Here is a 115,343-nt window from a genome sequence, read left to right as displayed (position 1 = left end):
CCAGCGTATGCTGCGTTGGACGCCCGAGAGCGGCGTCTCCGTCTATCGGCAGCCGTCCAACTTCACCAACGGTCATGCGCGCGACCGGCAGGGCCGGCTGATCTCCTGCGAACATGGTCCGCGCCGCGTCACCCGCACCGAGATCGACGGCTCGATCACCGTGCTCGCCGACCGTTTCGAAGGCGCAAGGCTCAATTCGCCGAACGATGTGGTGGTGAAATCAGACGGCACGATCTGGTTCACCGATCCCACCTACGGCATCATGTCGGACTATGAAGGCTATCGCGCCGAGCCGGAGCAGGCAACCCGCAACGTCTACCGGCTCGACCCGACGACCGGCGCGCTTGCAGCAGTCGTCACCGATTTCACCCAGCCGAACGGCCTCGCCTTCTCGCCCGACGAGACAATCCTCTATGTGGCGGATTCGGCCGCAAGCCACGACGAGAGCCTGCCGCGTCACATCCGCGCTTTCGACGTGATCGACGGCATCAGGCTGGCAAACAGCCGCGTCTTCTGCCTGATCGACAACGGCATCCCGGATGGCATCCGCACCGACGTCAACGGGAACCTCTGGTCAAGTGCCGCCGACGGCGTGCATTGCTTCGACCCGACGGGCAAGCTGATCGGCAAGATCCGCGTACCGCAGACCGTCGCCAACCTCACCTTCGGCGGCCCCCAACGCAACCGGCTGTTTATTGCGGCGACGCGGTCGGTTTATTCGGTCTATGTCGCGGTGAGTGGGGCTCAGGTGCCGTGAGGTTTGTCGCCTTGAACCAATACAAACCGTTGCTACAAAATGCTCGGCGGCCCACGTATGCTGGCCGCCGAGCTCCACATAAATCTCTTCATCATATAGGCTGATTGAACCCTCCGCTCGAGTCCGTAAGACCATGCATTTCCCGGATCAGATCGGCCGCCCGCTCTCCGATGACAACACAAGGCGCCATCGTGTTGCCGGTGGTGATGCGAGGCATGATCGAGGAGTCTGCGATGCGAAGGCCAGCGATACCGTACACTTTGAGCTCGTTATCGACCACCGACATGCTGTCGCGTCCCATCTTGGCTGTGCAGGATTGATGCCAGTAGGTGACCGCCGAACGCCGGATAAAGTCGATCATCCCTGATCGGTTGCGCGCGCCCGGAGCAGTCTCGGCCGTTACCAACGGCTTGAAAGCGTGGCTATTTCCCAATCCCCGGCATAGCTCCACCGCGGCCAGGGCAGCAGCCATGTCTTCTGGTTCGCTCAACGAATTGGGTTCGATGAGGATAGGGTCACTTGCGTTGGGGCCGGAGAGCCGAAGCCAACCACGGCTTTTCGGCTGGGCGAGACCGTTAAACATCGTCCACCCATGTTGCGGCGTTTCGAGGCCCGTCTCGATCGGTGACGGCACAGCGAACTCCAACTGGCACTGAAGAATGTCCGGCTGCGCAAGACGCGAGTTGCTTTTCCAGTAGAGTTTTGCTTCGCAGCCGCTACCACCGACGGCTTCTGGTTTTCGATATGCCCAGGTGCACCCGAATGCGAGATGATCCTGATGATTGCGCCCAACGCCCGGTAAGTGTTGAACCACGGGAATGCCGTGGGCTTGCAGCTCATCTTCTGGACCTATGCCCGACTGCATCAACACTTTCGGAGTGTTGATCGCGCCTAGCGACAGTACCGTTTCGCAACGCGCAGTGAATTGACGCAACTGATCATCGACGAGAACCTCGACCCCCGTCACACGCTTGCCATCGAAGATGAGGCGCGTGACCAGTGCGTCGGTCAGCACAGTCAGGTTTGGGCGCGACATGAGCGGGCTGACATAGGATCCAAAGACAGACTCCCGCTTGCCATCCCGGATCCGCAGTTCAGCGATAGATGCGCCGCCCGGGGCCTCCATCATTTCACCATTCGGGCTATCGTAGACGGGAATACCGATAGTGGATGCCGCACTCAACAAGGCCTCTGCGATCGGTTGGGGCGCCTGCGGCTGCGCTACGTAGGCCGGTCCGCCCATGCCTCGACGCGTTGGGTCCGGAGCGCCCTGCCAATCTTCGATCCGGCGATAGTAGCCGAGGATAGACTGATAGCCCCACGCGTCATCGCCGGCTTCAGCGGCAAAGTGGTCCCAATCTCCCTTGTGCCCCCTGGCCCACACCATGACATTGATGCTCGAACCGCCGCCGAGCCCCTTGCCCATGCTGAGAGGAAGACGTCGGCCGTCCAGGCCAGGTGCCGGTTGTCCGACAAAACCCCAGTCCCGGATCGAGCCGAGATTGAGCGGCCACTGCGCAGGGTTTGTAACGGTCTCGGCCGCATCGTCACCGCCTGCCTCGAGCAGTAGGACGCTTGCATTTCCATCCTCTGCCAGTCGCGCGGCAACGACGGAGCCGCTGGACCCGGCGCCGCAGACGATGAAGTCGAAAACACCACCGACCTCGTTCTGAGGAATGGGCGGATTTTCGGGTGCATTTTGGTCATGACTATTCAGCTTCACGTGACTACCTCCGTGAATGGATTCAAAACAATAGCGAATTTGCTGGGGATCCCGGGGGCGAATGCGGGCAATGGATCCCAGTCCGAGATCGTGCGGCCTTCCATGTGCTCGCTTCGGCCCGACCTCGCTCGGTTCGACAGCCCCTGCTCGTCGTCATCGGGACAGTGCGGACTGTCCCGATGAGGCTACGTCTGTCATCGCTTCTTCGCCGAGACGGCCTTAGCGGCCTGATCAATGGTATCGGCGACCACCTTCGGCTGCGTCATGAACAGGGCGTGGCTTGCCGAAACCTTGGTGATCTTCGCCTTGATGCGCTCTGCCATGTGGATCAGCATCGCCTGATCGAATGCCTTGTCTTCGGTAGCGATGACGGCCCAGCTCGGCTTAGTGCGCCATGCAGCATTTTCCAACTTCGTGCCGAACGCCGACATGTTGATCGGGACCTGCGCATCCCTCATGAATGCAACATCCGCATCACTGACGTCATGAGCAAAGCCAGCCTTGAACTTTTCCGGGCTGACATATCCAAAGCCATCTTTCGTGGTCTCAATGACGAATTCCGATGCAGGAGCAAATCCTTGGTATTGCTGTGCCGTTGTCTCGCCGGCATCGGGGGACAGAGCGGAAACATAGACGAGGCCAGCAACCTTTGCGTCGATGCCCGCTTCCGTGATGACCGTGCCGCCCCAGGAATGTCCAACGAGAATGACCGGACCATCCTGCCGTTCCAGCGCACGTTTGGTGGCGGCAACGTCGTCTTCGAGGGAGGTCAGCGGGTTTTGGACGATCGTAACGCGATAGCCGCGCTTGGTGAGATTGTCGTAAACACCCTTCCAGCCAGAACCGTCCGCAAAGGCGCCGTGGACAAGCACAACGTTTCTGACCGGGTGGTCTTGAGAGATGGTGTCCGCTGCGTTCGCCGGCAATGCGGCGGCGGACAGTGAGGCTGCAGCAGCAATTGCGGCTACGGTGGTCGTGGTCTTGCGTGTCATGGCTATCTCCTCGTTAACTGCGATAACTGTTATCGCGATATATGTAAGCTCGCAGACTTTGGGTTTCGCGTCAAGATAATTCTTATCGCGATATTTAATTTCTCTCTAGGATGGGCTATATGGAGTCTACAGGAGCTCACAATGACCGCACGCCATAACGACCCGCCCCCTCTGCACGACCAATTGTGCTACGCAATTTACACTGCTGGTATTGCCATCCAGCGTGCTTACAAGCCCCTTCTCGATGAGTTGGGCCTGACGTACCCGCAGTACCTCGTGCTCAACGTGCTGTGGGGCGAGGATGGGCAGACGGTGGGCGCCATTGCCAATGCCCTTGCCCTGGAATCCAGCACGCTGACGCCGCTTCTAAAGCGCCTTGAGGTATCCGGCCTGCTGCGTAGGACCAGAAACCTGAGCAACGAGCGCCAGGTGTTGATTGCGTTGACCGACGAAGGCAGGGCGTTACAGCACAAGGCTGGTTGTCTCAGCGACACCTTGCTTGCAGCTTCGACCCAGACGCCACAGGAATTGGGCGCTTTGAACCGCGACGTCCGCCATCTCCGCAACGCGATCTATTCCCAGATCGGCGGCTGGGACGCGCCCGCCTGATTTGCCGTGTATGTCGGCGCCTAAGCTGTTGGCACTGTCCCTCCATCGATTGTATATTCGGTACCGGTGATCGATGCAGCCCGGTCCGAGGCGAGGAAGGCAATCAGGTTTGCGACCTCTTCCGGCTTTGCCGGACGCCCCAGCGGAATGCCGCCCAGCCCGTCCATGATGATCTTTTTGCCACCCTCGAGGTCTGTTCCGGCCTGCTTCGCCAGGCGCTCTGCAAGGTGGACCGAAGCTTCCGTTTCGATCCAGCCTGGCGACACCCGAACGACACGAACACCTTTGGGCGAAACTTCCTTCGACATCGCCTTGCTGTAAGTGGAAAGCGCTGCCTTCGCCGCAGCATAGGCCGTCGTCGATTCCGGAAGCGGCAGGACTCTCTGGATGGATGTCACATGCACCACCACACCGTTTCCTTGAGCGACCATGTCCGGAACCAGTTGCCGATCCAGGCGAACGGCTGGAAAAAGGTTGAGCGACAGCTCCTTATGCCAGTCGTCTTCCGACAGTGCAGAAAATCCACCTCCGGCCGCTGAAGAGCCACCCAGCATATGGACGATGACGTCGACGCCGCCAAGGCGCCGCCGTGTGGCCTCTGCGACGATTGCACATCCCTCTTCGGTGGTCAGGTCCGCCTCGACGAACAGATCTTCCGACAGGCTGTCCGGACGGGCCCGAGCGGCTGTCAGCACCTGCGCGCCGAGCTCCCGAAACAGTCTGACGGTCGCGGCACCAGTACCTTTGGTTCCAGCCGTAATGAGGGCCCGTTTGCCTCTCAGGTTGAGAAAGTCGGCCATTATAATATCTCCAGCCTGACGATTCTGTCGTCCTTGATGGTGAAGGCGTGGGTGAGCATCACCGGGCTACCGGGAAACTGGCCGCTCACCCTCGCCCGGACGAGTGCCTTGTCGCCGTCAACCGCGGATTCCACGGGTTCGGCACGGTATTGGGTCGCCTTCTTCGCAGCCACCCACCAGTCGCGGATTGCGACGGCGCCCTGATGGCGAGCGTTCTCATCTTCGACCACGGCATCGACCGCGAGGGTCTTCACCAGCGCATCGGCATCATTGCGACTGTCGGCGTCAAAATACATGTTCACGATATGGGGCAAATCCATCCTGTTTCTCCTCATGATCTGCTCCGATAGTTAGCGCTCGACCATTGCATAGATAAGTGGGATAAACCGGAATGCGGTATTGAACGGATCGGGACAATGGAACATGCCAGCTTGAAGGAACTCGAAGCGGCCATTGCGATTGCCCGGCGCGGGACATTCCGCGCAGCAGCCATCGATCTCGGCATGTCGACCACCGCGCTCAGCCACACCATAGGCAGGCTTGAGGCCGGGCTCGGCGTGCGACTGTTCAACCGCACCACACGCAGCGTGTCGCTGACTGATGCCGGCAGGCTGTTTGTGCAGCAGGTAGGGCCCACGCTTCAGGATCTCCATGCTGCTCTGGATCTGGTGCGCTCCCACCGCGAGACTCCTTCCGGAACACTACGGATCAACGCAGCGCCGTTTGCGGCGCGCGCCATCATCTCACCGCTCGTGCTGGAGTTCCTGCGCCGCTATCCCGACATGACTGTCGATATCGTTACCGAGGGTAAAATGGTCGATATCGTCAAGGACGGGTTCGATCTGGGCGTCAGGGTTGAAGGCCTCGTTCCCAGCGACATGATTGCCGTTTCGCTCGGCCGGCCTCAGCGACACGCAGTGGTTGGGTCTCCCGAGTATTTCGAGAAACATGGTAAGCCCATGGTGCCTCCGGATCTTCTCAATCACAGGTGCATTCGTGTTCGCCTGCCAGACGGCTCCTTGTTTCGATGGCGGTTCGAAAAAGACGGCGAGCCGGTGCAGATAGACGTGCGGGGGCCAATCGCACTCGATGAGGCCAGCCTTACGCGGACTGCTGTGATCGAAAGCGCCGGCGTGGGCTACCTCTTTGAACAGGACATTCTCTCGGACATAGAGGCGGGGCGCGTTGTTCGTGTTTTAGAAGATTGGACGCTGCCGTATCCAGGGCTATGCCTATACTATCCTGGACGTCGAAATCTATCGGCTGGCGTCCGAGCATTCCTCGACTTAGCTCGTGAGTTCTCCCGAAAAGCGGCTTGACCCACTGCCTTCACCTTGAACGGTTTCGAACCGTTGGCCGGTGAACCCTCCTGCGTCGCTCCTGTCTATCGCCCGCCCTGCTATTGCGCCGGCTCCAGTATCGCGCAATCTTCCCCGCCGGTGCACTCGCCCGAGAGGGTACGCTGACCGAGCGCAATGATAAGGACGGTTGCGGCCCCGGCGGCTGCAGACACCCAGAATCCGCTCTGGGGACCGTAGCTGTCGACGATCCAGCCGGAGACGAAAGCGCCGAGCGCCATGCCGATGCCGATGCCGGTCATCACCCAAGTGACGCCTTCCGTCAGCACCGATTCCGGCACGCGACGCTCGATCAGTCCGAAGGCCGTTATAAAGGTCGGCGAGATCGCGATGCCGCTGACGAAGACAGCGATAGCAAGCAAGGTTACCGAGCTGCCGGCGACGAGCAGCGGCAGCGAGGTCAGGGCGAGGATCGCAACAGCGATCAGCAGCTGACGGTGCAACGGGATGCGCAGATTAAGCGCGCCGAGGGTCAAACCCACTAGGAAGGAACCGAGGGCATAGACACCGATCACCAGGCTTGCTGCATTCGGCTGACCAAGCTCCTTGGTGATGGCGACAACACTCACTTCAGCGGTTGCGAAGGTCGCGCCGACGAAGATCAGCGCGAGCGTGATGATCTGCACCGGACGCTGGCGGATCGCGGAGCCAATCGAAGCCGCGCCCGCGGCATGACGCACCTTCGGTTCGGTGCCGCGCTGCACGATGAAGGCGGCCGTCCCGAGCGCCAGAAAAGCTGTGCTCACCATCATGCCGGCTTCGGGGAATAGGGCGACGGCCAGCCCGACCGACAGCGAGGCGCCGGCGATATAGACCAGTTCGTCCGCGGCACTTTCGAACGCGAAGGCCGTGTTGAGCTCGGGCTGGTTGCGAAACAGTTCCGTCCAGCGCGCCCGCATCAGCGCCGGAATGCTCGGCATGGCTGCCGCGAGGAAGGCTGAGGCGAACAGCGTCCACACCGGCCAGTTCTGGTTGGTCGCGGTGATCAGCGCGATAAACGCCAGCACGGATACGATGGTTGTCGGAACGACGACTGCCGTCTGGCCCAGCCGATCGACCGCTCGCGAAATCTGCGGCGAGATCACCGCATTGGTGAGCGCATAGGTCGCCGACACGGCGCCTGCCAGCCAATATTCGCCATGTGCCTGGGAGAGCATGGCGACGATGCCGATCGGCGCCATGGCGATGGGAAGCCGTGCGAAAAAGCCGGCTGCGGAGAAGCACTTGGCCCCAGGTGCCGCGAATATTTGTTTATACGGATTTGACATGCGACGATCCTTCCAGCTATCGGATAGAACACTTATATACGGAGCGTATGTGTTTAGATAATGCATACGCTCCGTATGTCAATGAAAAAAGATACGCGGCGTATGCCAATGGAGAAGCCATGCGCAAACCGCGCCAGGAGATGATCGCAGAGACCCGCGGCAAACTTATCGCAGCCGGCCGGCGCGCCTTTGGCACGATCGGCTACGCGGAAGCGTCGATGGACGATTTCACCGGCGAAGCGGGATTGACGCGCGGCGCCCTCTATCACCATTTCGGTGACAAGAGGGGTCTGCTCCAAGCCGTCATCATGGAAATCGACGCGGAAATGACCGAACGGCTGAACGAGGTCTCGGCCGCCGCTCCTACGCGCTGGCAGGGTTTTGTCGACGAGTGCTCCGCTTATATCGAAATGGCGCTTGAGCCCGAAATCCAGCGTATCATGTTTCGCGATGGCCCGGCTGTACTCGGCGACATCTCGCAATGGCAGAACACCCCCGGCTGTATCGCCGCCCTCTCCCGCAGCCTCGACCGTCTCAAGGCCGATGGCGAGATCATCGACATTGACACCGAAACCGCCGCTCGCCTCATCAATGGCGCCAGCAGCCACATGGCGCTGTGGATCGCCAATGCGAAGGATCCGGAGGCGGTTTCGAAGCGGGCGGTCGCGGGGTTCAAGGCTATGCTGGGCAGCCTCCGCAGGCAGCAATGAGGTGTTTGATTTTCTATTTAGGTGCCGTGGGGCCCAGGCCGGTCCTCGACGTCGCGTTCCCGCCCCTGTGTAGCCGCCACTCCACACTCTGATACGTTTTCGGCATTTCTTGAAACATGCCAGATACGCAGACCCGTCAGACATCACTCCGTCACGAAATGTCGCCCTGGGCGACAAGAAGATGGAGTGCCTCATGAAGAAGATTGACAATATTCTCGCCTGGCGCCGCCTTGCCCGCGGAGCAATGGTGATGGCGGTTGGACCGATGTTGCTGTTTCCAGCCGGTTACCTTGTACCGGCGACTGCCGCCGACCTCACATCGGACGGGCCGGCGACGCCGATCGGGGCCGACGAAACGATCCGCCCGTTCCAGATCCACGTTCCGCAGTCACAGCTTGACGATCTGCGCAAGCGCATTGCCGAAACGCGTTGGCCAGACAAGGAGATCGTGAGCGACGCCTCGCAAGGCATTCAGCTTTCGCGCGTCCAGGATCTGGTCCGTTACTGGGGCACTGATTACGACTGGCGCAAAGCCGAGGCTGAGCTCAATGCACTTCCGGAATTCATCACGACGATCGACGGGGTCGATATCCAGTTCATCCATGTGCGATCGCGTCATCCCAACGCCCTGCCGGTCATTCTGACCCATGGTTGGCCGGGTTCGACCTTTGAGTTCATCAAGGCGATCGGCCCTCTTACAGATCCGACTGCTTATGGCGGTAAAGCGGAGGACGCGTTTGACGTGGTCGTCCCTTCCATCCCCGGCTACGGCTTTTCGGGTAAGCCGACGGAGCTTGGCTGGGGCCCCGACCGCGTTGCGCGGGCATGGGACATCCTGATGAAGCGGCTCGGCTACGCGCACTACGTTTCCCAGGGTGGCGACCATGGTTCCGTTATCTCCGACGCGCTGGCGCGCCAGGCACCGAAGGGCTTGCTTGGTATCCATCTCAACATGCCGGCGACGGTTCCGGGCAATCTCACCAAGGCGATCAACAGTGGAGACCCGGCTCCCGCAGGACTGTCGGCGCCCGAGCGTGATGCCTATCAATCGTTGAGCACCTTCTTCGGCCGGAATGCCGCCTATGGGGCCGTGATGGTGACGCGTCCGCAGACGATCGGCTACTCGCTTTCCGATTCGCCGTCGGGCCTGGCTGCCTGGATCTACGAAAAATTTGCTCAATGGAGCGATAGCGAGGGCATTCCCGAGCGTGTTTTTTCCAAGGACGAAATGCTGAATGACATCACATTGTACTGGCTGACCAACACCGGGGCATCCTCGTCGCGGTTCTATTGGGAAAACAATAATAACAACTTCAGCTCAGACGCCCAGAAGACCAAAGAGATCAAGATCCCGGTGGCAATCAGCGTATTCCCAAAGGAGATCTACCAGGCGCCGGAGAGTTGGAGCAAGGAGGCTTACCCCACGCTGCATTACTACCACCGTGTCGATATGGGCGGTCACTTCGCCGCCTGGGAACAGCCCCAGCTTTTCGCTGAGGAACTGCGAGAGGCATTCAGGTCGGTGCGTTGATGACATCGGCTGCAGAATGACGGCTTGGCAAATCCGCGGCTTAGAATGGCAAATTCAAAGCCGCGGAGAATCCAGCTCGACCGTTTCATCAAATCATCCTCATCTCACTGTATTTTCCTGGGGTCAGTTCAATGCGCCACCGGCCGCCAATACCTCGTCCGGCGTATCGACATCGAGCAAGGCTGCGTCGCCAACATCGACATCGAGCACAGGCAATCCTGATGTGGCGATGATATCGCGCGCGCCGACATCGCCTTCAAGTCTGAGGACTGCCCGACTGAGGGAACGTGGCAGGATAACGGGATTGCCGGGCTTGCCCTGCGAAACGGCGCGCACGACGGCCCCGCCGCTCGCGTTGCGGAAGGCGGAAATCAGGGCATCGAGATGCATCGTGGAAATGCCGGGCATATCGGCGAGCATGACGAGAATGCCTTCGGCGCTGTCAGCATCCCTCGATGAGAATCCTGCTATGAGTGAGCTCGCCATGCCGCTGGCGTAATCGGGATTATCGATGAAAGTCAGAGCGAGCCCATCGAGCGCGGCCTCGATCTCGCTCCTGCGATGACCTGTGACGACAATAACGGACGCTGCATCCGCACCGAGCGCGGTCAATGCTGACCGCCGCACGAGCGGCACGCCGTCGAACTCGGCCAGCAGTTTGTGTTTCCCGCCCTCACCCATCCGGCTTGCCTTGCCGGCAGCGAGAATGACGATCGCGACCGACGCCTTACGCATAAGCCACCAGTCTTGCCGCAGCGATATCAGCCAGAACCGACAGGGCGAGCGAGGTTGCATCCCGCGTCGGGCCGAACATCCCGATGGGCGCCTTGATGCGACCGATGTCGTCCTTTCTGAAAGCCATGGCTGTCAACCGCTCGACCCGTCGACGATGCGTCCGGGTGCTGCCGAGAGCGCCGATGTAGAACCCGGGCGAGCGAAGCGCGGTCTCGAGAATGGCGGCTTCGGCGTCGAGGTCATGATGCAGGAGCACGACGGCCGTGAAGGGGTCGATGTCGGCTGCGACCCTGCCCCGCTCGCCCTGTCCCCGGACGATCACGTCGTAACCGGAAGCTTCGGCCAGTCGTGCGACGGCCTGCGCTTCGATCGTCTGGCCGGAAAGGACGACGCGGGTGCGGGGGCGGTAGACGCTCAGAAAATCTCGCTCGAGCCAGCACGCCCGTGGCGGTGGGTCTACCGCTTCGAGCACCTGCCGCTCTGGCGAATATGCAAGGCCGGCTGCCTGCCGCCATTCGAGACGTTCCAGAACATGCCGCAAAGCTCCGACATCTTTCAGGACGTGGATTGCGACGGAGATTCCGCCGCCGCAGGGAAGGACAATGTCGAAGAAGGGAGAGCCGTCGCCGAACTTGACCGTGCGGTCCCGTCCTTCCGCCATTGCCAGCAGCGCTTCGGAAGCGACCGCGGCTTCGACACATCCGCCGGAGACATAGCCGCAGAACCGCCCGTCTGCGGCAACCGCCATATGAGCGCCAAGCGCGCGCGCGGCCCCGCCCCGGATTTCGACGAGGGTGGCAAGTGCCGCCGCGCCAAGACCATGGGCGTCTATCGCGAAGCGAAGCAGTTCCGCAGGATCGTCGGTGGACGAGGCCCTGACGGGAATTGGCGCCGTGATGGGCGCAAGTGTCTGATCCATTGGAAATCCTACAGGAAAGCGACGGCGGTCCGGTTTCGAGACCGCCGCCAAAACAATCAGGCCACGTCCGGCAAACCGCCGATCAGTTTGTCAAGGGTCAGCGGATAGTGCCGAACCCTGACGCCGGTCGCGTTATAGACGGCGTTGGCAATTGCTGCCGCGACGCCGCAAAGGCCAAGCTCGCCGACGCCCTTGGCCTTCATCGGCGAGGACATCGGATCGGTCTCGTCCATGAAGATTACCTCCTGGTGCGGAATGTCGGCATGCACCGCCACTTCGTAGCTGGCGAGATCGTGGTTGACGAAGAAGCCGCGGCGGGTGTCGACCGCCAATTCCTCGGACAGCGCGCCGCCGGCCCCCATCGTCATCGCGCCGATGACCTGGCTGCGGGCGGTGATCGGATTAAGGATTCTTCCCGCCGCACAGACCGCGAGCATCCTGCGGATGCGGCTTTCTCCTGTGGCTATGTCGACGCCAACCTCCACAAAGTGCGCTCCGAATGTCGATTGCTGATGTGTTTCGGTAAGCTCGCCCCATTTGATCGTGTCCTCGCCGACAAGACCATCCGGACCGGCGGCCTCGGCAAGAGGCACCGAACGATTGCCCGAGCGAGCCTCGCCATTCTCGAAGACGATATCTTCGGAGTTGAAGCCGAGCTTCTTGGCGATGGCCTCACGCAGCTTGACACAGGCTGCGTAGACGCCGGACGTGGAAGAGTTCGCACCGAACTGTCCGCCGGAACCCGCAGAAACCGGAAAACGCGAGTCGCCGAGTTGGACGGCGACCTTGTCGATCGTCACTCCCATCATCTCGGCGGCAGTCTGGGCGATGATCGTGTAGCTGCCCGTCCCGATGTCGGTCATGTCGGTTTCGACCGTCACGACACCTTCCCGGTCGAGCTTTACCCTTGCTCCGGAGGGAAGCACGAGGTTGTTGCGGAAGGCAACGGCAACGCCCATGCCGACTAGCCAGCTGCCGTCACGCCTGGAGCCCGGCCTTCCTCTTTCACGCCAGCCAAACCGCTCCGCACCGAGCGTGAGGCAGCCGATGAGATTGCGCTGGGAAAAAGGTCGCTGCGGCTTCTCCGGATCGACCTGCGTGTCGTTGACGATCCGAAACTGCACAGGATCGATCCCAACTTTTTCGGCAATCTCGTCGATGGCGATTTCGAGCGCCATCAGTCCGGGGGCTTCGCCCGGAGCGCGCATGGCATTGCCCTCCGGGAGGTTGAGCGTCGCCAGCCGCATCGCGGTCATCCGATTCGCACCCGCATAGAGAAGCCGCGTCTGGTTGACGGCGGTCTCCAGTCCGCCGCCCGGAAGATCGCCGGACCAGCTTTCGTGCGCAATGGCGGTTATCTTGCCGTCACGCTCGGTTCCAATGCGAATCCGCTGGATCGTCGCCGGCCGGTGGGTGGTGTTGTTTATCAGGAGGGGGCGGGGCAAGGCGACCTTGACGGGCCGCTGTACTGCACGCGCGCCGACAACGGCCAGCACGGCATCCGCCCGCAGGAACAGCTTGCCGCCAAAGCCGCCGCCGATGAAGGGCGACATGAGGTGGATCTTCTCCTTGTCGATATCGAGTGTCGTCGCAAGGTCGGAGCGCCACCAGTCGATCATCTGGCTGGAGGTCCAGACGGTCACCTCGTCGCCGTTCCAGGCTGCGATCGATGCGTGCGGCTCCATCATCGCATGCGACTGGTCGGGCGTCGTATAAGACGCGTCAACAGTGACGGGAGCTGACCTGAAGGCAGCCTCGAACTCGCCGACCGCAGTGTCGGGCTGTTGCGATTCATCCGGCTTGACGGCCGAATCCTTTGCCTGGCCGAGGTCGAACACACCCTTTTCTTCGGCATAGTCGACCTTGACCAGGGAGGCTGCGGCGCGTGCCTGCTCGAAGGTCTCGGCGACGACGACCGCGATTGCCTGGTGATAGTGCTGAATCTCGTCGCCGCCAAAAAGCTTGGCGGTGTTGAACTTGCCCTTCTTCCGCTCGCCGATGTCGAGCGTCGTCACCACGGCAAGCACACCGGGAGCCCTCTTGGCTGCGGAGACGTCCATGGACGTGATGCGGCCCTTAGCGATGGCCGCGCCGACCGGATAACCATAGGCGTAGCGCATGTTCGGATCGTGCCACTCATAGGCGTACATCGCCCGGCCGGTCGTCTTGAGCTGGCCGTCGATGCGGTGGATCGGCTGACCGACGACTTTCAGATTGTCGATCGGGTTGGTTGTCGCTGGCGTATCGAACTGCATGGCTCAACCCCTTGCTTCGGCAATGACCGCGCCGAGCGTGCGCTCGACCAGATCGACCTTGAAACGGTTCTGTTCGGTAGGATGGGCGCCGGCAAGAAGGACGCCCGCCGCCGCCCGCGCGCCTTTCGGCAACTCGGCTTCTGCTGCCTCGATGCGCCATGGCTTATGGGCGATGCCGCCGACGGCGACGCGTCCTGTCCCATCCGGCTGGATCACGGCTCCGACCGAGACGAGCGCGAAGGCATAGGAGGCGCGGTCGCGGACTTTGCGATAGATGTGCTTGCCGCCGATCGGGGGCGGTAGCAGGACCGCCGTGATGAACTCGCCGCGCTGAAGAACAGTCTCGATATCAGGCGTGTCGCCGGGCAACCGATGAAAGTCGGCGATCGCAATCGCGCGACGACTGCCGTCGGCCTTGACCGTTTCCACAACTGCATCGAGCGCCCGCATCGCGATGGCCATGTCACTCGGATGCGTGGCGATACACGCTTCGCTTGTGCCGACCACTGCATGCTGGCGGCTGAAGCCGCCGATGGCGGAACAGCCACTGCCCGGCTGCCGCTTGTTGCACGGCTGGTTCGGGTCGTAGAAATAAGGACAGCGCGTGCGCTGCAGGAGGTTGCCGGCCGTCGTCGCCTTGTTGCGCAGTTGCCCGGAGGCGCCCGCGACAAGCGCCCTGGAAAGCAGGCCGTAGTCGCGGCGAACAGTTTCGTGAGCTGCAAGATCGGTGTTGCGGACCAAGGCGCCGATGCGCAGCCCACCCTCCGGCGTGGGCTCGATCTTGTCGAGGCCGAGACCGTTGACGTCGATCAGATGCGTTGGCGTTTCGATCTCCAGCTTCATCAGGTCGAGGAGATTGGTGCCGCCGGCGATGAACTTGGTTTCAGGATTTAAGGCGGCCGCCTTGGCCGCGGCCTCGACGGATGAGGCGCGTTCGTAGGTGAAGGCTCTCATGCTTTTATCCCCGCGACTTCCGAAATGGCATCGATAATGTTGGAATAGGCGCCGCACCGACAGATGTTACCGCTCATGCGTTCGCGGATCTCGGCCGCAGTGACGGCCGCCTCTGCCGTAAGATCGCCAGTGACGTGGCTCGGTATGTTCGCCTTGATCTCTTCGAGCACCGCCACGGAGGAACAGATCTGTCCCGGCGTGCAGTAGCCGCACTGGAAGCCGTCATGCTTGACGAAGGCCGCCTGCATCGGATGAAGGTTTTCAGGCTGGCCGAGGCCCTCGATCGTGGTGATTTGATCGCCTTCGTGCATGACCGCCAGTGTCAGGCAGGAGTTGATGCGGTGGCCGTCGACTATGACGGTGCATGCGCCGCATTGGCCGTGGTCGCATCCCTTCTTCGTACCTGTGAGATGCAGGTGCTCGCGCAGTGCGTCGAGCAGCGACGTTCTATTGTCGACCTCGAGATCGCGGTTCTCGCCGTTAACCGCGAAAGAAACTTTCGATGTATAGGCCATGTCATTTCCTGGGGACTGTGCCGCCGCGGGCGCCACGGCTCCGGTGACCGCAATCGTTGCGGCCGACGAGATAAGTAGATCTCGGCGGGAAAGTTCCAGTTGTATCCGGCTTGGCATGAACTGTTCCACTTTGCTCGTTGGACATAGGCGCGCGTCAACGCCGTCTGCTGAGGTAGTGCAACTCCGCCTTCTGATTAGGCCCTTTCCGTTGCATACGGTTATCGATCTGGCTCATGAATTCCCCGAGCCGCGGTCATAAGATGCCGCGAACCACATCTTCAATGAAGTTGGCTTGGATGCGGAAGCGCCGGCGGAGTAACACCCGCCGATGCGCGCGAAAAAAAGCAGCGCCATGCGCAAAAAATGATGCTTTTCCGGCTTATCTTTATTCCCTACTCCCTATCGAAGCAGGTGACGAAAAGGGATGACCGCATGCCCACGCCGTTTTACTGGAACGAGCTCAATACATATGATTTTGCCGACCTCTCTCCCGAGACCACGATTGCCGTTCTGCCCATCGCCTCGACGGAACAGCACGGCCCGCATCTGCCGATCGCAACGGATGTCGCCATCGCGACCGGCATGCTGGCGGAGCTGAAGAGGCAGCGGCCGGAGGATCTGGACATCCTGGTCCTTCCGACACAGGAGATCGGCAAGGCCAACGAACACATCCACGGCCCCGGCACGCTGTCGCTCAGTGCAGAGCTGCTCATCCCCGTCTGGACGGCGATTGGTGCCAAGGTTGCCGAAGCCGGGCTGCGGAAGATGGTGATCGTCAATTCCCACGGCGGCAATGTCGACATCATGAGCATCGTCGCGCGCGAACTGCGCGTGCGCCATCAAATGGCGGTGGTCTCCACGCAATGGGGCCGTTTCGGTCATCCGGAAGGCATGGTCAGCGATCATGAGAGCAGATACGGCATCCACGGCGGCGATGTCGAGACGTCGTTGATGCTGCATTTCCGCCCCGAGCTGGTGCGCATGGACAAGGCGCAGAACTTTGCCTCGAAGGCCGAAGGGATGCGGCAGCAATCCAAATATCTTCAGCCTCTACCACCGCATTCGCTGGCCTGGATCGCGCATGACCTCAATCCCCTCGGCGTGGTCGGCGATGCCTCGATCGCCACGGCCGAAAAGGGCGAGGCGATCTGCAGCCATCAGGTCAAGGGGTTTGTCGAGCTGCTCCGGGATCTCAAGGCCTATCCGCTTTCGAATCTCTATGTGAAATAGGCTCAGCGGCCGGTTTCACATCCGGTGGGATATGACCCTTGGCCTGCAATTCCTGCACCAGGCCGAGCAGTTCGGCGAGAAGATATTCGACGAAAAGGCTGGTCGCTGCGTCGAGGGGCGCGCGGGCACGGGCAAACAGCTTCATCTGCTGATAACGCGTATGCGGCTCGGCGATCGGGCGGAAAACGAGTTCACCGCGCCGGCATTCGGTGATGACATCGAGCGGATTGAGCAGCGTCAGCCCCGTGCCGCATTTGACCAGCTGCTTCAGCATCTCCGATGCATTGGTTTCCAGCACCGGCTCGACCGAGATCGGCAGGCGCGCAAAAGCAAGGTTGATCACCTCGCGCAGGCTGGTGCCCGGCTGCGCCAGAACCAGTTTTTCCTGGGTGACATCGGCCAGGTTGATTGGCCCGGGGCCGATCAGGTGATGCCCTGGCGGCAGCACGACACCGATCGGGATATCGAAATTTCCGAGCGTGCGGATGCCAGGCGTGGCGGGGATGTTGAAGCCGAGACCGATATCCACCTCGCCTGATACAACGGGGCTGGCCGTCGTGCCGCCGGTGTCGTTGCGCAGTTGGACGAAGACGCGCGGATGCTCTGAAAGAAAGCGCGCGATGATTTCGGGCAGCGGCCCGGCGGCAAGCCCAACGGTCGTCACCATGCGCACCTTGCCTGCCTGCTGCATCTTGAGGCTGCGGATGCGCCCTTCCAGGCGCTCGTAATTCTTCAGCACGTCCCGGATATGCTCGATGCAGAGTTCGCCGGCAGCCGTCAGCCGCAGGCCACGCGGGAGCCGCTCGAAAAGCGGCGCCCCGATCTCCTCCTCCAGCGCCAGAATCTGCCTGTTGACCGCCGATGACGCCACGTTGAGGCGCGCGGCCGCCTTGCGGATCGAACCGCAACGGGCGATCTCGTTGATGTAAAGAAGGCGTCTGGAGTGCAACATGATCTCTCCAATGCATAAATTTTGCGCAGGACGCACAAATTATCTTCAGCTTTCCAACAGATGCCGAAAAGGCATCAATGCGCACGAATTTTGATGCTTTTCAAAGCGCATGGCAATGGCTCAAATTCCCTCAAAAGGGAGCCGAGCAAGGCTTCCCTCGGCCACAAAAGGGGAACTGCCGACCATGTTGAAAGCACTGATGAAGACGCAATTCCTGAGCTGCCTTGGCCTCGCCTCGATGCTTGCCGCCGCCTCGCCGGCGCTTGCCCTCGACAAGGTGAGCTACGGGACGAACTGGCTTGCCCAGGCGGAACATGGCGGCTTCTACCAAGCCGTTGCCGACGGTACCTATGCAAAATACGGCCTCGACGTCACCATCGTCCAGGGCGGCCCGAATGCTGCAAACAGCGCGCTGCTGATCTCCGGCAAGCTCGATTTCTACATGGGCGGCCCTCAGGGCGAAATATCCGCCGTCGAACAGGGCATTCCGCTGGTCGATGTCGCCGCGATCTTCCAAAAGGATCCGCAGGTGCTGATCGCCCATCCGGATAACGGCGTCGACAAGTTCGAGGATCTCGCCAAGCTGAAAACGCTGTTCCTCAGCAAGGATGGCTACCTCACCTATTTCGAATGGATGAAAGCCAACTTCAAAGGCTTCAAGGACGAGCAGTACAGGCCCTATAACTTCAGTCCCGCCCCCTTCCTCGCAGACAAGGAGTCTGCCCAGCAGGGATACCTGACCTCCGAACCCTACGAGATCCAGAAGCAGGCAGGCTTCGAGCCAAAGGTCTTCCTGCTCGCCGACAACGGCTACTCACCCTATTCGACGATGATCACGACAACGCAGGCGATGATCGATGGCAAGCCCGATGTCGTGCAGCGCTTTGTCGATGCCTCGATCGAGGGCTGGTACAATTACCTCTACGGCGACAACACCAAGGCGAACGCGCTGATCAAGAAGGACAATCCTGAAATAACGGACGGCCAGATCGCCTATTCGGTCACCAAGATGAAGGAATACGGCATCATCGAATCCGGCGACAGCCTGGACAAGGGCATCGGTTGCATCACCGACGCCCATTACAAGAAGTTCTTCGACGAGATGACCGCTATCAAGGTCTTCAAGACCGACACCGACTATACCAAGGCCTTCACGACGAAGTTCGTCTGCAAGGGCACCGGAATGGCGCTGAAGAAATAAGCCTCCCAGGCCAGGTCCGCCGCTCGTCTGGCGGTGGACCGCACTCCTTCGATAAATGAGCGAGAAAATGTCCCTAGCCGAAACCAAGGCGGCGCCTTCCAAGGAGGCGAGAAAGCGGCCACTGGTCGTCATGCAGTCGGTGTCGAAGGTCTTTTCCAGCGGCACGACAGCGCTTTCGGGCATGTCGCTGACGGTCGAAAGCGGCGAATTCATCAGCCTGCTTGGCCCCTCCGGCTGCGGCAAGTCCACGGCGCTGCGCATCATCGCAGGCCTTGGCGACATCACCGCGGGCAAGATCGACTGGCCAAGTTCACGCATCAATTCGAAGGGCCTGCCTGAAGGCGATATCGGCTTCGTCTTCCAGGAGCCGACACTGATGCCGTGGAAGACCGTTTTCGGCAACGTCTACCTGCCGCTGAAACTGCGGGGGATCTCCAAGGCGGAAGCCCGCGACCGGATCACCGAAGCGCTGGCGACCGTCAATCTTCAGGATTTCGCCGATGCCTATCCGCGCGAACTCTCCGGGGGCATGAAGATGCGCGTGTCGATCGCCCGCGCGCTCGTGACAAAGCCGAAGCTGCTGCTGATGGACGAGCCTTTCGCAGCACTCGACGAGATCACCCGCCAGAAGCTCAACGACGACGTACTGCGGCTGTGGAAGACGACCGGGATTACGGTGATCTTCGTGACGCATTCGGTCTTCGAATCCGCTTATCTCTCGAACCGGATCGTGGTGATGAAGGCGAGACCCGGCCGCGTGCATGCCGATTTTCCGCTGACCACCAGCCTCGAGCGGGATTCGCATTATCGAACCTCGGAACAATATCGGCAGGCCTGCGAAAAGGCGTCCCGTTCGCTGATCGAGGCGATGGGCGGATCGGAGGAGCACTGATGAGCGTCGAAAGCATCGAAGCCGCCGAAGCCGTATCCCCGCCCGCCTCCCAACCGGCGAACGCCCGGCGGCGTGAGCTGGCGCTGCGCATCGCCGTGCCTTTCCTGGTCATCACCGTGCTCATCATCGCTTGGGAGCTTTACGTGGTGCTCTCGGGCGTTCCGCCATACATTCTGCCCGGTCCCGGCGCGGTGGCCGCTGCCTTCGTCAATGATTGGGGCACGCTTGCGCCGGCCCTCTGGGTCACGACCAAGATCACCTTCATCTCGCTGATGCTGGCGCTGATTGGCGGCGTGGGGTTTGCAATCTTCCTGGTGCAATCGCGCTGGATCGAGATCGCCTTCTATCCGCTCGCCGTTATCCTGCAGGTGACGCCGATCGTGGCGATCTCGCCGCTGATCCTGATCTACGCTCCCTCCACGCAGGTCGCGCTGCTCATCTGCGCCTTCCTCGTCGCATTCTTCCCGATCCTTTCGAACATGGTGCAGGGCCTGAAGAGCGTCGACCATAACCTCATCAACCTCTTCGAACTCTATGGTGCCTCGCGCTGGCAGACGCTGATCCATCTGAAGATCCCGGCCGCCCAGCCCTATTTCATGACCGGTCTTCGCATCGGTGGCGGGCTTGCGCTGATCGCCGCCGTCGTCGCTGAATTTGCCGCGGGCTCCGCCGGCGCCGGCTCCGGCCTCGCCTTCCGCCTGCTGGAAGCGCAGTACCGGATGAACATCCCGCGGCTCTTCGCGGCGCTGTTGATGCTCTCCATGCTTGGCGTAGCGATCTTCGGCCTCACCACCCTCATTGCCTGGCTGAGCCTTCACCGCTGGCATGAAAGCAGCATCAAACGGGAAAACTGATGACCTATTCCTTCATATCCCCGCCGAATGCGGCCCGCTTCGTGCTGAGCAATGCGACAGTGCCCGCCATCACCGTCGAACATGTCGGCGTGCCGGTCACGGAAGGACTGGCCACGGTCGATATCGTCATCAGCGACGGCATGATTGCCGCCATCCGGCCGGCCGGCGCCGCACCCGCCGATTATGCCAGGATCGATCTCAAGGACGGCATGGTCTGGCCGTGTTTTGCCGATATCCATACCCATCTCGACAAGGGCCATATCTGGCCGCGCCAGGCCAATCCCGACGGCAGCTTCATGGGCGCGCTCGATGCCGTCAGGGCCGACCGTGAAGCCAACTGGTCGGCCGCGGACGTCAAGCGGCGGATGGAATTCTCGCTCCGCTCCGCCTATGCCCATGGCACCAGCCTGATCCGCACGCACCTGGATTCGCTTGCGCCCCAGCATCGCATCTCCTTCGAGGTCTTTGCCGGAATCCGGGATGCCTGGAAAGACAGGATCGCACTGCAGGCGGTCGCCCTCTTCCCGCTGGATGCCATGGCAGACAGCGCCTTCTTTACCGATCTCGTCACAACAATCCGGCAGAGCGGCGGCCTGCTTGGCGGCGTCACACGGATGGGGCCGGAGCTTGTCTGGCAGCTCGACACGCTCTTCAGGACTGCCGCGGAGCATGGCCTAAATATCGATCTGCATGTCGACGAGACGGATGACCGCGGCGCCGAGACGCTGAAGGCAATTGCCGAGGCCGTGCTGCGCAACGGGTTCGGGGGCAAGGTGACCGCCGGCCATTGCTGCTCGCTCGCCCGCCAGGACGAAGACACCGCCGCGCGCACCGTCGAATTGGTCGCCAAGGCAGGGATCGCGGTCATCGCGCTGCCGATGTGCAACATGTATCTGCAGGACCGCCATCCCGACCGCACCCCGCGCTGGCGCGGCGTCACCCTGTTCAAGGAATTGGCCGCCGCCGGCGTCGCGACTGCGGTCGCATCCGACAATACTCGTGACCCCTTCTATGCTTATGGTGATCTCGATCCGGTCGAGGTCTTCCGTGAGGCCGTCCGGATCCTGCATCTCGACCATCCGCTCGATACCGCCGCCCGTGTCGTCACCACCTCGCCCGCCGCCATCGTCGGACGGCCGGACAAGGGCCGCATCGCCGCCGGCGATCCGGCCGATCTCGTGCTCTTCAGCGCGCGGCGCTGGAGTGAATTCCTGTCCCGTCCGCAGTCTGACCGCGTCGTGCTTCGCCGCGGCAAGGTGATCGACCGCAGCCTGCCGGATTACCGTGAACTCGATAACGTCGTTGGAGCCTGACATGGCCGATTATCAGAAGATCAAAAAAGAACTCGAGGGCATCGCTGTTGAGGACAATCCAGCGCTGGTGCGCCAGAAGAGCCGGGATTTCTATTGGTACTCGCCGATCCTGAAGGCGCAGCTCGACAATGTTTCCGCCGATCTCGTTGTCACGCCGAAGACCGAGGACGAGGTCATCCGGACGCTGAAGGTCGCCTATGCGCATGGCGTGCCGGTCACGCCGCGCGGCGCCGGCACCGGCAATTACGGCCAGGCCATGCCGCTTTCCGGCGGTATCGTGCTGAACCTTGCGGCGATGGACAAGATCAAGGAGATCCATCCCGGCCGTGTCGTCTGCGAACCGGGCATCGTACTTGCCCAACTCGACAAGCAGACCAAGGCCCATTCCGGCCAGGAGCTGCGCTTCCACCCCTCCACCGCGCAGACGGCGACGGTCGGCGGCTTCATCGCCGGCGGTTCCGGCGGCGTCGGCTCGATCACCTGGGGCGGCTTGCGCGACCTCGGAAATATCCTGCGCCTGCGCGTCGTCACGATGGAAGCCGAACCGCGCGTGCTCGATCTCACCGGCTGGGATCTCCAGAAGGTGAGCCACGCCTACGGCACGAACGGCATCATCACCGAGATCGAGATGCCGCTTGCACCCGCCTATGACTGGGTCGATGTGCTCGTCGGCTATGACGATTTCATGGAGGCGGTGCGCTTCTCCGACGCGCTGGCGAAATGCAATGGCATTCTCGTCAAGGAGATCGCGCCGATCGCAGCTCCCATCCCTTACGACTATTTCACCCGCCACAAGCCCTATATCCGTCAGGGCCAGTCGATCGTCGTACTGATGATCGCGCCACATTCCATGGATGCCTTTCTGGCTTTCACGGCGGCGCAGAAGGGCGAGATCATGTTCCGCTCCGACAAGGTGGAAAGCATGCGCGGCATCCCGCATGCCTATGAGCTCGCCTGGAACCACACGACATTGCGTGCCCTGAAGGTCGATCCGAGCTTCACCTATCTGCAGGTTCAATATCCGGGACCCGATCATGTCGCCAAGGTCCGGAAGATGATGGAGATCTTCGGTGACGAAGTGCCGGGTCATCTCGAATTCATCAAATTCGACGGCCAGATCCAGTGCTCCGGCCTGCCGCTGGTGCGTTATACCACCGAGGAGCGGCTGGAGGAGATCATCAAGATCCACCAGGACAATGGATGCCCGATCTTCAACCCGCACCGCTATACGCTCGAAGAAGGCGGCATGAAGCGCACCGACGCGGTGCAGCTCGCCTTCAAGCAGGAAACCGATCCGAAGGGCTTGCTCAATCCCGGCAAGATGATTGCGTGGGAAAATCCCGATTTCGATTTCAATGCCGGCAAGAACTATCTCTTCCCCGGCCTGGCGGACCTGATGGAGGCCTCATGAGGGTTCTCGTCCTCCACTCTCACCCGGTCGAGGAAAGTTACGGCAAGGCGCTTTACCGGCAAACCGTCGAGAGCCTTGAGAAGGCCGGGCATATGGTGGATGGCTGCGACCTCTATGAAGAGCAGTTCGATCCGGTGCTCTCGCGCCACGACCGACTCGCCTATCACGACTATCCGGAAAATCTGAAGCTGGTGGAATCGCATGTCGAAAGGTTGAAGGCGGCCGAGGGGTTGGTGATCTGCACCCCGATCTGGAACTTCGGCTTTCCGGCGATCCTCAAGGGATATTTCGACCGTGTATGGCTGCCGGGCGTGTCCTTCGAGCTGGTCAACGGCAAGGTGGAATCGCGGCTGCGCCACATCCGCAAGCTTGCAGCCGTCCTGACCTACGGAGCAACGCCCTTCCGCGCCTTTGCAGCCGGCAATCCGCCGAAGAAGATCGTCAAGAGGGTGTTGAGGGCGCAGATCAATCCGGTGAGGCCGGTAACTTTCCTCGCCCATTACGACATGAACAATTGCACGCCGGAGACGCGGGCAAAATTCCTCGCCCGTGTCGGAGGCGCGATGGAGCGCTTTTAGAAGATTTTCGCGGCCGTAACCTCGACTTCGACCAGGAACTCGGGGCGCGTAAAGCCGCCGATGACGAGCAAGGTGGAAACCGGCTTCGGATCGAGCGTATAGCGATCTCGCACGGCCATATAGGCCGGGAAATCCTCACGGCGGGTGACGAAGCCCGAAATGCGGATGACGTCGGCAAAACTCATTTCCGCCTCTTCGAGGATCGCCTTGATCGCCTCGAAGCAGAGTTCAGCCTGAGCACTGATATCGCTCGGAACAGTATTGTCGAGACCGATACCAAGCTGACCCGACGTGACCAGAAGCGATGCGCCGGGCGGCACCAGCAGGCCGTGATTGTAATTTCCAAAAGGCCGGCGCACCGAGGCCGGATTGAAGGTCTTCTTCATCGATCTCTCTGAAATATTCCCATAGGTCCGCAGATCCCGCGACCCTACAGGATGCGGCGGGATATGAGAATATCGCCGTCTTCCACGATGTCTTGCGACAAAAGAGGCAGGAAGACCGTGGCAGCATCACTTCGGGCTATTGGACTTGCGCTCGCCTGAATTTCAGCCAAAATCCTGATGGTAATACGCGGGCCCCTGACAGCAGGGCGGCGTGCCTGAAAAATATTCCTTTAATAAATCAAAGATGATTGCAGATTGATGGCAGCGTGGCGGCGGAAATCGGCCAGCCGAGACTGAACAATTCGAGTTTAGATCTAGCTTCACGGCGCGGATGCGACATGACTTTCGTAGAATCGCAAGGGGACAGAAAGTATCGGACCAGCGAGAGAGTGGGCGGGCTCGTTGAGTGCTCGTCGCTGCAGGTGGAGCTGCGGCGTTTCGATCCGGGCTGGCAGGTCGACCTTACACTCGAATGCACGGAAATAGCCGTTCTGCTCTCGGGTCAGTCGAAGATCAGGTGGACTGGTGACGGTCACAGGCAGGAGGCTATCGCTCGGCCCGGTGTCGCTTGGATATGTCCGGCTGGTGTCCATGAGAGCGATGTAGAAATCATCGGCACCATGCCCGAGTCCCTGCACATCTTCCTGCCGCCGTCGCTCGTCGGTGAGAGCGCTCTTTCGAACTTTGACATCGACCCGGCCAGGGTGCAGCTCGCCTATGCCGGCGGCGTCCCCGATCCCATGGTGCTGCAGATCGGCCAGCTCTTTCGCGGTTTGTTGAACAGAAGCCTGGAGCCGACCGATCGGCTCTTCCTCGACGGGATTCAGATGGCGCTGGTGGCGCACCTGCTCGGCACCTATTCATCTGGCCGGTGGCGACCTGCCGCGCGGGCGCCGGCCATCGATCCAAAAAGGCTGCAACGCGTCTTCGATTTCATCGAAGCCCGCATCGCCGCACAGATCTCGCTGAATGACCTTGCTGCCGAGGCCTGCCTTAGCCCCTTTCATTTTGCCCGTATGTTTCGCAAAGCCACCGGCCTGACCCCGCATCGCTACGTCACCGAGCGACGGATCGAGGCGGCTAAGGAAAAGCTGCGGCTTGCGCGATCCTCGCTCGTGGAGATCGCGCTCGATACCGGCTTCGGCTCGCAGGCGAATTTCACCCGCGTCTTTCGCAAGATGACTGGCTTGACGCCCGGCCAGTACCGCACGCTCATCACCGATTAATGGTAGCCGCCTGCCGGAGCGCACACCGGAGCGCAAGATTTGCGCATAGCGCAGCAAGAGCTGAAAATACTGCAAAACCCTTTTCGGCCTACACCTGTCTCATCGAACGGGGAGCACTCCCCAAACGAAAAGAGGAGGCAGGCAGATGATTACCACCGACCAAGCTCGCAGGATCATCGCCGCAGGCGAGTCGCGGGCTCAAGAAATCGGCGTGCCGGTCAATATCACGGTCCTGGACGCCGGAGCCCATCTCAAGGCGTTCAGCCGAATGGACGGCGCAGTGCTCGGTTCGATCGACCTTGCTATGGGCAAAGCCCGGACGGCCGTATTGTTTCAAACCACAAGCGAGGCCGTCTGGGAATATTGCAAGCCCGGCGCTCCCGCCCATGCCCTCGAATTATCCAACGGCGGCTTGGCTCCCTTTCCCGGTGGCATCTCGCTTTTTGCCCGCGACGGCACAGTGATCGGCGCCGTTGGCGTTTCCGGCGGAGCGGTGCCGCAGGATCTCGAAATCGCGCAGGCAGCGGCTGCAGCCGTCGTGTGATGCTTGTGCCGATCCTTGATTTTGACCAACCCCAAAGTATCGAAAGGAATGTCGCATGACCAAGACCATTTTGATCACTGGTGCAGGCTCTGGCTTCGGCAAGGCTGCCGCCATCGGCATGGCTAAGAACGGCCACAGCATCATCGCGACCACGCAGGTTTCGTCACAGGTCACGCCGCTGCGTGAGGAAATCGCCGCCCTCGGACTCAAGGACTTCCGCGTCGAGCGTCTCGATCTCACCGATCCCTACGACATCAAGCAGGCGCAGGGCTGGGACTTTGACGTCCTCTGGAACAATGCCGGCATGGGCGAAGCCGGCCCGGTCTGGGAAATCCCGATCGAGCTCGTCCGCAAGAACTACGAAGTCAACGTCTTCCTGCCGCTGGTGCTGACCCAGGGCGTCGTCCAGAAATGGGTGCGCGAACGCAAGAGGGGCAAGGTGGTCTTCACGTCCTCGATGGGCGGCCTCTTCACTCCGGCCAACTGGGGCACCTACGTCTCCACCAAGCACGCTTTGGAAGCGATCGCCGAAGCGCTGCAGCAGGAACTCGCCCCTTATGGCATCAAGATCCAGACGATCAATCCGGGCGCCTACTACACCGGCTACAACGAGACGATGGCCGACAATCCGTTCCGCTGGCTGGACGACAGCAAGAACTTCACCAAGCGCGCAGATCTGCGCAAGGGCTTCGACGATTTCTTCGCCACCCCCGAAGGTAAGATGGACCCGAAGGAAATGATCGACCGTATGATCGACGTCGTCCCGGCCGACACCGGCAGGTTCCGCAACGTGGTTCCGAAGGTAGTCGAGGACATGCTGAAGGAGCATCAGCTGAGAGCCTGGGAAAACCAGATCTGATCAGCGTTTTTGGCGGCGAGCGCTGCAAGCGGCACCCGGCCAGCGGATGTCGCGCCACCAACCCGATCCTTGGAGGAACCCATGTCCACCACCGCAACCGCAACAGTCCGCAGCCAGGAATCCTTTGTCCACCGCATCTTCAACGCTGCCCTCGGCATCGCCGCCACCATTCTGGCTATGGGTGGGCTGGAGGCTCGCGCCGCACCGCAGACGCTGACTGAAACCGAACGCCGCAACAAGACGACCGTCGAGGCTGGCTTTGAAGCGTGGGCGGCCGGCACAGGCAGCCCTTATGACCTCCTCGCCGACGACGCCCGCTGGACGATCGAGGGCTATTCGCTGGCGTCGAAGACCTATCCTAGTCGCGAGGCGTTTTTACGCGAAGTGATCCGCCCGTTTAATGCCCGCATGAAGGCGCCGCTGAAGCCCGCGATCCGCAACGTCTATGCCGACGGCGACACTGTGATCGTCTTTTTCGACGCCCGCGGCATCGCCCGCGACGGGGAGCCCTACGCCAACACCTATGCCTGGTTTCTCGACATGCGCGACGGCCGTATCGTCCGCGCCTCGGCCTTCTTCGATTCGGTCGTGTTCAACGCGTTCTGGACCCGCGTGACGCCGGCCGAATAGCCGGGACGGCCACGTGCTGGATCCATGCAGCAATCGTCAGGACGGCAATTCAATTTATCGCGTGCATCTGATCTGCCGTCGGTCGCGCGTCATCTTTGTATCACGCGCCGCGAAGCGACCAGGTGGATTGGCCTGTTGCCTTCAAAGGCCCGTCCGCTGCGCTGCACGTCCGCCGTGCTTTTATCGCCGTCCAATTGAAACTGGTTGACCAGATCCCGCAGGCGGCCTGCCTCGGAGGACAACGAGGCAACGGCAGCCGTCGACTGCTCGACCATCGCCGCATTTTGCTGGGTCGCCTGGTCCATCTGATTGACGGCCGTGTTGATCTCGGCAAGTCCCGTCGATTGCTCGCGCGCCGAGGTGGCAATCGCATCCATGAGTTGGTTGATCTGGACGACGTACTCACCGATCGACTTCAGCGAGGTTCCGGTTTCGAGAACCAGTTTCACGCCATTTTCCACGTCAGTTGATGACTTTTGAATAAAGCCTTTGATTTCCTTGGCGGCTTGAGCTGCCCGCTGGGCAAGCTCGCGGACCTCCTGGGCGACCACGGCAAAACCTTTGCCCGCCTCTCCCGCACGGGCGGCTTCAACGCCGGCGTTCAGCGCCAAGAGGTTCGTTTGGAAGGCGATTTCATCGATTGCACCGATGATGTTCGAAATCTGCTGTGAGCTGTCTTCGATGCGGCGCATGGCCTGTTCCGCCTCAGAGACGACCGTTGCCGACCGCTGGGCACTGATATCGGCTTCTTTGGCCACATTGCGCGCCTCGTCGGTGCGTTTGGTCGACATCGTCACATTCGAGGTGATCTCGTCCAAGGCTGCAGCCGTCTCCTCGAGAGAGGCGGCTTGTTGTTCGGTGCGTTTGGAAAGATCCTGCGCGGCAGATGCAATTTCACCGGTTCCGTTGTCGATGCTGTGTACCGTCTCGAGCACGGCGCCGATGGTCGCACCCAATTGCCGGAGCGAAGCGTTGAAGTCTTCGCGCAAGGCTTCGTATTCGGCCGCAAATTGCTCCGAAAGCTGGAAGGAAATGTCGCCTGATGCAAGCCGCCGGAGACCTTCGCCCAATGTCGTGGTCGCGAAGCGCAACTGTTCCGCCTCGCGTTCGGCGCGCTGCTGGGCTGCGGCGCGCGCTGCCTCGCTCTCGCTGCGGGATTCGGCGGCTTCCTTCTCCAGCCTGACGACGTTGAGGGCATTCTGACGGAAGATTTCAACCGCGCCGGCCATCTCGCCGACTTCGTCGGCGCGACTGGCATAGGGAATATCGCTGTCAAGATCGCCATCCGACAAGCGCCTCATGGCGGAGGCGATGCTTCGGATTGGGTTGGCGATGCCCGATATCGCAAACAAGATGCCGGCTAAGGCAAGAAGCACGGCCAGCGCTGCGATCGCGGCCGTCAGCATGAAAGCGGATTGTGCGGAAGCACCGCTCGCGGCCACAAAGCCTTCGGCCTGGCTGAGAATAAAAGCAGCCAGATCTGCCACCGCCTTGTTCACCAGCTCGGCTTGTGGCTCCATATTTTCCTTGAAGAAGCGGATTGCTTCAGGCGTCTTTCCGTCATTTTCAAACGCAATCATCTGCTCTGCCAGCGCGCGATATTTGGCGAGTTCCGGCTTGATCTGATTGATCAGTTCGCGCCCCCGCTCGGTGCGGACGCCTTCTTCGTATTCGGCGACAACTTTCTCGAGCGTGGCAACGGCGGCATCGATTCGTTGCTGCCCGACATTCCGCTCCTCCGCTGTATCCTCCAGGAGGTAATGGGCATGGACCAATTTCAGGTCGAGGAAGTCATCCTTGATCTCGCGAGCCGTCACAAGCCGCTGCATCCAGAAGGTCCCGATCTGCTCAGTATTGGCACGAAGTGTCGAAATCGTGCTCAGCGAGATATAGGACAGGCCAACCATGAACAGACTGATGATCGACAGCTTTAAGATCAGGGCTTGCTTGATGCTCGGGCGCTTCATGCGGGTCTCCTCGAAGGTATCTGGAACGACCGGCATGCCGGCTGATGCAAGATCTCGCGCTAGATTCAATAATTTAGTATTAACTAAACAATGATCTCGCTCTATTTTCCTGAGATCTTCTGATCAGATCCATACTTCCGCGATCAATTAAACGCCCTGCGACTTAAAGTTCCTGGAAATCCAAGGAAATAGCAGCCATGGCGAGCGAAAATGGCAGCGCCATCAGGTCTCGATACCAAGAAATGAATCGGTCGACATTGACCCGGTTTTGGACATCGAGCCCTGATGAGAGGGAGCAGATCGGCACGATCTGGTCATCTTCGCCATGGAGAACGAGCGTTGAAACGCCAATCGCTTTCAGGACGGGAAATGCCGATCCGCTCACGCAGCTGTCCTGCCGTCTGTGACGTCGGCAAGCACCTGCATGCTTGCCAATAGGTCCACGGGACAGATACTGGACCCATGCACCAATTAGAAAAGCAATTTGCCGGCATTGAAATCGTTCTCTGGCAGTATTCCGAGAACGAAGGCGATCGGAACCGCAGGATGCAGTCGCTTTCACCGGATGAGCTGGAGCGCGCCGCGACCTACCGCTTCGAACGGGATCGGGCCTCGTTCGTTGCCGGCCGGTATCTCTTGCGGAAACTGTTGAGCGTGCAAACCGGGATATCGCCGAGCAAGGTCCCATTGTCTCCGGACAGGCACGGCAAGCTGAGGCTTGAAGGTCGTGAGAGGCCGCAATTCAGCCTCGCAAATACCGACGGGCTTGTCGCGGTCGCTGTCGCTTCAGGATGTGACCACCTGGGAATAGACTGCGAACGCGTCGATACCGAGATCGAAGCGGCGGCAGTGGATAACTATTGCAGCGCGGACGAACGGCGCTGGCTCATGGAATTGCCTGCGTCCGAACGCACGCGTGCGGCCATTGCACTTTGGACCCTGAAGGAGAGCCATCTGAAGGCACTCGGCGTCGGGCTGCACGAGGATCCCCGCAATGTCGCCTTTTCCTGGAAGGATGGCATCCCCGTCATGGTCGGCGGCGATCGCGATCGGCGCTGGCATCACCGTCTGGTCGAAAGCGGCAGCCAGCACGTCGTCGCGCTGGCTGCTTGCTCTCAATCCGGGTCCCCCGGCATTTCGACGCGCCTGTTTCAGGACGATAGCATGCCGTCCGAATAGCCGGCTCGGAGCTGATGAGGCATTGCGGAAGCGGTCTCCGTCGCCCAGGCGAGTTGCCCATTGTCGGGTTCCGCATCGAAGTGCTGCCGGCCGAGAAGCGCATTGACGATGGTTGCGCTGCGCCAGGCCATGAGGCTGAGCTGAGAGTCGGCGATACCGTGCGAGTATCGCCCTGCATTCTGCGCAAACAGCCGGTTGGCCCTCGGACCCGTCCACTGCATCGTGTAGTCGTCATTGAGAAGCGGATAGCCGTTTCTGTCGAGCGTTATCCTGTCGCCCAGCGAGCCGAGAGCATCGGGCAATCGGAACCGGTAGCCGGTTGCCAGAACCACCGCATCCGCATGCAGCACCTCGATCCCACCGTCGAATTGGTTCCTGACGATGAGCCGATAGGCATTGCCGTTCCGCTCCATCTGGATCACATCACGATTTGGGGCCAGAGATGCGTTGAGCGTGCTCGGCTCGAGATAACGCAACGCATAGAGGCGTCGATAGATCGCGTGAATCGTCGAAATCGACAAGCCGTCGCTGGTCAGGATCGAGTTCTTCAAAGCGGCCTGCTTCTGCTCGCCGCCGAGCTTCAGATAGGCCTGCACGTATTCCGGTGAGAAGACCTGGTTCGAAAACGGCGTGTCGTTGATCGGCTCGAAATTGTGACGCCGGCTGATCCATGTCAGCTCCGTCATCGAACCGGGATCGGTCAGCAAGGCTTCGACGACTTCACCGCCGCTTTGACCGCCGCCGACCACAACGATGCGGGCAGCACCGAGATCGGTGAGACGCGATTTGGCCTCGCTGTTATGAAAGCAATCGGTTCCTAGAAACGGTTTTGCCCAGTCGGGCACGAAGGGCGAAGATCCCGTGCCGATCACCAGGTTTCGCGCTTCTTCCTGCCCGTTGTCGAACCGCAGGAAGAAGCGGTCGTCGCGGTGCTCGACGTCGCGGATCTCCGTGCCAAAGCGCAACCCGTCCAGGCCGTTGGCGACCCAGGCGAGATAACGTGCAAACTCCTGCCGGGGAACGGCCTCATAATTGGCGTTCAGGAAAGCGTAGAGCCTTTTATGGGCAACCAGATAGGAGACGAACGACCAGCGGCTGGTCGGCAGGACCGGGGTGACGAGGTCTTTCAAAAAGGACGATTGCAGCTCGACGCCGGGCATCATCATGCCGGGGTGCCAGTCGAACGACGGGCGCCGCTCGAAGAAGCGGCTTCTGATCTCGGGCGCCGACTCGAACAGGCAGGCGAGGCTCAGATTGGAGGGGCCGATGCCGATGCCGGCAATATCCAGCGGCTCTGCATCCCTGCGGGCAAAAGCGACGGTCATGCGATATCCTTCTCTGTTTCCTTGAGACGCAGGGCAAGCCTTGAGTGGAAGGCGGGAGACCCGATCATGTGCAGATGGTTGGTGCCGGTGATGATTTCGGCCGCACGCGCCCGCGGCGACAGGCGGCGCCAGTCGATCAGATTGAGGCCGCGGTTGAGGCTGTCGTCGGCAGCCCAGGGATAGATCGGCACATCGTGGGGAACCAGCCGGTGCTTGCGGAAGATCAGGGCATTGTCGATCAGCACCCAAAACGTATGCTCGCGACTGCTGATATCGGGCCCGTCGTTTGGAAGCGGGTCCTTTTCGTCGCCGACAAAGCGCAGGAACTGATCGTAAGTATCCGCGTCCATCGTCGACAACAGCCGGTCCCATTCGGGGCGCATCGCCGTTTTTCCAAGCCATGCCTCTACGTCTCGATGAAGCGCATCGCGCTCGCCCGGCCGGAACCTCGGCTTTGCTCCGATCGCGAATTCCGATCCGAGATCGCAGACGTCGACCATTGCCATCATCCTGACGTCGACCTCATCACCGAGGGCGCGGGCGGCCTCGTAGGCCAGAAGCCCGCCCCACGACCAGCCGAGGAAATAGCAGGGCGCTCCCTGGCTATGCATCCTGATGTAATCGACATAGCTCTCGATGATCTCTTCGACCGGAGCGCCGACTGCCTTTTTCTCGGAAAGCGAGTGGCAAATGAAGCCGGTCGCCGGCTGATCGGCTCCGAGATAATCGACGAGCTTGACATATTCACGCGTGCTGACGAGAAGCCCCGGAAAGCAATAGAGCCGCGGCTTGGCGCCGGAAGCACGCAACACGATCACTTCCGAGATATCCCGCTCGTCGCCCTGCTCCACGACGCCGGCAAAGGAGCGTATGGTCGGGTTGTTGAAGATATCGGCGACGGTGAGCGGGGTTTTCGGCCGGCGCTGCCGCAGCTGCGAAAGGATGCGGATCGCGCCCAGCGAATTGCCGCCGATCGCGAAGAAATTGTCCTCGACGCTGATCGCTTCCAGCTTGAGAACCTGCCGCCAGACATCCTGCACCTCTTCTTCAAGCGCGGTCGTCGGCTCGACGATGGCACGCTTGACCGGCTGCGGCGCCGGCAGCGCGAAGCGATCGAGCTTGCTGTTCGGATTGGTCGGCATTTTTTCCAGTTCGACCACGGCAGCCGGCACCATATAGGACGGCAGGCTACGTTCGAGACCGGCGCGGATCGTCTCGACGTTCAACGTCTCGTCCTTCTTCGGAACGACGTAGGCAACGAGCGCCTTTTCACCGCCGGCATCGTCATCGCGCAGGACGACCAGAGCTTCGCCGACGCCGGGTTGCTGAAGCAGAGCCGCTTCGATCTCACCAAGCTCGATCCGGTAGCCGCGAAGCTTCACCTGATGGTCGACACGACCGACGAATTCGACGGTTCCGTCATCACGCCAACGCGTCAGGTCGCCGGAGCGATAAAGCCTGCCGCCCTCCGTGAAGAACGGATCGGGGATGAAGCGGTCCGCTGTCGTGTCCGGCTTGCCGAGATAGCCGCGTGCGATACCCTCGCCGCCGATATAGAGCTCGCCGGTGACGCCGATCGGGCAAGGATTGAGATCGGGGTCGAGCACATAGACCCGCCTTAATCCGACAGCACGACCGAGCGGAGCATAGACCCCCTGAAATTTCGTGCCGGCCCTCACCTTCCAGACCATCGGCGTCATGATGGTTTCGGTCGGCCCGTAGCCGTTGATCAGCCATTCCGATTTCAGCGCCCGCGACAGTAGATCGAAGGTCGGTTGCGCCAGCCCCTCGCCGCCGAAGGAGTAAAGCCGCATCGGCGGTGCGCCGTCGGTTATATCGGCCCATTCCGCCAGTTGCTGCAGATAGGTTGTGGGAATGCTGGCATTGTTGGCGCCGTGCTTGCGCATGGCCGTCAATGTCTCTTCCGGCGTCCACAGCGGCTGATCGGGAAGAATGATGCTGCCGCCCTCCATCAGCGGGTTCATCCATCGCTCGTGCCCGCCATCCGAACTGAAAGGCAGGAACGGCAGCTCGCGGGAGGCCGAACTCATGCCGTAGACACGCGAGGTGTTCTGCAGATGGTGCGTCAGCGGACCGTGCTCGACGGCGACACCCTTCGGCAATCCCGTCGATCCTGACGTGTACATGACATAGGCGAGCTGATCCTTGTGAGTGGGAATATCAAGGGGCGTATCCGGCTCGCCGTCGAGGTCGATCTTGTCGAGTTCGAGGATAATCGTGTCGAGCTCTTCCGGCAGCCGATGGCGAAGCCAGCTATGGGTCAGAACGATCTTGACGCCGCCATCGCGCAGAATGTGATGGTTGCGCACCGGCGGATGGTCGGGCTCGACCGGGATATAGGCGCCGCCCGCCTTCAGCGTCGCGAGGATCCCGACGATTGCCTCCGGCGAGCGCTTGATGAAGATGGCGACCGTCACCTCGGCGCGAACACCCAGCTGCCGCAACCGATGTGCGAGGCGGTTGGTGCCCGCCTCCAGCCAGCCATGGCTCCACTCCTCGTCGCCGTAGACGATCGCCGTCTTCTCCGGCGTCTGGCGCGAATGGGCCGATATCAGCTCGTGGACCGGTCTGTCATCGTTGACGACGTCGTCTTCATAGGGCGCCGACAACTGGTCGAGTTCGTCACTGCCGACGAGTTCGATGTCCTTGATCCGCACATTCGGCCGCGCAACGATCTGCTCGAGCACAAGGGTGAAATGCCGGGAGACACGCGCGATCAGGGCGCTGTCATAGAGATCCTGTGCATAATCGATCAGCCCGGATGCGGCCCCATCCAGACCCGCCTCGATCACCAGGGAAAGCTCGCTGTCAGCGCGCGCACCCGGCGGCTCCAGATTTGTTGCGTGCCTGGAGACCGGATGCGGCTCGCGGAATTCGAACAGGGCCTTGACCACGGCTTCCTGGGCCGCCGCTTCGTCGACGACCAGTTCCTGCGTGATGCGCTCCAGCGGAACGAGCCGGGCAAAGCCCTCCTCCGTTACCGATGAGATTGCAGCAATGACATCGTCAAGAGAGTTTCTGGAGGCGAGCGACAGGATGAGGGGAAGGACCTGTTCGGCACGGCCGCGGTTCGCAAGGTGTTCCTTCTCCGGCCGCGCGATCAGGAGCCCGGTCAGCAAAGCATAGTTCCCGCTGTAGCGTGCCAGCAGCGCGCAAAAGGCGGCATGAAGCACGCGCTCGACCTGATATCCCTTATGCTGCGCATGTCGACCGAGCTTTTCCCAGAGACCAGGCTCGATCGAAAATCGATGCTGAGCGCGCGCGACACCTGCCAGCCCGCCGCTGTTGAAGCGGGTGGGAAAGGTCGAGGCCGCGTAGTCGAGACCGATCGTGTTCCGCCAATAGGAGAGGGATTCCTGCGCCTGCTCGGTCTGCAGCCATTCAGCCTCCCGCGTTCCGGCCAAGATCTCAGTCAGTTGCGTGTCGCCGGAGGGTGCGCCGTCGAGAATTCGCGTCAGGGAGCCGGCGAGAATAGACTTCTCGCGATCGTCCGAGATTACAGGATGAAGCACGATCGTCAGAAGCGACTGCCCATCGGCAAGCAAGATGATTTGAACACGCGTCGGTGGACCAGCAAGGAGATCGAAGCGCCCGTCGCGGAAGGCTTTCTGGGCGGCCAACGCATCCGGCTCTGCAAGAGCAGCGCTTTCGCCGACAATCTCGATCGGTACGGCGCTCAATGCGCCGCAGTATTGCTCGACGCGACCGCCTGCCAGCCGGCGGAACCGGGTGGCAAGCGACGGATGTTGCGCCACGAGCGTCCGGCAGGCGCCGGCAATCGTCTTGACGTCGACCGCCGGGCGCAATCGCAGCGAAATGACCTGGTCGGGAAACACCGTGTCATTGCCGATCTGCTCCAGCGACCAGATACGCTTCTGCGCGATCGTCAGCGGGAAGCTCTCGAAGACCGCGTCCGTTGCGACATCGGTCGGGTAGGCATCTGCGAAGTTTGTGATCTGTTTGTTCATCCGTGCCATCCAGCCGTTTTCAGAGACGCGCATCGCCGGCGATTGCCGAGCGCAAAGAGAGGGGGCGCGGATCCGCCCAGACTGCAGCGATATGCGCCAGGCATTGCTGGCGCGAACCGGCAAAGCCCGCCGGCTCCCAGCCCAGGGGAATCCGCTTGTCTTGCGGCCAGACCGAGTAGCGACGCTCGGTGTCGATGACGGCGATCCAGAGATCGTCGTGAGGTTCAAGATTATCCATTCGCAGCTCCTGCGGTGATGATGGTCATGCGCAAGTGACGGATCCGGCAGGCTGCAGTTTAGAAAATTGATGAGAATTTTTTTCTTCGCTTACCCCTAAACCCAGCGGGAGATGGATCGTCATTCTACTAAATCGGCGCAGGAGCACGCTTCATGCTCGCAGCACCAAAAGTCCGACCGGTCCTCGACCGGCCAAGGAGAACATCATGGATTTTGACGCCGTCAAACAAAGGCGCGCTCTGCAGTCGCGCAGCTACGTCAGCCTTGCCCCCAATCTCATCCACCTCAAGACCGCTTACGGCCACCACGAAGCCGCATTCGAGGTCGAGGCCGGCATCGCGTCGGTGACCTTCTACCATGGCGATCCGGTGCAATCGGCAGAGCTTCTGATGGCGGCTGCCGAAGCCGTGACGGCAGAAGATCGCTCGATCACCTCAGTCGTCTTCGAAGGGCATCAGACAAGCCTTCCCAGACACATTGCGGATGCAGGCGGAAGGCTCGATTCGGCGATCCTGTGGCAATGGCCTTCACTATGGCTGCCGCAGCTGTCCTATCCGCTGCCGCCCGTGCAGGAGATGACCGCGGGCCGCTATCATCCGCGCCGGCCGGCAAAACCGAAGGGCACGATCTACAGGCGTTTCATCCCCTGGCTGGAACGGGAAATCACCTTCACGGTGGCCGATCCGGAGACCGATCTTGCAGCATTTCATCGCTGGATGAACGATGAGCAGGTCAACACGATCTGGGAGGATGCGGGTTCGATCGACAAACATCGCGAGATCCTGGAAGAGAGGATCGCTGATCCGCATGTCCTGCCGCTGATCGGCAGTTTCGCGGACATTCCCTTCGGCTATTTCGAGGTCTATTGGGCGAAAGAGAACCGGCTCGGTCCCTTCTACGATGCCGACGACTATGATCGAGGATGGCACGTCGCGATCGGCGAGCCCGGCTATCGCGGCAAGAAATGGATCAGCGCATGGCTTCCCTCGCTGATGCATTTCATCTTCCTCGATGATCCGCGCACGAAGCGCATCGTCGGTGAGCCGCGCGCCAGTCACGAGCAGCAGATCCGCAACCTCGACCGTTCGGGTTTTGCCAAGGTCAAGCACTTCGATTTTCCGCATAAGCGGGCGCTCCTCGTCATGCTTGGCCGCGAGCGTTTCTTCGGCGATCGTCTCTGGGTGCCGGCATCATGAACGACATGAGCGACGTCAGCGGCAGCTTCCGGAGACGGCAGCGCCTCGCACCGGAAGACCTTGCCAGTCCTGAGCTTTTCAGGCTGCTGTTTCGGCTTGGACTGCCGGCCATGTTCGGCCTGTCGATCAACGCCGCCCATCATACGATCAACATGATCTTCGTCGGGATGATCGGTGAAGACCAGATCGCGGCGATCATGATCGTCCTGCCGGTCCTCATGCTCATCGCCGCCTTCGGCGAGGGGATCGGCGTCGGTGTCGCAACGGAGGTCGGGCGCACGCTCGGAGCCGGCAACCGATCCCGGGCCGGCGCCATTGCCTCGATCAGTCTTGCTGCCGGCGTCGTTTTCGGCGCGGCAAGTGCCATCGCAATCGTCGTATTTCCAGATTTGCTGCTGTTCGGCGCCACCCCTGCCCTTCAGCCGCTCGCGCAACATTATCTGATGATCATTGCGGTCTCGGTGCCGCTGACGATGGCGCAGATCATTCTCGATTTCCTGGCGATCGCAGAGGGCAATGCCCGCTTCAGCATGTGGACGCTGGTCGCCTGCTTTGCGCTGAACATGATCCTCGATCCGATCATGATCTTCGGCTTCGGCCTCGGCCTGCAGGGCGTTGCAATCGCAACCATCCTGTCGCAGCTCGTCGCGCTTTGCATCTATGCTGCCTACCACGCCAGGCGACTTGGGACGGTCCGGCTGACGTTTGGCTGGCGGTGGCGAGATATCGGTTATCTCAGGCCTGTCCTTGCTGTGGGCGCGCCGACGACGCTGACAAGTCTCGCAACCGCTGGCGCGATTGCGGCAATGGTGTCGCTTGCCGGCACCTATCACGGAGAAGCCGGCATCGCCGGCGTCGGGATTGCCTTGCGGCTGCTGGCGGTCGGAACCCTCCCCGTCATCGGCATTTCACTCGGGGCCCAGTCGATCCTGAGCTTTGCCTGGGGTCGAGGCGATACGGCCCGAGTGCTGTCGACAGTCCGCATCCTGACAGTGGTCACAAGTGCGGTGAGCGGCGCATACGGGTTGGGGGCGCTCGTTTTCTCCCAGGAGCTTGCCTCGTTCTTCACCGACGATGCAGTGGTGATCGGGATCGCAGGGCAGGCGATCATCGCGACCCATCTTCCCCTTCTGTTTTTCGGCCTGCGGCAAACGGTGCTGATCCTCTTCCAGGCTCAGGGCAGACCGAAAGCGGCGGTTGCCATTGGTCTGGCGCAGAATGGCTATCTTCTCTTTCCACTGCTTGCTCTCCTGCCGCCGTTCTTCGGCTTTTCAGGCTTGCTGGCAGCAATGTTCCTGGCCTCTGCCCTGACCGGGCTGCTGTCGGCCGTCTGCCTGGCGAGGACGCTCAGCGCGCTCCGGCAGCGCTCTGCCGACCATCTGACCTCCATCCGTCCATTTCCCAGCTTTTGTCCATGAGAGGATGACCATGAACCAGTCGATCAACCCGCACGACCTTGGCGCCCATGCGGTCGCTGACGATCTCTTTACGCCTGTCGATCCGGCGGCATTCAACGCCGTGTCTCCGCCGATTTTCCAGACGTCACTCTTCACCTACGACAGTTACGAGGCGATGGAGGATGTTTTCGCCGGCCGCACGCGCAACTACATCTATTCGCGCGGCGACAATCCGACGGTCCGCGAATTCGAACTGCTGGTCGCCCGCCTCGAGGGCGCAGAGGATGGACGGGCTTTCTCCAGCGGAACGGCCGCCATTACATCGACAATTCTCAGTCTTGTTGAGGCGGGAGACCGGGTCGTTGCGGTCCGTCATCTCTACAACGATGTCTACCGCCTTCTGGTGAAGCTGCTTGCTAGGCTCGGTGTCGCGGTGGACTTCGTCGATCCCGCCGACCACGACGAGGTCCGCAAGGCGCTGTCGGGCGCCAAGCTGCTCTACCTCGAAAACCCCACATCCTTCGTCTTCGAGCTTCAGGACATTACGGCGCTGTCGGCCATGGCAAAAGAGGCCGGCGTCACCACCATCATCGACAATTCCTGGGCGACGCCGCTGTTTCAGAAACCGATCCAGCATGGCGTCGATATCGTCATTCACGCCGCCTCGAAATATCTCGGCGGTCACAGCGATACGGTCGCCGGCGTCGTCGTCGGCTCGAAAGAGGCCATCGCCAGGATCAATGCGACATCCTACCCCTATGTCGGCGCCAAACTGTCTCCGTTCGAGGCCTGGCTGCTGCTGCGCGGCATGCGCACGCTGCGTGTCCGTCTCAAGGAGCATGAGCGCAGCGGGCTTTTGCTGGCCGGGCGGCTGAAGGAGCATTCTGCGATCGGACGCGTTCGTCACCCGGCATTCCAGGAACATCCCGGAAGGGCGACGCTGACGGGTTATGCCGGGCTGTTTGCCTTCGACCTCAATCCCGATATCGATGTCGCACGTTTTGTGAATAGCCTTCGCGACATCCGCCTCGGTGTCAGCTGGGGGGGACCAGAAACGCTGGTGGTCCCCGCCAAGGTCGCGTTGCAGATCCCCGACCGGATGACTTCCTTCATCCGGTTCGGCGTGAGCGAGCAGACGGTTCGTTTCGCCGTTGGCCTGGAAGAGCCGGAACTGCTGTGGAGCGATTTGCAGCAGGCGCTGCACGCAGCGAAACGGTAGGCTCCTGCCGGTGCGCATGATCGGGGCGGGAAGCAGGTTCGGCGATCGCCAGATGGCAATGTTCCTCTGCCGCCTTGATCATGAAGTTGACGAGGGTCCTTGAGACGCCGAGTTCGGCTGCAATATCCTTCTGCGGCACGCCGTTGAGGCGATGGCGAATGAAGGCATCGTTGGTTCGCTTCGGCAGCGCCTCGAGCGAGGCAAGCACATTGCGCAGGGTCTCGGCAGCGACGAGCTGGTCGAGCACGGTGGGGATGGGAGCCGTAATCTCCTGAATCTGGTCTATCGACCTATGGTTGTTCATCTTCTGGCGTCGCCGGCGGCTCTCATCGAGTGCCAGATTGTAGACCATCCGGAAGGCGTAGCCGATCGGGCAACGAATGTCGTCGGTCTTGACACCATAGGCTTTAATGACTCCATCTTGAAAGATATCCTCGGAATATGACTTTGATTTGACAACGCTTTCAATCGTTTTAAGGAGCTTATCCTTGTTTTCGATCATGGCATTGACCACGGCATTTCCGTTCACATCACGATGCAATGTGTGCATTGTCCTGTACCCTTTTTACAAATGGAAAATCAGGCTCTGTCGTTGCTGGCTGGTTCGGTCTTAGCCTTCCTTTTTTGGAGGAAAGTACACGATTTGATTGCAGTGTCTATTTTAAGGTGATAACAGGAGTCAAGTTTAAATCGACCGATCGGAGGCGAGAAAAATGGGAAAAACAATTGAGATCCTGACCGGCAAGGCAGAGCTCTGCCGATCGATCATGGGGGCTTTGCCCGACTGGTTTTCAGAACCCGAGGTTATCGAAGCGAGTGCCCAGGCGATCGAAGACCTGCCGGTGTTCGGTTATGTCGAAGCGGATGTCGTGACCGCGTTGATGGCTTTGAAGCCGCACCCGCCCGGCGCCGTCGAGATCGCGCTGATCGCGACACGACCCGAACATCACGGTCGCGGCGCCGGACGCCATCTCATCGATGCGGCCGAGCGTTTCGGCCATGAATCGGGTGCGCGGCTGCTGACGGTCAAGACGCTCGCCCCGCGCGGCCTCGACGAACCGCAGTTCGAGGCGACGCGGCGCTTCTATGACCGGAACGGCTTTGTGCGGGCGGAGGTCTTTGCAAAGCTCTGGCACGAGGACCATCCATGCCTGTTCATGGTCAAGCCACTCGCCGGCGTCCAGGCAGGTGAGACTGCGCTTTGAGACGACGGGACTTTCTGCTTGGCGCGCATTGGCAATAACTGGCGCGCAGGGCACCCGTCTCTACGCGCGGTGGACGATAGGAGCTAATGGCGCCCGTCCGGCAACGGACAGGCCTCACCGCAGCCAGCCACGCCCGGCAGATTATAGCGCAGGCAGCAGACTTTCCGGCGAGCGAACTCGAGGCCGCATTGCTGTCGTGCAATGCGGATCATGCCGAACATCGGATTCCGCCTGCCGCATGGCCATTGAGCTTCTTCCAGCAGCGCCAGGCCGCCTTCGACGAGGTGGGGCTCGTGATGATGGGCGATCTCCTTGAGAATCCAGGAGAGATATGCCGCGACATTGTTCCAGAGAAGCTTCGGAGCGACGCCGGCATTGGCGGCGATCGCCGCGATCACCGGTTCGGCGTGGCGGCGCATCAGCCGGTGAAGCTCGCAGGCGGGATCGGTGGTAACGTCTGGTCTTTCGGACATCACGAATGCTTCGGGCTCGCCCGTATGTTCATTGCAGACGAGCGAAAGCCGATCGATCTCCAGCGGCAGCCCGATCCGGTGCACGAACATGTGGACGCTGGGGGCAATCGTCAGCATGCTGAAATAGTAGAGCGTCCACATGGAGACGATCGCGCGACGGTCGCTGCCTGGAAACTTTTGCGCATATCGGCCAATGATATCGTCAAAGATTGCACGGTCGCAAAGATTCCTGCAGGGAATGACAATACCCGTCTGGGGCGGGGAACCGAGCAGCTTGCCGCGACAATAGGAGAACGGGCCGTCGCCCACCAGGCCGTCGAGGTCGACGGCCTGGTGGGCGACGGGATGATCACCGATCAACGTCGCGGGCTGGAGCGCTCCGCTCGTCTCCGCCGCCATATATTACCACCGATACTTCAGGGTCGCCGTCATGTTGCGGCCCTGGCCGAGATAGCAGAAGCCCTCGTTGCAGACCGTGTCGCGCTGGTCGGCAATATTGCGGATATTGAAGGCAGCCGTCAGACCCTCGTAGTTCTTGTCGATCGCGCCGAAATCATAAGCGGCAGATGCATCGACGTAGAAGCTCGAAGGGTTCTTCGAGGTATTGGCGGTATCCGTCCAATTCTCGCTGACATAACGGACGCCCGCGCCGACCGACAGGCCGTTGAACGGATTGGTTTCCTGGAAAGTATAGTTGGCCCAGAGGCTTGCGACATGCGCGGGCGTGAAGGCCGGCGTGTTACCCTCGTTATTGCCCCCGGTGACCTCGGAATGATTGTAGGTGTAGGCAGCAATGAGATCGAGACCGTCGGCGATTGCCGCGCGGGCTTCAAGCTCGATGCCCTTTCCCGTCACTTCGCCGAGCGAGTCATAGGCAAGGGTCAGCGGATTGACCAGCACCGGCTTGTTCTTTTCGACGATATGGTAGGCGACCGCCGACAGCAGGATGTCGGTGCCGGGCGGCTGGTACTTCACGCCGAGCTCGTACTGTTCGCCCTCCGTCGGCTCCAGGATCTTGCCGGATGTCGACCGGTTGGTCACCGGATCGAACGAGGTCGCATAGGAAACGAAGGGCGCAATGCCGTTGTCGAAGAGATAAAGTGCACCGGCCTGCCAGGAGAAGGCATTCTTGTTGACGTCTTCCGAGTCGTTCAAGCCGAAGGAGGGGTAGGTCGTGTCACGCGTCTGGTTGACCCAGGTCTGGCGTCCGCCGAGGTTGAAGCGCCAGTTTCCAGCCTCGATCTGGTCCAGGGCGTAAACGCCGACTTGGCGCATATCGGCATCGGCAACGATGAAGTTATAGTCCGGCGTTGCGCCCGAAACACCATAGGTCGGATTGGCAATATCGAAATCGAATGCCGAGTTCACCGCCCCGATGCCGTAGCCCCAGTTCGACTGGAGATTGGTGTAATCGAGCCCGAACAGCATCGTATGGGCAAGCGGGCCGGTATCGAACTTCGCCTCGAGCTGGTTGTCGACCTGGAAGACATTCATCTCATCCCGGATCGAACTTGCGTTGCGATGGGCGACAGTCCCGGTCCAGCTGGAAACGCCGAGGTAACGAGCCCTGAGATCGAGATGGGAATAACGCAGGTTCTGCCGGAAGGTCAGGCCATTGTCGAATTCATGCTCGAACTGATAGCCGACCTGCTGCTGCTTGACCTTCTGGTAGTCATAGTCGGGATCGCTCGCCCTGATGTCGAGGATCCTCCCGTCCGAGGTCGTGATCGCGCCGACATTCGAGTCGGTCTCGTCGGCCTGCGCCAGGCCGTACACCGTGAAGGAGGTGCCCTCGTCCGGTTTCCAGGTGAAGGACGGCGCCAGGAAGTAGCGGTCGTCGGCAATATCGAAATTGGTGTCGCCGCGGCGGGCAAGGCCGACGATGCGATAGAGGAAATCGTCGTTATCTTCGCTGATCGGCCCACCGAAATCGAACATCGCTTGAGCCCGATCCTTGGTGCTGTAGGAAACACCCACTTCACGGATCGGCTCTTCGGTCGGAAGCTTCGATATCTTGTTGACGAGGCCGCCCGGCGATCCCGAGCCGTAGAGAACGGATACCGGCCCCTTGATCACCTCGATGCGCTGCAGTTGATAGGGATCGGTGCGGAACGTGCCGTAGTTGATGTAGGGCTGGCGCAAGCCGTCACGATAGTCACCGACCGTCGTGGCGTTGTAGCCGCGAATGTAGATCTGGTCGAAGCGCGGATCGAAGCCGTTCGGCCCGGTCGTCACGCCGGCCGAATAGCGCACGGCCTCGATGATGCTCTGGGCGCCACGCTGCTCGATTTCCTTCTCGGTGGTCACCGAGACCGAACGCGGCGTCTCGACGAGCGGCGTGTTGATCTTGGTCGCAGCCGAACTGTTCTTGGCGGCAACGGACGTCCGGTCGGTCTTGCTATCAGAGGATGCGCCTTGAATGACGATCGGTTCCAGCGTTGTGGCGCCGGCATCTCCGGATACGCTCTGGGCTGAAGCCGGCGATGCTGCACTTCCGATCAGGACGATCGCTGTCGTGAGAAACAGGCTATCTCTATAAATTCGCGATACATTATTAGAAACATTCAAAAAAACACGCGCCATTGCTTGGTCCCTACGCCACGGATGCGGGCGGAACCTATGGAGCGAAATTGGCCTTGTCAACATAAGATGATTATTTTAGTCACCTTTTAATCGATAAAATCTGCGCCCCCAACACTCCCGAAGGGGTTGCACTCAGCATCGAGGCCCGTAACGTTCTGTGCGGGTAAATTGCCAACGCAGGCGATTCTGTCGTGCGAGAGATCACGTGCGGACCGAGACGACTGTTAATCTGCAGGTTTTGATGGGGCGAACCGTAAATTTGGCCCGGCACAGGTGAGACTTTGAACCGATGTGACACACTTAACAACATACTGTCGTGAAGTGGTCCAAAATCATTAGGGCAAGCATATCGTCTTTCGGGGCGGAATTCGCGGCTCGTCTTGTCTCCGACCGTCTGCTCCCTAGATCCGACACATGGATACCGAGCGAACCACAGCTCCTATCAAACCGGTAAGGGCGTCTTCGCGGAAACCTCTTCAGAGGTTGAGCCCGGCCATTGTAGAGCAAGTCGAGTGCCTGCTCGGTGGACGCACGCGTGATATCCGCCTCAATGGTGAGCTGGCTCGGCTTTTCGGCGAACGCTCTTGGCCGCGGACTGCCAAGATCATCCGCGCGTGGATGGTTTGGGTTATCGTGCTCGACGTCCTGACGTTAGGCCTCAACGCGATCTTGCTTCCGACCGAAACCGTTATGTCGATGCTTTGGCCAGCGTCTATCCTTCCCCCCGCGGCTCTTGTCGCTGCGATAGCCTTCCTGCGGCCGCATGCTTTGTGGGTGCAGGGAGTTTTCCTCCTCTCGGCTGTTTTTCTCATTCTCCTGTCGGTCGCCTTGGTGGGCGTTAACACCGGTGGCGAGTTTTATGAGCGGCATTTGACCATCATGCTTTTTGTGGCCGTCACTGCCATTATCATATTTCCCGTTCCACTCGGTTGGGCGATGGCGATCGGTGCTGCCGCCCTTGGTATCTACCTTGTGTTTCAGCTGCGCAACCCGGGCATCGAAGTGGGAAGTGCTCTGGCCGGGACGCTGTTTTTCGCCAGCGGGGTGGCGGCAACCATCGTTGCCCGACGCACCGCCACCATCTTCGCTCAGAAGACTTTCTTGCTCGAGTTACGAGATCGAAGCCGGCTCGCGGAGCTTACCGACGCCAACTCGCAGCTGGAATTGCTGGCGCGGACCGACCCGCTGACGGGTGTCGCCAACCGGCGTTCGATGATGGAAACGCTAAATCATTTCTGGAACGAGGACCTTAAACGAACGAGCGGCGCGGCGATGCTGATGTGCGATGTCGACGACTTCAAGCATCTCAACGATAATCTCGGACATGCCGAAGGCGACCGTTGCCTGGTGAAAGTTGCCGGCATCATTCAGAGCAGCATGAGAGACGAGCGGGACCAGGTCGCCCGGTACGGAGGAGAAGAATTTCTCGTCTTTCTCCCAAGCTCCGATGAACAAGAGGCCGGATTGGTCGCTGAGAGAATTCGCAGCCGAGTGGAAGCTGCGTCTCTTCCAAATCCTACCTCCCGCGTCGGTCCCTGGGTCACTGTCAGCATCGGACTCGCGATATTGATGCAAAACGGTGAACTCGTGTCAGCAGAGCACATGCAGCGCCAAGCGGATGCGGCCCTCTACCTTGCCAAAAAGACCGGCCGCAACCGGGTGGTGGTCCATTCTCCAGAGGTCGATCAAAGCCTCCAATGAAGTAATTCCAGCAAAAGTACGCTGTTCCTGTTGTCCTTCTGGTGCCCAAAAACGACCGCCTTAAACGGCTTCGAGCCGGTTTGGTGTCGACCGTCCAAGCTTGCCCATTTGACAGATATCCTACAAGTCGATATGTAACATCCATCTTATCGACGATGCGGGAAGGTGACCGGGGCATGACATTGAAATCGATGAAGCCGCTGACGCGCGCGCCGCTGTTGCATGTCTCCGTGCAGGAAAGTCTTCGCGCCTATATCGACGATAATGGTCTCGCGCCCGGAACCCTGCTTCCGGCGGAAGGAGAACTCGCCACCCAGCTCGGTGTCAGCCGCAATTCGCTGAGGGAAGGCATCAAGGCTTTGGAATCGCTCGGCGTGCTGGAGACGCGGCGCGGCGTCGGCATCTTCGTGAAGGCCTTTTCCTTCGAGCCGCTTCTCGACAACCTCGCTTACGGCCTCGGCGGCGCCCTGCGACAGATCGAGGAAGTCCTCGAAATCCGGCGCACGCTGGAAGTGGGATTGATCGGCAAAACGATCGACGTGATCGGTGAGGAGGACATTGCCGAGCTGCGCGCCACCGTCAATCGGATGCGCGCCCATGCCGAGCGGGGCGAAACCTTTGCGGAAGACGACCAGCTGTTCCATCGACTGCTGTTTCGCTGCCAGGACAATGAAACGCTCGTGCGGCTGATCGATGTCTTCTGGCTCGCCTTCTACAAGGCGTCGGATTTCGTCAATCTTGAAAATGCCGATCCGATGGCGACGTGGCGCGACCATGCCGCGATCGTCGATGCGATCGAGGCAAAAGATCTGGAGGAGGCGCGCAGGCGCCTGGATCGTCACTACGAGGGCATCGCCCGGGTGATTGCCAACAACAAGACAAGTTCAAACGTGGGAGGAACACATGAAAAGACTGTCTAGATTATCCGTTATTGCGCTTGGCGCTCTGCTGTCGACGGCTGCCGTTCCGGCTCTTGTCGTTTCGGGCGCAGCAGCTGAGGCTCAGGCAGCCACGCTGTCGGGTGGCTTCGATGTCGGCCCCGGAGGCTTCCAGGGCAACTTCAATCCGCTCGCCGCGACCGCCGGCTTCACCTGGCTCAGCGTTTACTACGAACCGCTGATCACCTATGACGAGAAGCTGCAGAAGGTCGTCGGCGCGCTGGCAAGCTCCTACGAGGTCAGCTCCGACCAGATGACCTACACGTTCAAGCTGACGGACGCCAAATGGCATGACGGCAAACCGTTCACCGCCAAGGACGCGAAGTTCACCATGGGCCTTGCTATGGATGCGAAAACCGGCTCGGTGCTCGCTGCCCGGCTGAAGGGCATATCGTCGGTCGAGACGCCGGATGAGCACACTGTTGTCATCAAGCTCAGCGCGCCGAGCAGCAGTTTTCCCGACACGATGACCAAGGTGATGATGCTGCCCGAGCATGCGCTCTCCTCGATTCCGGCCGACCAATTAGCGAAGAATACCTGGTGGTCCACCGCTCCGATCGGCACCGGTCCGTTCAAATTCACCAAATACGTCTCGGATCAATATGTCGAACTTGCCGCAAACACCGATTATCGCGGTGGCAAACCTGCACTGGAACGTGTCATCAATCGTTATTTCGCCAACCCGGCCGCAGCAATCGCTGCGCTGAGATCCGGCGAAATCCAGTTCACCTATGTCGATTCCAACGACGTGCCGACCTTCAAGGACAACAAGGACTTCCAGGTCATCGAAGGCAACTCTTTCGTCGTCAACTATCTCGGCTTCAACCACGAATCCCCGCTCTGGAAGGATGTGCGCGTCCGCCAGGCGGTGATGTACGCGATCAATCGCGATGCCATCATCCAGAGCCTCTATGGCGGTGCGGCCAAGCCAGCTAATTGCGCCTATGTCGCCGACCAGCTGATACCCCAGGGCATAGACAGCTATGCCTATGATCCCGAGAAGGCCAAGCAACTGCTGACGGAAGCCGGCTGGGACCAGATCAATGGCGGCAAGCCGATCACCCTTCTGACCTATTACACCACGCCGCTGGCCACCAACGTGCTTGCCGCAGTCCAGGCGATGCTTGCCCAGGTCGGCATCAACATCGTCCCGCGCGCCGTCGATGCCCCGACCTATAACAGTATCGTGCTCAATGCGACGCCGGACATTGCCCAGTTCCAGTTGGTTTATGCCGGGCTGCAGAACGGGCCGGATGCCGGAAGCATCAATGTCGGCCTTAACGAGAAGCAGATCCCTCCGGCCGGACCGAATGTCGCCAGGGTTCGCATGCCTGACCTCACCAAGGCGCTCGATACCGCGCTGGCCGAGCCTGACAGCACCAAGCGGGATGCCGCCTACCAGGACGTCTGCAAGGTGATGAACACCAACCTGCCCTGGGCGACCCTCTGGGTGGCAAACCGCTACGGCATCGTCTCGACCAAGGTGAAGGATTTCGTCTGGACGCCGGCGCCTGGCGGCGGCCCCTACCAGGCCAACCCACAGAAATGGTCGATCGCCGAATAGGCGTTTTCCGCGAAAGCTTTGAGGGTGGCTTCGGCCACCCTGACAAGACGGCTCGATAAGACGGATTGCCGATGCTCCAATACAGTCTCAGACGCCTGATCATAGGAATGGGCATGCTCGTCGCCCTGAGCATGCTGATCTTCCTGCTGCTGCGCCTGACACCCGGCGATCCGATCGATGCCTATATCGATCCGAACCTGCCGATGTCGCCGTCAGACCTTGCCGATCTGCGCAGAAGCCTCGGGCTCGATCAGCCCTTGCCCGCGCAGTATCTGGGCTGGTTGCAACAGGCGTTGACGGGCAATCTCGGCTATTCGATCAAGCGTCTCGATCAGCCGGTTCTGGGTTTAGTGCTGTCACGGATCGGCCCGACAGTGCTCTTGATGGGCACCGCACTTGCCTTTGCCATCGTCGCAGGCATCACCTTCGGGGTGATCGGCGCCGTCCGCCGCAATTCGCTGGCCGATCTCTCCTTGTCGGTGATTGCGCTTGCCGGCATTTCCAGCCCGGCCTTCCTCAGCGCGCTGATCGGCCTTTATATTTTCTCCGTTCGTCTGCACTGGATGCCATCAGGCGGCATGCTGACGCCGGGCGAGGAATTCTCGCTCGGCGACCTCCTCCACCATCTGATCCTGCCAGCGGCACTTCTGTCTGTCGCGCAAGCCGCATTGATCATGCGTTACATGCGCGCTTCGCTGCTCGAAGTCCTGAACCAGGATTACGTGCGCACGGCCCGCGCCAAGGGCGTTCGCGAGTTCTGGGTCATCACCAAGCATGCCTTGCGCAATGCGCTTCTTCCGATCGTGACGCTGATCGGCTCCACCATCGGGCTTGCAATCGGCGGCGCCATCTTCATCGAGAGCGTCTTCAACTGGCCGGGCATGGGTCTGTTGCTCGTCGATGCCGTGCAGACCCGCGACTACCCCGTCATCATGGGCGCGACGCTCGTCATCGGCGCCTGCGTTATCGTCGTCAATCTTCTGACCGATATCACCTATGCGGTCGTCGACCCGCGCATCAAGGTGGGCTGATCATGCTGGCACGCTCTTCCGAACGCCGCAGCCCCGGACCACTTGCCCGCGCCTTCAGTCGGTTTCTGCTCAATCGCGCAGCCGTTGCCGGCGTCTGCATTGCCATTCCGATGCTGCTGCTGATCCTTTCCTATCCGCTATGGTGGGCTTTCCGGCCGAACGACATCGATCTTCTGGCCATGAATAGCGGCCCGACGGCAACGCACTGGTTCGGAGCCGACGGCGTCGGCCGCGACGTCTTCGCGCGCGTGCTCGAGGGCGGCCGGATTTCGCTGCTGGTCGCTGTCGCATCGACCGCGCTTTCGGCAGTCATCGGTTTTCTCTTCGGGGCAATCTCGGCGCTTGCAGGACGCTGGACGGACGCCGTCTCGATGCGCTTCGTCGATCTGGTGATGACCCTGCCGCCCGTCATCTTCCTGCTTGTGCTCGCTTCGATTGCCGGCACCGGCATCTGGCCGACGGTGCTGGTCATCTCGCTGCTCTCCTGGCCGCTGCTTGCGCGCATGATCCGCTCGCGGCTGCTGGAATTGCGCGAACGCGACTTCGTCATGGCCGCCCGCGGCATGGGCGCCGGCATCGGACATCTGCTCTTTCGCCACGGCCTGCCGAACTCGATCGATATCCTCGTGGTCTATGCAACGCTTCAGATCGCCAATGCCATCCTGCTCGAGGCGGGGCTATCCTTTCTCGGTCTCGGCATCGCCCCGCCGGCGGCAAGCTGGGGCAACATGCTGAACGCGGCCCGCTCGACCGCGGTGCTCGAACAATATCCGTGGCAATGGCTCTTCCCCGGCGCCGCGCTCATCCTTGCCGTCCTGGCAATCAATTTCATTGGCGATGGCCTCAGAGATGCCTTCGACCCGCGTGCCGAACTGAACTGACAATCGAAAGAAGCGAAAATGACCAAATTCAAGGGTGTCGTCCCCCCCGTCGTAACACCGCTCAATCCGGATCTCACCATCGACTACCCATCCTATACACGCGTGCTCGAGCATCTGATCGATGCCGGCTGCCATGGCGTATTCGTGCTCGGTTCGACGAGCGAGGTGATCTTCCATAACGAAAAGACCCGGCGGGAAATCATCGACCATTCGGCCAAGGTGGTGAATGGTCGGGTGCCGCTGATCGTCGGCGTCATCGATCCGACCACGGATCGCGTCATCGCCCATGCGAAGGTCGCAAAGGCGGCCGGCGCCGATGCAGTCGTGGTGACGGCGCCATTCTATACCGTCACCAGCCAGTCCGAGATCCTCGACCACTTCCGTTATATCCGCGACGCGGTGGATGTTCCCCTGGTCGCCTACGACATTCCCGTCTGCGTTCACGTCAAGCTGCAGCGCCAGACCGTCGTCACGCTCGCCAGGGAAGGCGCGATTATCGGTCTCAAGGATTCGAGCGGCGACGACGGCAACTTCCGCTATGCGCTCCTCGATCTTGCCGAGCACAAGGACGTCTTCCTGATGACCGGCTCCGAGATCGTCGTCGACACTGCCTTGCTGATGGGCGCCCATGGCGTCGTTCCCGGTATCGCCAATGTCGATCCGCACGGCTATGTCCGCCTTTGGGATGCTGCCCAGCGCGGCGACTGGGTCGCCGCGAAGAAGGAGCAGGAGCGCCTCTGCCGCCTGTTCGAAATCGTCTGGGTCGCGCAGGGCCGGGTCAGCGGCGGCGCAGCCGGCATCGGCGCCTTCAAGACCGCCATGCGCAGCCTCGGCATCATTGATTCCGCTGTCATGCCGCGGCCGCGTGCATCCCTCAACGATGCCGAAACGGCGCGGATCGACGAGATCCTGCGTGTTACCGGCCTGCTGAACTGAGCCGACCGATGGGACAGACCGCCGAACCCGTACTCGACATCAGGGGATTGCGAACGATCTTCCGCATCCGCGGCGGCGAGATCACGGCGGTCAACAGTATCGACCTGACTGTTGCCGCCGGCGAGACGCTTGCGCTCGTCGGCGAATCCGGCTCCGGCAAGTCGGTCACCAGCCTGTCGGTCATGCGGCTGCTGACCCGCAACATCGGCGTGATCGCCGCAGGCAGCATCCGCCTCGCGACCAGCGACGGCGTGGTCAGAGATCTCGTCTCCCTCGACGAAGAGAGCATGCGCAGGATCAGGGGCGACGACATCGGCATGATATTCCAGGAGCCGATGTCGAGCCTCAATCCCGTCTTCACCATCGGCGATCAGATCGCCGAGCCAATCCGCATCCATCGCGGTGCCGACCGCAAGGCGGCGATGAACGCAGCCGTCGCGTTGCTTGAAAGCGTCGGCATACCGGACGCCCGGCGCCGCGCCGGCCAATATCCGCACGAACTGTCGGGCGGCATGCGCCAGCGCGCGACGATCGCCATGGCGCTCGCCTGTGATCCGGCGCTGCTAATCGCCGACGAGCCGACAACGGCGCTCGACGTGACGATCCAGGCGCAGATTCTCGACCTGCTCCTCAAGCTGCAGCGCGAGCGCGGCATGGCCATGCTCTTCGTCACCCACAATCTCGGCGTCGTCGCCGAAATCGCCCATCGCGTGGCTGTGATGTATGCCGGCCGGATCGTCGAAGAAGGGCCGGTCGGCGAAGTGTTTCGCAATCCGAAGCATCCCTACACGATGGGCCTCCTCGCCTCCATGCCGCGCCTTGGCGATGCGGCGCGGATGAAGCTGGCCGGCGAAAAGCTCGCGGCCATTCCCGGCATCGTCCCGAGCCTGATGAACATGCCGAGCGGCTGCGCCTTTTCCCCGCGCTGCAAATTCGCGATCGAAGCCTGTCGCGCTGCCGTTCCCGCGCTCGAACAGGTCAATCCGCAGCACCGCAGCCGCTGCATCCGATGGCAGGAGATCTAGATGAGCGCACCGCTGCTGTCCGTCCGCGACCTTTCGAAACATTATACCTCCCGTGGCACGCGGCTGAACATTCTTGAGGGCATCTCCTTCGATATCGGCAAGGGTGAAGTCGTCGGGCTTGTCGGCGAATCCGGCAGCGGAAAGACCACGATCGGGCGTTCCGTCCTTCGCCTCGTCGAGCCGTCGTCAGGCAGCGTCCGTTTCGACGGGACGGAACTCACGGCACTTTCCGCCTCCGCGCTCAGACGGCAACGGCCGCGCATGCAGTATATTTTCCAGGACCCCTTCGCCAGCCTGTCGCCGCGCATGACGATCGGCGAGATCCTGACGGAAGGTCTGAAGATCCAAGGGATCGGAACCGCCCGCGACAGGCTCGAACGGGCGCAGTCGGCGTTGGCCCAGGTCGACTTGCCCGCCGATGCGATCAATCGGTACGCGCATGAATTTTCCGGTGGCCAGCGCCAACGCATCGGGATTGCCCGTGCGTTGACCTTGTCGCCCGAATTCATCGTCGCCGATGAGCCGGTCTCGGCGCTCGACGTGTCGATCCAGGCGCAGGTGATCAACCTGCTGCGCGAACTGCAGCAGCGGCTTGGCCTGACCATGCTGTTCATCTCGCATGACCTGGCCGTCGTCGAATATATCTGCGATCGGGTGATCGTGCTCTATCTCGGCCGCATCATGGAAATCGCGCCGAGTGCCGATCTCTATGCGAGACCGCAGCATCCCTATACGCGCGCGCTGCTGTCGGCGATTCCATCGCCCGATCCGGATGCCCGCCGCAACAGGCAGATCCTGAAAGGCGATATTCCAAGTCCGGCCAATCCGCCGAGCGGATGCGTCTTTCGCACGCGCTGTCCGAGCGCGCTCGAGGCCTGCGCTGGCGCCGTTCCGCAATTGCGGGAAACCGCGCCCGGCCACTTCAAGGCCTGCATTCGCGACGACCTCAACTGATCCGTCATCCATCGGAGAAAAACAGATGACTGCGAAGACGCCGCATCCCGCCATCAGCGGAAATTGGGCGAGCCTGCTTCTACCGATCGCGGCCGATGACAGCATCGAATTCGACAAGCTCGGCGAAGAGATCGACATCCTCATCGATGCCGGCGTCGATGGTATCTATTCGAACGGCACTGCCGGCGAATTCCACAATCAGACGGAGGCGGAGTTCGACAGGATCCAGGCAATGCTGGCCGAACGCTGCAAGGCATCTTCAACGCCATTCGTGATCGGCGCCTGCCAGCCCGACCCGCTGATCATGCTCAATCGCGTCCGCCGCGCCGCCGCGCTCGATCCCCGCGCGATTCAGGTCATATTGCCGGACTGGTGGCCGCTCAACGATGCCGAAGCGGTCGACTACCTGAAACGAGTGGCCGAGGTTGCCGACGGAATTCCGCTCATCCTCTACAATCCGCCGCATGCAAAACGCGCGCTGGCACCAAGGGAACTCGGCATGGTCTGCGCGGCAGTGCCTGAGGTGATCGGCATCAAGCTCGCCGATGGCGACGCCTCCTGGTATGCCGAGGCACGCCGGCATCTGTCCGGGCTTTCGCTCTTCGTCCCAGGCCATCATCTCGCAACCGGCACCAAGGAAGGTGTGGCAGCAGGCTCCTTTTCCAACGTGGCCTGCCTCAGTCCCCGCGGTGCTCAGACCTGGACGGTCTCGATGCGAAACGATATCGACGCCGCACTCGATCTGGAGCGACGCATCTGCACGTTTATGGACGCGCATATCGTCCCGTTTCGCCAGGAATTCGGCTATTCGAACGCCGCTCTCGACAAGCTTTTGAGTGCGATCGGCAATTGGGGACCCGTGGGCACCCGTTTGCGGTTTCCCTACCGCTCGATAGACATGGCAGAAGCGGTCAGGTTGCGACGCATCGCACGCTCCGAACTCCCCGATCTTTTTCCCTGAGTTTGCTCAAAGGACGGGCCTGGCACGAAACAAGCTGCGTTGGCTCGCCTTGATGGGTGTCGAACCGAAGAGACAAGGCCCGATGGCGCAGAACGAAAAGCTCTACCATCCCAGCCGAGCCGATATCTTGCTGGAGGCTTCCTTCAGCAGAACGATGAAGCGGTCGACATCGCTTTTTTGCGTGCGAAATGCCGGGGCGCCGACATTCACCGCGGCGATCACGGATCCGTCGAATGCCAGAACCGGCACCGAGACGGAGACGAGTTGCTCGCTGACTTCACCATAGCTCACACAAAATCCCTGGCGACGGATTTTATCCAATTCAGCAACCAGCTTGCCACGATCCGTGATCGTGCGCTTGGTCAGCCGCGGTAAAGTCTCGGGGATCATTTGCAACTGCACCTGGGGATGGAGATAGGCGAGAAGCACCTTGTACGAGCCGGCCGTGAGCGGCCGCCTTCGACCGATCATCGCCTGAACCCGCAAGTCACGCATCGGTTCGAACTTTGCAATGCACAGGGATTCCCCATTGTCGATGATCCTGAGCTGGGTCGTTTCGTTCGCCTTCTGGCCGACTTCTTCAAGAATAGGATTGGCTATTCGCACCAGATCAACCTGTGTCGAGGCCGCAGTCCCGAGAATGATCGCAGTCGTCCCCAGCCGATAAGTGCCTGTATCGCTCTTCCGCACTAGGCCGCGCCGTTCCAGTGTACGTAACATGCGCAAAATTCTCGGCTTGGTTTCCCCAAGGTTCTGCGCCACCTCAGTCAGTCTGATGTCCGGGTTTTTGGCGACATTCAGCAATACGTCGATGCAGACATCAACAGATTGCACAATATCGCTTTTTGATGATTGTCTTTTGTCCATGGGACCAGAATTTTCTCCGCGACCGAGGCTGAAGGATTGGCATAGTTTCAAGTTACGCCTACCGTAACGCGCTTGTTTTCCGTTTGACAGCCCCCTTGAGGCCCCCTTACCAATTTGTGTCAAGAGTGGACGGGAACCCGCTCGTACCGACCAAGCAAGGTCGGCCCAAAAACGCTAAACCGGGATGGAAGAAATGGCCGCAAAAATATTGACGCGGGCAGCGATCGGGCTGCTCGGAACGATCGCTATTCCTGCAATGGTCGCCGCACAGGAAACCCCGCTGACGATCGGGATGTCGACGACGCCAACGACGCTGGATCCCCATGAAGACAGTTCGGCGCCAAACAATGCGACCTCGCGCCATATCTGGGACAGCCTCATAAACCTCACGGGAACGTCGGCAAATGCCCCGGAACTCGCCACCGAATGGAAGGTCGTCGACCCGACCCACTGGGAATTCAAGCTGCGGAAGGGCGTGAAATTCCATGACGGCAGCGAGTTCAACGCCGATGACGTCATTGCGTCGCTTCTGCGTGCCCGCGACAAGCCCAGCCAGAGCTTTGCTTCCTACACCCGCAATATTGTCAATGTCACGGCCACGGATCCCTATACCATCGTCGTCGAGACCAAGGTTCCGGATCCGATCCTGCTGAATTCCGTCAGCCGAATTCGCATTATCAGCGCCGATTGCAAGGAGGCGCCGGTCCAGGATTTCGACAACGGCAAGTGTGCAATCGGAACCGGAGCCTATTCCTTCGTCTCCTATTCGCCAGGCAGCAACCTGACCTTGAAGCGCAATGACAGCTATTTCGCTGGCCCCTCGCACTGGTCGAACGTCACGCTCCGCTTCCTGCCCGATGACGGCGCCCGTCTGGCATCGCTTCTCTCCAACGAGATCGACATTGTCGAAACCCTTCCTGCCGATGGAATGGCACGCGTGGAAGCGAGCGATAATCTGCAAGTCATCAACGGCCTGTCTTCCCGCTTCGTTTATCTTGGCCTCGATGTCAGCCGCGATCTTTCACCTTTCGTGAAGGCTGCGGATGGCTCCGATCTCGACAAGAACCCGCTCAAGGATGAACGGGTGCGTCGTGCAATGCTGATGTCGATCAACCGGCCGGCAATCGTCGACCGCGTCATGCAGAAGAACGGCACGGTGGCCGACCAGTTCGTCACCCAAGGCTATGCGGGCTATTCCGAAAAAGTCGAGAAGGTGGGTTATGATCCCGCCGCCGCCAAGGCGCTTCTGGCCGAGGCCGGTTATCCCGATGGCTTCAGCCTGACCCTGCATGGCCCCTCTGGCCGTTACGTCAAGGATGCCGAAGTTCTGCAGGCGGTCGGCCAGATGTTCACGCGCATCGGCATCAAATCGAAAGTCGAGGTCCTGCCCTGGTCGATGTATTCGGAAGCCTACTCAAAAGGCACCTACAGCACCTATTTCGGCTCCTGGGGTGTGAACACCGGCGAAACCACCAATCCGACTGTTGCGCTCGTCGCCACGCGCGACGAGAAAAAGGGGACCGGCAGATATAACGGCGGCGGCGTGTCCGATCCGAAGATCGACGAGGTGCTGGCCAAGGCCAGTTCGACGCTCGATCAAGCCGAACGCGCGCCCCTTCTCGAGGAACTGTCGACCGAGACCTTCAACAACCTCTGGCTCCTGCCGATGCATTACGAAAACGTCGTGCTGGGCGCAAAGAAGACCGTGTCCTACACCCCGCGCGGCGACAAATATACGCTCGCTTACGACGTGAAGCCGGCGGACTAATGCATGTCGTCCAAAAGCGTGCAGCGGTTTTGGGACACATAAAGACTTGAAGTGCGTCGCATCGATCCATTCGATGTGGCGCGGTTTAAAACAGCAGCATGGGGCCGCACCAGGGCCGTCCCTTTCGTCATCTCCCAGGAGACATTCATGCAGGAACTTGGAACGGGCGAAGCCGTCGCCCGGGCGAAGGCCATCTATGACTATGGCCAGACGGCCATCTTCGCCTCTCAGGCCGATCCCCGCCTCCATATGGTGCTTTATGTGCCGCCGACGGCGGCAGACGGCCGCAAGCTCGACCTCCTGGTCGCGGTCCACGGCACCGGGCGCACGTCGGCCATCGACTTCCGCGACGGTTTTGCCGAATTCGGGCTCTACAACGATTGCGCCATCCTTTGCCCGATCTTCCCGGTTGGCGTTCTCGGCGATGGTGCGCGTTCCGGCTACAAGTTTCTAGAGGAAGGCGACATCCGCTACGATCGTGTCGTCCTCGCCATGGTCGCGGAGATGGCCGACAAATACCTCCAGGACTGGTCCAAATTCGCCATGTTCGGCTTCTCCGGCGGCGGGCATTTCGTGCATCGTTTCACCATCCTGCATCCGGAAAAGCTCTGGGCGGCATCGATCGGCGCACCTGGTTCCGTCACCCTTCTGGATCCGACGCGTGACTGGTGGGTCGGCATTCGGGATCTGGAAGCGCGCTTCGGCAAGGCCTTCCGGCCCGAAGATCTCGCCAAGGTGCCGGTGCACATGATCGTCGGCGATGCCGATCTGGAGACCTGGGAAATCACCCATAAACCGGGCGGCAAATATTATATGGACGGCGCAAACGACGCCGGCAAAACGCGACCGGAGCGCCTCGCCGCCCTGGCGAGCTCATTCCGCAAAGTGGGTGTCGATGTGACGTTCGATCGTGTTCCAGGCGTCTCTCACGACCGGATGAAAGTTCTGGGCCACGTCAAGGCCTTCCTGTCAAAGGTGCTGGAGGAGCGTCGCGCGAAATGAGAAATGCAACGATCGTGGCGCCTCAGCCGGAGGCAGTCGAAGCCGGCGCGGAAGTTCTCGAACGCGGCGGCAATGCCATCGACGCAGCACTCGCCTGTGCTTTCGTCCAGGGCGTGGTCGACCCGCAGATGGCCGGCATCGGCGGCTTCGGCTCCATGCATGTCTACATGCCGAAAAAGGGCGTGCACGAGATCCTCGAATTTTATGCGCGCGCGCCGTTGAAGGCTGCGCCGGACATGTGGCTCGACAAGATCAAGCACCAAAGCCGCGACGGCTTCGGCTATGTGCTTGAAGGCAATATTTCCGATATCGGTTACCTTGCCGTCTGCACCCCCGGCTCGCTCAGGGGCTATGAGACTGCGCTGCGCGATTACGGCACCTTCGATTGGGCCGATCTCATCAAGCCGGCCATCCGCCTTGCCCGTAACGGTTTCATGATCCGAAACCACATGCATTGGTATTGGGCCAAGGACCAGTCGAATGACGGTTTTGCCAACACGCTCGACAAGCTGCGATTTTCTGCAACGGGCCGGAGAACCTATTTCCACGACGACGGCACGCTCAAGAATGTCGGCGACCTGCTCGTCAACAAGGACATGGCAGAGACCCTCGAACGTATCGCGCGAAGCGGCGGCTCGGACATCTTCTATCACGGCGAACTGGCCGAGCAGATCGCTAGCGATTTCAGGGCAAATGGCGGCCTGATCGATCGGAAGGATCTGGCGCGTTACGAATTGTCGAAGGTAGAGCCGGTTTGGGGCGACTACCGCGACAACCGCATCGCCACCTCGCCTCCGCCAGGCTCGGGCTTCCCGATGCTGGAACTTCTGCATATCATGGAGCAGTTCGACGTCGGCTCGCTGCAGCATGGCAGTACCGATCATGTCCGCATCCTGTTCGAAGCCATGAAGCGGATGACGATCGATAAGGACGCGCATATGGGCGATCCCGCCTATGTCGACGTGCCCTATGAAAAGCTGCTGTCGAAAGAGCATGCAAAGGCGCATGCTGGCGCGATCAAGGCGGGCGAGATCGCAAGTGTTTCGCGTCTTGATACCTCGCTGCGCGACACCACCCACATCTCGGTGATCGACAAGGACGGTAATGCCGTCGCGATGACCCACACTCTCGGCAGTCCCTCGGGTGCGATCACCGACGGCCTCGGCTTCATGTATAATGGCACGATGAGCCGCTTTAATCCGCTTCCGGGCAAGCCCGGCTCCATCGCGCCCGGCAAGCGGCGTCCCAGCTCGGCGGCACCGACGATCGTCTTCAGGGGCGATGAGCCCAGCATCGTCATCGGAGCGCCTGGCGGCAGCTATATCGCGCCCGCCGTTGCGCAATGCCTGATGAACATGATCGATTTCGACATGTCCGTGCTCGAAGCCGTCTCGGCGCCGAGGATCGTAGGGGTGTCAAACACGATCGACATCTGCAATCGCATTCGACACTCTGTCGAAGACGAGTTGCGGGCGCAGGGCTACCAGGTGGCGCGGTCGCCGCAGACATATGCGTTCGCCGCAGTCCACGCGATTAAGATTGACGGCGGCATCTCGAAAGGCGCGGCCGATCCGCAGCGCGACGGGATGGCGATCTCCGTCGCCTAAAGCATGTCGCGCAAAAGTGCGCAGCGGTTTTGCGATAACGACATGCGTAAAACAAAGACGTCGATTCAAAGTGTTACAGCGTCCTTTGCGGCTCTCGAAAAGACGTGCGGCGCTGTAGGGAGAGGTTCAATGGTCACATCCATTATCAGGCGGTTGATACAGGCACTGTTCGTCGTTGTCGCGATGACGATCATTGTCTTCATCGGCGTCAATGTGATCGGCAACCCGGTCGACATCCTCATCAACCCGGACGCCAATCAGGCGGAGCGGGCGCTCGTTATCGCGCATTACGGTCTGGATCAGCCGCTGTGGAAACAGTATCTGCTGTTTCTCCAGGGACTTCTGCACGGGGACTTCGGCAACAGCTTCGTTTATGGGCGACCGGCGCTGGGTCTGATCCTCGAACGTCTCCCGGCGACACTCGAACTGGCGATCACGGCTCTCGGCATCGCGCTGCTGTTCGGCTTGCCGCTTGGGCTGTATGCAGGGCTCTACCCCAATCGGATTTCCTCCAAGCTGATCATGAGCGGCTCAATTCTGGGCTTCTCGCTTCCGACCTTCTGGGTCGGCCTCATGCTGATCATGGTATTTTCCGTCGAGCTTGGCTGGTTGCCGACGAATGGCCGCGGCCAGACGCAGGAGCTGCTTGGCGCACAATGGTCGCTTCTGACCGGGGACGGCATCCGGCACCTTTTATTGCCGGCCTTCAACCTGGCTCTGTTCAAGACTTCGCTCATTCTTCGGCTGACCCGCGCCGGCGTGCAGGAGGTCCTTCCTCAGGACTATGTGAAGTTCGCCCGCGCCAAGGGATTGCGAGAGCGGCGGATCATTTCCGTGCACGTTCTCAAGAACCTGATGATCCCGGTGGTGACCATCATCGGTCTCGAGTTCGGCTCACTGATCGCCTTTTCGGTCGTCACCGAAAGCATCTTTGCCTGGCCGGGCATGGGCAAGCTCATCATCGACTCGATCAACCTTCTCGATCGCCCGGTCATCGTCGCCTACCTGATGATGATGGTGCTGCTCTTCGTCGTCCTCAATTTCATCATCGATATCTGTTATACCCTTCTGGATCCGCGGGTCCGGCTGGAAGGAAAGGCTTGACCCTCATGGCCGAACCACAAACGCAAGACACAAGTGCTCCAACGCCCGAACCCAGTCGTCTGTCGAAAGGGATCGCGGATTTCTTCAGCTCTCCGGCAGCCGCGATTGCCTTCCTCACGCTGGTGATCATCTGTTGCCTGGCGCTGTTCGCGCCATGGATCTCTCCGCAAAATCCCTATGATTTGATGCAGCTCGACATCATGGATGGACGACTGCCGCCGGGGTCCGAATCCATGACCGGGCTCGTCTATCACCTCGGTACCGACAGCCAGGGCCGCGATATCCTGTCCGGCATCCTCTATGGGCTGCGCACGTCGTTATTGGTGGGCGTTCTGTCGGCTTTCGCCGCTGCCATCATCGGAACCTCAGCCGGACTGTTCGCAGCTTACATGGGAGGGCGCACGGAAACCGCGATGATGCGGCTCGTCGACCTGCAGCTGTCGTTTCCCACCATCTTGATGGCGCTCATGATGCTTGCCGTGCTTGGCAAGGGCGTGCCCAACGTGGTGATCGCACTGATCATCGCCGAGTGGGCGACCTATGCCCGCACGGTCCGCGGCACCGCTCTGGTCGAGCGCGAGAAGGAATATATCGAAGCGGCCCGGATGCTGCGCCTGCCCGGATGGCGCATCCTCTTCAGGCACCTGCTGCCGAACTGTCTTGCGCCGGTCATCGTCATCGCCACCATGCAGATCGCCCGGGCAATCGGCCTCGAAGCAACCTTGTCCTTCCTCGGTCTCGGTGCATCCGTGACCGAACCCTCGCTCGGCATGCTGATCTCGACGGGCTACCAGTATCTTCTGACAGGCCTTTACTGGATCAGCTTCTTTCCCGGCATTGCGCTTCTGGTCACGATCGCGGCGATCAATCTCGTCGGCGACCGGCTGCGCGATGTCCTCAACCCGAGGAACATGTCATGACCCCATTGCTGCAAGTGAGCAATCTTGTCACCGAATTCGGCGGCGGCAGGGGACGCCCCAGCCTTTGCGCCGTCAATGATGTGTCGTTCACTGTGGAGCGCGGCAAGGTCCTTGGTCTTGTGGGAGAATCCGGATCCGGAAAGTCGGTGACCGGCTTTTCGATCATGCGGCTCCTTGATAAACCCGGCCGGGTTGTCGGCGGCAGGGTCATCTTCGACGGCGCCGACATCGCGAAATATTCGGACGAAGAGATGCGGCAGCTGCGCGGCAAGCGGATCGCCATGGTATTCCAGGATCCGATGATGACGCTCAATCCGGTCCTGACGGTCGGAACGCAGATGGTGGAAGCCGTCCAGGCACACGAGCGAGTCTCGAAGGATGCCGCCCGGCAGCGGGCGCGGGATGCTTTGGCGCTGGTCGGCATACCAAGCCCTGAAGAAAGGCTTGCCGCCTATCCGCATCAGTTTTCCGGCGGAATGCGCCAGCGCGTGGCAATTGCCATCGCGCTTCTTCACAAGCCGGACCTCATCATCGCCGATGAACCGACAACGGCGCTTGATGTGACGATCCAGAGCCAGATCATTTCCGAATTCCAGAAACTCACGGAAGAGGGAAATACGGCGGTGATCTGGATCACCCACGATCTGGCTATCGTTTCAAGATTGGCCGACGAGATCGCCGTCATGTATGCCGGCCGCCTCGTCGAGACCGGACCGGTGGGCAAGGTTCTGACCGATCCTCACCATCCCTACACCGCCGGTCTGATCGCGTCCGTTCCTTCGCAAAACAGACGCGGAGAGCCCCTTCACCAGATCCGCGGCATGACGCCGGCGATTAACCGGCTCCCACAGGGATGCAGTTTTCGTACGCGCTGCGATCGGGCAACCGACGGCTGTCTGGTCATGCCGGCGCTCATGCCGGAAGGCGATCGCTCCTTCCGTTGCATTCATCCCGTAACGAAAGAGGTAGCATGATGACCGCGACCGCCGCGCCCCTAATCGAAGCGAGGAACGTGTCGCAGCGCTTCGGAGCCAAACCCGACCTCGCCGCCAAGATCGCGCTCAAGCTCAAACTGGCCAAACCGGCGCCTGTCGTTCACGCGCTTGATAATGTCAGCCTCAGCATTCGGCCCGGAGAGGTTGTCGGCCTTGTCGGTGAAAGCGGCTGCGGGAAGTCGACGCTCGGCCGCGCCATTGCAGGGATCACCTCACCAAGCCAGGGCCACATTCTCTGGAAGGGGATGGATCGAAGCGCCATGTCGAAAGGCGAGCAGCATCAGTTTGGCCTCGCCAGCCAGATGATTTTCCAGAACCCGATGGCGGCTCTCAATCCGCGCATGACCGTCGAGCAGCTTATCTGGGAGGCGCCTCGAACGCATGGGCTTGCCCGCTCGACGGAACGCGACGCCTATGTCGACAGATATTTGATGCTGGCCGGTTTCGACCCGGCCATGAAAAAGCGATACCCGCACCAGTTTTCCGGTGGCCAGCGGCAACGCGTCAATATTGCGCGCGCGCTCGCCGTGCAGCCGAAATTCCTCGTCTGTGACGAAAGCGTTGCGGCGCTCGACGTTTCCATCCAGGCACAGGTCATCAACCTGTTCATGGAACTTCGTGACAAGCTCGACCTGACCTATCTGTTCGTCAGCCATGATCTCGGCGTCGTGGAACATATTTCCGACCGTGTTGCGATCATGTATCTCGGCCGCATCGTCGAAGAGGCGCCCGTCGAGGAGGTTTTCAGACGGCCCAATCATCCTTACACGAAAGCGCTCTTGGCCGAAGTGCCGCGCATCGAACCCGGCAAGCGGCAGTTCAAGCCCGTCGACGGCGAACTCCCCAGCCCGATAAACCCGCCGAAAGGCTGCCACTTTCATCCGAGATGCCCGTTTGCGATGGACCGCTGTCGTGTGGAAGTGCCGGTGAAAAAGGAAATTGCACCGGGGCACTTGTCGGCTTGCCACCTCAACGATGAATGATCTCAAGCGATAGGATCGCTGATTGCTTCAGGCCTAACATCATCCCTGTTCTAATGTGCATGAGCGCCGCCCGGACGGGACACTTTTTTCAACCCGGCTCCCGCTGCAGCGGTGTCCGCCAGGGACGCATCGCCGAGCGAGATGACGCCGGTTAGGCGTTTGTCACGATTGACGACGGGAAGGCGGCGGACCTGGACCTGCCCCATATTGCGGGTCACGTCGTCGACATCTTCGTCTTCGAAACAATATTTGACATCGCGCGACATGACTTCGCGCACCTTTGCATCGCCCCCGAGTCCGTCGGCAAGCCCGCGCACGACGAGATCGCGGTCGGTGATCGTTCCGACGAGCCGGTCGTTGTCGCCGACCGGCAGGAAGCCGATCTGCCTGTCGGCCATGCATCTCGCGATTTCGGCTATCGTCTGATTAGGGTTGGCGATTTCTACATCGCGCGACATGATCTCTGACACTTTCATGGTCTTTCCTCCTGTTGTGCGGTTAGCGGAACGTCAAACGTTGCGGTGAGAGTCGTTCCGAAAGGAGGCGGCTCCGTTTATGCCCGCTCCTCCTGGTCACTCCTCGACCCATCTTCAACGGGCTTATCAGGATCCGACCAGAGGGCCTGGACTTCTGCCGGCAGTCCGTGGCGCACTTTCCGCACCTTGCTTGCTCGGATCACTATAGTAACATAGGCCCCGAAAACCGACCTTACGGTTGGCGTCGATTGAACATGATGATGGCTCGAATCTATCAAACCAGTCAGGGAGACGAAAGTTCCGGAAGCCACCGTTAAATGCACCGGCCGCTTCGTCAGGAATCCGACGTGCCCTCCTCCTCCACGAATATCCCCCAAGCGGCGATGAAGAGAGCGGCTATCAGCGGCCCGATCACGAAACCATTGATGCCTAGGAGAGAAATGCCGCCAATGGTGGAAATGAGGACAACATAGTCGGGAAGCTTGGTCTCCCTGCCGACCAGGCGCGGCCGCAGAAGATTATCGACAAGACCGATGACAAGGGCGCCGACCGCAACCAGCACAATCGCCTTCACCCAAAAACCGGCCAGGGCCAGGTAAATGGCCGTGGGGACCCAGATCAATGCGGCGCCGACCGCAGGCAGCAGCGACAGGAAGCTCATCAGTACGCCCCACAGCAGGGCTGGCTCGACGCCGAGGGCCCAGAAGGCGATGCCGCCGATCGAACCCTGGATGATGGCGATGATAATATTGCCTCGCACGGTCGCGTGAACGACCGAAGTGAATTTGGAGGTGAAGCGAACGGTATGGGCATCGCTGAGAGGCAGCGCTCTTCTGATGGCGCGGGCAAGGGCGCGCCCATCCCGGAACATGAAGAACAGGAGATAGAGCATCACGCCGAAGGTGACGAAGAACCGCAGGGTGTTCTGACCGAGGCTCAAGGCGCGTCCGGCAAAAAAACCGCCGCCCTGCATCAATGCCGAGGAGACGCGGTCCTGAAACGTATCGACGCCGTTCAGCTCGATGCTCCGGAGCCAGTCGCGGAGGAACAAGGGCAATGCTTCCTGCAGATTATGAATAAAGCTCCGGACGTCGATCTCGCCAGTGTCCATACGTTGGTAGAGATGGTTGCCCTGCTGGACGAGTGAACTGAGGACGATCAGCCCGGGAATGATAACGACGCAGAGACAGATCAACACATACAGCGCTGCAGCAAGGTTTCCCCGCCCACCCAGCCGAGCCTCTATACGGGCGTGAAGCGGGAAGAAGATGATAGCGAGGACGACTGCCCAGAATATCGCCGAATAGAACGGTAGCACGACGGCGACGAACGCAATGGTCACGAGGACCAGAAGCACATAGAAACTGACACGCTGAAGGAGCATCCGATCTTTCCGCTTCGAGACCGCGGTGATGGTAGCACAGATAAGGCGGCAGCGCTGGGCCTCCCTTCCATCATACTCTAACGGCTCGATGCCGTAGGCGCCGTCCCGCAATCGGCCGGAACTTCTTCTTCAGATCTTAGTTATGCGGCTCATGTTAGTGAAGCCAGTCCAGCCGACACTCGGAACAACAATTCACGTTGAAGATCAGGATGTTCACATCCTTGACGGTGGCAACCCACATGGCATTCCAGTCCTCCTCCTGCATGGCTGCGGCAGTCTTGCGCAGGAAATTTTGCTTCCCTTCGACAACAGCGATTTCCGGATCATTGCACCCGACCGGCCTGGCTATGGACAGAGCGCGCCGCCTGCACCGGCTGAGCGTGGACCTGAGGGACAGTCCTTCTGGCTTGAACGCCTTCTCGCCTCTCTTGACCTGCCGGAGGTGACGATCGTCGCGCACTCGATCGGCAGCGCAGCCGCGCTACACCTTGCGGCAAGAAGACCGGACCTCGTCAGGGGACTTTTTCTCATCTCTCCATGTTGCGGGCCGGTGCCGCCGAAGCCGTTGATTGTGCTTAGATCGGCGGTCGCTCCGGTGGTCGGGCCGTTGATCCGCCGGCACGTCATCGGCCGGTGGCCCGCATTCTTTCTCGATCGAGGCCTGAGGTCGTCCTCCTTTCCCAATCCCCTGCCTTCTCATCTCTCGGACCTGCCGGCCTCTCACGTGGTCAATCCCATTACCATCCGCACGATGGCAGACGAGTTGCGCGCCTTCAACCGAGACATGGAGCGCCTTCCAGATCTGCCTGGCGATCTTCCCCTGCACGTTCTCTTCGGGATGGCGGACCGCGTGATTTCACCGAACTGGCATATCGATTGGCTTTGCAGGAAGCATCCGGGGCCGATCGTCAGATTGCTGGAAGGTGTCGGGCATTTGCCCCATCATGTGGTCCCTGGCGTGGCGCGACGGATGCTTGGTGATCTTGTGGAGGCATGCGCACAAGAAACGGAACTCCCGCGTGTGAGGAGCATCGGCTCGCAGGCGGTTGCGGAAGCGCCATCTCGCAAAAAGTACATGCCGATCTTCAGAGGAGATGAATGCCCGGCCCTTAACTCGAAGCGCCGCGGCATTCCAGAGTAGCGATGGGGCAATACCAGACACAGGAGGCCCGTGACCCGATCTCCGCCTTGAGGGAGGAGATGATTTTTCTGTTGTCGCAAATGAAAAATCTGATTTACTGACGCTTCGCTGCTTGGCTTTAAGGGGGATACTGCCGATGCCGTGGACACGCAGAAATATTGTGCTTGGTGGATTGGCGTTACTTGGCGCCGGTGCAGTGCAGAAACCGGTATTTGCCGCGGCGTCTTCCTTTTTCGACGGCACCATCGTCGACAATGGCGTGACGTTCCGAAGAACCAAGTTCGCCAAGATCGACAAGAAGTGGCACCGCCAGGTCGTCAAATATTTCAGCAGCGAGCCGATCGGCACCGTTGTCGTCGATACGAGGCACCATTTCCTCTACGTGATCATGGAGAACAAGACGGCCATCCGCTACGGCGTCGGCGTCGGCCGCGAGGGCTTCAAATGGTTTGGCCGCGCCACGATTGACAGCAAATCGCTGTGGCCGCGCTGGACGCCGCCGCCGGAGATGCGCAAGCGCCATCCCGAACTGCCCGAATTCGTGGCGGGAGGCTCACCGAAAAATCCGCTCGGTCCCCGCGCCATGTACCTGCATCGCGACGGCGTCGACACCGGCTATCGCTTCCACGGCACGCTGGAGCCGTGGAGCATCGGCAAGGATGCCTCCAGCGGCTGTATCCGCATGTTCAATGAAGACGCCATCGATCTTTACCAGCGTTGCCCGATCGGCACCGCGGTGCAGGTTCTGCCGCATATTGCCGACCAGGCTGAAAGTGCGGCGCAGGTCAGCCAAGCAACCCCGGTCGAATAAGGAATATCAACTTGATGTCTGCTCCGACCGGATACATGAGGCGCCTTGCCGCCGCAGCCATGCTCTTGGCGCTCGCCTCCTGCAGCACCACCGATATCGCCTCCGTGGAAGAACCTGCTGCGGCGCCGATGACCGGCCAGACCAACGATCCCGCGCCCGGTTTCGAAAACGTCGCGATGGGCAGCGAAGAGGATTTCATCCTCAATGTCGGCCGGCGGATCTACTTCAAGCAGGACTCCGCAACACTCGATTCCGTCGCCATGGCAACCCTGGATAACCAAGCCGCCTGGCTCAACAGGAACCCCTCCTGGCTGCTCAAACTGCAGGGATTTGCCGACGACTCCGGCTCCGCATCCAGCATGGAGACGCTGTCGCAGAAGCGCGCCGATGCGGCGATGGCCTATCTCGCCTCGAAGGGCGTGGACGCCAGGCGCATGTGGGCCAAGGGCTACGGCAACGACCGCGAAGTCCGCGACTGCACGGAGCGCTCCTGCAAGGTGCAGAACCGGCGCGTCGTCACCAATCTGCGCACTCAGCCCGACGCGGTCTGATCCAGCTCGAACCACTCAGCGATTGGCGCAGACGCGCCAAGCGCTATCGGCCGGGCTCACTCGAATACGACATGGATCTCGCCAGCCTGCGTTTAATACGAAGGTGGTTGTACATATTCGAGTGGTGACGGCAGATCGATGACGAACCTGATATCCGCGGCATTCGCCGCCACGATCAGCTGGTAATTGCCCGATTCGGCGCGGAAGGCACCGGACTCGATGTCGAAATAAGCGAGATCGCGCGGCAGGATCGTCATTACGGCCGTCCCGGTCTCGCCGGGGAGCAGCGAAAGCTTTGCGAAGGCGCGCAATTCCTTCTCCGGCCGCTCCACCTTGGATTTTGGCGAGCGCACATAGAGCTGGACCAGTTCCGATCCGGCCCGGTCGCCGATATTGGTCAGATCGACGCTGATCGTCACGCCTTCGGCACCCATTTCGCTTGCTGAGAGCCGCGCCTCGCCCCAGCTGAAGCGTGTATAGCCAAGGCCGAAACCGAAGGGGAAGAGCGGTTCGACAGCGCGCGTATCGTGATGACGATAGCCGACGAACACGCCTTCGGCATAGCGCACATGCCCATCCTTACCCGGATAGACGGCTGGATCACCTGTTATCGCGGAATTGTCGGCAATCCCCTTCGGAAATGTCTGCGGCAGGCGCCCACCGGGCTCGACATCGCCGAACAGGACATCGGCAACGGCATTGCCCAGCTCCTGCCCGGGATACCAGATCTGCAGCACGGCGCGAACCTTGCCGAGCCAGGGCATTTCCACCGGGCCGCCGGTCTGCAGCACGACGACGGTGTTGGCGTTGACCGCCGCGACCCGCTCGATCAGTTCCTCCTGCCGACCCGGAAGCCGCATGTCGGGCAGGTCCAAGCCTTCGGTATCCCATTCGCCGTCGCGGCCGACGAAGAGAAGCGCCACATCGGCATTCAGCGCCGTCTCGACGGCGCCCTGCATATCGGCCTCGCCCAAGGGCTTTTCGACGCCGAACCGAATGGCCGTGAGGTTGATCCCCTCCCCGTTTGCCACCGGTGGGTCATATTCCACGGTGACGGCATGGGCTCGGCTCGGATCGAGCGCCACCGTGCCGCGCTGTTCGTCATTGGCGGTGCCGAAATAATTCTCGCCGCGTGTCCAGCCATCATGGCCGTCGACCGTGAGCCTGCCGTCGACGAAGAGCCGCGCCAGTCCAGCATTGGTCATGCCGAAGACATGATCGCCGCTCTCCTCCGGCACGAATTGCATCGTCATCCGTGCCGAGAAATCGGTTGGGTCGAGCTCGGCCGACGGCAGCTCGAACCAGAAGAACTCACCCTTGTCGACGGTTTCGACATGAAGCGGAGTGCCCTGGCAACCACGCCCCTTGAAATATTCGACGGTGATCTTTCCCTTGGCCACCTCGATCAGACGGTTGTGGCGGCAGCCGACGGCGTGGCTGACGCTGTTGGCATTGGAAAGGGCGGCTCGAATCCCTTCGAGCGGGCTGACCGTGTAATGCGCCGCGATCTGCGCGCTGCCGCCGCCCATCACACGCGCGCTCGCGGCGTTGGGTCCGATGACGGCGATCCGGTCGAGCGACGTCTTGGCAAGCGGCAGGATGCCGTCGTTCTTCAAAAGGACTGCTCCCTCTGAGCCGAGACGCCGGATCAGCGCCCGGTCTTCCGGCAGGTCGACTGCCCGCTCGGTGAGGTCGGGCCTCTTCTCGAAGGCACCGACCCGCTCGAGCAGCAGCAGGATCCGCCGCGCCGCCGCCCGCACCGTTGCCGCTTCGACCCTGCCCTCGCGCACGGCCGCAACCAGCTTCTCGCCGCGATCGCGCGCCGGGCCGGGCATTTCGAGATCAAGACCGGCATCGATCGTCTCGGCCGTCGAATGCGAACCAAACCAGTCGGACATGACGATCCCGTCGAATCCCCATTCCTCGCGCAGCACCTTGGTCAGCAGCCACTCATGCTCGCTCGTATAGGTGCCGTTGAGGCGGTTATAGGAGGACATGACGGCCATCACGCCGGCGCGCCTGACAGCCTGTTCGAAGGGGGGAAGGTAGATTTCGCGCAGTGTCCGCTCGTCGATATCGGAAGACATGGTCTGCCGCTCGATCTCGGATTCGTTGCCGGCGAAGTGCTTGATCGTCGCGGCGATCCCCTGGCTCTGCACGCCCTTGATATAGGCGACGGCCAGTTCCGCGGTCAGCATCGGATCCTCGGAATAACATTCGAAATTTCGCCCGTTGAGCCCGGAACGATGAATATTCACTGTGGGCGCGAGCAGCACCGCGGCCCCCTTGCTCTTCGCCTGGCAGGCAAGCGCCACACCCATGCGCTCGACGAGATCGGGATTCCAGGTGGCGCCGAGCGCGATGGCGACAGGAAAGCAGGTCGCCTTGACGCCGCCGACCAGCGAACCCGCGCCGCGGGCGCCATTCGGTCCGTCCGTCACCTTGATCTTCGGCACGTCAAGACGCTCGACGGGAACCGTCGTCCAGAAATCGGCGCCGGACAGCAGGGAGACCTGCTCCTCGAGCGTCATCTTGTCGAGAATGGAATCGATCATGCAAACCTCCCCTTCAATGGAATTCGGGCATTGCGAAGTGCTGGCCGAGCATGCCCGGGCAATTCATCCGGCGGCGGCATCAACTTCTCCACGCGCCAGACAGTTCTTAAACCTACCGATTACTCGGTATTTTTAAGATGTCAACTGCCGAGCCGTGATGTATGGATGGAGGGCGGGAGAAAGAGGCAGGCGGAAGAGACGATGGCAGAGTTTTCTGAATCGAAGACCGGACAGGACGAAAAGCGACGGCGCAGATCCCGCAAGGGCGAAGCGCGCCGTGCGGAGATCCTGACGGCTGCGATGCGGCGCTTTGCCGAAGACGGCTACCAGAATGCCGCCATCGGCGATGTGGCCCGCGACGTCGGCCTGTCGCTGCCCGGCCTGCTGCACCATTTCCCGACCAAGGTCGATCTGCTGCTCGCCATTCTGGACAAGCGCGATCTCGAAAGCGAAAGCTTCATCGACCCCCATCGTTCCGATCTCCGCGGCTTGCTCAAAGGCACGGTCGAGGTCTTCCGCCGCAACGCCGAAATGATCGAGGTCATCAGGGCCTTCGCCATCCTGAATGCCGAGAGCCTGATGAAGGATCACCCGGCCAAGGCCTGGTTTCTCGATCGCGCCACTCAGCTGCAGAATGACATCGCCGCGACCTTCGAACAGGCCGTCGCCGATGGCTCGATCGACGGCAAAATCGATGGCAGGGCGATGGCGGCCGAGCTGATCGCGGTGATGGACGGCCTTCAGATGCTCTGGCTGCGCGATCCCACCCGCTTCGATATGGTCGGCGGGTTGGAAGCCTATGTCAGCCGCCTGCTGGCGAGCCTTGGGTTAGAGGGCTGAGCTTGGTTGAGTGCCGCGGATCATTCCGGGGCACCGAAACGAAAGAGAACCATCTGCCAAGACATGGCATCAGCCATTCTGCAGCTTCCAGGTCCTGACTTCGAACGGCATGATGTCGGCAGGTCCCTTTCGCTCCATCGGCTCTTCGAGAATGTTCAGCGGCTGCGATGCTGCCCATCCGGAAGGCAAGTTGAGGGCGAGCCTGCCGCGCCGGCCGGCCGGTTCGTAAAGGCGCAGGATGAGGCCGTCGCCCTCTTCCGCCGGCTTCAGGCCTGAGAACGCGACAGGGATGCCGGTGACCGCAAGCGGCGCAAAAATGCCGGCGGAGAGGCCGCTGAATTGAGCCGAGACGAGCGGCTGATTGAGATCGATCGCCTCGTCGAGAACGCCGCCTTCATGCCAGGCGCCTTCATGCGGCATCAGTGCATAGGTGAAGCTCTGCTCCCCTTCGTCGGCCAACGGATCCGGATAGATCGGCCCGCGTACGAGGCTCATGCCGATCACATTGCCGCGGGCGCTATGGCCGTATTTGGCATTGTTGAGCAGCGCGACCCCGAAATCCGGCTCGCTGATATCGACGAAGCGGTGCGCGACGGCCTCGAACATCGCCTGCTCCCAGGACGTATTCGTGTGCGTTGCCCGTTCGACGACGCCGAAGGCGCATTCGAAGGTCGCCTTGCGGGCCTGCGCGGCGACCGGGTTCAGGGTTCGCAGCAGCGTGCGGCGATCATGCCAGTCGATCGTCGTTTCGATGTCGAGCCGCCTGGCGTTGGCCGTCAGCACATAGGTCTGCGTGACGCTCGAATTCCGGTAGCGGTAAACGACGCGGATCGCCGCGCGGTGCGGGCCGTCTTCAACGAGGGTGATACTATCAGGCGTATCGAGGCGGACGGCCTTTTCGGCATAATCCGCATCGATGTCCCAGGCGTCCCAGTTGCGCGGCTTGTCGGCCGGATAGACCCAGAGCTGATTTGCCGAGCCGTCGACCGCTTCCCGGCCCGTTGCCTTGTGAAGGAGGCTCGAAACCGCCCCGTCCCTGCCGATGGAGACCGAGAGGTGCTCGTTTTCGAGACGCTCGGGGCCTGCCTTCAGCCCGCCCGCCGGCTTGAGCGAGCCCTTGTCGAAGACCGCGACGGACAAGGGCGCGACGAGATCGGCGGCCGCGACGACCGTGCCGTCGGAGAGCGTTGCGCTGAGCGGTCTGGCCGCAAGAGACGGATTGACGACGACGAGGGCATCGCCAACCCCGCCTTTCGGCAGCTTGGCCGACAGCGCTTGCAAGGCATTTGCCTGTTCGGTTCCAGCACGTTCGATGACGCCGCCCAGTTCCTGCTCGGCATCCTGATAAACTTCACGGATGCTCGAGCCCGGCAGAATGTCGTGAAATTCGTTCTTCAGCACCACGCGCCAATCCGCTTCGAGGCTTCGGGGCCCGTCTGCTCCGAGCATATGCGCCAGCGAAGCGATGGTTTCGGCGGTGATCAGCGCGCGTTCGGCCTGGCGATGCTTGCGCTTGACGCCGCTTTGCGACGTCAGCGTGGCGCGGTGCAGTTCGAGATAGATTTCGCCATCCCATACCGGAAGGTTCTTTTCGCCTGCGGTGCGGTGCGCTTGTTCGTAATAGCTTTTGACGGTGCCCCAGCGTGCCTGCGGGATCGCCGGGAAATCGCGCAGCTGCACCTCGCGCTCGACCATCTCGGGCGTGACGCCGCCGCCGCCGTCGCCATATCCGACGGCCAGCAGCGAGGTATCGTGCTGTGTCTTGCCGCGGAAATTCTTCCATGTCGGCACGTAGCAATCGGCTTGCACGAAGCCGTTATAACCCTGCATCGGATTGTCGAACGTGTGGGTCAGCACCCGGCTGCCGTCGAGACCCTTCCACCAGAAGAGATCGGATGGAATATGGTTGGTCTCGCTCCAATTGACCTTGATTGTGAAGAAGCTGTCGATGCCGCCCTGCCTCAAGATTTGCGGCAGCGCGCCTGAAAAGCCAAAGCAATCGGGCAGCCAGCAGACCGTATGGCGCGTGCCGAAGGTCTTTTCGAAATAACGCTGGCCATAGAGAACCTGACGGGCGAGACTTTCGCCGGTCGGCATGTTCGTGTCGGGCTCCACCCACATGCCGCCGACGGTTTCCCACTTTCCATCCGCGACCTTCTGCTTGATGCGCTCGAGAAGCTCCGGGTCTTCCTCTTCCATCTGCGCGTAATAATGGGCGGTCGATTGATTGAAGCGGAAATCGTCGGAGCGCTCCATCAATGACAGCGCTGTATTGAAGGTGCGCCGCATTTTCCGCCGCGTCTCGCGATAGGGCCAAAGCCAGGCGAGATCGATATGCGCATGGCCCGTCAGCAGCAATTCTCCATTCGGCGGGAAGCGCTTCTGCAGCTCCTTCAACTTCGCCGTCAGAGCCTCGAAGGCTGTGGCTGCCGAAGCGCTCTGCTCCTCCGTAAGGCCTGCCGGATTAGCCTCGAGCTCCGGCAGTTCCCAGATCTTCTGCTGCATGACAGCGCTTGATGTGCGGGAGATATAGGCCGCCGTATCCGACGGCCAGTCGAGACTGCGCAACGCGTGCTCGGCGGCATCCATCAGGTGCGGCACGACTTCATGCTCGCCCAGCACATCGATTGCCTCGGCAACCTGCTTTAACAGAAGATGCAGGCGGTGAGCTGGACCATCGAGCCAGATAAATCGAGCCTTGTTGAGCCGTGGAGCGCGATTGGGCTCGCCGAATGGAAACCGGGCGACGGTTTCCGTTGCGATCGAAAAGCGGCGGCCCTTCAGCGGGAATTCCTGATGGTAGGGATCGAGACCGAATGTTTCCGTCTCGCCGTCGGGGTAGCTGAGCGTAATCAGGCTCTCGCCGCCGAGGTCGAGCTGCAGGCGAATATCGCCGAGAGGCCACGCCTCCGGCGCTTCAGCGGTCGCGGCAAAATGCACCACCCCCTGGCGGTGCGGCCAATCCTGGTGATGCGCGATCGGTTCGTCCTCGAAGGTCCAGCCATCGATCGCAGCACTTTGTCGATCCCGCCAATGAGCGAGCTCGGCAATGCGAACTTTCAGACGATCAAGGCGCTGGGCAATGGTCAGAGGCATGGCTTATCCTGTTTAAAATCGACGGCTGACAATTTTGTCGTCAAGCTTTTAGGGCCGCGGTCATGGTTTTGGGGGAGATGGCGCGACCGACATCGCGACTTGCCCGGTCCCGCTCCTCCAACAGTCCCGATGCCCTTAGATTAAGTAACTTTGATTTGGCGTCAAGTCCGTAAGAAATTCATTGCGGCAGACGAAGGCGTGTTACAAAAGCGTCGTATAGCTCTAAGGACGGCGACTATGCGGTATCTTCGATCAGGGCCGCGTCGGCTTCAAACCCAGGACACAGGCGCCCCACGCGCCAAAACAGTGGGTCTGCGGTCCGGCGAAATCGCCGATCGAAACATTCGCGTCATTCTGGAAGCCATCCGCCGCCATGGCCCGCTGACGCGGATGGAACTCGGCCGGCATTGCGGCCTGACCGGGCCCGGCATCACCAATATTCTGCGGCGGCTGGCCGAGGAAAAGCTTGTCACCTCCAACCGTCGCAATGGCCTCGGCGGAGGGGCCACCGCTACCGAGTTTGCCTTGCGCCCGGAAGGTGCTTTCTCGATCGGCGTCAAGCTTCGCCAAAGGCGTGGCGAGGCCGTGCTCATCGATCTGAGTGGCCAGGTCCATGACCGGGTCTATATCGAGCTGGACCCCGCTGACAAAGTCGGCCTGGTGCATGCGGCCGTCAGGGATATGGTCGATCGCCACGCGACATTGCCGATCATCGGGCTCGGCATCGCCGCCAACGACTGGACGGACGATCAAAGCGATCAGATCGCCGCGATGTCGACGATCGCGCGTCCCTATGTCGAGAACGAGTGCACGGCGAGCCTTCTCGCCGAGCGCACGATCGGCAGCTCCGGCAGGGAAGGCGGACTTGCGATGATCATCATCGACGACGACGTTCAGGCCGGCTTTCTCATTCGCGGTATTCCCTATTCCGGCGTGCATGGCCGGGCAGGCAGCATCGGCGAAATGCTGACCGGTCCCGACAATGTCCAGCTCAATACCGTCGTCGGTTTCGAGTCCTTGCGATCACGGATCGGCGATCGGGACTTCACCCGTCTGCTGCAAGGGGAGGAAATCTCCTCGCCGTTACTGTCGCAATGGATACGGGAAGCCGCAGGCCATCTGCTCGACCCGATCATCGCCATGGCCGGTTTCCTCGCGCCGAGCGTCGTTATGATCGGCAGCGATCTGCCGCAGGCCGTGATCGAAGCGCTGATCCATCAGCTTTCCATCGAGCGGCGCGACACCTCGACCAGACCATTGCTGACGCCCTGGATTTCGCCGATGAAACCCGCGAGTTTCAGCGGCGGCGGCGTTGCGCTCGGTGCGGCACTCCTGCCCTTCCTCAACACTTTGCTGCTGCCGCCGGCTTCGGCCTGATGGTCCAACCAGCCGCTTTGGCGCGACTCAGCCGAGCGCTTCATCGGCGTGGCTGAGATCGGAGGCCAGCGCCTTGTCCAGGACTTTCTGGATATTGGTCGCCCGCCGGAACGAGGGTTCCTGGGTCCTGCCCGCCCGCACGGCCTGGACGAAACGCTGGTAGTTCGTCTCGACCGGATCGAAGGGGACGTCGCGCCAGGTCGCCGTGTGCACGTCTTCTCCAAGACAGGCGCGTAGCGTCGATTTTCCGGTGTCGTAGATCATCTCGATCGAGCCGGTTTCGCCATAGACCCTGAGGCGCAGCTGATCCATCTGTCCGGCCGCCGTGCGCGTCGCCTGGATCGTCCCGATCGCCCCGCCGAAGAAATCGACATTCATCGTAAAACTGTCATTCGCATCGAGATCATACTCGCCGATCTTGTGTCCCGGCGCCTTGTCGAAGGTCTTCAGCCGGGCGAAGACATGAGCAACGTCGAGCCCGGAACCGTATGATGCGAAATCGACGATGTGAATTCCGATATCGCCGAGCGCGCCGTTGGATCCGTGTTTCTTGCTCAGCCGCCACAGCCATTTGCTTTCGGTTTTCCAGTCGCCCCAGTGGCGGCCGACCAGCCAGCTTTGCAGGTGGGAGGCCTCGACGTGCCTGATCTCCCCGATTTCGCCGGCGAGCACCATCTGCCGGCCTTTCTGAAGGGCAGGCGAATTGCGATAGGTGAAATTGACCATGCCGACCTTGCCCGATCGCTCGATGGCCTCGGTCATCTCCATGGCCTTGACGGCATCGGTGGCGAGCGGCTTTTCGCAAAAGACATGCTTGCCGGCGGCAATGGCCTGCAGCGTCGTCGGGTGGTGAACGCGGTCCGGCGTGACGTTTGCCACTGCGTCGAACTCGCCCCAGGCGAGAGCATCCTCGAGGGTCGTGAAATGATTGGCGATGCCATGTTCGGTGCAAAAGGCCGCGAGCCTTTCCGGGACGACATCGACGCCGCCCACGACACTGACGCCTTCGATCGCCTTGAAGCTGGCGGCATGCTGGTTGGCCATTCCGCCGGTACCGAGAATGAGTAGACGCATCTTATCCTCCATGGAATTAACTTCCCGCGGCAGTTCAGCCGGGCAAAACCGCACTCGCGCCATCGCAGCCATCCGCGATTGCCTCGTGCTCTTCTTCAGGAAAATTGCGGTGGATGTGCCGCGCGTGCCGCGGGACGCTCCATCACTTTCACGGCGCATGTTCTTTTCCGGAAATCGATCTCGATTTTCCGGAACTGTGCGCTAGCTGCTGTTGATTGTCGCCAGCATCTCAACCTCCCAGGTCTGGCCTTCCAAGCTGTGGCTTGACATCAAATCAAAGTAACTTAATCTAATTAATGCAGCACGGAAATGAGGAGAGGTCAACTGACCGCCAGGCTGTATCCGTTCAAAATGGGGAGGAGACCCATCATGAAGAGCGCCACCGTCAGCGCATTTGCGCTGAGCACCATGTTATTTTCAGCATCCGTTTCATTTGCCCAGGAACTTGCCACGAAGGACAGGATCGGCCTTGCCGATGCGCCGAAATCCCTCGTCGTCCGTCTGACGAACGATAGTCCCAACAATTCCGATCCGGCGATCGCCGAGGGCTATCAGAAGCTGTTCGTCGATTTCATCAAGAAGCATCCGGACTGGAAATTGCAGATGCAATTCATGTCCTCGGACATCGGCACCGAACAGGCCAAGATGCTGGAGCAGGCCAAGGCCGGCAACGCGCCTGACTGCGCTGCCGTCGACTCCTTCGTCCTCTCGCAGTTCATGGTCAATAAAGTTCTTGCGGACTTCACGCCGTATTTTTCGAAGGAGGAAGTGGATGACCTGTTCCCCTTCATCCGCAGCGGCATCACGGATAAGGATCAGACGGTCCGCGCCTGGTGGTGGGATACGGACCTTCGTGTGCTCTACCGCAACAAGTCGATCGTTGCGGATGCGCCCCAGACATGGGACGACCTGAAAACGGCCGCGCTCGCCTCCACCAAGGAAGGCATGGAAGGCGTTCTCTTCAACGGCGGGCGCTGGGAAGGGACGACGTTCGACTGGCTCGCGAATTATTGGGCGCTGGGCGGCAAGCTCGTCGACGACTCAGGCAAGCCGGTATTCGGCGAAGGCGAGAACAAGGAGAAATTCCTGAAGGCGCTGAATTATTTCAAGGATCTCGTCGATTCGGGTGCCGCGCCCAAGCGCGTCAGCACGATCGCGAATTACGACGATATGAATGCCGCGGCGGCAGCGGCGACGACGGCGCTCTTCATCGGCGGCAACTGGCAATATGCGCAGCTGAAGGCCACGCTCGACGAGGACGAGTTCAACAACTGGACCTTCTCGCCGATCCCCGGCCCCAGCGCCGATGAGCGTTCGACCGGCACCGGCGGCTGGACGATCGCATCCTTCAGCAAGGACAAGGACAAGATCGAGATGTGCGCCAACCTCGCACGCGAGGTCTATATGGGGCCGGCAAACGCGCTGCAGCAGCAGTTGCCGACCAGGAAGTCGCTGTTCGACAAATATGAGGTCTTCTCCACCGAAGCCAACAAGACCTTCGCCGCGGCTCTGGTCGATGGACAGGCACGCCCGGGTGTGCCGATCTATCCTGAAATCTCCAACCAGATCCAGATCATGATGGGCGACGTGCTCTCGGGGACCAAAAAGCCGGAAGACGCCTTGAATGCCGCCTTCAATGCGGCGCTGGAGGCCTACAAGCGTCTCTAGTGCTTCCGACCGTGACGGCGCCTGCCCGCCAGGCGCCGTCGACATTGCGAAACCCCGCACAGAGAAGCCAATGAGCCCCATTGCCATCGAGGCTGACAGCCCGCCTCAAAGCAGAACGTTCATGCGCCGTTTCGCCGGTGCGCCCCTGCCCTGGATCATGCCCGTGATCGTCGTCATCGGCATCTTCTACCTTTACCCCGTCATCGACGTTTTCAGGCTTTCATTCACCAATGCCACGCTGATCGGCGACAATCAGGATTATACGCTGGGGTCGATCACCAATGCGTTGAGCTCGCCGCAGCTACCCGACATTTTATGGGCGACCCTGATCTTTGTCGGCGGCAGCGTTATCGGTCAGCAGATTTTAGGCCTTGCGGTCGCCGTCGTGGTTATCCGCGGCGAAAAGCGCGGCCTGTTCGGCACCACCATTTTGAGGACGACGGCGCTGGTTGCCTGGGTTGTTCCCGGAATTGCCGGCGGCATCATCTGGCAGATGCTCTTTTCCGAAGCGCCTTATGGTGCGTTGAACAGCATTCTCAGGTTGATGCACATGCCTGTTGTCGCCTGGCTCTCGGACCCCGCAATCGCACCGTGGTCTACCCTTATCTCCAACATATGGCGCGGCACGGCATTTTCGATGGTCGTCATGTATGCGGCGCTGAAGTCGATCGATCCCTCGCTCTATGAAGCGGCGGAGGTCGACGGTGCGACGGCATCGCAGCAGTTTTTCTTCGTCACGCTTCCGCAACTGCGCGCGGCAATCCTCGTCAACATGATCCTCATTACGATCCAGACGGTGAATACTTTCGATGCGATCATCACGCTGACGGGCGGTGGTCCGGGGCGTGCGACCGAGGTCATCTCGCTCTACGTCTTCAATATCGTCTTTAGAAACTACGACCTGTCCGGCGGCAGCGTGCTCTCCGTGCTCATGCTGATCATCAGCCTCGGGCTCGCCTTTATCTATGCGTCGTTCCTGCCGAAGGAGGAAGAGCAATGAGCGGACGGACCGGAACGCGGCTCGGCGATGCCATGAGCTATCTGTTCATGCTGGTAATGTTCGTATTCTTCGCCGGCCCCCTCACCTATCTCCTGTCGATGGCGATGCGTGACAAGCGCGAGATCTATCGCGGCGCGGCGAGATATATTCCAAACAATCCCACCATCGACAATTTCATCACCGTTTTGAACAACAGCTATTTTCCGATCTATCTCTGGAACGGCCTCAAGCTTGCCGCCCTTAGCGGACTGGGCGTCCTGATCGTCGCACTGCCCGCGGCATACGCTTTTTCCCGCTTTCAGTTCCGGGGCAAGGGCCTGTCGATGATGGGGCTGCTGCTTTTCCAGATGATCTCGCCGCTTGTCATCATGGTGCCTCTCTACCGCTACATGAACCGCCTCGGCCTGCTGGATACGCATTTTGCCGTCGTCATGGTCTATATCGCGCTTGGTGTTCCGCTGGCGACCTGGCTTCTGAAGAGTTCGGTCGACGGCATCCCGCGCAGCCTCGACGAAGCGGCGATGATCGATGGCTGCAATCGATTTTCGGTCTTCTGGCGCATCATTCTGCCATTATCGGCGCCGGGCATCGCCTCCGTCTTCATCATCACGGTGATTGCCGGCTGGTCGCAATTTCTGGTGCCTTTTCTGTTGCTCACGAAAAATGATCTGATGCCGATCGGCGTCGGGATCTTTAACTTCCGCGGCATGCAGACCGACTCGTCCATCCAACTGCTTGCCGCCGCCTGCCTGATTGCGGTCGTTCCGGCGATCGTCGCCTTTCTGTCGCTCCAGCGGCTGATCCTCGGTGCGATGACCAGCGGCGCCGTCAAGGGATGACGAGCGGTTCAGGCGATGCGCAAGGAAGGATTTCGAGCATGAACCAGACACTCGGCGCCAGGCTGTCCCCGGATCTGACGGGCGCCAATGTCGAAGATGCAGGTGAGCACAACAGGGCCGTCGTCCTGCGCTGCATTCACCGTCAGGCGCCGATTTCGCGGGCTGAAATCGCTAGGCGGACGGGTTTTACCAAACCGGCGATCGCCCGGATCGTCGATCGCCTGCTGGACGAGGGCCTGATCATGGAAGCCCGCCGGCGGCATGGGCTGAGAGGCCAGCCGGCGATCGAACTCGAAATCAATCCGGATGCCTGTTTTGCCATCGGCATCAACATTGATCGCGACCATCTGACGATCCTGGCCGTCGATGCGGTCGGCAATGTCCGCGCCCGCGTACACCACGAGAAACGCTTCATTCTGCCGGCGGAGTTCCTGCAGCTCACGGCCGATGCGATTTCGCATTTCCAGCGCAGCCGGCTCATCGACGACGCGCGTCTCGCCGGCATCGGTCTGGCGATGCCGGATTGGCTTGGCGAGATTTCGCTCCTCGGCAAGCCCAAGGCCTATCAGGAATGGACGGCATTCGATGTGCGCGCCGCACTGGAGAATCTCACGCAGCATCCCGTCTTCATCGAAAACGAAGCCAATGCCGCAGCCCTTGCCGAACTCGATTATGGACTGGGTGCTGAAAGCAGCAGCTTCTTCTACATCGCCATCAATCCATGCCCGGGCGGCGGCCTCGTGCTCGACGGCAACGGTCATCGTGGCGCCATGGGCCTCAGCGGCGAAATCGGCTGGCTGCCGATCGCCGACGGCCGGGATGGGAAGGCCCATAAGGTCCAGCTTCTCGGCGAGATATTCTCGCTGTTCTTCCTCTATGATTTCCTTGCGCAACACGGCGTCGAGGTGAGTGTTCCGCACGATCTCCTGACGCTGGATGCGCATGGCAGGCGCCTCGTGTCGCAATGGCTGAAGGAAATGAGCGCGCATCTGGCTGTCGCCGTCAAGCATATCGGCATGGTCGTCGACCCAGACGCCGTCCTTGTCGGCGGCAGATTGCCGATCCGCATCGTCGACGAATTGCTGCGCTACGTGCATGAGCATCTCGATGCCGAGGACACCAACCTTCCTTCGCTTCATCGCGCCTCGCTCGGAGAGGATGCCTCTGCCATGGGAGCAGCGGCCATGCCGATGGCAGCAGCCCTCATGCTCGCATCGGCGGACGCTGCTCAACGCACACGTTCGCCACTCAAGAACATGGATCGCCTGAACAGTTGAAACGGCCGCATGGCCCAGGGATTTGGTGAAGATCGGAGGATTTTGATGAAGATCGGCTTTTACACTTCGACATTCAACGATCGCCCCCTGGAGGAAGTGGTTGATTTCGCCGCGTCGGCCGGGTTCGACGCCATCGAGATCGATGTCGGCGGTCATATCAAGACGCCGGATCGGGTGGAGGCCGCCGTCGCGCTCGCGCGTAGCCGCGACCTCTTCGTGTCGTCGATCACCTATTTCGGCAATCAGCTCGATGCTGACCGGGCAAAACGAACGGCACTTCGCGAAACGACCGCCGAATTCGCCGGCGCGATCGGGCAAGCGGGCGTCCCGATCTTCGTGATCTTCCCGGGCCGGGACGACACCGCAAGCGACGAAGCCAATTATGATGACTTCGCCGATTTCGCCAACGGGCTGATCGCGCAGACGGAGCCCTACGGCCTGACGTTTGCAATCGAGAACTGGCCGGGTCCGAAGGACAATTTCATCGGAACGACACCAAGAGGGTGGCAGGAGCTTTTTCAGCGGATCAGGGATCCTCGTTTCGGGCTGGAATTTGATCCCTCGCACCTCGTTCGCATCGGCGTCGATCCCTATCAGGCGATGGAGGCGGTGAAGGATCGCATCGCCATCCTTCATGCCAAGGACACGGCAATCGATCCGGAGAACCTGCAGGCTGTCGGCTATCACGGCAAGGGCTGGTGGCAATACAAGCTGCCGGGGCTCGGCCTCATCGATTGGCCGAGGTTTCTGCGCCAGGCCCGCGGGGCTGGCTTCGACGGCACGCTGTCGATCGAACACGAGGATGCCGCCTATGGCTGGCCGGGCAAGGACTTGGCCGCGCGCAAAGACGGCGAGCGCCTCGGCCTCGATTATTTGAGAAATGTCCTGAGCGGACTTTGACAGCGATTTCGGGAGGACGGTAATGGCCCATGTTTCGGTCAACAATGCGCGCAAGGATTACGGCGCGTTCAAAGCCATCAAAGGCGTCTCGGTCGATATCGGCGACGGCGAGTTCGTCGTTCTGGTCGGCCCTTCGGGCTGCGGCAAATCCACGCTCTTGAGGATGATTGCGGGCCTTGAGGGCATCACTTCGGGGCAGATCCAGATCGGCAAGCATATCGTCAACGAGCTTGCCCCCAAGGACCGGGACATCGCCATGGTGTTCCAGAATTATGCGCTCTACCCGCATATGACCGTTGCCAAGAACATGGGCTTTTCGCTGCGGCTGAAACGGATGCCGAGGACGGAGATCGATCAGCGGGTCGGCAACGCCGCGAAGATCCTCGGTCTCGAAAGTCTCCTGGAGAGATATCCCAAGCAACTGTCGGGCGGCCAGAGACAGCGTGTGGCGATGGGGCGGGCAATCGTGCGCGACCCGGCCGTCTTCCTCTTCGACGAGCCCCTGTCGAACCTCGACGCCAAGCTCAGGGTGCAGATGCGCTCGGAGATCAAGGAACTGCATCAACGGCTGCAGACGACGACCATCTATGTCACCCATGACCAGATCGAAGCCATGACCATGGCCGACAAGATTGTCGTCATGAAGGACGGACTGATCGAGCAGTCGGGTTCGCCGCTGGAATTGTACGATCGTCCGAACAACCTCTTCGTCGCCGGCTTCATCGGCTCCCCGGCGATGAATTTCATCAGCGGCAACATGACGGAAGACGGGTTTCGAACCGCCGACGGCCTGCTCCTGCCGAGCGAGCGCCGTCCGCCTGAAGCCGTGATCTACGGCATTCGTCCCGAACATATCCGGTTGGACCCGGGCGGCATCGAGGTGACGACGGTGGTCGTCGAGCCGACGGGTTCGGAAACGCTGGTCATCGTCCGGCTGGGAACGCAGACCTTGACTTGCGTCTTCAGGGAACGGATCAGGGCAACCCCCGGCGAGGTGCTGAGGATCGCGCCAATCCACGATGCGGTTCATCTGTTTGCCGGAGACGAGCAGCGGATCACCTCAGGCGAAGCCCCGTTGAACTGACCCGGCCGATTGCCCCTCCCCTTCGGCCGGCGCCGGCCGGGGGCGCGTTTTCCGCGCCCCCGATGCGGCCAAGCTCAGAGAGCGACTACGTCGCCCTTGTGAATGACGGTCGCACGACCAAGACCACGCAATGACTGCAAGCGAGACGCTGATGTCATCCCGCTCTAGCTGGCGGCGTTCCTTTTTTGCCGAGGAGGGCTGCGCGGATCTGTTCGCTTTTGCTCAACAGGGGAGCGGGGACCGGCGCTGTCTGCTCGGGCGCGTCTGTCTTGCCGGTGGTCTGCTTGAGGCTCAGAAAGCGTTTTTGCGCGACCAGCCGGTCTTCGGACGACAGTGGTTCGACAGGTTCACCGTCAAGACTATGGCGCATAGAATCGGGTTGGGCGCTGGCGAAATAGTAGCGCCGGCAGTGGACATAGGCCGCGGTCGCTCGCCTGAGCGCGGTGACGCCGGCATCGGGCTTCAGGAGCGGACGGAGTTCATTGAAAAGGCCGACGGCAAAAGGAAGGACAGGATCTCCCGCCTTGGCCGGAAGGACGCCGACCGGCCGGATCAACAGCACATTGATCGCGTTTGCCTTCTCCACGTCGAGCTCGGTTGCAGCAATCGGTCCGCGGCTGATCTTCCAGGGCTTGTCCATGCGTCCTCCATGTAACGTCCATAGCGATCGACTGTGATGGTATCTTGACGGACAGGGCGAGTAACGGAAGTCGCATATCGTCGGTTCCACTGCAAGCAGGTGAAACGCGCAAACAGCGGCCAAGTGGCGAAAAGCCGTTCCCCGGGGGCTGATATGGTCCGGTGTCGTCGGCTGGCTTTTCATCTAATCGTTTTTATCGAGGAATATGCATTGACCTGCCGCATCGATTACACTTCTTATCCGCGCCCAAGATGGAGTGACCGGCAGGGGAGGATATATGCGGGTTTTCTCGAGCATTGACGAGCTGCGCCACACGCTCGACGCGCTGAGGCGGCAGGGGCGGACGGTCGGCCTTGTTCCGACGATGGGCTATCTCCATGCCGGTCATATGGAACTGGTCGCGCGCGCCCGCGCCGAGAACGACATCGTCGTCGTCTCGATTTTCGTCAATCCGCTGCAATTCGGCCCGGCGGAAGATCTCAGCAAATATCCGCGCGATCTGGAACGCGACGCCGCCATGCTGAGGCAAGCCGGCGTCAATTTCCTTTTTTCGCCTGGCGTCGAGGACATGTATCCCCGCCCGATGCTTGCTGTCGTCGACGTTCCCGATCTCGGGCGCGAACTCGAAGGGGCGGTACGGCCCGGGCATTTTGCCGGCGTCGCCACTGTCGTCTGCAAGCTTTTCAACATCGTGCAGCCGCAAACCGCCTATTTCGGAGAGAAGGATTACCAGCAGGTCGTCATCATCAAGCGCATGGTGGACGATCTGGCCGTGCCGGTGCGCGTGATATCGGTGCCGACGGTCAGGGACAGCGACGGCCTCGCATTGTCGTCGCGCAACGTCTATCTCAGCGAGGCGGAGCGGCATGCCGCGGTGATCGTCCCTCAGACCCTTGACGAGGCAGAGCGGCTGGTCGCCGGCGGCCTGGCCGATCCGGTGGAACTCGAGGCAAAGCTCACGGCATTTCTCAATCGCGAGCCTCTGGCAAAGCCCGAGGTCGTCGCCGTCAGGGATGCCGCAACGCTGCAGCCGGTCACATCGATCGCAGAGCCTGTCGTCGTGGCGCTCTTCGTTCGGGTCGGCTCGACACGGCTGCTCGACAACAGGGTCGTCAGTAACAATCGAGTTGTCGGGAACAAAAGGGTGATCGGCGGGCAGAGCTTGCCGGGAAAGGGAGTGACCAGATGAGCGCGGCCGGAATTCAGAAGCGCATTACGCCACCGCGCATCTCAGCCATGAAGGGCGGCAAGCCGATCGTCTGCCTGACCGCCTATACGACGCCCATGGCGCGGCTACTCGATGAGCATTGCGACCTCCTGCTGGTCGGGGATTCGCTCGGCATGGTGCTCTACGGCATGGAGTCCACCATCGGCGTGACGCTCGACATGATGATCGCGCACGGCAAGGCGGTGATGCGCGGCGTCGGCAAGGCCTGCGTCGTCGTCGACATGCCGTTCGGCAGCTATCAGGAATCCAAGGAGATCGCCTTCCGCAACGCTGTGCGCATCCTGCAGGAAACCGGCTGTGATGCCGTCAAGCTGGAGGGCGGCGAGGAGATGGCCGAGACCATCGCCTTTCTGACGAAGCGGGGGGTCCCGGTTATGGGCCATATCGGCCTGATGCCGCAGCAGGTCCAAACCGCAGGCGGTTATCGATCTGTCGGCCATTCCGAACACGAGACGTCGAAGATCCGCCGCGATGCCCACGCCGTTGGCGGCTCAGGCGCCTTTGCCGTCGTCATCGAGGGCACGGTAGAGCCGCTCGCCCGGGAGGTGACGTCCGCCATGCACGTCCCGACCATCGGTATCGGCGCTTCTTCCGCCTGCGACGGTCAGGTTCTGGTTTCCGACGACATTCTGGGGCTCTTCAACGATTTCACCCCGCGCTTCGTCAAGCGCTACGACGAACTCGGCAAAAGGATTTCGGCCGCCGCTGGCGCTTATGCCGACGAGGTCCGATCGCGACAGTTTCCGGCAGCGGAGCATACGTTCAAACGGCGATCCTGAGGCAAGGCGATGTCAGGTCCATCACCGGGCGGCATACTGTTCGCGCATGCTGTCGGCCGACCGGCGAACCGCCTCGGAAACCTGCTGGAGCTGTTTGGCCATCGGCGTCGAATTGCGCCAGATCATGCCGATCGTTCGCGACGGCTGCGGAGACTGAAAACGGGAGATCGAGACATGCGCCGAGCGCGTTTCGAGGGGAACGGCCATCTCCGGGATCAAAGTAATGCCGATCCCGGCGCTGACCATCTGAACCAGGGTGGATAAAGAGCTGCCTTCCATGACTTCCCGGGGACGGGCCTGCCCTATCTTGCAGAACGACAGGGCCTGATCGCGAAAGCAGTGACCTTCCTCGAGCAGCAGCAACCGCATTTCGCGCAGCGCCTCGCGTTCGGGCACCGGCTTGCCCTCGTCTTCGGGCCGCCGAACCAGCACGAACTCTTCCTTGAAGAGCTCGAGTTCTGCCAGGGAGGGTTCGGACACGGGCAAGGCAACGATTGCCGTGTCCAGCTGACCTTGCGCCAGCTCGTGAACCAGCTTCGACGTCTGCGTTTCGCGCACCTCGATCTGAATGCCGGCAAAGCTCCTGTTCAGATCGTTGATGATCGCCGGCAACAGATAGGGCGCAATCGTCGGGATGATGCCGATGCGCAGCCGCGTCAGGAAAGGATCGCGCGCGGCGCGCGCCAGGTCCGCCAGTTCGTCCACGCCACGCAGGATATCGCGGATCCTGAGAGCGACGGTCTGGCCGAAAGCGGTCAGCTTCACCTCACGCGCGTTGCGCTCGAAAAGCTCGCCGCCCAACTCCTGCTCAAGTTCTTTGATCTGCATTGACAATGCCGGCTGGGAGATCGCGCAGGCGTCGGCAGCGCGTCGGAACCGGCCATCTCTTGCCAGTGCTTCAAAATAACGTAGCTGTTTCAGGGTAAGGTTCTTCATAACCTCAGCTTATCGCAACGATCAGTAAATCCAACTTAAATTTATTACATGCTTCCGATATGAAGACTGCAAGGGGAGAGTGGGGCGCCAGCTCGGCTCATCTTTTTTACGCGCAGACAGATCAAGCAATGAAGGAGACGATCATGGACAACCCCACTGACAGCGCAGGCAAATGTCCTGTGCCACACGGCAATACGCCTCGCAGCAGTCGATCCAACCGCGACTGGTGGCCGGACCAGTTGAACGTGCAGATTCTTCACCACAATTCCGGCCGCGCCGACCCCCTCGGCCAAGCCTTCGACTATGCGGAGGAATTCAAGAAGCTTGATCTCGACGGCCTGAAGAAGGATCTTCACGCGTTGATGACGGATTCGCAGGATTGGTGGCCGGCCGATTTCGGTCACTATGGCGGCCTGTTCATCCGCATGGCCTGGCACAGCGCCGGCACTTACCGCATCACCGATGGCCGCGGCGGCGCCGGGGCCGGCCAGCAGCGTTTTGCGCCGCTCAACAGCTGGCCTGACAACGTGAATCTCGACAAGGCCCGCCGCCTGCTGTGGCCGATCAAGCAGAAATACGGCAACAGGATCTCCTGGGCTGACCTGTTGATCCTCACCGGCAACGTCGCGCTCGAATCCATGGGTTTCAAGACCTTCGGTTTCGCCGGCGGCCGCGCCGACGTCTGGGAGCCGGAAGAACTCTACTGGGGTCCTGAGGGAACCTGGCTGGGTGACGAACGCTACAGTGGCGAACGCGAACTGGCAGAGCCGCTTGGCGCCGTGCAGATGGGCCTTATCTATGTTAACCCGGAAGGCCCGAACGGCACTCCGGATCCGCTGGCATCCGCCCGCGACATCCGTGAAACATTCGCCCGTATGGCGATGAACGACGAAGAAACCGTGGCGCTGATCGCCGGCGGTCATACCTTCGGCAAGACCCATGGCGCTGGCGATCCGTCGTTTGTCGGTGTCGACCCCGAAGGCGGCGAGCTTGAAGCTCAGGGCCTGGGCTGGACCAGCAAGTTCAACACCGGCGTCGGTCGCGATGCCATCGGCAGCGGCCTCGAAGTGACCTGGACCCAGACGCCGACCCAGTGGAGCAACTACTTCTTCGAAAACCTGTTCGCTTTCGAATGGGAGCTGACGAAGAGCCCGGGCGGCGCTCATCAGTGGCAGGCCAAGAACGCCGAAGCCTCCATTCCAGATGCCTACGACGCCTCGAAGAGGCACCTGCCGACCATGCTGACCAGCGATCTCGCGCTGCGTTTCGATCCGGTCTACGAGAAGATCTCGCGCCGCTTCCTCGAAAATCCCGACCAGTTCGCCGACGCTTTCGCCCGCGCCTGGTTCAAGCTGACCCACCGCGACATGGGACCGAAGGTGCGCTACCTCGGCCCGGAAGTTCCGGCCGAAGACCTGATCTGGCAGGATGTGATCCCGGCCGTCGACCACCCGCTTGTCGACGACAAGGACATTGCCGACCTGAAGGAAAAGGTTCTCGCCACCGGCCTCACGGTGCAGGAACTCGTCTCGACCGCCTGGGCGTCGGCCTCGACCTTCCGCGGCTCCGACAAGCGCGGCGGCGCCAACGGCGCGCGCATCCGCCTTGCCCCGCAGAAGGACTGGGACGCCAACCAGCCGACGCAGCTCGCCAAGGTCCTCGGCGTTCTCGAAGGCATCCAGAAGGAATTCAATGCTGCCCAGACCGGGGCTAAGAAGATCTCCCTCGCCGACTTGATCGTTCTCGCTGGTGCTGCCGGCGTCGAGAAGGCGGCAGCGGCCGGCGGCAACGCCGTCAGCGTGCCCTTCACGCCGGGCCGCACGGATGCTTCCGAAGCCCAGACCGACGCGCATTCCTTCGCAGCACTCGAGCCGCGCATCGACGGCTTCCGCAACTATGTGAACGGCAAACGCCATCAGTTCATGAAGCCGGAAGAAGCACTCGTCGACCGCGCCCAGCTCTTGACGCTGACCGGCCCCGAGCTGACCGTCCTCGTCGGCGGCCTGCGCGTGCTGAAGGCAGGCGACCCCGAGCAAGGCGTCTTCACTTCGCGTCCCGAGACGTTGACGAACGACTTCTTCGTCAACCTGCTCGACATGGGCACGCAGTGGGTTCCCCTCGCCGGCAAGGAAGGCGTCTATGAAGGCCGCGACCGCAAGACCGGCGCCGCCAAGTGGACCGGCACCCGCGTCGACCTGATCTTCGGCTCGCACTCGCAGCTTCGCGCCTTTGCCGAAGTCTACGGCCAGGCCGATACCAAGGAGAAGTTTGTGAGGGACTTCGTCGCCGCCTGGACCAAGGTCATGAACGCCGACCGCTTCGACCTCGTCTGATCGGCAGCATTTTGCCTGGGCGCAGTTTCGGCTGCGCCCGGGCATTTTTTCATCTGAGACCGGACCTACCGCCCCGACCAGTCCTCGACACGCAGATCGTCGACGCGGCGGAATTCCCCGACATTGTTCATAATGAGAACCAGATCCCGCGCCTTCTACTGGCGAGGCAGAATGCCGAAAGGCGAAAGTGACAGCAGATCGGGATCGGTCGTCGCCGTTACTGTCGCTACCTGGGCATGGCTTATGCTGTAGCCGTAGGTGAGGACGCGGTCACCATCGATCATGAAGAATTGCGCCTGATCCAGGCCGGGCCGCAGGGTACCCGTCACGGTGACGGTCTCGTACATTCTTGCCAGGTGCAAAGGCTTTTCCGGAACGACACGAACCAGTTGGTTGGGCGGAGGGGAAGGCATGTGGCTGCAGGCTCCGGCCCAAGGCACCAGCATGAATTCGTAGACGAGATCGCCTTCCTGATCGATCGGCAGAACGAAGCCCGTCATTTCGATCGGATGTTCCTCGCCATGCCAGGCGAGTGTTTCGCCCTGTGGGCCGCTAACCGCCTTGCCCGACAGCGGAACTGTCGCTTTGGCCTGATCCGCCGGCCGTAAAGCGCTCCAGAAGATAGGCTGCGCGGCAGCGAAGGCGTTAGAAATTGGCCATGCGGAACCAAATGCCAGCGCCGCGAACGTCAGGAGGAAAGGTTTGTGTTTCATCATTGCATCTCCATCGGGCCGGCCGCTTTGACCACCTTGCCGCTGCCGCATGGATGCTACTCTCGATCCCGCTCGGCCGTCAAAGCTTCTGGCGCGGACTACTCAGGGCTCTGCAGGGAACAGGGAGAGGGTGTGCGGTGGCCCCCCCCCCTCGACCGGAGGCCATAGCTCGGGGGAACGACGACCGAGTGGTTGGCAGTCAGGAGACCCCGCGTGGGGTGAACGTGGGATCTCCCTGCCGGACCTGCGGGCTGGTGAAGCCTTACTTCTCCGGCATCATCGAAGAGTGGTGCGACGTGATCAGCCAGGCGCTGTCCTTGAACTCATAGGTGTAGGTATAACGGGCCGGCACTTTCGAACCGTCCTTCAAGGTGAAGGTGTAGGTGCCGGTGTCGACGGCCCAGTTGCAGCCGATCTTGATGTCGCGGCTATCGATATGGCCCTTGGGCTCATTCGCCAGGAAGTGCTCGAAATAGTCGATCCGTTCCGCCTGGGTCAGGCGAGGCTTGTCCGACAAGGTCGCGAGAAGCACGGAGTCTTCACTGTAATTCTTGGCGACTTCCTGGGGGCTCAGGGTCGCGAGTGAGGTATTCCAGCGGTCGAAGAGCTTGGCGATTTCCGCCTCGCTTGTCGGCGCACAGGTTGCGGTTTCGGTAGCCGCCGCGGCCGACTGGACCTGAACGAAACCGAGAACGAGGGCGGCGGCAATGATGGTATGCATGTTTGACTTCCTATGTGGCGGTTCCGGCGGACATCGCATCGGTCGACCGCATGATCGACATCTAAGGTGCCTAGTGCCGCCGCCCCATCTGCCGTGTGGCTCCGATCGGGTCTGCCGAACGGCATAGATGACATTCCCGCCGGAATGACTATCGTGCCGGCGTCATTCATATCGGAGCAGTCCCGTCAGGCATGAACCACGATACAGGCGCGACGCATTCGCCTAACGTAACGGAATTGAAGGCCCTTTACCGGGCAGCGGAAGCGCGCGCGGCTCGTCTGCGCTTCATCATCGAGGCGCGAAACCTGCTTGACGCACAAACTTTCGAAGCGGCTGCTCAGGAGGTTCTGTCCCGTCTCGCCGACTTCTCGGGAGCATCCTTTGCCGAGCTCGTTTTCCCGTCCTCGCAAGAAGAGCTGCCTGTGCAGATGACGGTCGGCAAGTCGACGAGCCCCGGAAGCGACAGCATCTTGTTTACCTCGCAAGACGGCTCCGGTCTCTGCCTGACGCTGATCGGTCCGCTGAGGGGGCGCGGCGTCGATGCCGACGACCGGCAGACATTGGAGGTGGTGGCGGGACAGCTCGCCGACGCCTACAATCTCAATCGGCAGGCAGCGGAAAACCAGGCGCTTCTCGGCGATCTCCAGCGGCAGCGAAGTGAACTCGCGGCCCTTGTCGCGCAATTGATCCAGGCGCAGGAACAGGAGCGGCAGCGGGTGGCGCTTGATCTTCACGACGGCTCGGCGCAGCTGGCTGCAGGCCTTAGCTATCGCCTGCAGGACCTCGCGGCCCGTATCGGCGAGGCGCATGTCCTGAAGCCCGAGATCGACCAACTCGCTGCACTGGCGCGCCATTCCGTTGCGGATCTCAGGGCGGCCATCGCCGATCTTCGCCCGCCCGAACTCGATGATCTCGGTGTCGCCGCGGCCCTGCGCACGCGTCTCGATGCGATCGACGGTCTCGAAGTGATCGCCGACCTCGATGCCGCCTCCGACCGCTGGCCGACATCGACCGGGATCATCTTCTATCGCGTCGCGCAGGAAGCGATCACCAATGTGATCAAGCACGCCGAGGCGAGCCGCTTGGTCGTGCGGCTCTTCGAGGACGGCGAGGGCGAAGCGCATCTCGAAGTGATCGATGATGGCAAAGGCATCGGCGAGTTGCCCCATCCTCAGATGCGGGGCAGGCAACTCGGTATCGTCGGCATGCGGGAACGGCTGGCGCTGCTCGGCGGCAGGATCGAGATCGAGGCCGGGTCTTCGGGCGGCACGCATGTCCGCGCCGCCGCCCCCCTTGCGCAGGAGACGACATCAGAATGACGGCATCGATCCTTGTCGCCGACGATCACGACATCGCCCGCGCCGGTCTTATCGCCATGATCGGCGGTCAGGACGATTTCCGTGTCGGCTGGGACGTGCGTGACGGCGTCGAAGCGGTGGAGGCCTCAGCTCACCACAAGCCGGATCTGGCACTGCTCGATATCCGCATGCCGCGCATGGACGGCCTCGCCGCGACGAGGGAGATCCGGCGCGTGTCGCCCGGCACACGCGTCATGATCATCACGATGCATGACAGCCTCGATTATCTGGAAGCGGCGATCGAAGCTGGCGCCACGGGCTATCTGCTGAAGGACGCCAGCCGGGAAGACATTCTCCGCACGATCCGGCGCGTCCTTCAGGGCGACGCCTTCTTCGACGGTCCACTCGTCGCCAAGCTGTTGCGCCGCGCCGCCACCAAGCCGCAGACCAACAGCAGCGCCCTGGAGACGCTGACGATCCGGGAGCGCGAAGTCTTGTCGAAAGTGGCCGAGGGCCTGACGAACAAGGAGATTGGCCGAGCCTTGAAGATCTCGCCCGGTACCGTGAAGATCCATGTCGAGCGCATCATCGGCAAGCTCAGCGCCGGCGACCGGACGCAGGCCGCGGTCATGGCCGTGCGCGGCGGGCTGGTCGCAACATCCAGCGAAGAACAGCAATGACCCTGCGTTTCGCCGATCTGCCGCTGAGGGCGAAGGGCATTGTCATCATCACCGTACCGCTGGCGCTGCTGCTTGCGGCTCTCGCCTCCGTCTTCGTGGCCGACCGGCAAAGCCGGATTGCCGAGGATCAGGTGCGGGTCACGCTCGAGATCCAGTCGGGCATTCAGGAGATCCATGCCTCGATCGCCGAAGCAGCCACCGCGATGCGCGGTTATCTGCTGACCGGCAGAACCGATTTTCTCGATCCCTTCAACCGGGCCGAAAACAGGCTGCCCGTCGTGCTCGACGAGGTCGGTCGCCGATTGCGGGATGACGAGCAAAAGAGCCGCCTCGAACGCATCCGCACCCTCGTCGTCGCGAAAGTCGACCGTCTCCAGCTCCTGAAACAGGCCGACATCCTGCGCGCCGGCGGACGCGAGGATCTTGCGGCCAAGCTCATCGAGGGCAAGCAGGTCCTCGATGTGCTGAGACAGGAAATCGACGCGATGAGCCGGCGGGAGGCCGATCTGCTTCACGCGAGGACGGAGGCTGCCGACCGGGTTCGCACGCTGTCGCGAAGCCTGATGATCGCCGCCGGCTTCCTTGGGTTTGCCGGCGCGCTCGTCGCCGTCTTCCTGTTTTCGGCGAGCATCGTGCGTCGCGTGCATGCGCTGAAAGCCGAGGCGCATCGGCTGGCGCAAGGCGAGGTCGTGACGGTGGCGGATCCCTTCCGCGATGAACTCGGGAGCCTCGGACAGGCGCTCGAGGATGCGAGCGTGCTTCTGAAAAAGCGCGAGGCTGATCTGACCGAGAGCGAGGAGCGCTTTCGGCAATTGGTCGAAGGCGTCAGCGACTACGGCATCTTCGGGCTCGATACTTCAGGACGGGTGATAAGCTGGAATGCAGGCGCCGAGCGGATCACCGGTTATGGCGCCGAGGAGATCGTCGGGCAGCATTTTTCCCGCTTCTATCCCACGGAAACCAGGGACACATTTCCGGCAGAAGAGCTTGCCAAAGCCGCCCTTCACGGACGCACCGAAGCGGAAGGCTGGCGCCTTCGCAAGGACGGGTCGCAATTCTGGTCGCACGTCGTCGTGACCGCACTCCATGACGAGACGGGCCGGTTGCGCGGCTTTTCCAAAATCACGCGTGACATTACCGAGCGCAAGCAAATCGAAGAGGCCCTGCTTGGCGCCCGTGAGGATGCGATCCGCGCGAGCAACGCCAAGAGCGAATTTCTGTCGCGCATGAGCCACGAGCTGCGCACGCCGCTGAATTCCGTGCTCGGTTTCGCGCAGCTTCTGGAAATGGACGTCACCGATACTGAGTCCAGAGAGAGCGTCGCGCAGATCTTGAGGGCCGGCCGGCATTTGCTCAGCCTCATCGACGAGGTTCTCGACATGGCGAGGATCGAGGCCGGGCGCATGGATCTCGCTGTCGAAGCACAGCCCGTCGCCGAGGTGATCGATGAAGCCGTGTCGCTTGCAAGACCGCTCTGCGGCCAGCAGCAGATCAGGATCGAGGTCGTCGAGCCGGCCGAGCCGGATCTTTCGGTGCTCGCCGACCGACGGCGTCTGCTGCAGGTGTTCCTCAACCTCCTCTCCAATGCGGTGAAATACAATCGCCCCCAGGGAAGCGTAACCGTCAGCCACCGCGCGATGGATGGCGGCCGTATCCGCATCGAGGTCAGCGATACCGGTCCCGGCATTCCGGCCGAACGCGTCGCCCGGCTTTTCACCCCGTTCGATCGGCTGGGAGCGGAACGGATCAGCCAGGATGGAACCGGTCTCGGGCTCGCGCTGTCGAAACATCTGACAGACGCCATGGGCGGAACGCTCGGCTTCAGCAACCAGGAAGGCGGCGCCACTTTCCACGTCGATCTGCCGCGCGCGCCTGCAGTGGTAGAGGCAAGACCGGTTGCGATGGGAAGCCCGCCATAAGACATCGCCTTTGATTTGGCCGCGCCGCTTGATATCAGTTCGGCATCGCTTCAACCAAATATTGGGTCCATGACAGATTCCACAGATATCGTGCGCCGATCGACGATCCTGATCGTCGACGACGAGCCCGCCAATGTCTCACTGCTGGAGCGTATCCTCAAGCGCGAAGGCTTTACGGCGCTGATCAGCACCACCGAACCGCGCGAGGCCTTGCGGCTCTTCCGCGAACATCCTGTCGATCTCGTTCTTCTCGATCTGATGATGCCCGATCTGGACGGTTTCGCCCTGCTCGAGACCTTTGCGAGGCTCATTCCCGAAAACAGCTATCTGCCGATCCTGGTGCTCACTGCCGATGCGACCTTGCCGACGCGCAGGCGCGCACTTTCGCTCGGCGCGAAGGATTTTCTGACGAAGCCATTCGATGCGATCGAGGCCATCCTGCGCATCTTCAATCTTCTCGAAACCCGCATCCTGACCCTGGAGCTTGCCAAACACGGGCTGGCAACGCCGAAATCGAAGCGTCCCCGGATCGATTGATGCGGATCGACTAGGGCACCAGCCATTTTGGCGTATGGGCATTAGGCCACCGGCAAATGTCGACCGAGCAGTGCGGCGGAAATCGGCAGCAACGAGAGAGACGGCTGAACCAAGCGCGTAGTGCCGATAGTGGGGCCAGCTGGGAAGCCGGCCCCACTCAACTCAGAACATGGTGTTCTTGTTTGCCGCCTCTTTCGGAACGGCCTGGATCACGTCCCAGTGCTCGACGATCTTGCCGTCCTTGACGCGGAAAATATCGACGATCGCCTGGCCGCGGTCATCGGCGCCGTTCGTCGCGTGCACGTGCAGCCAGACGAGATCGCCATCGGCGGCGCTGCCGACGATCTCGGCCTTCGATTGGGCATTGTCCTTGAAGAAGCCGATGAAGAAGGAAATCAAAGGCTTCTTCCCGTCGGGAACTTGGGGATTGTGCTGCCGGTAATCGTCAGCGACGACCGAGGCGGCCTCGATATCGTGCTTGTTGAAGAACCCGTCGTAGAATTCCACCACCAGCTTCCGGTTGGCTTCCTCGATCTTCAAATCCCGCGAGGCCGATTCAGCAAAAGCGCCGGCCGGCGCGGCGACACCTGCCAAAATGACGAGTGCGAAAAGCGATTTCCCGAATGTCATGCATCAAGCTCCTTGGTACGGATTCGCGATCTAGTCTAGAAAACAGACTATGAGAGCTGGTCTATGAAACCGCGGCATGCCGAGCAAGAAGGCAGGTTTTAGTGGCAAGGTCAGCCGACGATGACCGAGGACGGAGCATGCCCAAGGAAACGGACGATCCGAAACAACAGCCTGGGGCGGGATGCTCGATCAGAGGCGTGCTCGATCGTATCGGCGATCAATGGAGCCTGCTCACCCTCGAGGCACTGGAAGACGGAAAGAAGCGCTTCAACGAGCTGATGCGCGAGATCGGTGACATCTCGAAGCAGATGCTGTCCAAGACATTGAAGCATCTGGAGCAGGACGGCTTCGTGCGGCGCACCGTCTATCCGGAGGTCCCGCCTCGCGTGGAATACGAACTGACGGAGCTGGGGCGATCCTTCCTCATCCCCATGAAAACCCTGATCGGGTGGGCCGAGCAGAACCATGCGGCAATCACCATCGCGCGGCAACGGCACGAAGACTCCTAGGGACAGCGTCCGTCAGGCCAAGAGCACCTTGCCGCCCGTTCGAAAGGGAAGAGCGGAGTGCAGGGCTTGCCGGACATTTTCCAAGGGGAATACCTCCCGCACCTCGGTCGCTATGACCTTCGAAACGATATGCGCCGCGATCTCGGAATAGGCCCGCTGGACGTCGCCCATCGCTTGCGAATGAACCCATTCACGGAGGTGACAATAGGAAAAGGCGATATCGGGATGGGAGGCCCAGAAGGAAGCCGGAATGCTTTGGCCCGAAAGCAGGCCGTAATGCACGAAATGCCCGCCGGGCTTCAGCGCATCGGCGAGGACGGATGCGCGCGCTCCTCCGACGCAGTCAAGCACAGCGTCGAGCCCATGCCGGCCGGTGAGCCCGGCGACCAGATCGCTTTCGCTTTCCTCTCTATCGATGATGATAGCCTCGACCCGGCCGCGCAGGCGCTCAAGTGATCCTTCGCTGCGGACGATGGCGACCGGCTCCACGCCGGCGGCATTGGCGAGACCGATCAATATCGCTCCGATCGAAGAGGCGGCGGCATTGATGGCGATGCGCATGCCTGGCCTCAGCCCGATCTTGGCACGCAGCATCAACCAGGCCGTCATCGGATTGACGTAGCTCGTTGCAGCTTCGAAGTCGGTAAGCTCGTCTGGAACACGAAGGCACCAGCCGGGATCGGTATCCTTGAATTCCTGCCACCCGCCGGCGCTGCGCACCGGCAGCACGCGTGTCCCGGGGGAAAGCCCATGAACCTCCTCACCGCACTGTTCGACCACGCCGAATGCTTCGAAGCCGGGAATGAAAGGTAATGTCGTGCGTCCGCTATAGGCTCCTGATATGGTGATGATATCGGACGGATTGATCGCCCGCGCCAGCAGACGTACCCTCACCTCGTCGCGCGCCAGCGGCGGCAGCGCAGCCTGCTCGAGCTCAACGACATCCTGAGCCGGGCCGAATTTTCGCACGACCGCCTGATATTGCATTGCATCCCCCACACACTGCGGTTAGATCACCCCGTCGAATTGGTGATCGAATGAGCGTTGACGACAGGCCTTTAGCATCGTTCCGGGTCTCGATGCGAGACATCGACATCTATGGTCATGTCCACAATTCCCGTTATCTCGATTATTGCGAGGATGCGGTCATCGAGTTCCTGCGGCAACGGCAAATTCTCAGCCATTTCCGTCACACTTCCTCCGGCGTTGCCTATCACGTGAAGAAGGCGGAGATCACCTTTCACAGCCCAATCGACCTTGACGATGTCGTGGAAGTGAAGGTGAACATAGAGAAAATCGGGCGCACGAGTCTGTCCTTTGCCATAGAACTCTTTCGCCAGCGCGATGGCGCCCATTGCGCATCGGCGCATTTCGTCTGGGTCTGCGTCGGCCTCTCCGACAGCCGCCCGACGCCGATTCCCGAAGCGACCAGAGCCGCTCTGTCTCCAGGCTGATTGCCGATCGTTCAAACCAGCGGGTGTCCATGCCGATCCATGCGCAGCTTCTTCGACATGCAACGGAAACACCGGACAAGCCGGCGCTGGTGATCGACGGGCACTCGCTCAGCTATGGCGAGCTCTATGTGCGCGCCAAGGCAATTTATCGGTTTCTCCAAGATCTCCCTCGCTCGAATCGCCGCTCGCTCGATCTGCCCGGTGTGGAGAAGCTTGCCGCTCTCAGCCTTGGCAACCATATCGGCTTTGCCGAGTATTTTGCGGCGGCCACCGCTTTCCCGAATGCCTGCGCGGTCATCGACCCGATGATGCCGGCGGAAAGGATCGAACGCATAATCGAGCGCCTGGCGCCTGACGTTCTGATTGTCGACGACGATGCCGGGCCGAGTGCTGAAATTGCCCGAAGACTCGGCATTCCCGTTGTCGCTGCCGGAGCCGAGGCTTTCGACCTTGCCGCGGCGGAAGGTGAAGCCGAGCTGCCGGCCGATACCGACAAGATCTTTCTGATCGGTTTCACCTCGGGGACCACCGCCGAACCGAAAGCCTATTATCGCTCGCGCGAACAATGGCGCCGGAGCCTCGATCGCGGACGCGTTGTTTTCGAACTCGAAGACGCGCCGTCGACAATGTGCCCGGGAGCGCTCGCGCATGGCCTGGCGCTTTATGCATTGGTCGAAGCTTTCGATGCCGGGGCAACCTTTCATTCGATCAGGAAATGGGATCCTGGCGTGGTGGCACGCACGCTCTCCTCCCGGCAAGTCGAACGGCTGGTTGCCGTACCCACCCATATAGCCGGCATTGCAAGAGCGTGGGCGGGTGAACCCGCTCTGACCTCCCTGCGCGACGTCCTCAGCGCCGGCGCAAAGCTTGACAGGAACGGGGTCGAGTCCATGCGTCGCCTTTTTCCGAAGGCGCGCATCCGGGAATATTACGGCGCATCCGAGATTGGATTCATGACCGTCTCGACCCTTGTCGGGAGCGAGATCGATTTTCCGATCGACCGGGTAGGACAAGCCTATCCCGGCGTGGGAATTTCCATTCGCGATCCCGATGAAAACGACGTCGGGACCGATGTGGCGGGAACTATATTCGTCGACAGCGACCTGATCGCTGATGGATATCTTTGGGGCGACGATGGTCAGGCCTTCCGGGTCACAAAAGCCGGGGCGACGGTCGGAGATCTCGGTGAACTCGATGCCGATGGCATGCTGCGGGTGATCGGCAGGGCCGGCGGCATGATGATATCAGGCGGCAACAACGTTTATCCCGCCGAAGTCGAGAGCGCGCTCAAAGTCTGCCCCGGGGTAGAAGATGCCGTTGTCTTCGGGCTGCCGGACGCCTATTTGGGCCAACGGATCGTTGCCGTCGTCTCGGGAGAGACGAGAGACCCGAAAATCCTGGCCGATCATTGCGCGCGGATGCTCTCCAGGTACAAGATCCCTAAGCAATTCTACCATATCGAGTTCTGGCCGATGACGAGCAGCGGCAAGATCTCGAGGGGGCAAGTGGAGACATCGGTGATCTCAGGAGACGATCTTGTCCTACGCCTATCAGCCTGAGGAGGATTGGCAGCCGGTCGTGGTTGCCGCCTACCGGTCGCCGATCGGCCGGGCGTTCGGATCGCTTGCTACTGTCGCGGCGGAAGATCTGCTTGCGCCGATCATCCGTCGCATTGTTTCCGAAACGGGAATTGCGCCGGAAAACATCGATGATGTGCTGGTGGGTAATGCCGCCGGTGGCGGTGGAAACATCGCGCGGCTGGCAGCGCTCACAGCAGGTCTGCCCATGTCAGTTCCGGGTGTTGCGATCGATCGGCAATGCGGCTCGGGCCTGGAAGCGATCATCATGGCAGCCCGGCTGATCCAAGCGAAAGCCGGTTCGTGCTTTCTGGCCGGCGGCGTGGAGAGTGTCAGCACCGCGCCATGGCGCGTCGAAAGACCAAAGACGAATGGGATGCCGCCGCGATTTTACGGGCGCGCCCGGTTTTCGCCTGAAACGATCGGCGATCCGGAAATGGGAATTGCCGCCGAAAACGTCGCGCGGCAGTTCGGCATATCGCGCCAGAGACAGGATGAATTCGCCCTGCGCAGCCATAGGCTCGCCGTGCAAGCGGCCGAGGCAGGCATCTTTCGGCCTGAGATCGTTGAAATTCCCACCAGCTACGGTCAGATCGAACGGGACGAATGTCCACGCGCGTCCACATCTCTTGAGGCGCTCGCAAACCTCCGGCCGGTCTTCCTGGCCGATGGTTCGGTGACAGCCGGCAATGCCTGCCCGCTGAACGACGGCGCCTGCCTGGTGCTGGTCATGAGTCGCGCAATGTCGAGAAGCATGGGCATCGAAAAGGGACTAGCCTTCATCGACAGCGCCGCTGCCGGTGTGGATCCCAACCTGCTCGGCATCGGCCCGGTCGCCTCGACCAGAAAGCTGCTGCAGCGTCAGCCCGGGCTTTCGCTCTTGGGCATCGATGCCATCGAATTCAACGAGGCTTTCGCGGCCCAGGTTCTGGCATCGCTGGACCAGCTCGCTATCCCTGCCGACGCGATCAACAAGGACGGCGGAGCCATTGCGCTCGGCCATCCATTCGGAGCCTCCGGCGCAATCCTCGTGACCCGGCTGTACAGCCAACTGATCCGCGACACCGGGGAAGGCTGGGCGCCGGGTGCGACTGCCTTGGCGATGATCGGCATCGGCGGAGGCATCGGGCTGAGCGCCATGTTCGAGGCTGCCAAGCTTTCCTGACCAAGGTGCAGCCCGTCAGGCGGCGGCGCGTTTGTGATCGGCCGGATGCTGAAGCCGGAAGCCGATCGCCAGCCTGTTCCAGGCGTTGATCATCGCAACACCGATTGAAAGGGCCACGAGCTCGTCATCCGAGAAGTTGGCGTGCGCCTCTTCATAAACATCATCCGGCGCATGGCTTTTCGCGATCTGAGTGAGAGCCTCGGCCCAGGCGAGTGCGGCCCGCTCCCGAGTGGTGAAGAGCTGTGACTCCCGCCACGCGTTCAGAAGCAGCAGCCGGTCATCCGTTTCGCCGAGCTTCAGCGCGTCCTGGCGGTGCATGTGCAGGCAGTGAGCGCATCCGTTCATCTGGGAAACGCGCACTTTGACAAGTTCGAGCAACTTCGGATCGAAGCTTTTGGCAATCCAGCCTTCAACGGAAAAGAGGCCGTCGATGCCGCTGTTCTTATGGGCCATGAAGTTCAGACGCTTGATCATTCTTATCTCCACCGTGAGAGGATTGATGACGCAAGCCTCGGCTTGCAGGCCAGTTAATACGCCTTGCCTTCCAGGTCGACTATCTGCCCCAACGGTAGATCAGGCCGATGCTCGTTTACCATTTTATTTGTCGTCGATCGTCAGTTCCGTCTCGTCGGTGTCCAGCACGAAGACCGCAAGCAGGCGCGCCGGCTTGGTATCACTGGCGTTTGCGCTGACGCTGTGGTGATCGCCTGGAAATTCGGCGAAGCTTTCTCCAGCCTTATACGTTTTCACCGGGCCGTCGTTCACCGCGCTGCGGATCGCCCCTTCGAGAACGGTGGCGTAGATGAAGGCCGAATCCGGATGGGTATGGCCGGGCGACAGGCCGCCGGGCTCATATTCCACCATCACAGCCTTCATGCTCTTGCCGGGAACATTGGGAAGCTTCTGGTCGAAAACGACGCTCACCTTCGCTTTCCCACCTCCGGCGTGAGCCTGAGTACCGGCGGCAAGTACAAGGGCGAACGCCGCTGCCGAGATCATTTTCCTGAGCATGTCTGGTCTCCTCAATTGATAGAATGGGTCGACAGGCGCAGCCTCGCTGTCAGGCGCTCTTTTTCTGCGGTGGCTGACGGCTGAGCCAATCGTCGAAACGGATCCGGCCGAGCCGAGCCTTGGGGCCGGTCACGAGCGAATTGTCCTCGAGTTCGACCCCGAAATAGCGGGCATGCGGATCGGTGACCACCTGGCGCGGATCGCTCGTGGCCTTGAAGAGACGCGTCACGATCTCGGTGAGGCGGACTTTCTCCGGCCCGCCGATCTCGATCGTGCCATTCACAGGCGTGCCGAGCGCCACCTCGGCCATGACGTCGGCAACGTCGTCCGAGGCGATCGGCTGCACGTAGGCGGGCGACAGATGCACCGTCTGGCCGACGGTACCCGACTGGGCGATGCCAGCCATGAATTCGTGGAACTGCGTCGAGTGCACGATGGTGTAGGGTATGCCGGACGTCTTGATCAGCTCTTCCTGGGCCATCTTGGCGCGCATGTAGCCGCTGCCCTGCAGCCGCTCCATGCCGACGATCGACAGCGCGATATGATGCTTGACGCCGGCGGCAGCCCCTGCCTTGAGCAGATTGCGGCCCGACGTCTGGAAGAATTCCAGGACGGCCTTGTCCTCGAATGAGGGCGAGTTTGCGAGATCGAGCACGACCTGCGCGCCAGCGAGCGCTTCGGCCACGCCCTTGCCGGTGATCGTGTCGACGCCCGAATTCGGCGAAGCCGCCAACACCTCATGCCCCTTGCTGCGCAATCTTTCCACGGTCTTCGAGCCGATGAGGCCGGTACCGCCGATAACGACGATTTTCATGGGTAGTCTCCTTGTCCTTTACGAGGAGTTTCCTCTGTTGACCTGAAAGCGAGCAGGCAACTGCTCGGCATGCCCCCGCGCCCTCGATGAGCGAAGCGACTTCATCGGGACCGTCGCCGGTGCGGCCGGTTGAAACCGATGAGCAGGAGAATGCGCCGGATCGCGGTGCCAAACTATTCTCCCTCGGTCGCTGTCACCCTATGCGAACGCAGTAGGAAAGCTGGCTCTGCGGTCGAGGAATCCGGCCAAAATGGAGGAACATGACGTCGACAGGCCCGGCGCCGCCGGGCATCGGTTCCCCCAATCACGCAGCCTGCAGCGCTATCTCGAGGTCGGCGATCAGATCGTCCGGATGCTCGATGCCGATCGAAAGACGGATCGTCGATTCCAGAACACCGATGCGCTGGCGGACATCGGCGGGTACGCCGGAATGCGTCATGGCGGCCGGATGGCTCGCAAGCGATTCCGTGCCCCCCAGGCTGACCGCAAGCTTGAAGATCTGCAGCGCGTTCAGGAATTTGAACGAGGCTGGCTGACCGCCGCGGATGTCGAAAGAGAAAGTCGAGCCGGCGCCGGTGCATTGCGCGATGAAGGTCCGCCCGGCCGGCGATTCCGGATCGTGGTAGGGCAGGTAGTGAACCTTCTCGACCTTCGGGTGATCGCGCAGAAAGTCGGCGACGGCCCGCGCGTTGCTGTTTGCCCGTTCCATGCGGAGCTGCAGCGTTTCCAGCGAGCGGCCGAGCATCCAGCAGGAATGTGGATCGAGCTGTGTGCCGATTGCGCCGCGCAGGGCCTTGATCTGCTTGATCACCGCCTTGCGACCAAGAACGGCGCCGGCGATCAGGTCGGAATGGCCGCCGACATATTTCGTCAGCGAATAGAGCGAGATATCGGCGCCGTGCTCGATCGGCCGCTGGAAGACTGGTCCGAGCAGGGTATTGTCGCAGACGATAATCGGCATATGACCCTGTCTTGCACCGATCGCGTCGGCCACGCGTCGGATCATCGCGACATCGACCAGGCTGTTGGTCGGATTGGCAGGCGTCTCGATCAGGATGACGGAAACGCGGCCCTTGGCCATTGCCTCTTCAGCCGCCTTTTGCACCGATCCTTCGCTGACGCCGTCGGCAAAGCCGACGGCGGCGGCGCCGAGGTTCAGGAAGGTCTTCGCCAGCAACGTTTCCGTTCCCCCGTAGAGCGGCTGCGAATGCAGGATCGCATCGCCCGGCCGGACGAAGGCGAGCAGAGTGGTGGCGATCGCCGCCATGCCGGATGAAAACAGCACGCCGCTTTCCGTCCGTTCGTAGACGGCGAGCCTGTCCTCGACGATCTCGCTGTTTGGATGGTTGAAGCGCGAATAGACGAGGCCCGCCCCCTTCCCCTCGGGCGGCTCGCGGCGGCCCGACACGTAATCGAAGAAATCGCGGCCATCCTCGGCCGTGTTGAAGACGAAAGTGGAGGTGAGGAATACCGGCGGCTTGACCGCCCCTTCCGAGAGCTCCGGATCGTAGCCGTAGTTCAGCATCTGTGTTTCGGGATGCAGGGCATGATTGCCGATATGGGTTTTGGAAGGATGCGGGGCGGTCATCATCGTCTCCTGTTTCGGGACTGGCGAAATGGCAGAATACATCAAAACCATATAAGAGGAGCAATCATCGCGGTTAGCTCATGGTCTCGCCCAGAGTGTCCGCGACATAGGCGCCGCGCGCCCCCATTGGCAGTGGCGTTCCCGTCGTCGTGTCCTTTGCGGTCTGATGCTCCAGTTCGGCGTTAAGCTCCCCTCCGACGATGAGAATGACGACGGAAAGCCAGATCCAGATAAGGAAGCCGATCAGCGCGCCGAGCGTGCCGTATGTCGCGTTGTAGTTGGCGAAATGGTCCAGATAGAAAGAAAAGCCGAGGGACATGGCGGCCCAGGCGATCGTGGTCAGAACCGCGCCCCACGTCATCCACCGGAGCTTGGCAGGCTCGCGGCTGGGGCCGAACCGGTAGACCGATGTAACGGCCACTGCGACGACCAGCAGAAGCAGCGGCCATCGCAGGAGAAGGGCCATGTGCTCCTTGAACTGATCGAGCCAGAGATAGGAGAGAACAACCGGCATGACCCCGACGAGCGCCACCATGACAACCGTCAAAAGCATCGCGCACAAGGTGAAGCAGAGGCCGATCAGGTTCAACCGGACAAGCCCCCGCTTCTCTTCCTCCTCATAGGCGACGTTCATCGCGTCGAAGATCGCCAGAGTGCCGCTATGCGTGCTCCAGAGGGCGATGCCGAGGCCGACGAAGAAGGTGATGCCGAGCGTCGCGTCGCGCCGATCGACGAGCTCCTTGATCTGATTGGCAAGAAGATCGAACGCTCCTGATGGCATGAGGCCGGCCAATTCGCGAAGATGTTCGGATATGGTGGCCGGATCTGCAACCAGCCCGTAAAGTGACACCAAAGCCGCCATGGCTGGGAAGAGTGCCAGCAGCAGATAAAACGTCACACCCGCGGCAATCAAAGTGACCCGGTCGGCGAGGACCTCGTGGAAGACGCGCCAGAACACGTCGCGAAGGCCGCTGAAAGGGATAGCCTCGGGCACGCTGGCGCTGCGACCATGATCGTCAGGTGCGCGGCCGGTATCCCCAGACCGAGCGACCGACCTGCGCTCAGTCGCCTGCATCAACACAAGTGCGCCAATCGCTGCGGCCATCATTGTCGCCGCAATGGAGAATCTCTTGAGGTGAAGCACATCAGGCATGAGCTGGTCTCCGGTCTCGTGCGGAGATAACGCAGGGTGCCGCTAAAGGATGCAAGCCGTTGCTTTCCTGCGGGCATTTCATGCAGGACCGAGATGGTCCGTTTCCCCAATCGGGCCAGGAAGCAGGGATTAGAACGATGGAGCCGCTCCGCCGCTGCGCCCATAAGTCGTTGATATCGCTGCAGTCACATCCTGCTACGGAAGCAAATCCAGACTTTAGTTTCGTTACTGCTGTGGTGGGAGTCTTTCGACAGGTCTACCGATGGGGGCGGCTTGGTAGCCGCGAAGCGGTAGATTGGTGTGCGGCTCATATCGAAAGCGCGACTTGGACCTGAATTCCGCCTGCCGCCATTCGACACCGGCGCCTGTCGGCGACCCGCACCAGCCTATGCAAGGTGCAACGAGCCCGCCAAAACAATAGCGCCGGTGACAATGGCCTGCAATAGCCGTTTGCGTTATCAACGGGCAAATAGCGGGTTTCGCCCCTGCGATCCGATTGCTTTCGCTCAGCGCGCCTCATGCCAAGCGCCGTCGAGACCGAGCCCCTGCCCTGCCCACGGACGCGATCTCGATGGCCTCGGTGGTTGCTTGACAGCGGGGCGGCAATCGGCAGAACGCGCCGCGATCGATCAAGTGGCTACGCGTAGCCAGCCGCGCGGCGAGGAGGTGGATATACGACGCGCGCCGCTCCGAACGTCGGCCAGTTCATAGCCCGGCGTTATTTTGCAATAGGCGCCCTCCCCGGCCGCCACCGCAAGCGCTGCTCGGCATCCCGTTCACAAGGCGCAGGAACATCTTCCGACATATCGGCCGGGATGAACGCAGGTCTTCTACACTGGCTGACAGTGAGGGCTGCACGTCATCAAATAACGTGCATTGATGACGGGCGCGGCCTGTCTGACATGATGGTGCGGTCTTGGTACTACGGCCGGCAATCTCAGGACAAAGCGGACCCGACGCTGCCGTTCCCCATGCGCGGCTCGCTGCTGCAAGCAGATCGGCGGTAGTCGTCGCTGCGTCAGGTGCGCTGACGGCCCGCCGATCGACGTCAGCGGCCGCCCTTTCGCAACGGGCGGATGCGCCGGAAGAATTCGGCCGTGAACTGCGGATCCTCCAAGATCGAAGGGCGTCCCCTCCCCTTCCGCGAGATCCCTCCGCTCGGTCTTATGTAGCACCGGATGATAGCGAGACAGCGGTACTGTCGGCTGACTACTACACAGAAGCCGGCTTTATGCCGGATGGGCAACCGACCCTGCGGCCTTTCCCAGGCGAATCCGCAAACCCTAGCTGCAAGGCCGAACGTTGCCTGCTCATGCCGTTGTCCGCGGACAACCGGATCATCAACGTGGTAGTCGCCAGGTCGTTTGCGCATGAACTGATCTCCGCAGCAACTGGGTTCGCGCCGGGAAAATATCCCTGATATCGCCGTACTGATTTGCGGTATTAGGGCCGCCTCGATGGCTCTGCCTAGTATCGTAGAGTCGCGCTTTCATGCGTCTTGCCGAACAGGCGCGGCGTATACGGCTCCAAGAGTTCCGCCGGGTCTGCCGGCAGTTTCGCAATGCCGAGAACCTGCTCCCGTCTAAGAGGAGCAGAGCGCCGCCCGTTCGAAGAGGCTGCGAGGCTGCCGACGCTGCGGCTTCGCTCACCGAAAGGGATCCGCGGCAAGGTCGGTGGGACGCCGCGGCGGGGTCATCCTCGCCGCTCTTGCGCCTCCTTGATGAGGTGGCAATCGAGACCGCCTATCGCTCGGCATTGGCTAACGGCAATGCTTCGGTCCGGCCAGATCGGTAAGCGTGCGGCTCCGTGCTTCGAGGCTCCTGCGGCGCGGCTCAGGCAAAGGCTGGAGAGAGGGCGGCAGGTGAGGGCGGCGACTCCAGCAGTCTGTCAGTTCGCGGTGCATCGATCGGTTCGGCCGTCCAAGCTATGCCTGTTGGTCCTCCTTCCTGAGCTTTGCTGGCCGGAGGACGAAGTCTCGAATGGTGCAGCGGATGGCTGAAAGCTGACGGCAGCATCCGCATGTGCTGGGGCGGATGGTTGGATGCTGTCGCCGTCGTTGGTCATCGGCGTCCGATCGGTCGGCTTGGCGATCGCCTTGTTCGACATCTCGGCCAACTCGGCCGTCAGTCAGGTGGAGATAAGCAAGGCCATGCTCTTGCTCGGGCGAAGGGTTGGGCAAGCCAGGTCCAAGGCGGACCGTCGTCGATCATTGAGGCAATCTCCATTCGCGCGTCCGGCTCTAGGCGCACCAGCCGCGCGATCTCCTGTGCCACTTCAATCATTTCGTGGTGGGCAGGTCGGCCCGCTGAAGGTCGGGGAAACTCCCTCCGCCGGGTCCTTTACTCGGCAAGTTGTCCGCGGACAACCCCTCGCTAGCCCTGATCGCGTGCGAGTGAGGCTGCATTTGTCTGGCACTTCGTCTGCGACATCCGCGCAGCCACCAGGCTTGAATTTGTCGCATCGCAACGCTACCTCGTGACAGACCGAAGCGCTTAACCCCTCCGAGCCGCTTCGGTGCGACGGACAGCCCTCCTCCTCCCAGGCTGTCGGTCACTATCGAAGCCCGGCGCATCTCTCCCGCGCCGGGCTTTTGTCATTCTGGCAATCGCCGCCGGACGGGCAACGAATCCTCATTTTCCATTCGTATCGATCCGGTTCTGGCGAGATGTGTCGGCATCGGGGTGTCCGAGGCCCGACGACTGGTTATCTGTGTCGCCAATTTGTGCCGCGGCGGCGCCGCCGCCTTCAGCAGTAGAGCCATGAGTGCTTGTTTCATGGGGTCGCTGGCGAGCATGGGCCAAGGCACTGCCGATCAGCTATGGTGTGGCCGCGGCCGCTTGCTGATCTTTGCCGCCGGTCTGAGCGGCGCCTTCCAGGAGGATATGTCAAATGCCCTGGTCGGATCGCGTCAGCGTCGCGGAAACAGCAGGTCTGCTGTCGGTGCACTGTATCCCGCGAATGCGGACCACAGATTTCAACAGGCCGTCGGCGCTCAATCCCGTCTCGACCTCCGCCGGCGTGGCCGTCGCTCGGATCCTTGGCGCCCTTGGTCCGATCATTAAAGATGAAGGCCGGCAAAAATTCAGCAGCAGACTTTCCGGCGTGGGAGAGGGCAGGGCGCCGGTGGCGAGCTTGCAAGGGGCTTCGAGATGGCCAAGTTCCGAGCCGGCTTTTGAGCGCGTTGCGCCATATTGCTCTCGTTCCTCGCGGAGATCAGGCAGGCGACTTTCGCGGCGCGGATGGTTCAGACGTCATCATAGCAGAGCGCCCATTGATCGCCGATATACCAGCAGCGTCCTATCCGCGGTTCCGTTTTCCAGAGCAGGCTTTTGACGAACTCGATGCCGCCGCGCCTGAATGCGGCTGTCAGCGCCTCGATCTCGTTGTCGTCGATCGACAATCCACCATTGGCGCAGACGAAGTAGGCCGCGCCGATCCAACGCGCCGCAAATCCACTCTCGCCGCGCTCAATCCGAAGTGCAGCACCGTGGGATGCATGACGGCCGCCCTTTGGCGGTCGGTCCAGGCGCGGTACGCCGAGTGGCAGCACCAGGCGCCCTCCAGGCCGAAGCCTTTCGATCCAGGGTTCCGCGGGCCGCGCGACGGCGAAATTCACATAGATCGCATCCATCTCTTGCTGCGGCCATTGGCTGCCGTCGGCGTTAATGACGCTGACATTGGCCCGATCGGCAAGCGCTGTTTGAGCGTGCGCAGCCAGATCGGGATCCATCTCGACGGCGTAGACATGACCGGAAGCGCCGACAAGCTCCGAAAGAATGGCGCTGTAATAGCCGGTGCCGGCACCGATATGGGTTATGCGATCGCCGATTTGTATGTCCAGCTCCGCCAGGAGTCGGGCATGCAGCGAGGGACTACCATTGTTGACACCGTTCTCGGACTGCAGCGCGAATAGCACGTCCTGATAGGCCAGAACCAAGTCGGAGGAGGTGAGGGGGCGATACCCGCCGCCCAGATTGGCGATCTGCCATGGCGGAGCACCGAGAAATTTTTCGCGCGGGACGGTGGCAAAGGCAGCTTCGATCCGCGGGTTCGTCGTTGCCGCGGTTGCCGCCACCTGATGGGCGTAAGCGCGGCGGATCACCGCCAGTTCGTCGGCCGTAAACATCGCAGTCGGCATGGGCAAATCTCCGGGCATGGCTTTGACCTGTTCCTTTTTTACGTCCTTGCGGCTCCAAATCCATCTTTACCCCGAATGATTGATTCATGGGGGAAGGAACTCGTGACGGAAGCTAACGCACACTTTTCTTCCATTATGGAAAACTACGTTGTTACTTCATGAGGTTAATATTCCGCAGGCGGCAAAATTTAACTTCGTCGCCGGACATCAAAGTGTAGCTGCAAAGAGGCTGCATCGGCTTGTCGGTCCCTTGCAAACAGGGGACGCTGGGCAAGGCTGAACCGGTCCGGTCCTTGGATGCCCAGCGCTCCCGCAGCGCCATCGACCAAGTTTCAGGCGTCGGGCATCGTGTGGTGCCTGGCGTCCACTCTGAAACGCTTCTTGATCCTGTCGACGGGCGTTCCATCTTGAAGCGGAACCTGGACCAGCCGGTCATAGGTCTCGAAGCCCATCTTTGTGTAATAGCCAAGGCCGCTGACATTGTCGGCCCGAATGGTCGCATTGATGAATTCGAGCCCGAACTCCTCCGCTGCGGCTCGGGTTGCGGGGAAGAGAGCGCTGCCGACGCCTGGGGTTCTTGGGTTCAAGCGGGCAAAGGTCGCGATGTCGGCAACGCCTTTCGGCGGGTCGCCGTATAAGCTGAGCGATTGAAAGCCGACGAGCGACTGATCGTGCTCTGCAACATGGCAGGTAAGAGGAAACTCGCCGTCGATGAACCAGTCCGCGAACTCGGCAGCCGAAAGCGGCGTCTCGAGTGCGGTGGTTCCGCCGGCAAGGATGATTTCGTTCAAAAGACTGCTCAGCTCCTCCGCGTCGGCGGAGAGGGCTCTTCGAATGTGCATGTCTTGGCTACCTCGTCTTGGAAGAACAGCCTATCGGCGAGATCAGAGATTACAAGTCACCAATTCGCTCCGAAGACGAGGAATCATCAAGAACTCCATGCCGTCAAATTCCGGTTCCGCGTTCGACGGACCTGCTGACGCGCCTTGTTCAGGCGTTCAGGCGCTGCTGCGTCTGCCGATCGAAGAAGTGAACCTTGGCCGTTTCGAAAGAAAGCTTTACCGGCTGTTCCGGCACCAGCTCGACACGTTCGCGAACGACCCATGTCAGCTCCCTGCCTTCGAGTTCCACGGCGACATGGGTTTCCGATCCCGTGGGTTCGACCACCTTGACCACGGCATCCACACCGTTTTCGCCACCGAAGGTGATGTCTTCGGGACGGATACCCAGCGTCAGCGGTCTGTTGCCGGAATTGGCTGGAGCCCGCGAAAGCGCTACGCGTGACCCACCCGGCAGCGACAATGCCGGCTTGCCTGCGCCCTCAAGAGTTCCCTCGAGAAAGTTCATCGCGGGGGAACCGAGGAAGCCGGCGACAAACATATTGCGCGGTCGGTCGTAGAGCTCGAGCGGACTGCCGATCTGTTCGACGCGACCGCCGTGGAGCACGACGATCTTGTCAGCCATGGTCATGGCCTCGATCTGGTCGTGGGTGACGTAAACGATCGTGGTCTTCAGGCGCTGGTGCAGAGCCTTGATCTCCGCTCTCATCTTCACGCGCAGTTTCGCATCCAGATTGGAGAGCGGCTCGTCGAAGAGAAAGACTTTCGGATCGCGAACGATGGCCCGGCCCATGGCGACGCGCTGTCGCTGTCCGCCCGACAGCTGAGCCGGCTTTCGATCGAGAAGCGGCTGCAATCCGAGAATTGCCGCAGCCTCACCGACCTTCTGTTCTATTTCCGGCCGCTTGGCCCCGGCGAGCTCGAGCGCAAATCCCATGTTCTGGGAGACCGTCATCTGCGGGTACAACGCATAGTTCTGGAAGACCATCGCGATATCGCGATCCTTCGGCTGCAGATTGTTCACGACCCGGCCGTCAATGCTGATTTGACCGGCGGTGATATCCTCGAGCCCGGCAATCATGCGCAGCAATGTCGACTTGCCGCAGCCGGAGGGGCCGACGAGAATGGTGAATTCACCGTCGGCGATCTCGACGTCGACACCATGAATGATATCGACCGGGCCGAAGGATTTCTTGACGTTTCTGATGCTCAAGCCAGACATTTCGTACCCCTTGTCATCTTCTAGAGCTTCCTGCGCACGCGCAGCGCCTGGTACGGCTTGCGCGGAATTTTCACGCCGAAGGCAGCGTCCGGCTTGCCGCCGCGCACGACCGAGCCATGGCGCGTCGGATGCGGAACGGGAGCCGCCACCTTCTCCACCGGCGTGATCGTCATCTCCCATGTGTCGATGAGATCGACATCATAATAGTCACCGTCCACGGGCAGGCCCGTGGACCAGATCACCGGCTGATGTTCGCCGAAATAGATCAGGCGGAAATCGCCGTCGCCGTCGCGCGCGCCCGACACGCGAGACCAGGGCCATTCGCCGATGATGCCCAGCGGCTCGAGGCCGTGCTTGACATCGGCTTCCAGAAGGTCGCGGAGGAAGGCGATGCGCTTCCACGCTTCGCCGCGCAGTTCCCCGCCTTTGGCCCACCAAATCAGGTCCTCGGGATGAGAATAGGTTTCGCCATGCCCGGCATAGCCGCCGCGCGCCATGGTGATCCAGAAGCGATGCACGAGCTCCTGCGCATTGAGGTTGCCCCATGACTGCAGGATGTCGCCCTCATATTCGGGCTCGTCGTTGACGACAGGCTTGCCGTAGGCATCGCGCCATTCCTGCGTCCGCTTGACGTCAGGGTTTTGAATGCAGGTGTGCGTCACCCACGGCTTGCGATGATCGAAATTCGCCGTCACGTCGCCATTATGGATGGAGCGCAGGTGCTGGTAGGGGTCGTTCTCTTCCAGGATGTGGAAGTAGCGATCCCACTGCTCCATCGGCTTTGTATCGATGAGGAAATCATATTCATTGGCAAGCGACCACCAGACGTTCCGGTAGGCGGCGAGACGAGCGGCCAGATATTCGACATAGCGAAAATCCTGTTCGGCCGACATGTCGGCATAACCCCACCGGTCATAGGGGTGGAAAATGATAATATCCGCTTCGATCCCCAATTCGCAGAGGGCTGCGACCTGCTTCTCAAAGTGCTGGAACGAGGCGGGGTTCGGACGATCGAAGTCTTCCTTCCCGTCCGCTCCGCGTTCGAAGGAGGCGTGCAGCGGCTCGTTGACGTTGTAGGGATAGTCCTTCGGAAACACGCCCATCCGCATCTTGTTGAAGCGGGCTTTCTTGAGGGTTTCGAGGGTCTGCTTCTGCATGTCGAGCGGCTGGTGCGTCCAAGCGTAGCAGGTCGTTCCGAAGGACAGGAACGGGGTTCCGTCGGCATAGGCGAAGTGGAATTTGTTGCGCACGCGCACCGGGCCGTGATTGCCGGCCAAGGGCTCGGTCGCGATCAATGCGCCGGCCTTGCCGTCGAGTGCGGCAGTCTTGGAGCGGGTCAGAAACGACCACTCGCCTTCTATGTCCGGCATGAAGCGGATACGGTAGGTCCCGTCGCCGTCATAGAAGCCCGGCACGCGGACTTCGCGGCTCTTATGGGTGAACACGGCATCGAATGCCACGTCGAGATAGGGATTGTCGCTGGAGGGTCCATCAAAGGAGGCCTCGAACACGCCCCATTTTTCGACTGTTGCATCAGACATAGAATATTCTCCTCGTGGAATGCTATTCGTGGCCCTAGCCTTTGACGGCGCCGGAGGTCAGGCCAGAGACGAAATAACGCTGGAAGATGAGATAGACGATCGTCGCCGGCAGGACGGTCATCACGATGGCCGCATTGAGCTGGCCGTAATTGCTCGAGAACTGCCCCTGAAACGACATCAGGCCGAGCGGCAAGGTCCACATGTGCTGATCCTGGAGCAGCACCAGCGCCATGGCGAATTCGTTCCAGGTGGAGACGAAGTCGAGGATGAGCAGTGCGGCGAGCACGGGCAGGCACACCGGCAGAAAGATCCGTCTGAAGATGATGAAGTGGCTGGCACCGTCGATCAGCGCTGCTTCCGACAGCTCCTTGGGGATGCTCTTGAAGAAGCCGTGCAGGATGAAAACCTGATAGGGAACGCCGAAGGCGATGTAGGGAAGGATGACGCCGGGGTAGGTGTCGATCAGGCCGAGTGAATTCACCAGGGTGAAGAGCGGCGCAAGCATCACCTGGAAGGGGATCATCGTGCCGAACACCACAAGCAGCAGCAGGGCCTTGGTGATTTTCAGCTTGATCTTGGCCAAGGCATAGGCGGCCATCGCCGAAAGGAACAGCCCGAGCGGCACCTTGATGACGGTGATGATGACGCTGTTGAAGAAGGAGTTTGCGAAGTTGCCGCGGCTCCATGCGGCGCTGTAGTTTTCGAAAGCGAGCTCGGTTGGCGGCACGAAGGCGCCCGTACCTGTCACCGCCGCCGGCGTCTTCAAGGAGGTGAAGACGATGAAGACGAATGGCGCGACCCAGACGAGCGCCACGATAACAAGCGTGATCCAGAGGCCGATCAGAATCGGATCCCGCTTCATCGACGATGGTTCGACCTGCAGATGCACTGCGGTCTGGTCGGTCGGTACTGCTGTCACGATTCAACCTCCTCGTGCTTCTGGGTCCATTTGAGATAGGGAATGACGACGGCCATGGTGATCAGCAGCAGCACGACCGAAATCGCCGCGCCTCGTCCGAAATCGAAGATCTGCATCGCCTGCGTGAATGCCCAGAGCGCCAGCATCTGAGTGGACTGCGCCGGCCCGCCGCCGGTCAGGCCGTAGACGATGTCGAAGGCCTTCAAGGAGGAGATAACGGAAAGAACGAGAACGATCGTGATCGTCGGGCGCAAGGCCGGCAATGTCACATGCTTGAACACCGCCCAGCGGCCGGCGCCATCGATGCGGGCGGCCTCGACGAGTGTCTGGGAGACGTTCTGCAGGCCCGCCAGGAACAGGACCATCGAGAAGCCGACCGTCTGCCAGAGATAGGCGACGAAGACCGAATAAAGGGCGATATCCCGGTTGCCCAGCCAGTCATTGATCCAGCCTTGCATGCCCCACGAGGTGAGCAACTGGCTGAAAAGGCCGAAGAACGGATCGTACATCCACTTCCACATGGTGGCCACCGCGATCGGCGCGATGATGACAGGCAGATAGAAGATGGCCCTGAGGCCATTTCGGCCGAATATCTTCTGGTTGAGGCTGAGCGCCAGCAGCAGTCCGACCATCGGCGGGAAGATCAGGCTCATCAAGGTCCAGATCACCGTGTTGCGAAAGGCAACCCAGAACACAGGATCTCTTGTGAAAATCGCCTGGTAGTTCGCAATCCCCACGAATTGTCGATTGGGATCGAGCCCGTTCCATTTCTGAAAGCTCAGGATCACGACGTTGAGCATCGGGTAGAGCGCGAAGACCGCGTAAATCGCGAGTGCTGGCACGAGCAGGATGAGCGCTTGTACGCGCGGATCATGTGTCGATTGTCGAAGTGACATGCTTTCCTCCTGGCAGTGAAGCGGCTGCCAGCTGATGAAAGAATGTGCCGGTCGATCGACAGCTGGGTCGATCGACTGGCACCTCGGGAGGAATCAGGTTCGGCTTGCGATGAAGCTCTGCAGTTGCTTGGCGGCATCGGCCGGCTCGGTGTTGCCGGAAGCAACATCGTTGATGACCCGGAAGTACTCCGTCGTGACGTCGAGCGGGAACGCCTGGTCGCCGTTCATGTACACTTTGCCGTATTTCTGGAAGATCCCCAGCCATTCCGCCTCGAGCGGCTTCTGGTTGGCATATTGTACGTTCTTGTTGACGGAGGTCGAACTCAGCTGGCCGAGCAGGTCCTGCTGGACTTTCGTCGAGAGGAAGTAGTCGAGGAACTTCGCCGCTACGTCAGGGCTCTTGCTCTTGGTGCTGATGTAATTGTACTCGGCGAAACCGTAGAGACGATCGGTGTTGGTCGGGAAGGGGAAAATGCCGTAGTCGTCGAGATTAGCGCCGGAGCCGTCGAGCTGGCTGACCAGCCAGTCGCCTTCGAGCATCATCGCCGCACGGCCTGCGGTGAAGAGGCTATAGGACTGTTTGTTGTCGATGCCCATGAACGGCTGCAGCGTATAGTCCTTCGTCCACTTCGCAAACTCCGCGAAGGATTCCGTCGCACAGGGTTCCTTGGTCCAGTCCAGCGTCATCGCCTTCAGTGCATCGTGTTTCTCAGCACCGCACTTCGTTTCAAGGATGACGTCCATGAGGCGCATGACGTGCCAGTTGACCGTGCCGCCGAAGGTGAAGGCAGGGATGCCGGCAGCCTTCAGCTTATCGGCCG

The 115,343-nt window shown here is 60.9% G+C and carries 103 protein-coding genes (2 of these 103 only partly in view); 59 read left to right on the top strand and 44 right to left on the bottom strand.

Going from position 1 to position 115,343, the window contains the following annotated elements; genetic code table 11:
- Positions 1-757, top strand: partial view of an SMP-30/gluconolactonase/LRE family protein gene (locus G9X67_RS01870; RefSeq protein ID WP_171597884.1) — the 3' portion only. It extends 158 nt beyond the left edge of the window; only the last 757 of its 915 coding nucleotides appear in the window; the start codon falls outside the window, past its left edge; the stop codon is at positions 755-757.
- A 91-nt stretch (positions 758-848) separates the two neighbouring features.
- Here G9X67_RS01870 and G9X67_RS01865 read toward each other — a convergent pair whose 3' ends face one another.
- Positions 849-2,480 (bottom strand): GMC family oxidoreductase, encoded by a 1,632-nt coding sequence (locus G9X67_RS01865; protein WP_138390317.1) that lies wholly within the window; start codon positions 2,478-2,480, stop codon positions 849-851.
- 194 nt (positions 2,481-2,674) lie between these two features.
- Positions 2,675-3,472, bottom strand: a complete 798-nt coding sequence (locus G9X67_RS01860) for an alpha/beta hydrolase (protein ID WP_171597883.1) — start codon at positions 3,470-3,472, stop codon at positions 2,675-2,677.
- A 141-nt stretch (positions 3,473-3,613) separates the two neighbouring features.
- Between G9X67_RS01860 and G9X67_RS01855 the strand changes: the two genes are divergently transcribed.
- Complete coding sequence (locus G9X67_RS01855) at positions 3,614-4,081, top strand: MarR family transcriptional regulator (RefSeq protein ID WP_011649065.1); 468 nt, start codon at positions 3,614-3,616, stop codon at positions 4,079-4,081.
- 20 nt (positions 4,082-4,101) lie between these two features.
- Here G9X67_RS01855 and G9X67_RS01850 read toward each other — a convergent pair whose 3' ends face one another.
- Complete coding sequence (locus tag G9X67_RS01850; protein WP_131643476.1) at positions 4,102-4,881, bottom strand: SDR family oxidoreductase; 780 nt, start codon at positions 4,879-4,881, stop codon at positions 4,102-4,104.
- On the bottom strand, positions 4,881-5,201 hold the full coding sequence (locus tag G9X67_RS01845; RefSeq protein ID WP_011649067.1) for a nuclear transport factor 2 family protein: 321 nt from the start codon (positions 5,199-5,201) through the stop codon (positions 4,881-4,883). Before G9X67_RS01845 ends, G9X67_RS01850 begins: the two co-directional genes overlap by 1 nt.
- A gap of 96 nt (positions 5,202-5,297) precedes the next feature.
- Here G9X67_RS01845 and G9X67_RS01840 point away from each other — a divergent pair, with 96 nt between their 5' ends.
- Positions 5,298-6,200 (top strand): LysR family transcriptional regulator, encoded by a 903-nt coding sequence (locus G9X67_RS01840; protein ID WP_171597882.1) that lies wholly within the window; start codon positions 5,298-5,300, stop codon positions 6,198-6,200.
- Between the two features lie 80 nt (positions 6,201-6,280).
- On the opposite strand, the gene G9X67_RS01835 is transcribed toward G9X67_RS01840, so the two are convergent.
- Positions 6,281-7,507, bottom strand: a complete 1,227-nt coding sequence (locus tag G9X67_RS01835; protein ID WP_171597881.1) for an MFS transporter — start codon at positions 7,505-7,507, stop codon at positions 6,281-6,283.
- Between the two features lie 119 nt (positions 7,508-7,626).
- Here G9X67_RS01835 and G9X67_RS01830 point away from each other — a divergent pair, with 119 nt between their 5' ends.
- Complete coding sequence (locus tag G9X67_RS01830; RefSeq protein WP_171597880.1) at positions 7,627-8,217, top strand: TetR/AcrR family transcriptional regulator; 591 nt, start codon at positions 7,627-7,629, stop codon at positions 8,215-8,217.
- A gap of 193 nt (positions 8,218-8,410) precedes the next feature.
- On the top strand, positions 8,411-9,748 hold the full coding sequence (locus tag G9X67_RS01825; protein WP_171597879.1) for an epoxide hydrolase family protein: 1,338 nt from the start codon (positions 8,411-8,413) through the stop codon (positions 9,746-9,748).
- 123 nt (positions 9,749-9,871) lie between these two features.
- Here G9X67_RS01825 and G9X67_RS01820 read toward each other — a convergent pair whose 3' ends face one another.
- Genes G9X67_RS01820 through paoA form a run of 5 tightly spaced genes read right to left on the bottom strand, consistent with a single transcriptional unit; the run spans position 9,872 to position 15,255 of the window.
- Complete coding sequence (locus G9X67_RS01820) at positions 9,872-10,483, bottom strand: nucleotidyltransferase family protein (RefSeq protein ID WP_171597878.1); 612 nt, start codon at positions 10,481-10,483, stop codon at positions 9,872-9,874.
- A complete protein-coding gene (locus G9X67_RS01815; RefSeq protein ID WP_171597877.1) occupies positions 10,476-11,402 on the bottom strand; it encodes an XdhC family protein in 927 nt (308 codons plus the stop codon). The genes G9X67_RS01820 and G9X67_RS01815 overlap by 8 nt, the downstream gene beginning before the upstream one ends.
- Positions 11,403-11,458: 56 nt before the next feature.
- The gene (paoC, locus tag G9X67_RS01810) at positions 11,459-13,657 is read right to left on the bottom strand and encodes an aldehyde oxidoreductase molybdenum-binding subunit PaoC (RefSeq protein WP_171597876.1); all 2,199 of its coding nucleotides are present in this window, start codon (positions 13,655-13,657) and stop codon (positions 11,459-11,461) included.
- Between the two features lie 3 nt (positions 13,658-13,660).
- The gene (locus tag G9X67_RS01805; protein WP_171597875.1) at positions 13,661-14,611 is read right to left on the bottom strand and encodes a xanthine dehydrogenase family protein subunit M; all 951 of its coding nucleotides are present in this window, start codon (positions 14,609-14,611) and stop codon (positions 13,661-13,663) included.
- Positions 14,608-15,255 (bottom strand): aldehyde dehydrogenase iron-sulfur subunit PaoA, encoded by a 648-nt coding sequence (paoA, locus tag G9X67_RS01800; RefSeq protein WP_171597874.1) that lies wholly within the window; start codon positions 15,253-15,255, stop codon positions 14,608-14,610. The genes G9X67_RS01805 and paoA overlap by 4 nt, the downstream gene beginning before the upstream one ends.
- A gap of 234 nt (positions 15,256-15,489) precedes the next feature.
- On the opposite strand from paoA, the gene G9X67_RS01795 reads away from it, so the two are divergent.
- Positions 15,490-16,356, top strand: a complete 867-nt coding sequence (locus tag G9X67_RS01795) for a creatininase family protein (protein ID WP_171597873.1) — start codon at positions 15,490-15,492, stop codon at positions 16,354-16,356.
- Here G9X67_RS01795 and G9X67_RS01790 read toward each other — a convergent pair.
- On the bottom strand, positions 16,319-17,308 hold the full coding sequence (locus G9X67_RS01790) for a LysR family transcriptional regulator (RefSeq protein ID WP_138390336.1): 990 nt from the start codon (positions 17,306-17,308) through the stop codon (positions 16,319-16,321). The two genes, G9X67_RS01795 and G9X67_RS01790, sit on opposite strands and share 38 nt — an antisense overlap.
- A gap of 184 nt (positions 17,309-17,492) precedes the next feature.
- On the opposite strand from G9X67_RS01790, the gene G9X67_RS01785 reads away from it, so the two are divergent.
- The 6 genes from G9X67_RS01785 (at position 17,493) to G9X67_RS01760 (ending at position 23,557) form a co-directional block, all read left to right on the top strand.
- Positions 17,493-18,509: an ABC transporter substrate-binding protein gene (locus G9X67_RS01785; RefSeq protein ID WP_171597872.1), complete on the top strand. Its 1,017-nt coding sequence runs from the start codon at positions 17,493-17,495 to the stop codon at positions 18,507-18,509.
- 67 nt (positions 18,510-18,576) lie between these two features.
- Complete coding sequence (locus tag G9X67_RS01780) at positions 18,577-19,401, top strand: ABC transporter ATP-binding protein (RefSeq protein ID WP_138330729.1); 825 nt, start codon at positions 18,577-18,579, stop codon at positions 19,399-19,401.
- Positions 19,401-20,255 (top strand): ABC transporter permease, encoded by an 855-nt coding sequence (locus G9X67_RS01775; RefSeq protein ID WP_129417384.1) that lies wholly within the window; start codon positions 19,401-19,403, stop codon positions 20,253-20,255. The genes G9X67_RS01780 and G9X67_RS01775 overlap by 1 nt, the downstream gene beginning before the upstream one ends.
- Positions 20,255-21,568 carry a cytosine deaminase gene (locus G9X67_RS01770; protein ID WP_171597871.1) on the top strand — a complete coding sequence of 438 codons (1,314 nt, stop codon included), beginning with the start codon at positions 20,255-20,257 and terminating at the stop codon, positions 21,566-21,568. Before G9X67_RS01775 ends, G9X67_RS01770 begins: the two co-directional genes overlap by 1 nt.
- Before the next feature lies 1 nt (position 21,569).
- Positions 21,570-22,979, top strand: coding sequence for an FAD-binding oxidoreductase (locus G9X67_RS01765; protein ID WP_138390342.1), 1,410 nt, complete (start codon positions 21,570-21,572; stop codon positions 22,977-22,979).
- The gene (locus G9X67_RS01760; RefSeq protein ID WP_138330733.1) at positions 22,976-23,557 is read left to right on the top strand and encodes an NAD(P)H-dependent oxidoreductase; all 582 of its coding nucleotides are present in this window, start codon (positions 22,976-22,978) and stop codon (positions 23,555-23,557) included. The genes G9X67_RS01765 and G9X67_RS01760 overlap by 4 nt, the downstream gene beginning before the upstream one ends.
- Here G9X67_RS01760 and G9X67_RS01755 read toward each other — a convergent pair.
- A complete protein-coding gene (locus G9X67_RS01755) occupies positions 23,554-23,943 on the bottom strand; it encodes a RidA family protein (protein WP_129417380.1) in 390 nt (129 codons plus the stop codon). The genes G9X67_RS01760 and G9X67_RS01755 overlap by 4 nt on opposite strands.
- Positions 23,944-24,281: 338 nt before the next feature.
- Between G9X67_RS01755 and G9X67_RS01750 the strand changes: the two genes are divergently transcribed.
- The 4 genes from G9X67_RS01750 (at position 24,282) to G9X67_RS01735 (ending at position 27,202) form a co-directional block, all read left to right on the top strand.
- Positions 24,282-25,169: an AraC family transcriptional regulator gene (locus tag G9X67_RS01750; protein ID WP_171597972.1), complete on the top strand. Its 888-nt coding sequence runs from the start codon at positions 24,282-24,284 to the stop codon at positions 25,167-25,169.
- A 145-nt stretch (positions 25,170-25,314) separates the two neighbouring features.
- Positions 25,315-25,713, top strand: a complete 399-nt coding sequence (locus tag G9X67_RS01745) for a heme-binding protein (protein WP_138390346.1) — start codon at positions 25,315-25,317, stop codon at positions 25,711-25,713.
- Between the two features lie 55 nt (positions 25,714-25,768).
- Positions 25,769-26,572: an SDR family oxidoreductase gene (locus G9X67_RS01740; protein WP_138390347.1), complete on the top strand. Its 804-nt coding sequence runs from the start codon at positions 25,769-25,771 to the stop codon at positions 26,570-26,572.
- 81 nt (positions 26,573-26,653) lie between these two features.
- A complete protein-coding gene (locus tag G9X67_RS01735) occupies positions 26,654-27,202 on the top strand; it encodes a nuclear transport factor 2 family protein (protein ID WP_138390349.1) in 549 nt (182 codons plus the stop codon).
- Positions 27,203-27,291: 89 nt separating this feature from the next.
- On the opposite strand, the gene G9X67_RS01730 is transcribed toward G9X67_RS01735, so the two are convergent.
- Positions 27,292-29,169: a HAMP domain-containing methyl-accepting chemotaxis protein gene (locus G9X67_RS01730; RefSeq protein ID WP_171597870.1), complete on the bottom strand. Its 1,878-nt coding sequence runs from the start codon at positions 29,167-29,169 to the stop codon at positions 27,292-27,294.
- 163 nt (positions 29,170-29,332) lie between these two features.
- On the bottom strand, positions 29,333-29,554 hold the full coding sequence (locus G9X67_RS01725) for a hypothetical protein (RefSeq protein WP_138330737.1): 222 nt from the start codon (positions 29,552-29,554) through the stop codon (positions 29,333-29,335).
- A gap of 77 nt (positions 29,555-29,631) precedes the next feature.
- Between G9X67_RS01725 and G9X67_RS01720 the strand changes: the two genes are divergently transcribed.
- Positions 29,632-30,348, top strand: coding sequence for a 4'-phosphopantetheinyl transferase superfamily protein (locus tag G9X67_RS01720; RefSeq protein WP_171597869.1), 717 nt, complete (start codon positions 29,632-29,634; stop codon positions 30,346-30,348).
- On the opposite strand, the gene G9X67_RS01715 is transcribed toward G9X67_RS01720, so the two are convergent.
- The 3 genes from G9X67_RS01715 to G9X67_RS01705 are packed head-to-tail and all read right to left on the bottom strand — an operon-like array spanning position 30,321 to position 35,900.
- Positions 30,321-31,673 (bottom strand): SidA/IucD/PvdA family monooxygenase, encoded by a 1,353-nt coding sequence (locus G9X67_RS01715; RefSeq protein WP_171597868.1) that lies wholly within the window; start codon positions 31,671-31,673, stop codon positions 30,321-30,323. The two genes, G9X67_RS01720 and G9X67_RS01715, sit on opposite strands and share 28 nt — an antisense overlap.
- The gene (locus G9X67_RS01710; RefSeq protein ID WP_171597867.1) at positions 31,670-35,662 is read right to left on the bottom strand and encodes a non-ribosomal peptide synthetase; all 3,993 of its coding nucleotides are present in this window, start codon (positions 35,660-35,662) and stop codon (positions 31,670-31,672) included. The genes G9X67_RS01715 and G9X67_RS01710 overlap by 4 nt, the downstream gene beginning before the upstream one ends.
- Positions 35,663-35,681: 19 nt before the next feature.
- The gene (locus G9X67_RS01705; RefSeq protein ID WP_171597865.1) at positions 35,682-35,900 is read right to left on the bottom strand and encodes an MbtH family NRPS accessory protein; all 219 of its coding nucleotides are present in this window, start codon (positions 35,898-35,900) and stop codon (positions 35,682-35,684) included.
- 205 nt (positions 35,901-36,105) lie between these two features.
- On the opposite strand from G9X67_RS01705, the gene G9X67_RS01700 reads away from it, so the two are divergent.
- The 3 genes from G9X67_RS01700 to G9X67_RS01690 are packed head-to-tail and all read left to right on the top strand — an operon-like array spanning position 36,106 to position 39,711.
- Complete coding sequence (locus tag G9X67_RS01700) at positions 36,106-37,095, top strand: GNAT family N-acetyltransferase (RefSeq protein WP_138330742.1); 990 nt, start codon at positions 36,106-36,108, stop codon at positions 37,093-37,095.
- Positions 37,092-38,513 (top strand): MATE family efflux transporter, encoded by a 1,422-nt coding sequence (locus tag G9X67_RS01695; protein ID WP_171597859.1) that lies wholly within the window; start codon positions 37,092-37,094, stop codon positions 38,511-38,513. The genes G9X67_RS01700 and G9X67_RS01695 overlap by 4 nt, the downstream gene beginning before the upstream one ends.
- 10 nt (positions 38,514-38,523) lie before the next feature.
- Positions 38,524-39,711, top strand: a complete 1,188-nt coding sequence (locus tag G9X67_RS01690; protein WP_171597857.1) for a PLP-dependent transferase — start codon at positions 38,524-38,526, stop codon at positions 39,709-39,711.
- On the opposite strand, the gene G9X67_RS01685 is transcribed toward G9X67_RS01690, so the two are convergent.
- Complete coding sequence (locus G9X67_RS01685) at positions 39,602-40,261, bottom strand: sigma-70 family RNA polymerase sigma factor (protein WP_138390368.1); 660 nt, start codon at positions 40,259-40,261, stop codon at positions 39,602-39,604. The two genes, G9X67_RS01690 and G9X67_RS01685, sit on opposite strands and share 110 nt — an antisense overlap.
- 163 nt (positions 40,262-40,424) lie before the next feature.
- Between G9X67_RS01685 and G9X67_RS01680 the strand changes: the two genes are divergently transcribed.
- Positions 40,425-40,916: a GNAT family N-acetyltransferase gene (locus G9X67_RS01680; RefSeq protein ID WP_171597856.1), complete on the top strand. Its 492-nt coding sequence runs from the start codon at positions 40,425-40,427 to the stop codon at positions 40,914-40,916.
- Positions 40,917-40,999: 83 nt separating this feature from the next.
- On the opposite strand, the gene fhuF is transcribed toward G9X67_RS01680, so the two are convergent.
- Entirely contained in the window at positions 41,000-41,788 is a 789-nt protein-coding gene (fhuF, locus tag G9X67_RS01675) for a siderophore-iron reductase FhuF (RefSeq protein ID WP_171597855.1), read from the bottom strand.
- Between the two features lie 3 nt (positions 41,789-41,791).
- Entirely contained in the window at positions 41,792-43,972 is a 2,181-nt protein-coding gene (locus G9X67_RS01670; RefSeq protein WP_171597854.1) for a TonB-dependent siderophore receptor, read from the bottom strand.
- Between the two features lie 483 nt (positions 43,973-44,455).
- Between G9X67_RS01670 and G9X67_RS01665 the strand changes: the two genes are divergently transcribed.
- The 9 genes from G9X67_RS01665 to G9X67_RS01625 all read left to right on the top strand — a co-directional run bounded on the left by G9X67_RS01665 (position 44,456) and on the right by G9X67_RS01625 (position 53,963).
- Entirely contained in the window at positions 44,456-45,673 is a 1,218-nt protein-coding gene (locus G9X67_RS01665) for a GGDEF domain-containing protein (protein ID WP_171597853.1), read from the top strand.
- Between the two features lie 176 nt (positions 45,674-45,849).
- Positions 45,850-46,593 (top strand): FadR/GntR family transcriptional regulator, encoded by a 744-nt coding sequence (locus G9X67_RS01660; protein WP_003550551.1) that lies wholly within the window; start codon positions 45,850-45,852, stop codon positions 46,591-46,593.
- The gene (locus G9X67_RS01655; RefSeq protein WP_171597852.1) at positions 46,577-48,175 is read left to right on the top strand and encodes an ABC transporter substrate-binding protein; all 1,599 of its coding nucleotides are present in this window, start codon (positions 46,577-46,579) and stop codon (positions 48,173-48,175) included. The genes G9X67_RS01660 and G9X67_RS01655 overlap by 17 nt, the downstream gene beginning before the upstream one ends.
- Positions 48,176-48,246: 71 nt before the next feature.
- Entirely contained in the window at positions 48,247-49,206 is a 960-nt protein-coding gene (locus G9X67_RS01650; protein ID WP_138390380.1) for an ABC transporter permease, read from the top strand.
- A gap of 2 nt (positions 49,207-49,208) precedes the next feature.
- Positions 49,209-50,087 carry an ABC transporter permease gene (locus G9X67_RS01645; RefSeq protein WP_003550548.1) on the top strand — a complete coding sequence of 293 codons (879 nt, stop codon included), beginning with the start codon at positions 49,209-49,211 and terminating at the stop codon, positions 50,085-50,087.
- Between the two features lie 18 nt (positions 50,088-50,105).
- Positions 50,106-51,023, top strand: coding sequence for a dihydrodipicolinate synthase family protein (locus G9X67_RS01640; protein ID WP_171597851.1), 918 nt, complete (start codon positions 50,106-50,108; stop codon positions 51,021-51,023).
- An 8-nt stretch (positions 51,024-51,031) separates the two neighbouring features.
- Positions 51,032-52,048 (top strand): ABC transporter ATP-binding protein, encoded by a 1,017-nt coding sequence (locus tag G9X67_RS01635; protein ID WP_171597850.1) that lies wholly within the window; start codon positions 51,032-51,034, stop codon positions 52,046-52,048.
- A complete protein-coding gene (locus G9X67_RS01630; RefSeq protein ID WP_138390386.1) occupies positions 52,049-53,002 on the top strand; it encodes an oligopeptide/dipeptide ABC transporter ATP-binding protein in 954 nt (317 codons plus the stop codon). It abuts the gene before it with no gap.
- A gap of 25 nt (positions 53,003-53,027) precedes the next feature.
- Entirely contained in the window at positions 53,028-53,963 is a 936-nt protein-coding gene (locus tag G9X67_RS01625) for a dihydrodipicolinate synthase family protein (RefSeq protein ID WP_171597849.1), read from the top strand.
- 102 nt (positions 53,964-54,065) lie between these two features.
- Here G9X67_RS01625 and G9X67_RS01620 read toward each other — a convergent pair whose 3' ends face one another.
- Positions 54,066-54,830 carry an IclR family transcriptional regulator gene (locus G9X67_RS01620; RefSeq protein ID WP_171597848.1) on the bottom strand — a complete coding sequence of 255 codons (765 nt, stop codon included), beginning with the start codon at positions 54,828-54,830 and terminating at the stop codon, positions 54,066-54,068.
- 193 nt (positions 54,831-55,023) lie between these two features.
- On the opposite strand from G9X67_RS01620, the gene G9X67_RS01615 reads away from it, so the two are divergent.
- From G9X67_RS01615 to G9X67_RS01585, 7 genes are all read left to right on the top strand, one after another.
- Positions 55,024-56,598 (top strand): ABC transporter substrate-binding protein, encoded by a 1,575-nt coding sequence (locus G9X67_RS01615; protein WP_171597847.1) that lies wholly within the window; start codon positions 55,024-55,026, stop codon positions 56,596-56,598.
- A 147-nt stretch (positions 56,599-56,745) separates the two neighbouring features.
- Positions 56,746-57,600 carry an alpha/beta hydrolase gene (locus G9X67_RS01610; protein WP_138390394.1) on the top strand — a complete coding sequence of 285 codons (855 nt, stop codon included), beginning with the start codon at positions 56,746-56,748 and terminating at the stop codon, positions 57,598-57,600.
- Entirely contained in the window at positions 57,597-59,207 is a 1,611-nt protein-coding gene (gene ggt / locus G9X67_RS01605; RefSeq protein ID WP_171597846.1) for a gamma-glutamyltransferase, read from the top strand. Before G9X67_RS01610 ends, ggt begins: the two co-directional genes overlap by 4 nt.
- Positions 59,208-59,336: 129 nt before the next feature.
- A complete protein-coding gene (locus G9X67_RS01600; protein ID WP_171597845.1) occupies positions 59,337-60,311 on the top strand; it encodes an ABC transporter permease in 975 nt (324 codons plus the stop codon).
- 5 nt (positions 60,312-60,316) lie between these two features.
- Entirely contained in the window at positions 60,317-61,231 is a 915-nt protein-coding gene (locus G9X67_RS01595) for an ABC transporter permease (RefSeq protein WP_138390398.1), read from the top strand.
- Positions 61,228-62,205, top strand: a complete 978-nt coding sequence (locus G9X67_RS01590; protein WP_138390399.1) for an ABC transporter ATP-binding protein — start codon at positions 61,228-61,230, stop codon at positions 62,203-62,205. Before G9X67_RS01595 ends, G9X67_RS01590 begins: the two co-directional genes overlap by 4 nt.
- Positions 62,205-63,209 carry an ABC transporter ATP-binding protein gene (locus tag G9X67_RS01585; RefSeq protein WP_246705352.1) on the top strand — a complete coding sequence of 335 codons (1,005 nt, stop codon included), beginning with the start codon at positions 62,205-62,207 and terminating at the stop codon, positions 63,207-63,209. Before G9X67_RS01590 ends, G9X67_RS01585 begins: the two co-directional genes overlap by 1 nt.
- 50 nt (positions 63,210-63,259) lie before the next feature.
- Here the strand turns inward: G9X67_RS01585 and G9X67_RS01580 are convergent, their stop codons facing one another.
- Positions 63,260-63,685 carry a CBS domain-containing protein gene (locus tag G9X67_RS01580; RefSeq protein WP_017957358.1) on the bottom strand — a complete coding sequence of 142 codons (426 nt, stop codon included), beginning with the start codon at positions 63,683-63,685 and terminating at the stop codon, positions 63,260-63,262.
- A gap of 334 nt (positions 63,686-64,019) precedes the next feature.
- Positions 64,020-65,069, bottom strand: coding sequence for an AI-2E family transporter (locus G9X67_RS01575; protein ID WP_171597971.1), 1,050 nt, complete (start codon positions 65,067-65,069; stop codon positions 64,020-64,022).
- A 151-nt stretch (positions 65,070-65,220) separates the two neighbouring features.
- Between G9X67_RS01575 and G9X67_RS01570 the strand changes: the two genes are divergently transcribed.
- The 3 genes from G9X67_RS01570 (at position 65,221) to G9X67_RS01560 (ending at position 67,572) form a co-directional block, all read left to right on the top strand.
- Entirely contained in the window at positions 65,221-66,210 is a 990-nt protein-coding gene (locus tag G9X67_RS01570; RefSeq protein ID WP_246705351.1) for an alpha/beta hydrolase, read from the top strand.
- A 136-nt stretch (positions 66,211-66,346) separates the two neighbouring features.
- A complete protein-coding gene (locus G9X67_RS01565; protein ID WP_171597842.1) occupies positions 66,347-67,021 on the top strand; it encodes a L,D-transpeptidase in 675 nt (224 codons plus the stop codon).
- Between the two features lie 14 nt (positions 67,022-67,035).
- Positions 67,036-67,572: an OmpA family protein gene (locus G9X67_RS01560; RefSeq protein WP_171597841.1), complete on the top strand. Its 537-nt coding sequence runs from the start codon at positions 67,036-67,038 to the stop codon at positions 67,570-67,572.
- A gap of 92 nt (positions 67,573-67,664) precedes the next feature.
- On the opposite strand, the gene G9X67_RS01555 is transcribed toward G9X67_RS01560, so the two are convergent.
- A complete protein-coding gene (locus tag G9X67_RS01555; protein WP_171597840.1) occupies positions 67,665-70,127 on the bottom strand; it encodes a glycoside hydrolase family 3 C-terminal domain-containing protein in 2,463 nt (820 codons plus the stop codon).
- Between the two features lie 201 nt (positions 70,128-70,328).
- On the opposite strand from G9X67_RS01555, the gene G9X67_RS01550 reads away from it, so the two are divergent.
- Entirely contained in the window at positions 70,329-70,967 is a 639-nt protein-coding gene (locus G9X67_RS01550) for a TetR/AcrR family transcriptional regulator (protein WP_171597839.1), read from the top strand.
- Positions 70,968-71,036: 69 nt separating this feature from the next.
- On the opposite strand, the gene G9X67_RS01545 is transcribed toward G9X67_RS01550, so the two are convergent.
- Complete coding sequence (locus tag G9X67_RS01545; RefSeq protein WP_171597838.1) at positions 71,037-74,063, bottom strand: glycoside hydrolase family 38 C-terminal domain-containing protein; 3,027 nt, start codon at positions 74,061-74,063, stop codon at positions 71,037-71,039.
- A 237-nt stretch (positions 74,064-74,300) separates the two neighbouring features.
- On the opposite strand from G9X67_RS01545, the gene G9X67_RS01540 reads away from it, so the two are divergent.
- Positions 74,301-75,440 (top strand): ROK family transcriptional regulator, encoded by a 1,140-nt coding sequence (locus G9X67_RS01540; protein ID WP_171597837.1) that lies wholly within the window; start codon positions 74,301-74,303, stop codon positions 75,438-75,440.
- A gap of 27 nt (positions 75,441-75,467) precedes the next feature.
- Here G9X67_RS01540 and G9X67_RS01535 read toward each other — a convergent pair whose 3' ends face one another.
- On the bottom strand, positions 75,468-76,514 hold the full coding sequence (locus G9X67_RS01535) for a Gfo/Idh/MocA family oxidoreductase (RefSeq protein ID WP_171597836.1): 1,047 nt from the start codon (positions 76,512-76,514) through the stop codon (positions 75,468-75,470).
- 369 nt (positions 76,515-76,883) lie between these two features.
- On the opposite strand from G9X67_RS01535, the gene G9X67_RS01530 reads away from it, so the two are divergent.
- The 6 genes from G9X67_RS01530 (at position 76,884) to ugpC (G9X67_RS01505) (ending at position 83,282) form a co-directional block, all read left to right on the top strand.
- Positions 76,884-78,182 (top strand): hypothetical protein, encoded by a 1,299-nt coding sequence (locus G9X67_RS01530; RefSeq protein WP_003550504.1) that lies wholly within the window; start codon positions 76,884-76,886, stop codon positions 78,180-78,182.
- A gap of 70 nt (positions 78,183-78,252) precedes the next feature.
- On the top strand, positions 78,253-79,182 hold the full coding sequence (locus tag G9X67_RS01525; RefSeq protein ID WP_003550501.1) for a sugar ABC transporter permease: 930 nt from the start codon (positions 78,253-78,255) through the stop codon (positions 79,180-79,182).
- Complete coding sequence (locus tag G9X67_RS01520; protein ID WP_011649125.1) at positions 79,179-80,021, top strand: carbohydrate ABC transporter permease; 843 nt, start codon at positions 79,179-79,181, stop codon at positions 80,019-80,021. The genes G9X67_RS01525 and G9X67_RS01520 overlap by 4 nt, the downstream gene beginning before the upstream one ends.
- Positions 80,022-80,059: 38 nt before the next feature.
- Positions 80,060-81,298, top strand: coding sequence for an ROK family transcriptional regulator (locus G9X67_RS01515; RefSeq protein ID WP_138390412.1), 1,239 nt, complete (start codon positions 80,060-80,062; stop codon positions 81,296-81,298).
- 45 nt (positions 81,299-81,343) lie between these two features.
- On the top strand, positions 81,344-82,198 hold the full coding sequence (locus G9X67_RS01510) for a sugar phosphate isomerase/epimerase (protein ID WP_138330773.1): 855 nt from the start codon (positions 81,344-81,346) through the stop codon (positions 82,196-82,198).
- Positions 82,199-82,220: 22 nt separating this feature from the next.
- A complete protein-coding gene (ugpC, locus tag G9X67_RS01505; protein ID WP_138390414.1) occupies positions 82,221-83,282 on the top strand; it encodes a sn-glycerol-3-phosphate ABC transporter ATP-binding protein UgpC in 1,062 nt (353 codons plus the stop codon).
- A gap of 154 nt (positions 83,283-83,436) precedes the next feature.
- Here ugpC (G9X67_RS01505) and G9X67_RS01500 read toward each other — a convergent pair whose 3' ends face one another.
- Positions 83,437-83,922: a ProQ/FINO family protein gene (locus G9X67_RS01500; protein WP_138330775.1), complete on the bottom strand. Its 486-nt coding sequence runs from the start codon at positions 83,920-83,922 to the stop codon at positions 83,437-83,439.
- Between the two features lie 277 nt (positions 83,923-84,199).
- On the opposite strand from G9X67_RS01500, the gene panC reads away from it, so the two are divergent.
- Both panC and panB read left to right on the top strand, forming a co-directional pair.
- Entirely contained in the window at positions 84,200-85,111 is a 912-nt protein-coding gene (panC, locus tag G9X67_RS01495) for a pantoate--beta-alanine ligase (RefSeq protein WP_171597835.1), read from the top strand.
- Positions 85,108-85,929 (top strand): 3-methyl-2-oxobutanoate hydroxymethyltransferase, encoded by an 822-nt coding sequence (gene panB / locus G9X67_RS01490; RefSeq protein WP_138390416.1) that lies wholly within the window; start codon positions 85,108-85,110, stop codon positions 85,927-85,929. Before panC ends, panB begins: the two co-directional genes overlap by 4 nt.
- Positions 85,930-85,950: 21 nt before the next feature.
- On the opposite strand, the gene G9X67_RS01485 is transcribed toward panB, so the two are convergent.
- Positions 85,951-86,865 carry a hydrogen peroxide-inducible genes activator gene (locus tag G9X67_RS01485; RefSeq protein WP_011649133.1) on the bottom strand — a complete coding sequence of 305 codons (915 nt, stop codon included), beginning with the start codon at positions 86,863-86,865 and terminating at the stop codon, positions 85,951-85,953.
- A 143-nt stretch (positions 86,866-87,008) separates the two neighbouring features.
- Between G9X67_RS01485 and katG the strand changes: the two genes are divergently transcribed.
- Complete coding sequence (gene katG, locus G9X67_RS01480) at positions 87,009-89,198, top strand: catalase/peroxidase HPI (RefSeq protein ID WP_138330778.1); 2,190 nt, start codon at positions 87,009-87,011, stop codon at positions 89,196-89,198.
- A 155-nt stretch (positions 89,199-89,353) separates the two neighbouring features.
- Here katG and G9X67_RS01475 read toward each other — a convergent pair whose 3' ends face one another.
- Positions 89,354-89,914 (bottom strand): DUF3299 domain-containing protein, encoded by a 561-nt coding sequence (locus G9X67_RS01475; protein WP_138331166.1) that lies wholly within the window; start codon positions 89,912-89,914, stop codon positions 89,354-89,356.
- Between the two features lie 259 nt (positions 89,915-90,173).
- Complete coding sequence (locus G9X67_RS01470; RefSeq protein ID WP_171597834.1) at positions 90,174-90,632, bottom strand: SgcJ/EcaC family oxidoreductase; 459 nt, start codon at positions 90,630-90,632, stop codon at positions 90,174-90,176.
- A 191-nt stretch (positions 90,633-90,823) separates the two neighbouring features.
- On the opposite strand from G9X67_RS01470, the gene G9X67_RS01465 reads away from it, so the two are divergent.
- The 4 genes from G9X67_RS01465 to G9X67_RS01450 all read left to right on the top strand — a co-directional run bounded on the left by G9X67_RS01465 (position 90,824) and on the right by G9X67_RS01450 (position 95,066).
- Positions 90,824-91,951, top strand: a complete 1,128-nt coding sequence (locus G9X67_RS01465) for a sensor histidine kinase (RefSeq protein ID WP_171597833.1) — start codon at positions 90,824-90,826, stop codon at positions 91,949-91,951.
- A complete protein-coding gene (locus G9X67_RS01460) occupies positions 91,948-92,610 on the top strand; it encodes a response regulator transcription factor (protein WP_138330781.1) in 663 nt (220 codons plus the stop codon). Before G9X67_RS01465 ends, G9X67_RS01460 begins: the two co-directional genes overlap by 4 nt.
- The gene (locus G9X67_RS01455; protein WP_138330782.1) at positions 92,607-94,529 is read left to right on the top strand and encodes an ATP-binding protein; all 1,923 of its coding nucleotides are present in this window, start codon (positions 92,607-92,609) and stop codon (positions 94,527-94,529) included. Before G9X67_RS01460 ends, G9X67_RS01455 begins: the two co-directional genes overlap by 4 nt.
- A 69-nt stretch (positions 94,530-94,598) precedes the next feature.
- Positions 94,599-95,066, top strand: coding sequence for a response regulator (locus G9X67_RS01450; protein WP_138330783.1), 468 nt, complete (start codon positions 94,599-94,601; stop codon positions 95,064-95,066).
- Positions 95,067-95,228: 162 nt separating this feature from the next.
- Here the strand turns inward: G9X67_RS01450 and G9X67_RS01445 are convergent, their stop codons facing one another.
- Entirely contained in the window at positions 95,229-95,696 is a 468-nt protein-coding gene (locus G9X67_RS01445) for a nuclear transport factor 2 family protein (protein WP_171597832.1), read from the bottom strand.
- A gap of 137 nt (positions 95,697-95,833) precedes the next feature.
- Here G9X67_RS01445 and G9X67_RS01440 point away from each other — a divergent pair, with 137 nt between their 5' ends.
- Positions 95,834-96,205, top strand: a complete 372-nt coding sequence (locus tag G9X67_RS01440; RefSeq protein ID WP_138330784.1) for a helix-turn-helix domain-containing protein — start codon at positions 95,834-95,836, stop codon at positions 96,203-96,205.
- Between the two features lie 12 nt (positions 96,206-96,217).
- Here the strand turns inward: G9X67_RS01440 and G9X67_RS01435 are convergent, their stop codons facing one another.
- On the bottom strand, positions 96,218-97,192 hold the full coding sequence (locus G9X67_RS01435; RefSeq protein WP_138330785.1) for a zinc-dependent alcohol dehydrogenase family protein: 975 nt from the start codon (positions 97,190-97,192) through the stop codon (positions 96,218-96,220).
- A gap of 50 nt (positions 97,193-97,242) precedes the next feature.
- Here G9X67_RS01435 and G9X67_RS01430 point away from each other — a divergent pair, with 50 nt between their 5' ends.
- From G9X67_RS01430 to G9X67_RS01420, 3 genes are read left to right on the top strand one after another with little or no spacing between them, the layout of a single operon-like run.
- A complete protein-coding gene (locus G9X67_RS01430) occupies positions 97,243-97,659 on the top strand; it encodes a thioesterase family protein (RefSeq protein WP_138330786.1) in 417 nt (138 codons plus the stop codon).
- 29 nt (positions 97,660-97,688) lie between these two features.
- On the top strand, positions 97,689-99,218 hold the full coding sequence (locus G9X67_RS01425; RefSeq protein ID WP_138330787.1) for an AMP-binding protein: 1,530 nt from the start codon (positions 97,689-97,691) through the stop codon (positions 99,216-99,218).
- Complete coding sequence (locus G9X67_RS01420) at positions 99,196-100,401, top strand: thiolase family protein (protein ID WP_138330788.1); 1,206 nt, start codon at positions 99,196-99,198, stop codon at positions 100,399-100,401. The genes G9X67_RS01425 and G9X67_RS01420 overlap by 23 nt, the downstream gene beginning before the upstream one ends.
- 15 nt (positions 100,402-100,416) lie before the next feature.
- Here G9X67_RS01420 and G9X67_RS01415 read toward each other — a convergent pair whose 3' ends face one another.
- The 12 genes from G9X67_RS01415 to G9X67_RS01360 all read right to left on the bottom strand — a co-directional run.
- Positions 100,417-100,875 carry a carboxymuconolactone decarboxylase family protein gene (locus G9X67_RS01415; RefSeq protein ID WP_138330789.1) on the bottom strand — a complete coding sequence of 153 codons (459 nt, stop codon included), beginning with the start codon at positions 100,873-100,875 and terminating at the stop codon, positions 100,417-100,419.
- Between the two features lie 123 nt (positions 100,876-100,998).
- The gene (locus tag G9X67_RS01410) at positions 100,999-101,412 is read right to left on the bottom strand and encodes a cupin domain-containing protein (protein WP_138330791.1); all 414 of its coding nucleotides are present in this window, start codon (positions 101,410-101,412) and stop codon (positions 100,999-101,001) included.
- A 49-nt stretch (positions 101,413-101,461) separates the two neighbouring features.
- Positions 101,462-102,226, bottom strand: coding sequence for an SDR family oxidoreductase (locus tag G9X67_RS01405; protein WP_138330790.1), 765 nt, complete (start codon positions 102,224-102,226; stop codon positions 101,462-101,464).
- 304 nt (positions 102,227-102,530) lie between these two features.
- Complete coding sequence (locus G9X67_RS01400) at positions 102,531-103,814, bottom strand: cystathionine gamma-synthase family protein (protein WP_138330792.1); 1,284 nt, start codon at positions 103,812-103,814, stop codon at positions 102,531-102,533.
- 73 nt (positions 103,815-103,887) lie between these two features.
- Positions 103,888-104,967 (bottom strand): YihY/virulence factor BrkB family protein, encoded by a 1,080-nt coding sequence (locus G9X67_RS01395; RefSeq protein WP_138330793.1) that lies wholly within the window; start codon positions 104,965-104,967, stop codon positions 103,888-103,890.
- Between the two features lie 3,244 nt (positions 104,968-108,211).
- Positions 108,212-109,123, bottom strand: a complete 912-nt coding sequence (locus G9X67_RS01390; RefSeq protein WP_171597831.1) for an rRNA adenine N-6-methyltransferase family protein — start codon at positions 109,121-109,123, stop codon at positions 108,212-108,214.
- 314 nt (positions 109,124-109,437) lie between these two features.
- Positions 109,438-109,947, bottom strand: a complete 510-nt coding sequence (locus G9X67_RS01385) for a GNAT family N-acetyltransferase (protein WP_138390426.1) — start codon at positions 109,945-109,947, stop codon at positions 109,438-109,440.
- Positions 109,948-110,095: 148 nt separating this feature from the next.
- A complete protein-coding gene (gene ugpC, locus G9X67_RS01380; protein WP_171597830.1) occupies positions 110,096-111,166 on the bottom strand; it encodes a sn-glycerol-3-phosphate ABC transporter ATP-binding protein UgpC in 1,071 nt (356 codons plus the stop codon).
- A gap of 20 nt (positions 111,167-111,186) precedes the next feature.
- Positions 111,187-112,707, bottom strand: coding sequence for a DUF5060 domain-containing protein (locus tag G9X67_RS01375; protein ID WP_138390427.1), 1,521 nt, complete (start codon positions 112,705-112,707; stop codon positions 111,187-111,189).
- Between the two features lie 34 nt (positions 112,708-112,741).
- Complete coding sequence (locus G9X67_RS01370) at positions 112,742-113,626, bottom strand: carbohydrate ABC transporter permease (RefSeq protein ID WP_012755221.1); 885 nt, start codon at positions 113,624-113,626, stop codon at positions 112,742-112,744.
- Positions 113,623-114,522 carry a sugar ABC transporter permease gene (locus G9X67_RS01365; RefSeq protein ID WP_011649152.1) on the bottom strand — a complete coding sequence of 300 codons (900 nt, stop codon included), beginning with the start codon at positions 114,520-114,522 and terminating at the stop codon, positions 113,623-113,625. Before G9X67_RS01365 ends, G9X67_RS01370 begins: the two co-directional genes overlap by 4 nt.
- A gap of 93 nt (positions 114,523-114,615) precedes the next feature.
- A protein-coding gene (locus G9X67_RS01360; protein ID WP_138390428.1) for an ABC transporter substrate-binding protein crosses the window boundary here: on the bottom strand, positions 114,616-115,343 show its 3' portion. The gene runs 526 nt beyond the window's last position; 728 of the gene's 1,254 nt are visible here — the last part of the coding sequence; its start codon lies beyond the right edge, outside the window; its stop codon occupies positions 114,616-114,618.

Origin of the sequence: Rhizobium sp. WYCCWR 11152, from assembly GCF_013087615.1 — a bacterium.
In the GTDB taxonomy this organism is placed as follows: Bacteria; Pseudomonadota; Alphaproteobacteria; order Rhizobiales; family Rhizobiaceae; genus Rhizobium; species Rhizobium indicum.
The sequence above is the reverse complement of the archived record's forward strand: the minus strand, read 5'-3'. Positions and strand labels throughout refer to the sequence as shown.

Coding starts and splice junctions, on each gene's coding strand:
- G9X67_RS01450 (WP_138330783.1), top strand. CDS start 94,599: ATGACAGATTCCACAGATATCGTGCGCCGATCGACGATCCTGATCGTC.
- G9X67_RS01395 (WP_138330793.1), bottom strand. CDS start 104,967: ATGCCTGATGTGCTTCACCTCAAGAGATTCTCCATTGCGGCGACAATG.
- paoC (WP_171597876.1), bottom strand. CDS start 13,657: ATGCAGTTCGATACGCCAGCGACAACCAACCCGATCGACAATCTGAAA.
- G9X67_RS01710 (WP_171597867.1), bottom strand. CDS start 35,662: ATGAACAAACAGATCACAAACTTCGCAGATGCCTACCCGACCGATGTC.
- G9X67_RS01680 (WP_171597856.1), top strand. CDS start 40,425: ATGGGAAAAACAATTGAGATCCTGACCGGCAAGGCAGAGCTCTGCCGA.
- G9X67_RS01500 (WP_138330775.1), bottom strand. CDS start 83,922: ATGGACAAGCCCTGGAAGATCAGCCGCGGACCGATTGCTGCAACCGAG.
- ugpC (WP_171597830.1), bottom strand. CDS start 111,166: ATGTCTGGCTTGAGCATCAGAAACGTCAAGAAATCCTTCGGCCCGGTC.
- G9X67_RS01580 (WP_017957358.1), bottom strand. CDS start 63,685: ATGAAAGTGTCAGAGATCATGTCGCGCGATGTAGAAATCGCCAACCCT.
- G9X67_RS01795 (WP_171597873.1), top strand. CDS start 15,490: ATGATGCTTTTCCGGCTTATCTTTATTCCCTACTCCCTATCGAAGCAG.
- G9X67_RS01785 (WP_171597872.1), top strand. CDS start 17,493: ATGTTGAAAGCACTGATGAAGACGCAATTCCTGAGCTGCCTTGGCCTC.
- G9X67_RS01570 (WP_246705351.1), top strand. CDS start 65,221: ATGTTAGTGAAGCCAGTCCAGCCGACACTCGGAACAACAATTCACGTT.
- G9X67_RS01535 (WP_171597836.1), bottom strand. CDS start 76,514: ATGCGTCTACTCATTCTCGGTACCGGCGGAATGGCCAACCAGCATGCC.
- G9X67_RS01790 (WP_138390336.1), bottom strand. CDS start 17,308: ATGTTGCACTCCAGACGCCTTCTTTACATCAACGAGATCGCCCGTTGC.
- G9X67_RS01635 (WP_171597850.1), top strand. CDS start 51,032: ATGGGACAGACCGCCGAACCCGTACTCGACATCAGGGGATTGCGAACG.
- G9X67_RS01520 (WP_011649125.1), top strand. CDS start 79,179: ATGAGCGGACGGACCGGAACGCGGCTCGGCGATGCCATGAGCTATCTG.
- G9X67_RS01455 (WP_138330782.1), top strand. CDS start 92,607: ATGACCCTGCGTTTCGCCGATCTGCCGCTGAGGGCGAAGGGCATTGTC.
- G9X67_RS01440 (WP_138330784.1), top strand. CDS start 95,834: ATGCCCAAGGAAACGGACGATCCGAAACAACAGCCTGGGGCGGGATGC.
- G9X67_RS01600 (WP_171597845.1), top strand. CDS start 59,337: ATGGTCACATCCATTATCAGGCGGTTGATACAGGCACTGTTCGTCGTT.
- G9X67_RS01740 (WP_138390347.1), top strand. CDS start 25,769: ATGACCAAGACCATTTTGATCACTGGTGCAGGCTCTGGCTTCGGCAAG.
- G9X67_RS01860 (WP_171597883.1), bottom strand. CDS start 3,472: ATGACACGCAAGACCACGACCACCGTAGCCGCAATTGCTGCTGCAGCC.
- G9X67_RS01565 (WP_171597842.1), top strand. CDS start 66,347: ATGCCGTGGACACGCAGAAATATTGTGCTTGGTGGATTGGCGTTACTT.
- G9X67_RS01835 (WP_171597881.1), bottom strand. CDS start 7,507: ATGTCAAATCCGTATAAACAAATATTCGCGGCACCTGGGGCCAAGTGC.
- G9X67_RS01850 (WP_131643476.1), bottom strand. CDS start 4,881: ATGGCCGACTTTCTCAACCTGAGAGGCAAACGGGCCCTCATTACGGCT.
- G9X67_RS01760 (WP_138330733.1), top strand. CDS start 22,976: ATGAGGGTTCTCGTCCTCCACTCTCACCCGGTCGAGGAAAGTTACGGC.
- G9X67_RS01685 (WP_138390368.1), bottom strand. CDS start 40,261: ATGCACACATTGCATCGTGATGTGAACGGAAATGCCGTGGTCAATGCC.
- G9X67_RS01730 (WP_171597870.1), bottom strand. CDS start 29,169: ATGAAGCGCCCGAGCATCAAGCAAGCCCTGATCTTAAAGCTGTCGATC.
- G9X67_RS01585 (WP_246705352.1), top strand. CDS start 62,205: ATGACCGCGACCGCCGCGCCCCTAATCGAAGCGAGGAACGTGTCGCAG.
- G9X67_RS01385 (WP_138390426.1), bottom strand. CDS start 109,947: ATGCACATTCGAAGAGCCCTCTCCGCCGACGCGGAGGAGCTGAGCAGT.
- G9X67_RS01555 (WP_171597840.1), bottom strand. CDS start 70,127: ATGATCGATTCCATTCTCGACAAGATGACGCTCGAGGAGCAGGTCTCC.
- G9X67_RS01735 (WP_138390349.1), top strand. CDS start 26,654: ATGTCCACCACCGCAACCGCAACAGTCCGCAGCCAGGAATCCTTTGTC.
- G9X67_RS01400 (WP_138330792.1), bottom strand. CDS start 103,814: ATGACCGCCCCGCATCCTTCCAAAACCCATATCGGCAATCATGCCCTG.
- G9X67_RS01515 (WP_138390412.1), top strand. CDS start 80,060: ATGAACCAGACACTCGGCGCCAGGCTGTCCCCGGATCTGACGGGCGCC.
- G9X67_RS01415 (WP_138330789.1), bottom strand. CDS start 100,875: ATGATCAAGCGTCTGAACTTCATGGCCCATAAGAACAGCGGCATCGAC.
- G9X67_RS01550 (WP_171597839.1), top strand. CDS start 70,329: ATGGCAGAGTTTTCTGAATCGAAGACCGGACAGGACGAAAAGCGACGG.
- G9X67_RS01720 (WP_171597869.1), top strand. CDS start 29,632: ATGCACCAATTAGAAAAGCAATTTGCCGGCATTGAAATCGTTCTCTGG.
- fhuF (WP_171597855.1), bottom strand. CDS start 41,788: ATGGCGGCGGAGACGAGCGGAGCGCTCCAGCCCGCGACGTTGATCGGT.
- G9X67_RS01460 (WP_138330781.1), top strand. CDS start 91,948: ATGACGGCATCGATCCTTGTCGCCGACGATCACGACATCGCCCGCGCC.
- G9X67_RS01695 (WP_171597859.1), top strand. CDS start 37,092: ATGAACGACATGAGCGACGTCAGCGGCAGCTTCCGGAGACGGCAGCGC.
- G9X67_RS01650 (WP_138390380.1), top strand. CDS start 48,247: ATGCTCCAATACAGTCTCAGACGCCTGATCATAGGAATGGGCATGCTC.
- G9X67_RS01410 (WP_138330791.1), bottom strand. CDS start 101,412: ATGCTCAGGAAAATGATCTCGGCAGCGGCGTTCGCCCTTGTACTTGCC.
- G9X67_RS01575 (WP_171597971.1), bottom strand. CDS start 65,069: ATGCTCCTTCAGCGTGTCAGTTTCTATGTGCTTCTGGTCCTCGTGACC.
- G9X67_RS01405 (WP_138330790.1), bottom strand. CDS start 102,226: ATGAAAATCGTCGTTATCGGCGGTACCGGCCTCATCGGCTCGAAGACC.
- G9X67_RS01805 (WP_171597875.1), bottom strand. CDS start 14,611: ATGAGAGCCTTCACCTACGAACGCGCCTCATCCGTCGAGGCCGCGGCC.
- G9X67_RS01750 (WP_171597972.1), top strand. CDS start 24,282: ATGACTTTCGTAGAATCGCAAGGGGACAGAAAGTATCGGACCAGCGAG.
- G9X67_RS01690 (WP_171597857.1), top strand. CDS start 38,524: ATGAACCAGTCGATCAACCCGCACGACCTTGGCGCCCATGCGGTCGCT.
- G9X67_RS01375 (WP_138390427.1), bottom strand. CDS start 112,707: ATGTCTGATGCAACAGTCGAAAAATGGGGCGTGTTCGAGGCCTCCTTT.
- G9X67_RS01825 (WP_171597879.1), top strand. CDS start 8,411: ATGAAGAAGATTGACAATATTCTCGCCTGGCGCCGCCTTGCCCGCGGA.
- G9X67_RS01560 (WP_171597841.1), top strand. CDS start 67,036: ATGTCTGCTCCGACCGGATACATGAGGCGCCTTGCCGCCGCAGCCATG.
- G9X67_RS01765 (WP_138390342.1), top strand. CDS start 21,570: ATGGCCGATTATCAGAAGATCAAAAAAGAACTCGAGGGCATCGCTGTT.
- G9X67_RS01645 (WP_003550548.1), top strand. CDS start 49,209: ATGCTGGCACGCTCTTCCGAACGCCGCAGCCCCGGACCACTTGCCCGC.
- G9X67_RS01510 (WP_138330773.1), top strand. CDS start 81,344: ATGAAGATCGGCTTTTACACTTCGACATTCAACGATCGCCCCCTGGAG.
- G9X67_RS01700 (WP_138330742.1), top strand. CDS start 36,106: ATGGATTTTGACGCCGTCAAACAAAGGCGCGCTCTGCAGTCGCGCAGC.
- G9X67_RS01630 (WP_138390386.1), top strand. CDS start 52,049: ATGAGCGCACCGCTGCTGTCCGTCCGCGACCTTTCGAAACATTATACC.
- G9X67_RS01465 (WP_171597833.1), top strand. CDS start 90,824: ATGAACCACGATACAGGCGCGACGCATTCGCCTAACGTAACGGAATTG.
- katG (WP_138330778.1), top strand. CDS start 87,009: ATGGACAACCCCACTGACAGCGCAGGCAAATGTCCTGTGCCACACGGC.
- G9X67_RS01625 (WP_171597849.1), top strand. CDS start 53,028: ATGACTGCGAAGACGCCGCATCCCGCCATCAGCGGAAATTGGGCGAGC.
- G9X67_RS01615 (WP_171597847.1), top strand. CDS start 55,024: ATGGCCGCAAAAATATTGACGCGGGCAGCGATCGGGCTGCTCGGAACG.
- G9X67_RS01435 (WP_138330785.1), bottom strand. CDS start 97,192: ATGCAATATCAGGCGGTCGTGCGAAAATTCGGCCCGGCTCAGGATGTC.
- G9X67_RS01715 (WP_171597868.1), bottom strand. CDS start 31,673: ATGACCGTCGCTTTTGCCCGCAGGGATGCAGAGCCGCTGGATATTGCC.
- G9X67_RS01590 (WP_138390399.1), top strand. CDS start 61,228: ATGACCCCATTGCTGCAAGTGAGCAATCTTGTCACCGAATTCGGCGGC.
- G9X67_RS01530 (WP_003550504.1), top strand. CDS start 76,884: ATGAAGAGCGCCACCGTCAGCGCATTTGCGCTGAGCACCATGTTATTT.
- G9X67_RS01525 (WP_003550501.1), top strand. CDS start 78,253: ATGAGCCCCATTGCCATCGAGGCTGACAGCCCGCCTCAAAGCAGAACG.
- G9X67_RS01445 (WP_171597832.1), bottom strand. CDS start 95,696: ATGACATTCGGGAAATCGCTTTTCGCACTCGTCATTTTGGCAGGTGTC.
- G9X67_RS01595 (WP_138390398.1), top strand. CDS start 60,317: ATGGCCGAACCACAAACGCAAGACACAAGTGCTCCAACGCCCGAACCC.
- G9X67_RS01485 (WP_011649133.1), bottom strand. CDS start 86,865: ATGAAGAACCTTACCCTGAAACAGCTACGTTATTTTGAAGCACTGGCA.
- G9X67_RS01855 (WP_011649065.1), top strand. CDS start 3,614: ATGACCGCACGCCATAACGACCCGCCCCCTCTGCACGACCAATTGTGC.
- panB (WP_138390416.1), top strand. CDS start 85,108: ATGAGCGCGGCCGGAATTCAGAAGCGCATTACGCCACCGCGCATCTCA.
- G9X67_RS01610 (WP_138390394.1), top strand. CDS start 56,746: ATGCAGGAACTTGGAACGGGCGAAGCCGTCGCCCGGGCGAAGGCCATC.
- G9X67_RS01705 (WP_171597865.1), bottom strand. CDS start 35,900: ATGGATAATCTTGAACCTCACGACGATCTCTGGATCGCCGTCATCGAC.
- G9X67_RS01545 (WP_171597838.1), bottom strand. CDS start 74,063: ATGCCTCTGACCATTGCCCAGCGCCTTGATCGTCTGAAAGTTCGCATT.
- G9X67_RS01390 (WP_171597831.1), bottom strand. CDS start 109,123: ATGCCCGGAGATTTGCCCATGCCGACTGCGATGTTTACGGCCGACGAA.
- G9X67_RS01745 (WP_138390346.1), top strand. CDS start 25,315: ATGATTACCACCGACCAAGCTCGCAGGATCATCGCCGCAGGCGAGTCG.
- panC (WP_171597835.1), top strand. CDS start 84,200: ATGCGGGTTTTCTCGAGCATTGACGAGCTGCGCCACACGCTCGACGCG.
- G9X67_RS01775 (WP_129417384.1), top strand. CDS start 19,401: ATGAGCGTCGAAAGCATCGAAGCCGCCGAAGCCGTATCCCCGCCCGCC.
- G9X67_RS01640 (WP_171597851.1), top strand. CDS start 50,106: ATGACCAAATTCAAGGGTGTCGTCCCCCCCGTCGTAACACCGCTCAAT.
- G9X67_RS01430 (WP_138330786.1), top strand. CDS start 97,243: ATGAGCGTTGACGACAGGCCTTTAGCATCGTTCCGGGTCTCGATGCGA.
- G9X67_RS01425 (WP_138330787.1), top strand. CDS start 97,689: ATGCCGATCCATGCGCAGCTTCTTCGACATGCAACGGAAACACCGGAC.
- G9X67_RS01620 (WP_171597848.1), bottom strand. CDS start 54,830: ATGGACAAAAGACAATCATCAAAAAGCGATATTGTGCAATCTGTTGAT.
- G9X67_RS01475 (WP_138331166.1), bottom strand. CDS start 89,914: ATGATGAAACACAAACCTTTCCTCCTGACGTTCGCGGCGCTGGCATTT.
- G9X67_RS01780 (WP_138330729.1), top strand. CDS start 18,577: ATGTCCCTAGCCGAAACCAAGGCGGCGCCTTCCAAGGAGGCGAGAAAG.
- G9X67_RS01830 (WP_171597880.1), top strand. CDS start 7,627: ATGCGCAAACCGCGCCAGGAGATGATCGCAGAGACCCGCGGCAAACTT.
- G9X67_RS01755 (WP_129417380.1), bottom strand. CDS start 23,943: ATGAAGAAGACCTTCAATCCGGCCTCGGTGCGCCGGCCTTTTGGAAAT.
- G9X67_RS01770 (WP_171597871.1), top strand. CDS start 20,255: ATGACCTATTCCTTCATATCCCCGCCGAATGCGGCCCGCTTCGTGCTG.
- ggt (WP_171597846.1), top strand. CDS start 57,597: ATGAGAAATGCAACGATCGTGGCGCCTCAGCCGGAGGCAGTCGAAGCC.
- G9X67_RS01655 (WP_171597852.1), top strand. CDS start 46,577: ATGAAAAGACTGTCTAGATTATCCGTTATTGCGCTTGGCGCTCTGCTG.
- G9X67_RS01660 (WP_003550551.1), top strand. CDS start 45,850: ATGACATTGAAATCGATGAAGCCGCTGACGCGCGCGCCGCTGTTGCAT.
- G9X67_RS01840 (WP_171597882.1), top strand. CDS start 5,298: ATGGAACATGCCAGCTTGAAGGAACTCGAAGCGGCCATTGCGATTGCC.
- G9X67_RS01815 (WP_171597877.1), bottom strand. CDS start 11,402: ATGGATCAGACACTTGCGCCCATCACGGCGCCAATTCCCGTCAGGGCC.
- G9X67_RS01820 (WP_171597878.1), bottom strand. CDS start 10,483: ATGCGTAAGGCGTCGGTCGCGATCGTCATTCTCGCTGCCGGCAAGGCA.
- G9X67_RS01670 (WP_171597854.1), bottom strand. CDS start 43,972: ATGGCGCGTGTTTTTTTGAATGTTTCTAATAATGTATCGCGAATTTAT.
- G9X67_RS01470 (WP_171597834.1), bottom strand. CDS start 90,632: ATGCATACCATCATTGCCGCCGCCCTCGTTCTCGGTTTCGTTCAGGTC.
- G9X67_RS01365 (WP_011649152.1), bottom strand. CDS start 114,522: ATGTCACTTCGACAATCGACACATGATCCGCGCGTACAAGCGCTCATC.
- ugpC (WP_138390414.1), top strand. CDS start 82,221: ATGGCCCATGTTTCGGTCAACAATGCGCGCAAGGATTACGGCGCGTTC.
- G9X67_RS01540 (WP_171597837.1), top strand. CDS start 74,301: ATGCGGTATCTTCGATCAGGGCCGCGTCGGCTTCAAACCCAGGACACA.
- G9X67_RS01845 (WP_011649067.1), bottom strand. CDS start 5,201: ATGGATTTGCCCCATATCGTGAACATGTATTTTGACGCCGACAGTCGC.